The sequence below is a fragment of the Streptomyces sp. NPDC018031 genome (assembly GCF_044327625.1).
In the GTDB taxonomy this organism is placed as follows: domain Bacteria; phylum Actinomycetota; class Actinomycetes; order Streptomycetales; family Streptomycetaceae; genus Streptomyces.
The window spans coordinates 1-114904 of the sequence record NZ_JBIRFT010000010.1 but is presented as its reverse complement, the minus strand read 5'-3'; the positions used below and the strand labels follow the sequence as shown (position 1 = coordinate 114904).

The window sequence follows — 114904 nt, the reverse complement described above, 5'->3', positions numbered from 1 at the left end:
GACGCCCGGCCGAGCCGGGCGTCCCCCAGAAGCGGGTTCCGGCGGGGCGGCCCCGATGGCCGGGGCCGCCCCGCCGTGCGTTCAGCCGGCGGCGAGGAGCTCCAGCGTGTCGATGACGCGGTTGGAGAAGCCCCATTCGTTGTCGTACCAGGCGACCACCTTGATGTGGCGCCCGTCGACCCGGGTGAGCGCCGAGTCGAAGATGGACGAGGCCGGGTTGCCCGTGATGTCGGACGACACCAGCGGGTCGTCGGAGTACTCGAGGACGCCGGCCAGCGGCCCCTCCGCCGCGGCCCGGTACGCCGCCAGCACCTCGTCGCGCGTCACGTCGCGGGCGACGGTCGTGTTGAGCTCGACGATCGAGCCCACCGGCACCGGGACCCGGATCGAGTCACCCGACAGCTTGCCGTCGAGGCTCGGCAGCACGAGGCCGATCGCCTTGGCGGCGCCGGTCGTGGTCGGCACGATGTTGACACCGGCGGCGCGGGCGCGCCGGGCGTCGCGGTGCGGCCCGTCCTGCAGGTTCTGCTCCTGCGTGTAGGCGTGCACCGTCGTCATGAAGCCGTGCTCGATGCCGGCGAGCTCGTCGAGCACCGCGGCCAGCGGCGCGAGCGCGTTGGTCGTGCACGAGGCGTTCGAGACGATCGTGTGCGCGGCCGGGTCGTACGCGTCGGTGTTGACCCCGTACGCCAGCGTGACGTCCGCACCGTCCGACGGCGCACTGACCAGCACCTTCTTCGCGCCCGCGGCGAGGTGGGCGCGGGCGGCCGCGGCCGAGGTGAAGCGGCCCGTCGCCTCGAGCACGATGTCGACACCGAGGTCGGCCCACGGCAGCTGCGCCGGCTCGCGCTCGGCCAGCACGGTGATCCGGCGGCCGTCGACGACGAGGACGTCCCCGTCCACGGTCACCGGCCGGCCGAGACGGCCGGCCGTCGAGTCGTAGGCGAGCAGCCGCGCGAGAGTGGCGGGTTCGGTGAGGTCGTTGACGGCGACGACCTCGAGGTCGCTGGAGCGTTCGAGCAGCGCGCGCAGCACATTGCGTCCGATGCGGCCGAATCCGTTGATGGCGATGCGGGTCATGAGTGGTGTCCCTTCGGTTCGTCACCACGATCGCGTGCGCCGACCGCCGGTGGCAGCGGCGTGAGTGCCACGGTTCAAAAGGATCACGCCACCGGGCGGCGGGCTACTCGCCCCGGGTGAAGGTCCGCCGGTACTCGCTGGGGGTGGTGCCGAGGATGCGCTGGAAGTGCAGCCGCAGATTCGCCCCGGTGCCCAGGCCGACGTCGGCGGCGATCTGCTCGACGCTCCGCTCCGAACGCTCCAGCAACTCCCGCGCCAGGTCGACCCGGGCCCGCATGACCCACTGCATCGGGGTGTAGCCGGTGTCCTCGACGAACCGCCGGGAGAACGTGCGCGGGGACACCGCCGCATGCCGGGCGAGCAACTCCAGGGTGAGGGGGTCGCCGAGCCGGTGCAGCGCCCATTCCCGGGTGGCGGCGAACCGCTCGCCGAGCGGCTCGGGCACGCTGCGCGGCACGTACTGCGCCTGACCGCCGCTGCGGTAGGGGGCGGCCACCAGGCGGCGGGCCGCGTGGTTCGACGCGGCGACCCCGAGGTCGCCGCGGAGCACGTGCAGGCACAGGTCTATGCCCGAGGCGGCCCCGGCCGACGTCAGCACGCTGCCCTCGTCGACGAACAGGACGTTCTCGTCGACCCGGACGAGCGGATGCCTCGCCGCGAGCGCCCGGGCGTAATGCCAGTGCGTGGTGGCACGCTTCCCGTCCAGCAGGCCGGTGGCGGCGAGCGCGAACGCGCCCGTGGAGATCGCGGCGAGCCGCGCGCCCCGGTCGTGGGCGGTGAGCAGCGCGTCCACGACGGCCGGTGGCGGATCCTCGCGGTCCGGGAACCGGTAGCCGGGGATGAAGACGGTGTCGGCCCAGCCGAGCGCGTCGAGGCCGTGCGCCACGTGGTACGACAGGCCGTCGCCGCCGGTCACCAGACCGGGCACCGCACCGCACAACCGCACCTCGTACGGCATGCTCGCGCGGGTCGTGAACACCTGCGCGGGGATGCCGACGTCGAGCGGCTTCGCCCCCTCGAGCACGAGGACGGCGACACGGTGCAGGTGGAGAGGTGACACGGGGAACAGGGTACGCAGGGCGCGGTCGGGACCCGCCGGGCGGTGGCAGGCGACCCGGGCCCGGGGCGCCCGGTGCGGGCCGTGGTCCGGACCGCGGCCCGCACCGCGCCGACGGCGCTCGGACCGGGCGGGCGGCTACCTCCCGTCCGGCCGGTTCCGCGCCCCCTCGTCCCCGTCCCCGTCCCCGGCGAGCAGCGCGGCCCGCGCGTGCGCGGCGGCGATGTCGGTGCGGGACGACACGTTCAGCTTGCGCATGATGCGCGCCACATGGTGCTCGACGGTGCGGGTGGACAGCACCAGGCTCTCGGCGATGTCGCGGTTGGCCCGCCCCTGCACCACGAGCCGGGCCACCTCCTGCTCGCGAGGGGAGAGCCGGTCGCCGTAGCCGAGACGGCCGCGGCGGTGGGTGGTGACCACGTCGTGACGGCGCAGCAGCCGGTGGCAGCGGGCGACGTCCCAGCGTGCCCCGAGCCGCCGGTAGACCTCGATCGCGCGGTGGATGGTGCTCACCGCGGCCTGCTGCCGGTCCGGCCCCTCCCGGCCACCCCCGTCCACTCCTGCCGTCCCTTGCCCGCTGTCCTCCCGGAGCTCCCCGCCTTCCCCGTCTTCTGCGCCTTCTCCGTCCTCTCTGCTGCCGCCTTCCACGAGCCGCCCCCCGCCGCCGTGCTCCCGGTGCTCCTGGAGCAGGCACCGCCCGCCGGCCTCCGCGGCGCGGGCCGCGTCGAAGGGACGGCGCAGCCGCCGCCACTCCTCCTCGGCCCCGGCCAGCAGGGCGGCGGCCTCGCCGGGACGGCCCGCCGCCTCGGCCAGCAGTGCCCGGCAGACGGACAGCGCGGCCCGGGCGGCCGGCGCGTCACGGTCGCGGATCCCGGCCGCGAACTCGGCGACCAGCCGGCGCGCCCGGGCTGCCTGGCCGCTGCCGTGCAACGCTGCCACGGCGGTGGGGAGGAGTTCGGTTGCCCATACCCAGCCGCCGGTCTGCTCCAACCGGTGCAAGGTGGCCTCGACGGCCTCGCTCGCCTGCCCCGGCCGTCCTGCCTCCAGGTGGATGCGGGCCAGGGCGGCGGCCGACGCGGTGAGGATGAAGCCGGTGTCGAAACGGGTGACGCCGGCGGCCTCGGCGAGGTCGCGGCGGGCGCGGGGGACGTCCCCGAGCACATGCAGCGCGGTCAGCCCGCGCACCAGCATGGCCTCCGCGGCCAGGTCGGGTATCTCCCGGTACAGCCGGGTGCCGTGGTCCGCCTCCTGGTGCAGGTCCGCCCAGCGGCCCTCGTGCCAGCAGAGGACCAGCCGCGCGGTCTCGGTCAGCCCCTCCAGATAGGGGCTGCTGGAGTCGGCGAGCCCGGCCGCGGCCCGGGTCAGGAAGTCCCATGCCCGCCCGGTGTGGCCGAGCGCGGCGGTGGCGTGCGCCAGATTGGCCCAGCCCCGGGTGCACTGCGCGGCCTCCAGCGCGGACGCGGCCGGGCGGCGCAGCGCCTCGGCGGCGGACCACGCGCCCCGGTCGCCGAGCAGCATCAGCGCGGTGGCGCGGTTGGCGGCCACCGCCGCCCGGGCCACCGGGTCCGTCACCTGCCCGGCGAGCGCCTCGGCCCGCTCCAGCCACGCCCGGTGGCGGCTGACGGGCCAGCCCTTGATGGACGGGATGGCGGCGACCAGCATGGCCCGGGCGGCGGTCTGCGGATCGGACACCTCCAGGTCGGGGATGGCCCGCGCGATCTCGTTGAGGCTGTCCAGGGCCGCTCCGCTCTGGTTGCGCAGCAGGATGCCGAGCTGGAGGCGGATCTCGCCGCGCAGCCGGGGCGGCGGATCGTCCTCCTCCAGCACCCGCCGTACGGTGCTCACCACCCGCTCGTCGGCTCGTGCCGGCTGTGCCGTGCGGGCCAGTTTGGCAGCGGTGCGGACGCGGCCGGCGGGCCGCGGATCCTCCGCGACGGCCTGGGTGTACAGGGTCGTCGCCGCCGCGTGGTCGCCCTCGGCGGCCGCCCGGTCCGCGGCGGCGGTGAGGTAGCGCAGCCCCTCCCGTACCCGGCCGGCCGTCCGGTACAGCCGGGCCAGGTCGGCGAGCGGCAGGGGGCCGCCGCCCCGGTGCAGTACCCGCGCGGCGCGCAGGCTCAGCCAGGCCAGCCGCGGCGCGGACACCCCGTCCAGTACGGCCTGGTGGTCCAGCGGGTGCCGGAACGACGGCTGCGGCCGGTCGGCCCGCAGCACCGACCGGCGGACGGCGAGGGCGACGGCCCGCTCGGCGGCCCCGGCCTCGATGCCCGCCACCTCGGCCAGGTCGCCGACCGACACCGGCCGGCCGAGCACCGCCGCCGCCTCGACCATCAGCTGCGCGTCGTCGGTGAGCCCCTGGCGCCGCCGGGCCAGGTCGCGCCGGAGCCGGGGCGGCACCTCGGCGTCGCGGACCGCGGCCGGCAGCGGCTTCGGCGGCGCGCCCCGCTCGCGGACCGCGCCCAGCAGCGCCTCGACCGCGCCGGGCAGCCCGCCGGTGCGCGCGTGCACCAGCTCCGACAGCCCTGGTTCGTCCGCCCGTTCGCCCAGCCACCGCCGCGTGGCCTGCCGCGTCTCGTCGGGGGTCCAGGGCTCCAGCGCGACCTCCTCGACCAGGACGTGGTGCGGAGCCCGGACACCGAGGACCGGCAGCCCGGGCGCGGAGTGTTCGGTGACCACCAGCCGGAGCTGCGGCGGCATCGCGGCGAGCAGATCGTGGAGCAGGTCCAGGGTCTCCTCGTCGGCCCGGTGCACGTCCTCCACCACCAGTACCGCGGGCCCCTGCGCCGCGAGCAGGGCGCGCACCCCGCGCCGCAGCAGGGCGCGCCGCACTCCGGATCCGGCCGCCGTCCCGGGCGGCTCCGGCAGCCACTCCACCAGCTCGGGCACCAGGGTGCCCACCACCCCGGTCACCGCCGGCAGCGGTACCTCCGGGCGGCACGGCAGTCCGGCCAGCGCGTCCGCGACCGGGGCCAGGGGGACGTCCTGCCGCAGGTCGGGGCAGGTGCCACGGAGGACCACCAGGCCGCCGGGCTCCGGGCCGGCGAGCACCTCGTCCACCAGCCGGGAGGTCCCCACCCCGGGCGCCCCGCGGACGACCACGACGCACGGCGGCCGGACCAGCGCCGCGCGCAGCCGGGCGGCCTCCGCGCCCCGCCCCACGAACCCGGTGGTGTGCGCGGACCCGTCGCGGCGGGGCCCCTCGTCGGCGCGGGCAGGTCCGTCCACGGGTTCCTCCTCCACTGCGGGGCATCCCGTCCGTCCGTACTCCGACGCCCGTGCGCAGGTGGTCTACCGGTCGGCGACCGCGGCGGCAATAGGGGTCGACCACCTAGGCAATGGCGGTCGCCGGAGCCGCACCGCGGGGCGCCCGGCGGGCCGCGCGCCGCCCGGCACTCTTTGGGTAGCCGCTACGGATTGCCGGGCTCCGGTGGGGTGGCCGAAGCTGCGGACGGTCCGACGACGACCCCGTACCCAGCGGGCCCGGCCACGGGACCGAAGGGGCGAGGGGGCGGCCGCTGCCAGGCGGCCGTCCGGCGTGGTCGGGCCCGTGCCGCGCGGAACCCCACGCCGTGCGGCGCACCCCCCATTCGCGGACGCCGGGACCCGGCACCCGATTGTCGTGCTCGCGACATCAGTTCCGCCGTCTCGCCGAAGCGCGATCCCCCGGCGGGGGATCGCGCCGAGGACTCCGCGATGTGCCGCCTCCGGACCCGGGCCGGGACCGGACCGCTCTCAAGGGAGAAACCATGGAGTTCGACGCTCGCGCCCTCCGGCGCGTGCTCGCAGTCGGCACCGGCGCCGCCTTGCTGATCGGCGCCGCCACGACCGCCGGGGCGGCCCCCGTACCGCCCGGCGGTGGCGAGGGCCGCATCATCGGCGCGGACCGCCCCGGGGCGGTCGAAGGCTCCTACATCGTCACCTTCAAGGACTCGGTGGCCCGCACCGACGTGCCCGCCTCGGCGAAGGCACTGACCAAGCGGCACGCGGGCAGCCTGCGCTACACCTACACGGCGGCCCTGCGCGGATTCGCGGTGAAGATGACCGAGGAACGGGCGAAGCAGCTGGCCGCCGAACCGTCCGTGGCCCGGGTGGAGGCCGACGGGGTGGCCTACGCGGTCGACACCCAGCCCGACCCGCCCTCCTGGGGGCTGGACCGCGTCGACCAGCGGGACCGGCCGGTGGACAACCGCTACACCTACTCCACCACCGCCTCGAACGTCACCGCGTACATCGTGGACTCCGGCATCCGCACGACCCACCGGGACTTCGGCGGCCGCGCGGTCAGCGGCTACGACTTCATCGACAACGACTCCAACGCCGCGGACTGCCACGGCCACGGCACCCATGTGGCCGGCACGGTCGGCGGCGGATCGCACGGCATCGCCAAGGGCGTCAAGCTGGTCGGTGTGCGGGTTCTCAACTGCCAGGGGAACTCCGGTTCCACCTGGGCCCCAGTGCTCGCGGGCATCGACTGGGTCACCAAGAACGCGGTGCGGCCCGCGGTGGCCAACATGAGCATCGGCGGAGGCAGGACCCAGTCGGTCAACGACGCGGTGGCCGCCTCCATATCCTCCGGCGTCACCTGGGTCGTCGCGGCCGGCAACAACAACGCGGACTCCTGCCAGTACTCCCCGTCCTCCACCCCCGCGGCCATCACCGTGGGGGCCACCGACAGCGCCGACGCCCGCTCGACCGGGTGGAGCAACGGCCAGGGGTCCAACTACGGATCCTGCCTCGACATCTTCGCGCCCGGCTCCGGCATCGTCTCCACGTCCAACTCCGGTGACACCGCCACGCAGTCGATGAGCGGCACCTCCATGGCCGCGCCGCACACGGCGGGCGCCGCGGCCCTGCTGCTCTCGGCGAACCCGGGCTGGTCCCCGGCGCAGGTCCGCGACAAGCTGGTGGCCGACGCCACCCCGGACAAGATCTCCGACGCCCGCACCGGGTCCCCGAACCGCCTGCTCTACACCGGCGGTGGCGGTACCACCCCGCCCACCGGCCCGAGATTCGAGTCCACCGCGGACGTCACCATCAGGGACAACGCCACGGTCGAGTCCCCCGTCGCGGTCTCCGGTGTCGGCGGCAACGCCCCGGCCGGACTGTCCGTCACGGTGGACATCCGGCACACCTACCGCGGCGACCTGCGCGTGGAACTCGTCGCCCCGGACGGTACCGGCCACCTGCTGAAGGACCACGACAGCAACGACGGCGCGGACCACGTGCAGGCCACCTACACCGTCGACGCCTCCGCCGAAGCGGCCGACGGCACGTGGAAGCTCCGGGTGAACGACAACTGGGTGAACGACACCGGCTACATCAACGGCTGGTCGCTCCAGTTCTGACCCGCCACCGCCGCCCCCGCGCCTCGGCGCCGGTCCGTCCCGCTCCCCCGGGGCGGACCGGCGCCCGCGCGCACCGCACGCCGCGTCCGCCGACGCCCGGCACCCGCGGCTCACCGCCCCACCCGCGGGGCCGCCTTCCCGGTGCTCCCACCCGCCTCCGCCGCGGCGGCGAGGTGGTACCCGGCCGTGACAGCGGCCCGCACCGCACCCGGGGCCGCCGGATCCGGCGCGGCGAACGGGCGCCGGTACGGTCGGCGCCGCGAGTCCGGCACCGGCACCCGGACCTCCGGGCTCCCGGCCCGCGCGGCCGGCGGCGGCACGGCGGCGGCACGGTACGGGCCGGAATCCGGGCGGGCCCGCGGTGCGCCGCGGCGGGGGAGCGGACCGCGGCCGGGGGCCGGCCGCGCGGGTCCGCGCAAAGCGCTTGTCCGGTTTTCCGGCACCGCACTACGGTGCGGGTGTGGATCTCTTCTCACCTTCGTGGACGGCGTTACGCACGGCGGTCGCCGAGCTTTCGGACGAGGACTTCGCGCAGCCGTCCGGCTGTACCGGCTGGCTCGTCCGGGACCTGGTGTGCCACCTGATCATCGACGCCCAGGACGTCCTGATCACCCTGGCCACCCCCGCCGATTCGGAACCGACCAGGGACGCGGTGACCTACTGGGAGGTCGCCGGGACACCGCCGACCGGTGACGACCCGCTCGACGCGCTGACCGTCCGGCTCGCCGCGGCGTACCAGGAACCCCGGCTGCTCAAGTTCCACCTCGACGACGTCGGGTCCGCCGCCGGGCGGGCCGCCCGACTCGCCGATCCCGCGCTGCGGGTGAGCACCCGTGACGTGGTCCTCACCGCGGGTGACTACCTCGCCGCGTACGTCCTGGAGTGGACCCTGCACCACCTCGACCTGGTCGCGCACCTCCCGGACGCCGCGGGCCCCTCCGCGGCGGCGCTCGCCCGGTCCCGCGAGCTGCTGGAAGGGATCGCCGGGGCCGCGTTCCCCGCGTCGTTCGCCGACCGGGACGCGCTGCTGGTCGGTACCGGGCGACGGGCCCCGACCGACGCGGAGCGGGCCGCGCTCGGCGAGCTGGCCGGCAGGCTCCCGCTCGTCGTCGGCTGACCGTGTGCCGGACGGGGCCGGCCGCGCGCCCGTGCCCCCGCCCGCCACGGCCGCCCGGCGCGCCGCGGCGGCGTCCCGCCCGTCACCCGGGCAGTTCGACGGACAGGTACGGGGCCAGCGCGCGCAGGAAGTCGGGCGCGTCGAACACGTCGCCGGCCGAGGCGACCCCGACCTTCCTGGTCCGGCCGGTGAGGATGCGGCTCACCGCCTCCACCGCCAGCGGCGCGCTGACGGCGTAGATGTCCCGGCCCCGGGCCACCGCGCGCCGCTCGGTGCCGCCGGACCGCACGACGACGTCGACGAGGAAGGTCTGCGCGGACCGCCCCCGCTCGTCGACCGGGGCGGGCGCCGGGGTGTCCGGGGCCAGGACGTCCCGGGCCGCCTCGACCGTCATGTAGGTGCGGACCTCGGGGATGGCCAGATGGCTGGGGAGGGTGACGACGTCGGCCATGGTGAACTCACCGATGACGCTCCGGGTGCCCACCGGGGCGGGGAACGGCCAGTCCAGGGTGGGCGGGGCGTCGCTGACGTACTCCAGCCGCCCGCCGGTGTAGCGGACCCGCCGGCCGTCCCGCCGCTCCCGGGAGACCGTGCCCGCCGCCCGCGTGCCGGCGGTGGGGTGCCAACTGCTCAGCGCGTACGCGACGTGTGCCTCGTCGGCCGACGTCCAGTCGCCCATCGCCGCGGTGGCCAGCAGGTCGCCGAGACCGCCGTAGAACGCCATCGCCGGGACGATCACCGCGCCGGCCTCGCGGGCCCGGTCCGCGTACCGCGCGAACGTGTCGGCGTTGCCCTCGATCTCGGCCGCCACGTCCACGTACGGGATACCGGCCCGCAGCGCCGCCTCGATCACCGGGCCGGCGGTCGCGGCGAAGGGACCGGCGCAGTTGATCACCGCCGCCGTGCCGGCCAGCGCGCGGTCCAGCGCTGCCGGATCGTCGACCGCCGCCGGGCGGGTCTCGAACCCGGGGCCGGACGCCGCCAGCGTGCGCAGCTTGTCCGCGTCGCGGCCGACGAGCACCGGGACGAACCCGAGCTCCCGCAGCTGCTCCACCACGAACCGTCCGGTGTGGCCGTACGCCCCGTAGACCGCCACCTCGTGCCCCGATGCCATGGATTCTCCCGTGCTCGATTGATCGACTGGGACCATCCTGTCCGGGCCGGCCCTCCGCCGGGAGTGTCTGGAACGACATGACGCGTACAATTACGGACATGACCTCTGTCGCGCTGGCCGTCACCGACGGGATGCTGCAGTTCGAACTCTCCGTGGCGTACGAAGTCTTCGGATCCGCCCCGGACGCCGTCTCCGTCCCCTGGTACGACCTGCGGGTCTGCGGCACCGGCCCGGTGCGTTTCGACCGGTTCCTGCTGGAGCCCGACGCCGGACTGGACCGGCTCCGGCACGCTCACACGGTGATCGTCCCGGGCTGGGCCGACGTCGACCGGGACCCGCCCGCAGACCTGGTCGACGCGGTGCGCGCGGCCCACGAGGCGGGCGCGCGGGTCGCCTCCCTCTGCACGGGCGCCTTCGTGCTGGCCGCGGCCGGGCTGCTGGACGGCAGGCGCGCGACCACCCACTGGGCGCACACCGAGGCACTGGCCGCCCGCCACCCCCGGGTGGAGGTCGATCCGGACGTGCTCTACGTGGACAACGGCAGCGTGCTCACCTCCGCCGGGAAGGCCGCCGCACTCGACCTGTGCCTGCACCTCGTCCGCCTCGACCACGGCTCGTCGGTCGCGAACGCCACGGCCCGCCGGCTGGTCGTGCCGCCGCACCGGGCAGGCGGGCAGGCCCAGTTCGTCACCACTCCGGTGCCGGCCCAGGACGACCACCCGCTCGGCGCGCTGCTCCCCTGGGTGCTCGAACGGCTCGACCAGCCGCTGACGGTGGAGGACCTGGCCCGCCAGGCGCGCATGAGCTCGCGCCATCTGGGCCGCCACTTCCGGGCGGCCACCGGCACCACCCCGCTGCAGTGGCTGCTGACCCAACGCATCCGCCGCGCCCAGGAGTTGCTGGAGACCACCGACGAAAGCGTCGACCTGGTCGCGGAGGCCACCGGCATGGGCACCGCCACCACCCTGCGCCGGCACTTCAACCGCACCGTCGGCGTCCCCCCGGACACCTACCGCCGCACGTTCCGCTCGCGGGGCCGCCCGGCTCCGGAGGACGGCCGCCGGCCCCGGCGGCACTGAGCCGGCCCGCGCCCGGCCCCGCACGCCGACGGCGGGCCCGGTGCCCGGCGCGTCGCCCCGCCCCCGGCTCTCCGGCGGCCCCCGGGGACGGCCCGTGTCCCGGCGGTCCGCGGCGGCGGTAGGCCCCCGTGCGGTGCCCCCGCGCCGCCCGCCCCGCCGCGGTCAGCGGTCGCCGTGCCGGTCGGTCCGGGCCTCTTCCCTCGCGGCCGGCTTCCGGAGTGCACACCTTCTCATCCCTGGTCATCCACCTCTTCCGCCATGCAATCGATGGGCAGGCCGGGAACCGCTCCTGGGGGCTGACGGCCGGTTCAGGGACACTCCGCCCGCCACGGCAGGGCGGCGGGCTCCCCGCCCCACCCCCTCCGCTTGGGCGGGGCGGGGATGCGAGGGATGATGGTGGGTGAACAGTCGAGAAGGTGATTCACCACGAGCGACCGTGGGCGGGACGAAGCGAAAACCTCCGATCAGGCGCCTGCCAAGGAGCGCGTGTCGGCCGCCAAGGCCATGCGCAACGCCGCCGAGCAGCTCAGCGAACTGCTCGGCAGGCCGCCGGAATCGGTCTCCTCCATCAAGCCGACCGAACAGGGCTGGGAGGCCGAGGTCGAGGTGCTCGAACTGGAGCGGATTCCCGAGACGACCAGCGTGATGGCCAGCTACCAGGTGGTACTGGACCCGGCCGGCCAGCTGCTGGCATACGAGCGCGGGCGCCGTTACACGCGTGCGCAGATCGACCGGGACAAGCGCTGACCGGTCCGGCGGACCTGCGGAAAGGAGTGCACGGTGACTGTGATGCCGCAGGGCGGCGGGGGCGTCCCCGCGCCTGCGGGGGGATCCGGAAACCTCTACGACGTACTGGAACTGGTCCTCGACCGGGGGCTGGTCATCGATGTCTTCGCCCGCATCTCGCTGGTGGGCATCGAAGTGATCAAAATCGACGCCCGGGTCGTGGTGGCCAGCGTCGACACCTACCTGCGCTTCGCGGAGGCCTGCAACCGGCTGGACCTGGAGTCCGGTCGCAAGGCCCCGGCCCAGCTCACGGACATCGTCGAGGGAAGCGTGGAGAGCGGGGCGAAGGGCAAGAGCAAGGGCGCGCTGACGGGCGCGGTGGAAGCGTTCACCGACTCCCTGCAGGGGCGCACCGACGAGACCCGGGGCGGCCGTGAGGCCGTACCCGAAGAAGAGCGCCAGTCCGCGGAGCGGGGCCGGGAGCGCCGCTCCGGCCGGCGCCGGGAGGAGCGGTGAGCCGATGGCGCTGTATGTGTATGCGATCACCGACGCCTCCCACCCGTTGCGTCTGGACGGCCTGACCGGGGTGGGGGAGGAGCCGGCCGCGCTGCGTGCGGTACGCGGTGACACGCTGAGCGCCGTGGTCAGCGAGGCGCCGGAAGACCTCTCGGTGGGCCGCCGGGACGTGTCGGCGCACCACGAGGTGCAGGAACGCCTGTGGGCCGACGGCACCACCCTGCCCCTGAGCTTCGGCTTCGTGGCCGACGACGAGGATGCGGTGCGCTCGGTACTGGACGAGCGTGCGGACGCTTTCCGGCAGTCCCTCGAGGAGCTCACCGGCCGGGTGGAGTTCAACGTCAAAGGGGTGCAGGACGAGGACTCGGTACTGCGTGCGGTACTCGAGGACTCCGCGGAGGCGCGCCGGCTCAACGACGCGACGCGGGACGGCGGCGGCAGCTACGACGACCGGGTGGCGCTCGGCCAGTTGCTGGCCCAGGAGGTCCAGAGCCGGCAGGAAGCGCTCGCCGCCGAGATCGTGGCGGCCCTGCGGCCGCTGGTACGCGAGGAGAAGCTGTCGCCGCCGTCGCAGCAGTACTTCGTCAACGTCTCGTACCTGGTGGACGCCGACCGCGCGGAGGAGTTCGTCGGCGCCGGCCGGGAGCTGGCGGAACGGTACGGGGAGGACGTGGAGCTGCGGCTCCGCGGGCCCCTGCCGCCGTACAGCTTCACCTGAGTCGTCCATCGCCGGTGACAGGGAGGCAGTGTGGGACTGGTGACAGCGATCCTGACCGCGCCCCTCGCCCCGGTCAGGGGCGTGGGCTGGGTGCTCGACAAGGTCGTCCAGGAAGCCGAGCACGAGTACTACGACCCCGCACCGGTGCAGGAGGCACTCGTGAAGCTGGAGCGGGCCCGGGAGGAGGGCGACATCGACGACGAGGAGTTCGACCGGCGGGAGGACGAACTGCTGCGGCGCCTCGAAGAGATCAGGGCCTATCAGCTCGGGCAGGGCTCACCCAGCGGACCGTGACACGGGCGAGGAAAGACACGGGCGAGGAAAGAAGACAGCGCCATGAACAACGCCAAGATCGGCACCGCCCTCATCGGCGGCTATGTGCTCGGCCGCCGGAAGAAGGCCAGGGCCGCCCTGGGGGTCGGCATGATGCTGGCCGGCTCCCGGCTGAGGTCCGGACAACTGGGGAAGGCACTGAGCCAGTCACCGATCCTCAGCGGTCTCAACGAGCAGGTCCGTGGCGAGCTGACGAACGCCGGCAAGGCGGCGGCGTCGTCGGTGCTGACCGCCAAGGCCGGAAGCATGGCCGACGCCCTGCACCAGCGGACCGAGGAGATGCGGACGAAGTCGGGTCGCGCGGACGATGCCGGGCCGGCGGAAGAGAGCCCGGACGAGCGGGACGAGCCGGACGAGCGGGATGAGCACGAGAACGGCGGCACCGGGGCCGGAGAACCCGCCGAGCGGTCCGCCGAGAGCACCCGGCGCCGTGCAGGATCCTCCTCCCGGCGCGGCTCCTCCTCGGGCAGCGGAGGGAGCGCCTCCGGCCGGGCCCGCAAGGAGCCGGCTGCCGAGCGCCCGGGCCGCTCCGCGGGCCGCGCAGCGAAGCCGAGGAGGTCGGACGATGGCTGAGGGCAAGGACCGCGCGCGCGGGGCGGCCGGAACCTCGGACACGGTCCGTGACCAGGTACGAGAGAGTTCCGGCGTGGACCGGCTGAAGGAAGAACTCCAGTCCTATGCCCAGACCCGGCTGGAGCTGATGGTCTCGGACATGGGCCGCCGGCTGGGGGAGGCGGCGGGCCGGCTCGGCACCGCGCACACCCCGCACCTCGGCGCCCGGGAGCTGGTCGGTGTCGCCGCCAAGGGCGGCAAGGCACTCGGCGGGCACCTGACGCCGGGCGGGTCGGTGCTCGGCAAGACCGCCGCGCACGCCAAGGACGTGTTGCTGGACAAGGCGAAGGAAGGGGTGAAGAAGCAGGGGGGCACCACCGATACGGGCAAGAGCCTGACCATCATCGAGGACATCGACATCGGTGTCCCGGTGCGTGAGGCGTACAACCAGTGGACCCAGTTCCAGGAGTTCGGCCGGTTCGCCAAGGGCGTGGTGGGCGTCGACCAGGAGGACGACACCACGACGCAGTGGCAGGTGAAGATCGCCAAGGCGAGCCGTCACTGGCAGGGGACGATCACCGAGCAGGTGCCGGACCAGCGGATCGTCTGGACCTCGGAGGCTGCCAAGGGCACCACCAAGGGCGTCGTCACCTTCCATCCGCTCGCCGACAACCTCACCAAGGTGCTGCTGGTCCTGCAGTACTTCCCCAAGGGCGTGGTCGAGAAGACCGGCGGGCTGGTACGCGCGCAGGGCCGGCGCACCAGGCTGGACCTGAAGCTCTTCCGCACCTTCGTGATGATGCGCGGCGAGGCGACCGGCGGCTGGCGCGGGGAGATCCGCGACGGCGAGGTGGTCCGCGGCGACGACGAACCGGAAGAACCCGAGGACGCCGAAGGCGGCGAAGCCGGGGAGGACGAGGCGACCGACGACCGGGACGAGGAGGCCGCCCGCGACGCGGACCGGGACGACGAGGAACTCTACGAGGACGAGGACGAGGACGAAGCGGAGGACCGGGCGGAGGACGAGGACGCATACGACGACGAAGACGAAGACGGGGAGGACGACGAGGACGAGGCCAGGGACGACGAGGACGACGAGGACGACGACGGATACGACGACGAGGAGGACGACCGGGACGAGGAACCCTACGACGACGAGGAACCAGAACCTCTCGACGAGCGACCGCGCCGCCGCTGACCGCGGACGCCGAGCCGCTCCGGGAAGCGAGGTCGAGTACACCGTGTCCCAGCCTGAGGCCGCCGGCCCCCCGCCGTCGCGGAGCATGTATCCGTACGGCCAGGGGTCGCAGAGCACGAACCTCGCCGACATCCTCGAGCGCGTGCTCGACAAGGGCATCGTCATCGTCGGCGACATCAAGATCAACCTGCTGGACATCGAGCTGCTCACCATCAAACTCCGGCTCCTGGTCGCCTCCGTCGACAAGGCGAAGGAGATCGGTATCGACTGGTGGGAGCACGATCCGGCGCTGTCCTCCCGCGCCAACGGCGAACGCGCGCTGGAGGAGCAGAACCAGCGCCTGCGCGCCGAGATCACGGCACTGCGCCAGCGGGTCGCGGAGTCGCCCGCCGAACTCACCGACGGCGGGAGTGGCAGCCGCCGCTCCCGTGAGACCGTACGGGAGTCCGCCGCCGAGCCGCGGCGGCGCAGGCGCAGCGCCGATGACGCCACCGCCACGTCCGACCGCGGCGCCAGGTCCGCCACGTCCGATCGCGGCGCCAAGTCCGCCGAGGCGGACCGCGGCGCCAAGTCCGCCGGGGCCGATCGGCGCCGCGACGACGACCGGCGCCGCGACGACGACCGGAGCTGATCATGGAGGGTGTGCTCAGCTACGCGTACGCGGTGGTGCGCTCCGGCGACTCACTGGAGGAAACCGCGCTCGCCGGTGTCCGGGGCGTGGCCGCCGCTCCCGTCACCCTGGTGCACTCCGGCGGGGTCGCCGCGGCCGTCAGCACGGTACCCGAGGCGGACTTCCACGAAGCAGCCCTCAAGGGGCATCTGGAAGACCTCGACTGGCTGGAGACGACGGCCCGGGCCCACCACTTCGTCATCGAGACCCTGGCGGCGCACACCACGGTGCTGCCGTTGCGGCTGGCGACCGTGTACCTCGACCACGCCCGGGTCCGGGAGATGCTGGCCGAGCGCGAGGAGGACTTCACCGCGATGCTCGCCCGGCTCACCGACATGGTGGAGTGGGGCGTCAAGATCTACGCCGAGGCGGCCACCGCGCCGCCGGCCGCCCCCGCCTCCGCGACCTCCGCGGCGGAGTCACCCGATCCCGGCAGGGCCTATCTGGCCCGGCGCCGGCACCAGCACCGGGCCCGGGAGGACGCCTGGCAGACGGCGGAGGAAGCGGTCCGCCGGATCGACGAGCAGGCCCGCGGGCTGGCGCTGGACCGCGCCCGGCACCGCGTCCAGCAGACCCCGCCGGGCGGCGGGGCCGGTGAGAACGTCGCCAACGACGCCTATCTGGTCCCGGGTCCGCTCGCCGAGGAGTTCCGCGAGCGGATGGCACGCGCCGCGGACGGCCTGCCCGGGGTGCGGGTGGAGGTGACCGGCCCCTGGGCGCCGTACTCCTTCGCCACGCCACCGGAACCCGACGCACAGCGGGAGGCGACCCGGTGAGCGCCTACGAGGACCGCCCCCTCGCCGAGCGGCAGGTGGCCCTGATCGACCTGCTGGACCGGCTGCTGAGCGGCGGAGTGGTCCTCACCGGCGATCTGGTGCTGTCGATCGCGGACATCGACCTGGTGCGGGTCTCGCTGCGCGCGGTGATCGTGGCGATCAGCGAGCAGAGCGATCTGCCCTGGGCATCCGCCCTCCCGGGGCTGACGCCCACCCCGGGCGGCGGGATCCGCGGTGAACTCCCCTGACCCCCCGGAGACCGACCGGATGCGCGAGGTCGCGGAGGCGGCGTCCCGGGCCTTCGCCCTGCTGCCCGCCCGACCGGAGGAGCTGCCCGGGGTGTCCGGGCGGCGCGGGCAGCGCGCCGCCCGACGGCTGCACGCCGACCCGGACACGGTGGAACGGGACCTGGTCCAGCTGGTGCTGACCATCGTGGAACTGCTCCGCCAGCTGATGGAGCGCCAGGCACTGCGCCGGGTCGACCAGGGCGGCCTCACCGAGGAGCAGGAGGAGCGGCTGGGGCTCACCCTGATGATCCTGCACGACCGGATGGTGGAGCTGTGCGACCGCTACGACCTCACCCTGGAGGACCTCAACCTCGACCTGGGACCGCTGGGCACCCTGCTGCCGCCGTAGGCCCCGGGACGACGGTCCGCGGCGCGCGCCGGCGGAACGGGCTTTCACCGGTCGCCGGTCGCCGGCGGGCGGGCTCCTCCCGTGCCGCATTTTTTCGGGTATCCGTAGTCTCCCCGCTCCGGATGGCCGATCCGTGCCGCCGATGGGTAGTTTGAACCACCGACGGGCGCTCGGCGGTGCACGCCGCGGGCCGCCGGCACCCCCTTGACCCCCCATCCCCCTGCCCACGCCGCGCCAGGGCCCGGGCCTTGCCGCGGCCCTCGCGTCGGGAAGTCGTGTGGAACTGCAAATCCGGCATCTGCGGGCCCTGTGTGCCGTGGCCGAGACGGGAAGCCTCAACCGGGCCGCGGCCGGGCTCGGCCTGCCGCAACCGGCGCTGAGCCGCCAGATCCGGCGGGTCGAGCGGTTGCTGGGCGGCGCGCTGTTCGACCGGGGCGCCACGGGGGCGCGCCCGACCGCGTACGGAACGGCCGTGCTGGAGCAGGCCAGGACCATCCTGGCGCTCCTCGACGACACCGCCGGCGAGCTGGGCCGGTTGCGCGCCGACGCCCCCGGCGTGGTACGCGTCGGCTGGACCTCCAGTGCCCTGTCCGGCGCGCTGATGGACTGGGGCGAGGTGCAGAAGCCGGAGCGGCGGGTCCAGTTCGTCGTCGCCGACACCTCCACCGAGTTGCTCGGCATGCTGCGGACCGGGGAACTCGACGCCGCCGTGCGGGTGGCGGGCGCCGACTGCGCCCTCCTGCACACCGACGACCTCGCGGAACTCGCCCTGGCCGAATCGGCGATGCAGGTCGCGGTGGCCGACGACCACCCGCTCGCGCGACGGGACGCCGTCAGCATGGCCGACCTGGCCGGGCAGGAGTGGATCTCCTCCTCCGGGCGCGACAACTGCATGGAGTGGCTCCGCCGGACCTGCCGACCGTACGGATTCGACCCCACCATCACCTACGACATCCCGGTGACCGGGCCGCGGCCCGACGTCATCCGCGGCAATCGCTGTGTGTCCTTCGTGCAGAGCTCGCTGCCGCCGGCCGAAGGGGTGCGGCACCTGCCGGTCGCCGACCTGGGCGGGCGGATCCGGCATTCCCTCGTCTTCCGCAGGAGGAGTTCCTTCACCCGCCACGCGCCGGCGCTGGCCCGCGCGCTCGGGCGTGCCGCGGAGGACATCAGCGGCATCACCCCGCTCACCTCCGCGCCGTACCTCGCGACCTGACCCCGCGTACTCGCGGGACCCACGTCGTCCACCGGCCGGGACCCTCCACTCGCTCGCGTCCTCGACGGACCGGGAAGCGTGTACGGCCGCGGGGGACCGGCCGCCGCTTCCCAGCCCGCCGCCACATGATCGGCCGCGCGGCCGGGGCGCCGGTAGGGCCGAACAGGCCTGCGCCCGGGGGCCGACCGGCCCCCCGCACCGCCCGACCGGCCCCGCACCGCGCCGCCCCCGCGAACAGGGCCGAACGGCCCTGGGCCGGGGCACGGTGCCGGTGGTGCACTGGTCGCCCCGTGTCAGCAGGGGCCGCAACCGCGTTCCCCGGGCGGTCTCGTGGCCGTCCGTTCACCGCCGAGGAGGCGCTCACCGATGACCGCACAGTCCGGCACGCACAGGCCGCGGCCCCGCCGGGGCGGAGCCGGCACATGACCACCGGCGCCCGCCCCGACGTCCGCGTGGTCGAGGTCGGCGAACAGGACGCGCTGCGGCTGCTCGCCGGAGTCCGGCTGGGCCGGGTGGTCTTCACCCACCGGGCGCTGCCTGCGATCCGCCCCGTCAACCACATCGTCCACGACGGCCGGGTCGTCATCCGGTCCCGGACCGGCACCGCCCTGCTGAAGCAGGCGGTCCTCAGCGGTGTCGTGGCCTACGAGGCCGACGAGATCGACCCGCGTTCGCACACCGGCTGGAGCGTCATCCTCACCGGTGTGGCGACCGTCGTCCGCGACGAGGCGCTCGTCGACCGCTACCGCACGGTGCTGAGGCCGTGGATCGACCAACGCGCCGACACCTTCGTCAGCATCAGACCGGGCATGGTCACCGCGTACCGGATCGTGCCCGCCCCGTGACGGCCCGGCACGGACACCACGCCCCGCGCCGACCGCGTCGCGCGGTGTTCTACCCTGCTGGTCAGGTAATGGGTCCGGGGAGCAGGCATGGCGCAGACAGCAGACGGTGAGACGGCGTCCCGCGGACCGCACTCCCGGCTCGGCTCCCCCGACCGGGTGCACGGCCTGCTCGACGCGGTGATGAGCCTCGGGCGCGGGCTGGAGCTCTCCCAGGTGCTGCGCGGCATCGTGGAGGCGGCGGTGACCCTCACCGACGCGGAGTACGGGGCGCTCGGCGTCGTCGGTGACGGACAGCGGCTGTCCCGGTTCCTGCCCGTCGGCATCGCCGACGACCTGGCCGCCCGGATCGGACAGGTCCCCTGCGGCCGGGGCATCCTCGGCGAGCTGATCCGCAACCCCGTCCCGCTGCGGCTGACCGATCTCGCCCGGCACTCCGCCTCCTACGGCTTCCCCGCCCACCACCCCCCGATGCGCACCTTCCTCGGCGTCCCCATCCGGGTCCGCGACGAGGTCTTCGGGAACCTCTACCTCACCGAGAAGCGGGGCGGGGAGTTCGACGCCGACGACGAGGCCGTGCTGAACACCCTGTCCGTCGCCGCGGGCATGGCGATCGAGAACGCCCGGATGTACGAGGAGAGCCGCCGCCGCGAACGCCGGGTGGAGGCCCTCGCCGAGGTGACCCGCGCCCTGCTCACCGGCACCGAGGCCCGCGAGGTGCTCGACCTGATCGCGCGGCGTGCGCTGGAGGTCGCCGGTGCCGACACCGCCGCGGTGCTGATCCCCGCCGCCGGACGGCCGGACTGCCTGGTCGCCGAGGTGGCCCACGGCCGCGACGCACGGTCCATCGGCGGCCGGGCGGTACCCGCGCGAGGGTCGCTGGCCGGGCTCGCCGCCTCCACCGGGGAGCCCGCGGTGAGCCGCGACATCCGCTCCGACGAACGCGCCCATCCGTTCGGAGGTGACCCGGAGGCGTACGGCTCCACCGTGGCGGTCCCGCTGCCGGTGGAGACCGGCGGCGGGGCCCTGCGGCTGAGCCGGCTGGCGGGCCGGCCGGCGTTCGACCCCGCCGAGGTGAAGCTGATCTCCGGCTTCGCCGACCAGGCGGCGATCGCCCTCGAACTCGCCCGGCGCCGTGCCCAGTCCGAGGAACTCGCGGTCCTGCACGACCGCGACCGGATCGCCCGCGACCTGCACGACCTGGCGATCCAGCGGCTCTTCGCCACCGGGATGACCCTGCAGAGCGCCACCCGCCTCATCGAACGCCCGGAGGCCGCCGAGCGCGTCGGCCGGGCCGTGGACGACCTCGACGACACGATCAGGATCATCAGAACGGCGATCTTCGGCCTGCGCTCGACCGGTGTCGGCGGCCCGGCGTCCGGGCTGCGCCGCCGGATGGCCGAGGCCGCGCAGGCCGCCGCCCCGGCGCTCGGCTTCGCCCCCGCCCTGCGCATCGACGGCCCCGTGGACAGCGCCGTGCCGGACGAACTGGCGGAGCACCTGCCGGCGGTGGCCGCGGAGGCGCTGAGCAACACCGCCCGGCACGCCGGGGCCGGCCGGGTGGACGTGCACCTGGCCGTCACGGACGACGAGGTCGCGCTCACCGTCGCCGACGACGGGGTGGGCGTCGGCACCGCCCCGCACACCGGCGGCCTGGTCAACATGCGCATCCGCGCCGAACTGCTGGGCGGTGCCCTGACCGTGGACTCCCCGCCGACCGGGGGGACCCGCATCGTCTGGCGCGTGCCGCTGCCGTGACCCCGCGGCCGCACCGGCCGTCCGCCCTCGCCCACCGGCCCGGCCACGCGGCGCCTCAGACCGGCGCCGAAGGGCTCTTCCGCATGCGCTCGGCGACCACCGCCGCCTGCACCCGGCGCCCCACGCCCAGCTTGGCCAGCAGCGAGGAGACCCGGTTCTTCACGGTCTTCTCCGCCAGGAACAGCCGCTCGGCGATCTGCCGGTTCGTCAGGCCGTCCCCGATCAGCTCCAGGATCTGCAGTTCCCGCGGCGAAAGGCCGGCCCACTCGGGTTGCTCGGGCCGCTCGACCGGCTGCGGCCCGCGCAGCCGGGCCATCACCCGCGAGGTGGCCCGCGGATCCAGCAGCGACTGCCCGGTCGCGACGGTGCGTACCGCCGTCACCAGCTCGGCGCCCTTGATCTGCTTGAGCACATAGCCCGCGGCGCCCGCGATGATGGCGTCGAACAGCGCCTCGTCGTCATCGAAGGACGTCAGCATCAGACAGGCCAGCTCCGGCATCCGGGCCCGCAGTTCCCGGCACACCTCGATGCCCTGGCGGTCGCCGCCCTCCTCGCCTTCGCCGAGCCGTACGTCCAGCACCGCGACCTGCGGGCGCACGGCCGGCACGCGGGCCAGGGCCTCGCGGGCGGTGCCCGCCTCCGCCACCACCACGATGTCCGGTTCGGCTTCGAGGAGGTCGCGCACTCCGCGGCGCACCACCTCGTGGTCGTCGAGGACGAAGACGCGTACCGGCGCTGCGGTCAGGGGCGAGTGATCCACGTGGTGCTCTCTTCCGGTGTGCCTGGGTCTTTCGGCCACACGCCGGGACCGTCCCGGCGTGCGCCAGCACATACCTCATCACCTCCGGGGCGGTAGGGCCGAACGGCCCTACGGACCGGGGGCGAACGGGCATACCGGTCAGATGCCATAGTGAGCGCGCCCCATACCAGGACGGGCGGTCCCGGGCGCTCCCCGTGCCGCCGCGCAGCCGCCCGTACCCCCGACAGGAGCTGCTGGCTAATCCGTGAACACCACAGGCGACGACTACCACACACTCCTCGCACGGCACGACGCGATGCGGCTCCGCCGCCGGCTCCTCGTGCCCGGCCCAGACCGGGAGACCGGCGGCGGCCGGGTACCGGACCACTACGACGGCGCCGCCGACCGGCGGCTGATCACCGGCTGCCGCGACCTGGTGACCCCCTTCGACGAGCTGATCGGCGAGCTGTACGAGGTGCTGTTCGCGCGCCACCCGTACCTGCGGTCGCTGTTCCCGGAGTCGATGGAGTTCCAGCGGAGGCACCTCGCGCTGATCTTCGAGTACCTGATCGAGCATCTGGACCGCCCGGACGACATCACCGCCGCCTTCGCCCGGTTGGGCCGGGACCACCGCAAGCTCGGCGTGCGGCCCGCGCACTACGAGGCGTTCGAGGAGGCGCTGTGCGAGGCGCTGCGCCGCCGGGCCGGCGCGCGGTGGACCGCACCACTGGAGCGGGCGTGGCTGCGGATGCTGCGGTTCGCCGTCGCGGCCATGGTCGACGGCGCGGAGTCCGCGCTCGCGGAACCGCCCTGCTGGCAGGCGACCGTGCTCGAACACCACCTGCGCACCCCCGGCGTCGCCGTGCTCCGCCTGCGGACGCACGAGCCCTACCCGTACCTGGCGGGCCACTGCGCGTCCGTGGAATCCCCGCTGCTGGAACACACCTGGCGCCCGTACTACCTCGCCGGCGCCCCGCGCCCGGACGGCGAACTGGAGCTGCACGTCCGGGCCGTCGGGAGCGGCGGGGTGAGCGAGGCGCTGGTCCACCGCACCCGCCCCGGCGACGTCCTGCGGCTCGGCCCCGCCCACGGGGTGATGACGCTGGACGAGGGCCCGGTGGGGGACCTGCTGCTGGTGGCGTACGACACCGGCTGGGCGCCCGTGAAGGCCCTGCTGCAGGAGCTCGACTCGCGGCGGACCCACGGCGGCCGGGTCCACCTCCTGCTCGGCCCCGAGGCGTACGACCGGGCGCACCTGGCCGGCTCGGCGCACCGCCGCCCCTGGCTGACGGTGGTTCCGGTGCCGGGCGGCGGGCCGGGGGCGGGCGGATTCGGCCCGCTGGCCGAGGAGGTGCTGCGCGACGGCGACTGGTCCGGGCACCTCGCGTTCGTCAGCGGCCCGCCGGAGACGGTCGCCCCCGCGGTGGCCCGCCTCGCCGACGCGGGGGTGCCCGCCGGGCGCATCCGCCACGACCGGCAGACCGAACTGGCCGGGGCGGGCGGTCTCCCACGGGTCTGCCGGTAGGCCCGGCAGGCGGGCCGGCACGCCGGGGGCGGGCGGGCGCCGGGCCGCGGGCAGCCGCCCGGTGCCGCGGCGCCCGGTGACCGGGCCGCGGGGGCCGGCCCGCCGGGCCGGGAGCCGCTGCGGACGGACACCGGCCCGGCGGAACGGACACCGGCCCGGCCTTGCCGCGGGGGACGCGCCGCCGGGCCGCGGCCACCCGCAGTGCCCGTCAGTCCCGCCCGGCGGCCGGTTCCGCATCGGGCCGGCCCCCGTGCGGCCGGGCCGGCCGGCCGGCGTGCCGGGCCACCGGCCCACGCGGTGTTCCGCCGGCCCGGGAGGCGCCCGCGGGCCAGAGGACCTCCACCGGGATGCCGCGGGCCCGGGCGAAGGCCACCAGATGCGCGGTGGCGTCCGAACCGTCGGACGGCGAGCCGTCCCAGACCACCAGCACCCGCCGGCAGGACTGGATGATCCGTTCGTCGGTGCTGATGCAGTCGCCCCGGTCCGCCGGGTCGAAGGGCAGCAGCCGGACCTGCTCGGCCAGGAGCAGCAGTTCCCCGGCGGCGTGCCGGTCCCGCTCCGGCAGTACCGCGGGCAGCGCGCCCCGGGCGGGCAGCAGCAGCGTGAGTCGCCGCCCCGCCTCGCGCATCGCCCGCCCGAACACCAGGGGCAGCCCGGCGCCGCCGCGGACCAGGCCCGTCGCGCCCTCCGCGAGCCGCTCCAGCCGCGTCCGCAGTTCGGTCTCCAGCAACTCCAGGGTGTCCGCGGTCAGGTCCGCGTGCCCGACGGCCGCGATCATCGGGCCCGTCCCCAGGTCGTCATCCTTCGCCTCCAGCCTCGTCTCCGTCTTCAGCCGAGGGAAGCAGTGAACACGGTCCGGGACCGGGACGGACAGGGGCCGAACGGCCCCGGGAGGAAGGAAACCGGGCCCGGCCGGGCGGGTGCTGCCGGCGGCCACCGCCGCCCGGAACCGTGCCGCGGACGGGCCCGTGCCCGGTGGCGTAGCCGGTGGCCGGTGCACGGCCCCCGGGCGGGCTCGGAACGCCCGCCCGGGGACCGGTCGCCCGGCAGCCCGGTGTGACCGGTCAGTGGTCCGCCGGTGTCACCGCGACGACGTGACGGCGCCGCCGGACACCGCGGTCCGCCACACCGTGTAGGCGATGCCGTCCGCGCTGCGGTTCAGCGCGGTGGCGTTGATGTTGCTCGTGGTGTCGCACGAGGAGTGGTAGCAGGGGTCGTAGGCGCGGTTGGCGGTGCCGCCCCACTTGGCCGCCTCGGTGGACGTCTTGCGCGCCGAGGCTCCGGTGGCGTAACCCGACGTGGGGATGCCGACCCGCTGGAACGAGTAGTCGTCCGAGCGCCCCTGCCCCTCGACGTTCTCCTGCGGACGCAGCCCCAGGGAATCCCAGTACGCCTTCATGGGCGCCGAAGCGGTGCTGTTGAGGTTGTTGATGAAGTAGCCGCCGTTGGTCGACCCGATCATGTCGAAGTTGTAGTACGCCTTGATCTTCGACCGCTCGGTGCTCGGCAGCGAGTTGACGTAGAACCGCGAGCCGTTCAGACCCTGCTCCTCGTCGGTCCACCAGGCGAAGCGGACCCGGTTGAGCATGGCGGGGTTCTGCTGGGCCAGCACCAGGGCGGTCTCCAGCAGCGCGGCCGACCCGGAGCCGTTGTCGTTGATGCCCGGTCCGGCGGAGACCCCGTCCAGGTGCGCGCCGAACATGTACACCTTCGAGGCGTCGCCCTTGGGCCACTCGGCGACCAGGTTCGGTCCGGCTCCCGGGGTGCACCCGGAGGTGCAGGCCTGCTCGGTGACGGTGAAGCCCGCTGCCTGGAGCTTGCCCTTCACATAGGCGACGGACTGGCGGTAGCCGTTGGTGGTGGAGCGCCGGTTGCCGCCGTTGTCCCGGGCGATCTGGTTCAGCTGGGTCAGGTGGCCCTGGACTCTGCTGACGTCGACGTCCGGTGCCGCGGCGCTGCGCGCGCCCCCGGAGGCGGCGTCGGAGCGCGCCTGCGCCGTCGCCGCCTGTCCGGGCGACGCCGAGGCCGGAGTGGTGAGCGGGACCACCGCGAAACCGGTGGTCACCGCCAGGGCCATGCCGATACCGGCAGTACGTATCTGCACCTGTGCTCCTCATGATGGGGGGTGTGGCTCGTGGCCGGTTCCCGGGCGCCGGGTCGGCGTCCGGGAGGGCCGGAGCGTGGGAAGGGTGCGGTGGGGCAGGCGCGCGGCGGCACCCCTGGGCGGGGTGGGCCGCGCCGTCGTGGGGCGTGCCGCGGTCCCGGAGGGCCGGCTCCGCGACCGGCGGCACGGCAGGGGCGGGCGCGGGCGCCGCGCCGGTCAGCGCGCGGCGCGCCCGGTGCCGGCCGGGCCGTCGGGTCCGGGCCGGTCGGCAGCGGAGGGCCGCGCCGCGGCCGTCCGGGCGCCGGCACCGCCACCGGGCAACGGGCCGCGTGGAGGAACTGAACGAGATGCATCCATGGGAGAAGTTCGCTTTCATCCGCAGGTCGCTCTGCCACGTGCCGATCCGTGGTGTGTGGGGGGCGCCCTGGAGGTGGAGGAACTCGATCCCCGGGAGTATGCGGGCGCCCGCCGGGCAGCGGGGAGATGGCATCTCGCGATAGGCCGGGGTTATCGCCCCGGTCCGGCGGTCGCCGGGGGCTCCGTCCCCTGGCGGTCGGCGGCCGACCGCACGGCTGCCGCCCCCTTCGTCGCCGAGGCGTCCCGGGGCCCCGGGCCCGGTCGCCGTGCGGGGGCGCGGGGGCCCTGACGTCCCGTCCGCTCCGGCCCCTGTCCCCACGGCTCACCCCCGGGCCATAATCGGGCATGTCAAAAGGCTGGCACTGGCTCCTTCTCGGCGCCTTCGTGGTGTGGACCCTGTTCGCGCTCGAGTGGCAGGACCTGGGCTGCGACATTCCGGAGTCCTACCTGGCCGTGCTCACCCGAGGTACCCCGGAGGGGCTGGAGTTCCTGCCCGCCTGCCACGGTTAGCCCGGCTCCGCCGGCCGGCCGCTCGTGCGGCCGTGCCCGCGCCGTGCCCGCGCCGTTCCCCCCGGACCGCCCGGGCTCCGGTGGGGCTATCCCCACGCCCCGCCGGTGGCCTGCCGGATGGGCGCCGGCGGCGTCCGTCGGCGATCGTGTTCCGGCAGGTCCTCCCCGGACATCGGCGGAGGACCAGGCGCACGATCACGAAGGGGACACCGTGAAGCGACCGATGGAACTGCCGCCGGCACGCCGTACCTTGCTCGGCGCCGCGGCGATGGCCGGCACCGGGCTGCTGTGGGGAGCCGCGGGAACGGCCGCCGCCGACGCCGGGCGGGCCGGGCGGTTGCCGCAGGGGGCGGTGGACGCGGAGGTGGCACGGCTGGAGCGCGGACTGATCGCACTCCGGCGCGACCTCCACCGGCACCCCGAGGCTCCGGGCCGGGAAGAGCGCACCGCCGGGGTGGTGGCCGGCGAACTGCGGGCGGCCGGGCTGGCCGTCACCACCGGGATCGGCGGCCACGGCGTCGTCGGTGTGCTGCGGGGCGCCCGCCCCGGCCGCACCGTGGCGTACCGGGCGGACATGGACGCGGTGCCGGCCGCGGGCATCGTCGGGGGCGGGACGGCACCGGCCCATGTGTGCGGGCACGATGTGCACACCACGGTGGCCCTCGGTGTCGCACGGACCCTGGCGCGGTTGCGGCGGCGGCTGAGCGGCACGGTGGTGTTCCTCTTCCAGCCCGCCGAAGAGGCGCTGGCCGGTGCCCGGGCGATGATCGACGCGGGGGTGCTGGAGCGTACCGGCGTGGCGGAGATCCACGCGTTGCACTGCGGTCCGTTCCCGGTGGGACGGTTCGCGGTGACCCCCGGCCACGGGCTGCCGGGCCAGGACCACGCGGAGGTGACCCTCACGGGGCCGGACGCGCCCGCGGCGGCGCGCCGGCTGGCCGCCGAGATCGGCGCGCTCGCGACGGTGACCCCGCCGCGGACCCCGGCGGACCTGGAACGGATGGTCGCCGATGTGCAGACGCCCGACGGGCCGCTGGCCCGGTTCGTGGCCGTCCGGGCCGGGGCGCTGGACACCAAGGTGAGCGTGTCCTACCGCTGCTGGCCGCAGGAACGGTACACCGGGGTGCGCGAGGACATCCGCCGGCTGGCCGCGTTCCACCCGGGCGCCGGGGTGCGTTTCCCCGGCGAACCGTTCCCCGCGATGGTCTGCCCGGAGTCCGACGCCCGTGCGCTCGCCCGCCGTCTGCGCCGCACGCTCGGCCGGGACACGGTCACCGAACTCCACGCCGCCTTCCCCTTCAACGGCGAGGACTTCGCCCTCTACCTGGACCGGGTCCCCGGCACGTACACCTTCCTCGGCGTCCGCGCCCCCGGCGCGCCCATCACCACCGCCTATCCGCACTACCCCGACTTCGCCCCGGACGAGCGGGCCATCGCGGCGGGCGTGCGGGCGATGGCCGGCTGGATCGCGGAGCGGACCCACCGGCCGTAGCGGACGGGGCCGGGGCCGCGCCGCCGAAGGGGCTCGCGCTCCGGCCCGTACCCGCCCCCGGCCTGCCCGGCACGGCCCCGGCCCCGCCCCGCCCCGGCCCCGCGCGGCCGCCGCACCGTGGCGGCGGCGTCACTTCGCCGGGCCGTCGAGCACCAGGTCCGCCTTGGCACGCAGCGCGGCCGTCTCCTTGGCGGCGGCCGCGTACCGGGGCTCGTTGCGGTCCAGGTCGGCGCGCTGACGTTCCGCCAGCACGGCCCACACCTGCCCCGCGGTGTTGTGGGCCCGGTTGCACTCGACGTCCGCGACGGCCGTGGCCACCTCCCGTTCGCCGTGGGAGGTGTTGCCCCGCGCGTCCCGCCGCCACTTCCTGTCCCGGGCGGCCTCCCGCGAGTCGGAGTAGCCGGTGAAGCCCTTGTCCGCCATGCAGCGCGCCCACTGCGCCCAGGCCCGGCGCACCCGCTCGTCCTTCCGCGCCGCCTGGTCCACCGCCTCCCCGCGCTCGGCAGGGTAGTTGCGGGTGGTGAGGGACCGCACGTCGGTCAGGCGCAGCTCGCGGCCCGCCTGTCCGGCGCAGCCGCCTTCCGGCACCGCGCGCCCGCCCACGGTGACCCGCCCGCCCGCGGTGCCGCTCCAGCCGTGGTAGGCCTGGTACTCCCGCTGGGTCATCGCCAGGCCGTCCGGCTCCCCCAGCCCCTGCTCGCGGACCCGTTCGGGGTCCCAGCCGTACCCCCACCGGCGGGCGTCCTCCAGGTCCAGGCTGCCCATCGGGGTACTGGACACCAGCACCACCGAGAGCGCGAAGTCGGGGGAACCGCCGGAACGGGAGCCGCGCGGGTCCTTCGGCCGGAGCGGGAAGCCGGTGAACCCCAGGTCCCGCATGCAGCGCTGCACCAGCCGGTCGCGCGCCCGCACCAGCCGCTCGCTGTCCTCGTCGGTCATGCGGTAGCGGTCCAGCGGCAGCGCCGGCACCTCGTCCCCGCCCCCGATCCGAGGCACGTCCCCGCCGGCCCCGTTGGGACCGCCCGCGCCGTCCCCCGTGGCGCCGCACCCGGACACCGCCGCCGCCAGCGACAACGCCAACGCGCCGACCGCCATGGCAGCCCCGTGCCGCTGACGACCCATCACCGCCACCTCCCCCTCCGTTCGTGATCACGCCCGCCGGGGACCCTACCGACCGGCGACCGCCGTACCGCGGCCGGGTGGGCCCGGCGGCCGGTCAGCAGGTCCGGCGGAGGTGGCCGGCGGACCCGGCCGGCCGCACGTCCAGATCGCGCAGCACCACCGACAGGGTGTCGCCCCACTCCTCGCAGGCCGCGGCGAGCCCGGCCGCCTCGTACTCGATGACCAGGACCCGGTCGTCGAAGGCGGTGGCGTACCGGTCGCATTCGTCGTACTGGCCGCACTCCTCGGCGACGGCGAAGTCGAAGCCGATCTCCCGGCCCCGCCGCGCCAGTTCCGCGGCGTTCTTCTGGCCGATCGCCAGACCGGCCGCATGGGCGCGGGCGACGAGCAGCCGTCCGAAGGCGAGGTCGTGCTCGGGGGAGAGGCGGCCGCCGGACCGCTCGTGGGAGTCGAGGTTGTCCGCCTCGATCGCCTGGTACCCGTCGGCGGCACAGCCGTCGATCCACTCTCCCACGATGGCGGCGAGCCGCTCGCGCTTGGCCGGGGTGGAGACGTCCAGCAGCGCCTCGCCCCAGTCCTCGTCCATCACCGGTTCACCGGACTCGTCCCGGAGCAGCAGGTCGGGGTGGTTCTTCCGCCACCAGCCGGTCGCGTCCGGCTGGGCCTGGAAGGCGTTGACGTAGCAGATGTTGTACAGCCCGTCGGCCGGTCCGGCGGTGCGGTCCCGGGAGACGGCGCCCACTCCCGGCGGTGGCGGATAGGCGCCGCCGATCTGGTAGTCGAAGCCGACGTGCGGTTCCGGAAGCACCACCTCGGCCGGGTCGGCGGCACCCGGGGACCGGGACGCCGGGTCGCCGTCCGCCGGCGGTTTCGTCGCACCGGGAGAGGCCGGGGCCGAGGAGGCGTCCGAGTGCTCACGGTCCTTCCCCGCGCATCCGGTCGCGGGCACCGCCAGGAGGCCGAGCACCACCACGGCCGTGAACGCACCGCGGAGCCTCCGCGGTATCAGGTCGAACAAGGCATGCTCCAGGTCGTCGTTGCCGCCGCGCGCCGCCGGTGCGGCGGCACGGACGGGCCGGCGTGTCCGCGGCGCGGCCGGCGCTGTCGGCGCCCGGTACCTCCGCACCCGCCACCCCGTCGGTGCGGTGCCCCGGCCGGGCGGGGCGCGGCGCGGGTCCCCCCGGACGGTAACAGCCCCGGGCCGCCGGGGCGGACCGGCCTGGCCCGGCGAACCGGGAGTCCGCGGCATCACGGACGTCCCCGGTCCGGCGGCCACCGCACCGGCGGCGGGGGCGACGGAGGGAAAGGGGGCAAGGGGGCAAAGGGCAACGGGAGGCGACACGGGGCACGGTGACGGCGGCCCGCCCCGGGACCGGCACGCTCACCTGCCCTCGGCCGACGCCCGCGGCGCCGGCCCGGGCCGGCGGCACGGCACCGGCCCCGGCCGGGGCGCCGCCGGGAGGCCGCGCCCGGGGCGCCGTACCCACCGGCGGCCCAGGAGCCTCAGACGAGGTCCTCGTACCGGGCCAGCAAGGTGTCCTCGTCCACCGGTGCTCCGGCGGGCTCGGTGTGCGGCGTCTGCTCGGCCCACACCGTCTTGCCCTCCGGCATGTAGCGGGCGCCCCAGCTGCTGGTGTACTGCGCCACCAGGAACAGGCCCCGCCCGCCCTCCTCGGTCGTCCCGGCCCGCCGGATGCGCGGCGAGGAGTTGCTGCGGTCGGACACCTCGCAGATCAGCGCCGTGTCGCGCAGCATCCGCAGACCCACCGGGCCCGCGCCGCCGTACCGAACGGCATTGGTGACCAGCTCGCTCACCACCAGGCTGGTGCTGTACTCCAGCTCCGACAGGTGCCATGCGGCCAGCTGCCGGTTGACCAGCGCCCGGGCCCGGCCCACCACCGACGGGTCGGCGGGCAGCTCCCAGGACGCCATCCGGTCGTCGGGCAGCGCACGCAGCCGGGCCACCAGCAGGGCGACGTCGTCGCGCGGCGCGCCGGACGGGGCGGTGGCCGTCAACCGGTCGCAGACCGCCTCCGGGGACGGGTCCGCGCCCCGCAGCGCCGCCAGCAGCCTGCCGGTGCCCGCCTCGACGTCGCCGTACGCCCGCCCCTCCTTGAGTAGTCCGTCGGTGTACAGCGCCAGCACGGTGCCCTCCGGAAGCTCCGCGGTGGCGGACTCGTACGGCTGCAGCCCGCCGAGCCCGAGCGGCGGGCAGGCCGGCACGTCGAGCAGCCGGATACGGCCGTCCGGCAGTCTCACCGCGGGCGGCGGATGCCCGGCCCGGGCGGCCGTGCACCGGCGGGTCACCGGGTCGTACACCGCGTACAGGCAGGTCGCGCCGGTCGCCGGGTCATCGGGCCCGCGGCCCACCAGGTCGTCCAGATGGGCCGGCACCTCCTCGGGCGGCAGGTCCAGATCGGCCAGGGTGCGCACCGCCGTGCGCAGCCGCCCCATGGTCGCCGCGGCCTGCAGGCCGTGCCCGGGCACGTCACCGACGACCAGCGCCACCCGCATCCCGGACAGCGGGATCACGTCGAACCAGTCGCCGCCCACCCCGGCGCCGGTGTCGGCGGGCAGATAGCGGTAGGCGAGGTCCACGGCCGCCACCCGGGGCGTCTCGCGCGGTAGCAGACTGTGCTGGAGGGTGAGCGAGGCATCGCGCTCCCGGGTGAAGCGGCGGGCGTTGTCCACGCTGATCGCGGCCCGGGCCGCCAGTTCGCCGGCCAGCACCAGGTCGTCCGCCTCGTAGGGCCCGGCCCCGCGGCGGTAGAACCCGGCCAGTCCCAGGACCGCGCCGCTCGCACACAGCGGGGCGCCCAGGTAGGCGTGCACCCCCTCGCCGAGCAGCTCGACGGGGTGCCCGCCGGGGGAGGGGCCGGCCAGGGCGGCGGTCAGCACCGAGTCCGCGACCGGCCGTCCGCTGCCCAGGCACCGGGCCTGCGGTGTGCCGGGAGCGTAGGCCACCGGATCGTCCGCGGCACCGGTCGCCGCGCCGCCGGCCGCGGCCCCGTGGGCGTGGCAGGCGACCCTGCGCAGCGCCACGTCCGGCCCCAGCGGGGCCGGCGGCGGGTCTTCGCCCGCCGGCACGCCCTCGACCAGGTCCACCACGACCACGTCGGCGAGGCGCGGCACCGCGATCTCCGCCAGCTCCTCGGCGGTGCGCCGCATGTCCAGCGTGGTGCCGAGGCGGACGCCCGCCTCGTTCAACAGTGACAGCCGCCCGCGCGCCTCGACCGCGAGCCGGCCGACGCCCGGCTCGCCGACCAGCAGCAGCCACGCGTCGGGCCGGCTGGGCGGTTCCCCGGAGGACTCGCCGACCGCCGGCCGCGCCGCGGACCGCGCGGTCGCCCCGGCGGGCCGGGCCGGCGCCTGGGGCGGGGGTCGCCCGGCCGGGTCGTCCGGGGCCGCCCGCCCGGCCGGGGCGGGTGCGCGCAGCAGCGGCACCTCCCGGCCGCCCGGCGCGATCACGGTGGCCGGCGCAGCCCCGGTGCCGTCGGCGTCCCGGAAGCTGACCTCGACCGCCGCGCCCTCCGCGTCGCCGTGGCTGAGCCGCTTGCGCCGCAGCGCCGCCACCCGGTTGCCGGCCAGCCGGACCTCGGCGAACGTCTCGTCGTCGCGGGCGAGCAGTTCGGTGGCGCTCTCCAGCAGCATCAGCCGTTCCTGCGGGGTCAGCCGCGGGGCCGCCTCGCCGCGGCCCGCCAGTTCGCCCGAGAACAGGTCGAGTTCGGCGTGCTCACCGCGTTCCCGGGCGCGGAGGAAGTGGCTCATCAGGTCGCGTTCCCGGGCCGTGCTGAACTCCAGCAGGCGTTCCGCGATGCGGTCGGTGGCGTCCTGGAGCGTCAGCGCCATCCGGGGATCGGCCAGCTCCCTGGGGACGGAGAAGTTGACCGCGCCCTGCACGGTGCCGCCCACCGGGTCGCGCACCGGCGCCGCCATGCAGGTCAGTGCCTTGAGGTCGTGCAGGAAGTGCTCCTGGCCGACGACCACGAACGGTTCCCTGGTGCTCAGCACCATGCTCACGCTGCTGGTCCCCATGAACCGCTCGTCGACGTTCGCGCCCGGTACCAGGGAAGCGGCGTCCATCAACTCCAGCACGCCGGGGTCCCCGCACCGGTCCAGGATGTGCGCCTGCGCATCGGCCAGGGTCACCGAGACCGGCGTCCCGGCGAACCGCGCGCACAGGCGCTCCAGCACCGGCGCCGCGGCCCTGACCAGCCGGGAATCGGGGTCCAGGTCCTGGGTGACCGGCAAGGTCACCCGCTCGCGGTCGATGCCGAGCGACTGCGAGCGCTGCCAGGAGGCGAGGATCTCCGCGCGCACCCCGGCCCGGGGCGGCCGCCGACCGGGGCCGGCCCACGCGGGGGACGGTCGGAACTCCACGGGATTCAGGATAATCGGGCTGAAGTGGTACATGCCTGTGGAGCCGGCGCCGGGTCCGGGGCGGTGGGTCCGCACCGGCGACGCGGGGCCGGGCCTCCGGGGACCGCGGAACCCGGACGGCACGGCCCGTGGCGCCCCCGGGCGGGTCCGCCGGCCGCCGACTGGGTGAAGGTTCAATCAGCGTGGGGTGGTGGGTGCGCCGGACCCGCCCTGACCTGCCGTGCGGCCCCCTGGGTGCCGGTGCTCGCCGTGAGAGGCACCCGCGAAGTGGCGGCTGCGTGAGGGCAATGCAGGTAAATGACCATATTTTCTGGGGTTTGATATCGCGTGTCCGGGACAGGCGGAATGAAGGCGGGGAGCACGGCCGGACGGCATTCCCTCTCCGGCCCTCCGGCCGGCCCCCGCCGTGGTACAGACCCGGTCGCCGAGACGTCTCTCTCCGGCGACCGGGGAAGACTTCCCGGCGGGCCGGGAGGGGGCACATCGAGTGCGACGGCCCACCGGACGCCCCGCCTCGCCGGTCCCGCCGGGTGCGCCGAGCAGGACGGACGTACCGTCAACTCCCTGACAGACTCGGCCGGTTGGCGGCACGATGGGGGATGTGGCGCGATATCCGGCAGCGGTCCGCAGAACGGGGGGCATCGCTCTCGGACTGCTGCTCGGCTCCACCGCCGTGGCCCTCCTGCTCGCCTGGCGGCTGGACCTGGACGGGGCGGCGTCGCTGGTGGGCTTCGCCGGCGGAGTGACCGGACTGACCGGGCTGTGGCTCGCCTGGTCCGCGTACCGCGACGACCGGGCGGAGGCCTCCGGGGCGGTGGATCTCGGCGTGGTGGCGGACCTGCTGGCGGTGGCGGTGCGCCGGCAGTGGGCGGACGAGGAACGGCGACGGCAGCTCAACTCGCCCTACCCGCTGCCGGTCAGCTGGGCGCCGGCGGCGCCGGAACCGTTCGACGACTGGCCGTCGCTGGTCCGGCTCGCCACCACCGGCGCCGGCTGGCCGCCCCCGCCGGCGGGCCCGACGTGGGCCGGCGGGCCCGCGGAACTCGCCGGCACCGACGGCGGACTCGGCCGCACACTTCAGCAGGTGCCCACCGGCCGGCTGGTCGTACTCGGCGGCCCCGGAGCCGGCAAGACGGTCCTCCTGGCGCGCCTGCTGCTGGACCTGCTCGCGCTGCGCGGCCCCGGCGACCCGGTGCCGGTGCTGCTGTCCCTGGCCTCCTGGGACCCGGGCGGGCAGCGGTTCGACGACTGGCTGGAGCACCGGCTGACGCTCGACCACGCGGGTCTCGCCGAGCCCGGGCCGCCGGGCACCGGGTCGCGGGCCCGGGCGCTGCTGGACGCGGGGCTGCTGGTGCTGGTGCTGGACGGAATGGACGAGATCCCGGAAGCGGCGCGGGGCTCGGCCGTCGCCCGGCTCGAGGGCTCCCTGCGGCCCGGGCAGCGGCTGGTGCTGGCCGCGCGCGGCGACTCCTACCGCTCGGCGGTGTGTCCGCCGGACGGCACCGGGGCGCGGCTCACCGGGGCCGCCGGGGTGGAGCTGCTGCCCCTGGACCCGGCGGTCGTGGTGCGGTACCTGCAGGACTGCGCCGGCGGCGCCGCGGAGGCGGCGCGCTGGACCCCGGTCCGCGACGCGCTCGCCGCCTCCTCCGCGGCCGGCGCGCCGCCGCCGCTGGCCCAGGCACTCAGCACTCCGCTGATGGCCGCCCTCGCCCGCACCGTCTACCACCCGGCCCGCGACGGGCCGGGAGCCGGCTCCGCCGGCAGCCCGGCGGACCTGCTGGACCAGCGGGACTTCCCCTCCCGGGAAAGCCTGGAGAGCCATCTGTGCGACGGACTGGTGGCCGCGGCCTACCGGGACCGGGCCGCCACCCCCGCGCCGGCGCGGAAACGGGCGGAGCGGGCCGAGCGATGGCTGATGTTCCTCGCCCGTGATCTCGAGCGCCGCCGGCACGGCCGGACGGACCTCGCCTGGTGGGAGCTGAGCGGCGCGGTCCCGGCGGCGACCACCGGGCTGGCGGTGGGGCTGGCGGCGGGCCTGGTCGGCGCGGCCGGACTGCTGCTGCCGATGGGCCTGGGATGCGGGCTCGCCGCCGGGGCGCTCGCCGCCGCGGCGGCGCGGGCACGGTTCCCGGCCGGGCGCGGCGGCATCTCGCGGGCGCTGGCCGGCGGGCTGCTGGGCGCGGTGCCGACCGCCTTCGCCACCCAGGCGCTCTTCGGGCCGGCGGCCGGTGTGGCGGGCCCCGGCCCGGCCGTGGTGAACGCCGTGGCGGTCGGTGTCGCGGTGGCGGGCTTCACCCGGTTCCGGGCCGGGCTCGCCGGGGGCGTGGCCGGCGGCGCGGCGGGGACCCTCGTCGGTGCCCCGGACATCTGGTTGCCGGCCCAGCTGGTCAACGGCCTGGGCCTGGGGCTGGCTGCCGGGCTGGTGGCCGGGCTGGCCTCGCCCGAGATCCCGGCCCGCGGACTGCGCTGGTCCTGGCGGGGCCTGGTGTCCGGCCCGGTCTCCGGGGCGGTGCTGGGGCTGGGCACGGGACTCCGGCTGGGCCCGGAACGGGGGTTCCTGGTGGCCGCCGTCGCCACCGCCACCGGGGCCGTCGTGGGCGGGCTCCGGTCCACCACCACGGACCTGACGACGGCGGCCGGGCCGCGGGCGGTCCTGGCCCGGGACCGGACCTCCTTCCTCGTGGTGGCGACGGCCTGGGGCCTCGCCGTGGGGGTGAGCGCCGGGTGCGCGGTGGGGCTGGAGTTCGGGCCGGCGCGCGGCCTGGGGGTCGCCGCGGCCGACCTGGTGGCGGTCGGCCTGGCGGTCGGTTTCCTGCAGACCTGCTGGGGCCGGTACACCGTGGCGCGCTGCCGGTTGGCGCTCACCGGCCGGTTGCCCTGGCGGCTGATGACGTTCCTCGCCGACGCACACGAGAACCGGCACCTGCTGCGGCAGTCCGGCGCGGTGTACCAGTTCCGCCACGAGGCGTTGCAACGCCGGCTCGCGGAGCGCGAGTGAGCGTCCCCGGGCCCGGGGACGGCACCGGCACGGCGGGTACCGCGCACCCGGAAGCCGGCTGCCCCGCCTCCTCGGCCACGTCGACGGGGCCGGTCCGGGACGGTGTTCCCGTGACGGCGGCCGGGGCGGGCTCCCGGCGCCCGCCGGGGGCGTCGCCACGGTGAGCCGGCGACCGGGCCGGCGCCGCCCGCACGGCACCGGTCCGTCCGCCGCGATCCGTCCGCCGCGGTCAGCCCGCCGCGGTCAGCCCCGCGCATCCGCCGTCCGCTCGCGCACCCGGCGGTGGAGGGAGTCCAGGAGCGCCGATTCGTCCGCGGTCAGGCGCAGGGCGCCGGCCGCCACGTTGGCGACCAGATGGTCCTGGTCGCCGGTGCCCGGGATGGCCAGCACGTGCGGGCCGCGGTGCAGTGTCCAGGCCAGCCGCACCTGCGCCGCGCTCGCCCCGTGCGCCCGGGCCACCTTCAGGATCTCGGCGCTTTCGGTGCCGCCGGCGCCTGCCTCCCGCCCGCTACCGGCGATCGCGTAGAACGGCACGAACGCGATGCCCTGCCTGCCGCAGACGCTCAGGAACTCGTCGTACTCGGGCCGTACGCCGATGCCGTACATGTTCTGGACGCACACCACCGGTGCGATGGCCTGGGCCTCGGCCAGGTGGTGGGGCTGGATGTTCGACAGACCGAGGTGACGGATGAGGCCGGCCTCGCGGAGTTCGGCCAGCGCGCCGAAGCGGTCGGCGATCGAGCCGGACCCCACGATGCGCAGGTTCACCACGTCCAGGTGGTCCCGGCCCAGCTGGCGCAGGTTCTCCTCCACCTGACCGCGCAGCTGCCCGGGGGTGGCGTGCGGCAGCCAGGCCCCCGACGGGTCCCGGCCGGGGCCGACCTTGGTGGTGATCACCAGATCGTCCGGATAGGGGGCCAGCGCCTGGTTGATCAGCTCGTTGGCGGAGCGCAGCGGGGAGAAGTAGAACGCGGCGGTGTCGATGTGGTTCACCCCGAGCTCCACCGCCCGGCGCAGCACGCCGATCGCCTGGCCGCGGTCGCGGGGTACCGCGTCGTGGACGAGTGCCTGGCCGGTCTGCGGCAGACGCATCGCGCCGAAGCCGATCCGGTTGACGTCGAGGTCGCCGAGCCGCCAGGTGCCGGCCGCCGCCGCTGTGATCTTCTGGGAGGTCATGCCGGGATGGTGCAACGCCGGTAGGCTGCCGGGCCATTGGTTAAGGAATGAGTGAATCCTCGGGGGACCCGCATGACCGAACTGGCCTTCTCGGCGAGTGATCTGGCGCAGATGCGGTTCGCCGTCTCGCCGATGTGGGAGGTCGGCCCCAGCCTGCGGCTGCTGCGGTCCGGCTCCGGGCACCGCGGGCACCGCGGGTGGGCGGCCCAGGTACGGCCGCGGCTGGCGGCCGCCGGCCTCGACCGGGGGCGACTCGCCGAACTGGTCCCGGCTTCGGGGTACGTGCCCGACTTCCTCAACCCCGCACCGGCCGGGCCCGCTCCCACCCTGGCGGAGGAACTGGCCCGGATCCGGGCCACGCCCGCCGCCCGGGTGCGGCGGGAACTCGACCGCCTGCGGCACGAGCAGAAGCGGCTCGGCCCCCGGTTGCGCGGTCTGTACGCCGAGCCGCGGGAGGAACTGGCCCGGGTGGCCGAGGAGATCGGAACCTACTGGGAGCTGGCGCTGGCGCCCTACTGGGCCCGGATCCGGGCGGTGCTCGACGCCGACATCCACCACCGGCTCCGGCAGGTGGCCGCGCACGGCGCCGCCCGCCTCCTCAACGAACTGCACTCCTCGGTGAGCTGGGACGCCGACGCGCTGCGGCTGGCCCGCCGCCCTGGCCCGCTGTCCCGCGAGACGGCGGGCTCGGGGCTGCTGCTGATCCCGTCGGTGTTCACCGGGCCGGGCCTGTTCACCCGCGTGACCCCGCCGGACCCGCCCCAACTGGCCTACCCCGCCCGGGGCAGCGGCTCGCTGTGGGAGTCGCGGCACGCCACCGCGGCCGGCCCCCTCGCCACGGTGCTCGGCCGCTCCCGGGCCCGGCTGCTGACCGAACTGGACTCCCCGGCCTCCACGACCGAACTCGCCCGCCGCACCGGCCTGTCGGCGGCCGGGGTGTCCCAGTGCCTGACCGCGCTGCGCGGCGCGGGACTGGTCAGCTCGCACCGCGCCGGCCGCTGTGTGCTGTACGCCCGGACCTCCGTCGCCGAGGCGGTCCTCGCCGCCTCCGCCGAACGCCCCTGACGCGGCCGGCGGCTGTGCCGGTCCGACCCCCGCGCCGCCGTGGACCGACCCGCCGGACCGGCCGCTCAGGCCCCGACGACCCCGTCGACGCCCTCGCGCAGGAAGTCCGCGTGCCCGTTGTGGCGGGCGTACTCCAGAAGCACGTGTACCAGCGCCATCCGGAGTGAGACCTCCTCGCCCCACCGCGGCTGGTACCCGGCCAGGTCGAGCGACCCGGCCTCCCGCTCGATGCGCCGTGAGTTCTCCACCTCCGCCTCCCAGGCGGCGAAGGCCTCGGCCCGGGTGGACCCGCTCGCGTCGTACGCTGCCTGGAAATCGGTCCGGTCCGACCAGACCAGCGGCGCCTCGCCGTCCTCGAAAACCCGCCGGAACCAGGCGCGTTCCACCTCGGCCAGATGCCGCACCAGGCCGAGCAGCGAGAGCGTCGAGGGCGGCATGGACCGCCGGCGCAACTCCTCGTCGGTGAGCCCGGCGCACTTCATCGCGAGCGTCGCGCGGTGGTAGTCGAGGTAGGCCCGGAGCGTCTCGCGTTCGGTTCCGGACCGGGGCGGGTCCGTGCGGTTGCCGGCGGTCATCGCGGTACTCCTCGTCGTTCGGTGGTCTCGAAGGACCGCCACGCTATCCGCGGTCCCGCGCCACGGGCCAACCGGGCCGGCCGGCGGCCCCGGCCGGGGCACCGTCCGCCGGCGGGGGTTCCGGAGGGGGAGACCTCGCGGCGTGCGGCCCGGGGCTTCGGCGGCCCACCGCGGTCGGCCCCTGCCCCGGTGTGGCGCCGGACACGGTGCGAGGAAGTGAACGGTCTGTCAACTCGGCCACCCGATCAGGCGTCTTTCCCTGGTACGGGACACCGAAAGCGCCCGCGGGCCGGCCCCGGCCCGCAGGCGCCTCGGAGAAGGAGCGGAACGTGGGGATTGACCCAGATCTGCTGGCGGTCGTGCCGCTGGACAGCGAACGCGCGAAGGACCCCGCCGTCACCGGCGCCAAGGCGGCCCACCTGGCCCGCGCGGCCGCGGCAGGGCTGCCGGTGCTCCCCGGCTTCGCGCTGGTACCCGCCGGGCGGGCACCGGACGCCCCCACCGGCGCGGAGGCGCTGCGCCGCGCCTGGCACACGCTCGCCGGGGACGACGAGCGGCCGCTGGTCGTCCGGTCCTCCTCGGCGCACGAGGACACCGCGGACTCCTCGATGGCGGGCCGTTTCGAGTCGGTCCTCGACGTGACGGGCTGGAAGGAGTTCACCACCGCCGTGCGCACGGTCCTTGACTCGGCCCGGCGGGTGCACGTCCTGCATCCCTCCGAAGGCCGGGACGCGGACCCGCTGGACGGCATGGCGGTCCTGGTGCAGCCGATGCTGCGGGCGGTCACCGGCGGGGTGATGTTCGGCGCGGACCCGGTGGAGGGCCGTGAGGACCGCGTGCTGATCAGCGCCGTGCGCGGCGGCCCCGACCAACTGGTGAACGGCAGCACCCAGGGCGTGCGCTACCAACTCACCCGGCACGGCAGACTGCTGCGGACCGAGCCGGCCGAACCCCGCTCCGCGCGGCTGCTCGGCCGGAGCGAGACGACCCGGCTGGTCCGCATGGCCAGGAAGACGCAGCGGGTGTTCGGCGGCCCGCAGGACGTGGAGTTCGGCTTCGACGCCGACGGCCGGCTGTGGCTGTTCCAGTCCCGCCCGATCACCGCGATGGCCGCCCGGCCGCCGCGCGGCACCCGTCTGCTGGGCCCCGGCCCGGTCGCGGAGACCTTCCCCGGCGTGCTCCAGCCGCTGGAGGAGGACCTGTGGCTCGCGCCCATGTCGCACGGCCTCACGCTCGCCCTCGACATCGCCGGAGCGGCTCCCCGGCGCAAACTGCGCACCCTGCCGGTGGTCACCACCGTCGGCGGCCGGGCCGCCGCCGACCTGCGCCTGCTCGGCGCGGCCCGCTCCGCGCACCCCCTGCTGGACTTCCTCAACCCGGCCCCCGGCGCCCGCCGCGCCTCCGCCGCCTGGCGGGTGGGCCGATTGCGTTCGGCACTGCCGCTGCTCGCGCTGGACCTGATGGCCGACGTCGACCGGCGGCTCGCCGAGCTGCCCGCCCCGCGGCACCTGCTCGGCGGCCAGATCCTGGACGCGGTCTCCTGGGGGCGGGCGGTGCTGTCCCCGCTGCACGCCCAGGAGTCGCTGGCCGGCGCGCTGCTCGGTACCGGTTCCGGCGCGACCGCCGCCGGTGAGGCGCTGGCGGAGCTTGCCGAAGGCCGGGCCCGGGGCCTGACCGATGCCGAACTGCTCGCCCGCTACCCCGTCCTGCTGTCCCTGCTGCCGCCCACCCTCGGTGAACGGCCGGACCTGCCGGAGAGCACCGGCCGGCCGGGCGTGCCGCGCGGCGTGGGGGCCCTCCCGGTCCGGGAGGGCCTGCGGCTGCGCATCCGCTGGGTGCAGGAGATGCAGGCGGAGATGGTCCGCGAACTCGCCGCCCGCGGGGCCGTGGGCGCCGGTGCCGTGGGGCCGTCCCGTCTGGCCCTGCTGCGCTGGGACGAGCTGGCCCGGGCCGCCGACGGCGGCGGGCTGCCGCCCGACCTGGCCGAACGCCTTCCCAGACCGGACACCCCGGCGCTGCCCGCCGCCTTCCGGCTGGCCGACGGCCGACCGGTGGCCGACCCGACGGTGGGGCGCGGCCGCAGCGGCGAGGGGCAAGGCGCCGGCGGCGGCACCGGCACCGGTACCGCCTGGGACGGCAACGGCGACCGGCCCGAGCGGCCGGTGCTGGTGGTCAGCGCGCTCGACCCGGCGCTGGCCCCGCTGCTTCCCGGCCTCGCCGGACTGGTCGCCGAGACCGGCAGCGTCCTGTCACACCTCGCGGTACTCGCCCGCGAGTACCAGGTGCCCACCGCCGTCGGCGTGCCCGGCGCCCTGGACCGCTTCCCGCCCGGCACCGGAGTGTCGGTGGACGGAGCAACCGGAGCGGTGGAGAACACCGACCGGCACACGTCGCCGCAGACCCCGGCGACCGGGAACGGAGCGGCGGCATGAAGTACGTGAGCTATCTCTTCGGCGGGCTGTCGGCCGCCTACGCCGGGTACTACATGGTGCTGTACCTGTACCGGTGGGAGTGGCAGCGCGCGCTGATCTCCGGCGTGCTGCTGCTGATCATCGAGGGCTTCCTGGCCTGCCTGGTCCTCCTCAACCGGCTGTCCCGGCTGGAGCGAAGACTGACCGAGTACGACGCCCGGGTGGAGGAGGTGCGGCAACGGCTGGACCAGTCACGGGAGACGGCACCGGACCGCTTCCGCTGGATCGGCTCCCACGACCGCGACGGCACCCAGCGGACGTTCGTCTTCATCCCGGTCCTGATGGTGGCCGGAGCCGCCCTGTCCGGCGTGGCGTTCGTCATCCAGAAGGTCGCCGGGGCGACCGCCCGCCCGGGGGCGGAACGCCGGCTCGCCGGACGGCTCACGGCCCTCACCGCCCCTGCCGGTACCCATCCCGGCACGGCGGCCCGGGCCGCGCGGCTGGAGGACCGGCCCGCCCTCCCGCCGTCCCGCTTCTGGCGGAAGCTGGCGGTGCTGGCCGCCGCCGTCGCCACGGTGCCGATCCTGATGCTGATGCGCAGCAGCCTGGCCGACGCCACCCAGACCCGCCCCGAACCGACCCCCGACGCCGCGGCCACCACGGTGGTGTTCCGGATCGAGATGCGGGGCGAGGAGACGCCGCAGGCGCAGCAACTCGCCGCGGACGACCTGTGGCAGACCTGCCGTCGCTCCACCGCGGCCCTGAACGACCGGGGCTTCCTGCAACGCCTGGAGGACGAGGTGTACGCCGGGGTGATCCGGCCCGCCCTCCCGCCGCACGACCTGATGCGCCTGCGCGGCTGCGTCGAGGACGCCTCGACCAACCGTGCCACGGCGCGGGTGCTCGGCGAGGGCCAGGCCGAGCCCCGGTCCTGAGCCCCGGCGTTCGCCGCGGCGACCGGGCCGCGCCCGGGAGGGCCGCACACAGCCGGGCGCCGGGGAGCCCTCGCGGACTCCCCGGCGCCGTGGTGACGGTGGGTGGGCGCGCGTCCTACCGCCGGGCGCGCACCAGCAGGTAGAGGAAGTACGGCGTGCCGATCACCGCGGTCATCAGGCCGGCGCCGAGCTGGGCCGGCGCGATCACCGTACGGCCGACCAGGTCCGCGGTGCAGACGAGCACGGCCCCCAGCAGCACCGCGACCGGGACCACCCGGGCGTGCTGCCTGCCCACCAGGGCGCGCGCCGCGTGCGGCGCCACCAGACCCACGAAGCCGATCGTGCCGGCGGCCGCCACCGCGGTGGCGCTCAGCAGGACGCTCAGCACCAGGAAGCCCAGGCGCCCGCGTGCCAGGTCCAGGCCGAGCAGCCGGGGGGTGTCCTCGTCGAGCGACACGAGGTCGAGTTCGGTGCGCCGCAGCACCGCGACGAACACGCCCACCACGAGTACGGCCGCGAGCGGCGCCACATCCGGCAGGGTCCGCCCGTAGGTGGAACCCGACAGCCAGGTGAGGGCCTTCGTCGCGTTGAACGGGTCGGTCAGGACGATGAGCAGACTGATCAGCGCGGTGGAACCGGTGGCCACACCGAACCCCACCAGGACCAGCCGGTCCTGCTGGAACCCGCCTCGCGCGGCGAGTCCGAAGACGATGAGCGAGCTGACCGCGGCGCCCGCGAACGCGGCGCCCGCCACGCTCCAGGAGCCGGCCAGCGGCACCGTCGTCACCAGGAGCACGGCGCCGACCGCGGCACCGCCGGAGACGCCCAGCACGCCGGGCTCCGCGAGCGGATTGCGGGTCACGGCCTGGACGAGCGTCCCGGCCAGGGCGAGGGCCGCGCCCGCGAGGAGCGCCGCCAGCACCCGGGGCACCCGGGTGTCGAGGACGAACGTGGTGGTGCGGCCGGCCCGGCCCTGGGCCCAGTTCATCACGTCGCCGAGGAGCAGCTTGCTGTCGCCCAGCAGTACGGCGGCGATGGCCACCCCGACGAGGGCGGCCACCAGCACGGCGGTGGTGGTGAGGAAGACGGCCCGGCTCCTGATGCGCAGGCGGTCCGGAGCCGCGGCGCCGGCGGTGTCCCGGACCCTGGTGGCCATCACGACCAGGAAGACCGCCCCGACCAGGCTGGTGGCGACGCCCGTCGGCACGGCGACCGCGACGTCCGCGGGCACCACCGCGCGCAGCAGCACGTCGGAGCCGATCACCAGCCCGGCACCGGTCAGACCGGCCAGCGGCAGGCGCCCCCGGGACCGGGTGAACGCCCGGAACCTGCGGGCGAGGGGACGCACCAGCGCCGGGGCGCACAGGCCCACGAAGCCGATCGGCCCGGTGAGCGTGACGGCCGCCGCGGACAGCAGCGACGCGAGCACGACCACCGTGACCCGGGTGGCGCGGACCGGCACGCCCAGCCCGCGGGCGGCGTCGTCGCCGAGGGCCAGCGCGTCGACCCGGCGGGCGACGAGCAGCAGCCCGAGGAGGCCGACGAGGGCGATCGGCGCCATCTGCAGCACGCCGTCGAACCCGTTCTGGGAGATGCTGCCCTGGTTCCACTGGTACAGCCCCTCGGTCTCCCGCGGGTACAGCAGGAGCAGGCCCTCGGTGACGGCCGTGAGGCCGAGGGTGAGGGCGCTGCCGGCGAGGACGAGCCGTACGGTGCCGGTGCCGAGACCGGACAGCCCGAGCACGACGGCCGCCGTCACCAGGGCGCCGGCGAAGGCGACGCCGGAGGTGGCCAGCAGCGGGAGCGAGACACCGGTGACCGTGGCCAGGCCGAGGGCCAGATAGGAGCCGGCGTTGACCGCGAGGGTGTCGGGCGAGGCGAGTACGTTGCGGCTGACCGCCTGCAGGGCCGCGCCCGCCATGCCCAGTACGGCGCCGACCAGCAGGCCGGCGGTCATCCTCGGCAGCCGGGAGGCGATGACGACGGACGCGTCGTCGGGGTCGGCCTGACCGGTGAGCGCCTTCCAGACTTCCGGGGCGCCCACCGCGGCGGTGCCCTGCGTCAGGTCGACGAGCGCGAGCCCCGCGACCAGCAGGACCACGGCGGCCGTCACCACGGCCGCGCCCGACCGGGACGTGGCCGCCGACGGACGGGTGGTGGGGGCGGAGGTGGTGACGGCCATGGGTTACTTCGTCAGCGCCGCGACGACGGCGTCGACGTACTTGATCATCGACTCGGGTCCGCCGAACATCCAGACGCCGTCGGGCAGCCGGTGCACGTTGCCCTTCTTGACGAACGGCAGCGACTTCCACACGGAGTCCTTGGCCAGGGCGCCGTTGAAGGGCGTGCTGTTCTTGTCGCCGTCGTTGCCGATGTAGGCGAACTGGACGTCACCGAGCTTGGTCAGCCCCTCGACGTCGGTGGCGCCGAGACCGTAGTTCTTGTCGCCCTTGACCGTCCAGGCGTTCTTCAGGCCGAGCTTCTCGTTGACCGCGCCGATGAGCGAACCACTGGTGAACGGCCGGATCGAGACCTGGTTCGAGATGACGTAGCCGTCGGCGAAGGCGTACTCGGCACCGTCGAGGCCGGCGTCGGCGAGCGCCTTGCCGCCCTCCTCGATCTTCGCCTGGAACTGCTTCTTGAGCTTCTCGGCCTGCTCGGTGGTGCCCGTGGCCCGGGCGATCAGGTCAAGGTTCCCGGTCATCCGGCCGATCGGGTCGGAGGCGTCCGCGGCCCGCAGCGACAGGACGGGGGCGACCTTGCGCAACTGCTTCACGGCACCGGCCGGCAGGTCGTCGGTGGCGACGATGAGATCGGGCTTCAGGGAGGCGATGGTGTCCATGCTCGGCTCGCCCCGGGTGCCGATGTCCTTGGGCTCGTTCTTGAGCGGGACGGCGGTGTCCCAGGTCTGGTAGCCCTTGACGTCGGCGACGCCCGCGGGGTCGACGCCCAGCGAGACCAGGTTCTCGACGACGTTCCACTCGGTTCCGACGACCTTCTCGGCCGGCCCGTCGAGTTCCACCTTCGCGCCGGTGGCGTCGGTGAGGGTGATGCGCTCGGTGGTCTTCTTCTTCGCGTCGTCGTCGGCGGCGGGCTCGGTGGTGCCGCAGGCGGTCAGGGTGAGAGCCGCCGCGGTGGCGACCGCGGCGGTCAGGAGGAGGCGTCTCATGGGGTGGTGCTGAGCCTTTCGCTTCGCGAGTGGTGTCGGCCGATGGCGCGGGTGCGCAGCCGGCCGGTGACGGGGTCGGTGTCGACCTCGATGCGGATGCCGTAGGTGTCGGTCAGCCGCTGGGGGGTGAGTACTTCGGCGGGGAGGCCGTCGGCGATGACACGTCCCGCCCGGAGCAGCACGATCCGGTTGGCGACGGCCGCGGCCTGGTCGAGGTCGTGGAGGACGGCGCCGACGGCTATCCCGTGGTCGTCCGCCAGGTCGCGCATGAGGTCGAGGAGTTCGACCTGGTAGCGCAGGTCGAGGTAGGTCGTCGGCTCGTCCAGGAGCAGTACGCCGGTCTCCTGGGCGAGGCAGCCGGCGAGCCATACGCGTTGCAGCTGCCCACCGGAGAGGTGCTCGGCGCCGCGTTCGGCGAGCTCCGCGACGCCCGTCATGGCGAGCGCGCGGTCCACCGCCGCCCGGCCGTCCGGGTCCGGCTTGCCCAGCCGGCCCCGGTACGGGTAGCGGCCGAACTCGACGACGTCCCGCACGGTCAGCCCGCTGGGGGTGGGGCGCCCCTGGGTCAGCAGCGCGACCCGGCGGGAGAACTCGCGGGGCGACAGCGCCAGGCCGTCGGTACCGCCGTCGATGACGAGCGTGGCGGTCCTGGGCCGTTGCAGCCGCGCCAGGGTGCGCAGCAGCGTCGACTTCCCGCTGCCGTTCGGGCCCACCAGGACGGTCACTTCGCCGGGCCGCAGCGTCAACGACGCGTCGTGGACGACGTCGACGCCCCCGTACGCCACGGTGACACCCGTGGCCGACAGTTCATGGCCGCGGGGACGTCCGGCCGCGGAGATCTCTTCACCGGCTTTCACGACGCGTAGGTTAGCCTAACCTTACGATTGTCCGAAAGTCGCGGGTGGTGCTCCGCGAGACGGAATCACGCCAGGCCGGACGCATGGCCGACCGGCCCGGCCGCTCGGACCCGGCGCCGGCATCGCCGCACCGGCCCATCCCCGGCGGTCCGATGCGTACCCGGCCAGCCCCTGGCGGTCCGGTGCGTACCCGGCCAGCCCCTGGCGGTCCGGTGCGTACCCGGCGACCGCGACCGCCCCCGGCGCGCGGCGGCCTCCGGCCAGGGTGTGGCCACAGGGCCGACCGGTCTCTCTGGTCTCTCCGGTCTCTCCGGTGTCGTGCCCCCGCCCGGACCCGGCCGGCCCGGCAGCGTTCCCCTGCACCTCCGGTGCGGCACGGGCCCGCCAGCACGGTGTGCCGCCGGCAGCCGGTCAGCCGCCGAGACGGTCCCCGGACTCCGCCGGCCGCGGCGCGCCGACGGCCGCCATGTGCCGCTGGATGGCGTTGGCGGTCCGGGCCAGGTGGTCGGCCAGCACCCTGTCGTCGACGCCGTGGGCCAGGAGCAGCGGCAGGAAGTCGTACCCGGTCAGTTCGGTGCCGGACGCCCGGCGGCGGCGCAGGCGTTCCCCGGCCAGATCGACCACCGAGGCGTCGGTGGCGCGGGAGGGTGACGCGCCGGTGTGGTGACGTCGCGGGAAGAGCACGTGATCAGCCCCTTTGCTCCACATGGTGCTGGTGTGGGGGGTGTGGATCACTGTGCGCCCCGCCTCACCGCACCGTCAAGACGCCGGTACCGATCGTGCGGCCGCGACCCGCTGCCGCGGCCCCCGGCCGACCGGGGCTCCCGCGGGGGCATTTCCGCGCACCGGGACCAGCGGGGCAGCCGTCGCCGGCTCGGTGGCCGGGGCGGTCGCCCCGCCGGTCTCGACCGGGCGCGGTACGCCGAGCGCCACGTGCCCGCGCTCGGCGCCTGCCGAGGCCGTCGCTTCCGGCTACTGCCAGTACTGCTGCTGGGCCGCCGCCGCCGCTGCCGCCTGGGCCGCCTGAGCCGCTTCCCGTTCCCGTCGCTGGCGGTCCTGCTCCAGCTGGAACTCCCAGTCCAGCCGGCGCCTGCGCTCCTCTTCCTTCCGACGCCGCTCGTCGTCCTCGTGCTGTCCCTGCTGCGCTTGACTCATCTGCTTCCTCTCCCGGTGCCGGCGCCTCCCCGTACGGGCTGCCGCGGCGGGCTGATGGAGCGGAGACCGCCGCGGACGACCCGACTCTTCCCTGGTGCAAGGCCAATTGTCGGTACGACGACTGACAGATCACAAGGCTTCGCCGTCTTCTTCCCCGCCACGGCGGAGACCGTCGGACAGTGCGGCCGCCGACCGCCCGGGCCCGGGCCGGCCGGCCTCAGCCGTCGAACCCGTCCTCCTCCGCTTCCCGGTCCATCGCACGGAACTCCTCGTACAGGGCCGTCCCGGGCTCGGCCACGTACACCTCGGAAGCGGACCAGTCGAAGTCGTGGTACTCGCGGAAGAACATGTTCGCGATGCTGTCGTTGATCTCGACGCCGACCACATGCAGGGCCGGGACCCGGAACGGCCGTTCACGCGGCCACGGTTCCCCGTCGGAGACGTCCACGTGGAGGTCGATGCCGAGCAGCGGGAGGTCCGGGGAGGCGAAGGTGCCGGCGTCGGCCAGATACAGGTGGTCGTAGGGCAGGTCGTGGCCGGTACCGGGCGCCGCGGCGAGCACCGCCCCGGGCAGCAGGCCCCGGTACCTCTCCTCGTCCACCGGGGTGAGGTACGAGATGGCCCGGTCGTACGCGAATATGTCCTGCGAGCCCTCCTCGTGGGTGACGGGCGTCGCCAGCGCCCGCAGCAGGCGGTGCCAGCCGGCGGCGTCGGTGAAGTCGGTCCGGAGTACGGGGGCGGCATCCGTGCGGGGCAGGCGTACCTGATGGCGATCACGGTTCATGGCGCGGACCCTAGCGGCGGCCACCGACAACCCCGGGACACCCGGCGGCCCGGCCTCCGAGCGCGGTCCGCCGGCCGCACCGCCCGGCGGCCCGGCCGGGCGGTGCCGGGCCACCACCGGGGCGGTGCCGGGCCCGCCCGGAACGCCGGGCGGCGGAGCCGGCATGAAACGGAATCAGCTGGTCGGTCCGGTGCCGCAGCTGGTTTCATGCCCTGATGCGAAGCACGCAGAACGAGGCAACGCCACCCGCCACCGACCCCTGGCCCCGGTTCTTCGCCGGTCGCGGGCACCCCGCGGCGCGCCGGATCGGTGCCGGGACCGAGGGTGTCGTCTACCGGCTGGGTGACGGCCGGATCGCCAAGGTGTGGACCCGCCGGCCGCCGGCCGGTCTCGAACTCACTCGCCGGGTGTACGCGGACATCGCGCGGCACCGGCTGCCGTTCGCCACCCCGGAGATCCTCGAAGTCCAGCAGTACGAGGGTGTCTGGGTGACGTACGAGCGCGAGCTGCCCGGCGTCGCGGCGCGGGCCGACTCCGCGCACGAGCGGTACGAACGCCATATCCCCGGCCGCCGGCGGGACGTGCTGCTCACGGTCCTGCGCGGTCTCGCCTCGGTGCCCGGCACCGACGCCATGCGCAGGCTCACCGTGCAGGGCGACGACCGTCCGCTGTGGCGGGACCACGACCGCTTCCAGGACGCGCTCGGGGCCCTGGTCGCCCGCGCCGCGCACCGGCACGGTGCCGCGCTGGCCCGGCACCTGCCGGACTTCGACCCGGGGGTGGAACGGACGTTGCGCGCCCTGCGGTCGTTGCCCGACGCCCCGGTCACGGTGATCCACGGCGACCTCGTCCCGTCCAACATCCACACCGACGCGGCCGGCCGGCCGGTCGCCGTACTGGACTTCGGCTTCTGCACGACGGCGGGCGACCCGGCGTTCGAGGCCGCTGTCACCGCGGCCGTCTGGGACATGTACGGGCCGTACGCCGAGGAGCACACCGCCGAGCTCACCCGGCTCTTCGCCCGTGAACTCGGTCATGCCCCCGCCACCCTCGCGGCCTACCAGGCCGCGTACGCCCTCACCACCTACGACCTGTTCGGCCTGGACGACAACGACGGACACTTCCGCTGGTGCGCCGGACTGCTGCGCCGGAACGCCGTGTTCGCCGCCGGGGAAGCGGGCGACCGGTGACGCCGCGCCATGCCACCGGGCACCGGCCGGTGAGGGCCGCCACCCCGGCACGGGCCTGCCGCGGCCTGGAGCACGCACCACCGCGGGGGTCAGTAGGCTGCCGGGATGATCAAGCCGATTGAACTCGTGATATTCGACTGCGACGGGGTGCTGGTCGACAGCGAACGCATCGCGGCCCGCGTCCAGGTCGCCCTCGGCGCGGAACTGGGCTGGGCCCTCACCGAGGACGAGGTCGTCGACCGGTTCATCGGGCGCTCGCACGCCGCCATCCGCGAGCAGGTCGCCGCCCGGCTCGGTGAGGAGACCGCCGCGCTGTGGTCCAAGCGGTTCGAACAGCTCCACCGCGAGGCGGTGGACACCGGTCTGACCCCCGTCGACGGCCTCCCCGAGGCGCTCGCCGCCATCACGCTGCCGACCTGTGTGGCCTCCAGCGGTACGCACGACAAGATGCGCCACACCCTGGGCCGCACCGGCCTCTACGAACACTTCGCGGGCCGCATCCACAGCGCCACCGAAGTCGCTCGTGGCAAGCCGGCCCCGGACCTCTTCCTGCACGCCGCACGGCAGTCGGGGGTCGACCCCGCCGCCTGTGTGGTGGTCGAGGACAGCCGGCCCGGCGTCCTGGCCGCCCGCGCGGCCGGTATGCGGGCCTTCGGCTACGCCGGCGGACTGACCCCGGCGGAACGGCTCGAAGGGCCGGGCACCACCGTCTTCCACGACATGCGCGAACTGCCGGCCCTGCTCGCCGCACAGGTGCGCGGCTGAGGCGCCGTCACCCCGCCCGGCCGCCGCGCGGCCGGGCACGGGCGGGTGGCACGCAGCCGCCGCCGGAACGGGCCGTCCGCCGGGCGAAGCCTTCGCCGGCGGCTCGCCGCCCCGACGGGGACGGCTCGAGGGGTCCCGGCTTCGGCGCCGGGGACTCCGAGGAGTACCAGGAGGATGTGGAGCCCCCCGTCGACGAGGACCTGAGCGCGATCAGGGTCCCGGCGATCGTCGGCGTGGGTACCGAGGACGTGCGGGACTTCCGGCGGATCGCCGAGCATCCGGCCGGCTCGCTGCCCGACGCCGAACTGGTTCGCTTCCCCAGCACCGGGCACCTCATCCCCCGGCACCGGGCACCTCATCGCCCTCGAACGCCCGGCCGAGACCTCCCGGCTCGTCGGCGACTTCCTGGCGCGCGTCCGGTGGGCGTGACGTCCCGCCGCAGCCGTCCGGGCGAACCGGACCCACCGTCCGCACACCGCCGGGCGGACCGGGGGCACGGGGCCGGCCCGCGTCCGGTCACCGGGAGGCACCCGGCCCGGACGCCCGCACCACCTGGGTGACGGCCCGGCGGGGGAGGGGGAGTTCACCCGCCTCCGCCCGGCGGTGCGGACCGACCGGCGCCGTCCCCCGCCCGGACGGGCGGTCCGGCTCCGGCTGCCCGCTCGCCGGCCCCGACCGGCTGCCTCGCGGCGCCGTCCGCGCCGGCCTGGCCACCACTCGGGTTCACAGTCCGGGGCGCAGCAGCAGTTCTCCGGCCAGCCCGACGGCTTCCCGGGTGGTGCGTCCGGGGTGGTCTGCGGCGATGAAGTGGCGGCCGATCGCCAGCGTGAAGATCAGAGTGCTGCGTGCCTCGATGTCATCCGGATCGGTGAGGAAGCTCCCGAACATGGCGCGGAGGAAGTCCATCCGGGCGTTGTCGACCCGCCGCAGCCGCTCCGCGACCGACGGGTCGTGGCGAGCCCACTCGCGGACCGCGAGATCGATCCGGTGCAGGTCCTCCGAGAAGGTCAGCCGGCTGGCCCGCCGGATCCTCTCCGCGGGGTCTCCGCCCTCGTCCTCGACCTGTTCGAGGATGGCGCCGGTGCAACGGTGTTCCCACGCGTCGAGCATCTCGGCGAGCAACGCGGGGCGACCGTCGAAGTATCCGTAGAAGCCGCCCTTCGTCACCCCGATGCCGGCGGCCAGTGCCTCCACCCGGACCGCGTCCGGTCCGCCTTGGGCGAGGGCGTCGAGCCCCGCCTCGATCCAGCGGCTGCGGGGTGTACGAGCGGTCGGAGGCACCTGCCCACCTGCTCTCGGGGTCTCGGGTCCCCGGGGGGCCCGGGGTCTCGGTTCGGAGGGTGTACGGTACCGTACAGATCAAGATATACGGTGGCGTACAGAACGCGAGGTGGCACATGGCGCGGCTCCCGAGGTCGGCACACACCCGGCATCCCTGGCGCATTCACGAACTCACCACCGACTTCCGGGTGGAGGACGTGTGGACCTTCCGCACCCCCGGAGCCGGCCCCGGCGACTTCCCCGCGATGCTCGCCGCGATGCGGACCTCCGGCGGGCTGGCGAGGCAGACCCGGCCGGTGCGCTTCCTGTTCGCCGTCCGGTGGAGACTCGGCGCACTCCTCGGCTGGGACCGCCCGGCGGCCGGTGTCGGCGCGCGGGTCGGCTCGCTCCGGGACCGCCTGCCCGGCGACCTCCGGGAAGCCCCCCGGGGCCCGGACAACGACGCCATGCCCCTGAAGGCGGTCTACGAGACCGCCACGGAGTCCGTGCGCGAACTGGCGAACGCCACGGTGCACACCGTGATGCACCTCGGCTGGGCGCAGGGGGCGGACGGTGACCATGAACTGCGGATGGCCGTCCTGGTCAAACCCAACGGGGGGTTCGGACGCCTCTACATGGCCCTCATCGCGCCGTTCCGGCACCTCCTCGTCTACCCGGCCCTGACCCGGCAGTGGGAACGGGCCTGGCGCGACCGCGACCACCTCGCCGCCCGCGCCGGCCGCCTCTGACCGGAGCGGCCCCGTCCCGTCCGGCCGCCCCCGGGGCCGCTGCGGCTCGCGGTCGGCGGCCCGGGCGCCGGGTCTCCGCGCCCGGCGCGGCCCGCCATGGCGCGGCTGCCTTCCGGACGGCCGGGCTCGACCGGCCGCGCCGGGATCGGGCAGACTTGAGGTGACGAAGGGGAGACGATGAGCGCACAGCCCGAGCACTCCGCCGGCCGGCCGGTCCGCGCGATCCCGCACACCATCAACGGCATCGGGGAGGCCCTGCAGGGGACGGCCCGGGCACAGTTCTACGGGGAGGTGCTGGCCGCGGAGGACACCCGGGTGCCCGAGGTGATGGGACGGTGGTGGATGAAGGCGATGCTGGACCGGGCTCCCGGGGCCGACCGCAGCCGCGAGCGCGGCAGCGCCGGACAGGGCATGACGCTCATCGAGGACCTGATGTCGCGACTGGAGCAGTCACCGGCGTGACCCTGCGACGCAGGCCCGGATGGGCCGTCTACATCGAGGACACACCCGCCTCCATCATCCTGGACATGCCCCGCGACCTGGCCAAGGCCGTCACCAACTACGTCGCGGCACTGGCCCTGGAGGCCGGCGGCGCCCATGACGCCGGCCGGGACCTGCCGGGGGAGCCCATGGACCACACGGGCCTGCGCCGGGGCCTGCGGATCGAGGGCGAACCGGTGCTCGTCGAGTACACCGTCCGCCCCGACATACGCGCCGTCCAGGTGTGCGTGCTGGTCTGGTACAGCTGACCGCCGCCGTGCGGGACGGCAAGTCCTCGTACGGCGGCGGTCCCGGCCCGGCCCCGCGGGGCCCGGCGGGTCAGGGGCGGCTGGTGAGGTAGCCGCCCATGGCGGTGAAGTACTCCGTCGCGGCCAGCTCCTGGCCCTCCTCGTTCCGTACCCGGGTGATGGCCAGGCCGTGGTTGCGGCCGGTGCGGGCGTCGGCGCCGGCGACGATCACCACACCGTCGCCTTCGCGGTAGAAGATGCGGCCGGGGGTGCCGCCGTACCGGCCCTCGGACACCACCGCCGCCAGGATCTCCAGGCGCTTGCCCTTGTGGTAGGTGAAGGCGCTGGGGTACGGCTCGGACTGCGCGCGGACCAGGCGCTCGAGGTCGGCCGCCGGCCAGGTCCAGTCGATGCGGCTGTCCTCGATGGACCGCTTGTGGAAGAAGCTCGCCTGGGACCGGTCCTGCTTGGTGAACTCCGTCTGCCCGGACGCGATGAGGTCGAGCGCGCCGATGGTGACCGGGGCGATGAGGTCGACGGTCTTGTGGAAGAGGTCGGTGGCGGTGTCCGCCGGTCCGACCGGGACCGCCTCCTGCCGGACGATGTCGCCGGCGTCGAGCTCGTCGTTCATCATGTGCGCGGTGACGCCCACTTCGGTCTCGCCGTTGATCAGGGCCCAGATCAGCGGCGAGAAGCCGGCGTACCGGGGCAGCAACGAGTCGTGGACGTTGAGCGTGCCGCGGCGCGGCAGGTCGAAGATGCGCGGGGGTATCCAGGTCCGCCAGTTGTTCGCCACGATGATGTCCGGGTCGGCCTCCTTGAGGCGCTCGAACAGCTCGTCGTCGTCCGGGCGGTTGCGGAGCAGCACCGGCACGCCGTTCTCCTCGGCGAGGTCGGCGACGGAGTCGCTCCAGATCTTCTCGTACGCGTGCTCGCTCTTGGGATGCGTCACGACCAGGACCACGTCGTGTTCGGAATCCAGGAGGGCTTGCAGGGTGCGGTGCCCCCAGGTCTGGTAACCGAACATGACGACGCGCATGGGGTTCCTCCTCCAAGCAGGGATTGACCAGGGAAGAGTAAAGCAAGGCTTACCTTAGCTTGCAACCTGCCTATATGGTGCTCCAGTTGACGGCTCCCGTGCCCGTCGGCCGGGCTCGGTGCGTCGACGGCCCGGTCGGGCCCGATGTGTCGACAGCGTCACTGGTTTAGCTTAGGCTTGCCTAAGTTCGTGGCGTGCCGCTCCGTTGGCATGCCCGCCTTTTCAACTTCCCACGCCTGACAGGCGACTGCCCCGCACGATGGGAGTGACATGTCACGGGTTCCTCCTGGTGACGCAGCACCGGTTCACGATCTCATTGGCATCGGCTTCGGACCGTCCAATGTGGCCATGGCGATCGCACTCGGCGAGCACAACGCGCGCGTCGACAGGCAGGAGGCGATCACCGCTCACTTCTTCGAGCAGCAGCCGCGGTTCGGGTGGCACCGCGGCATGCTGATCGACGACGCGACCATGCAGGTGTCCTTCCTCAAGGACCTGGTGACGCTCCGAAACCCGGCCAGCGAGTTCAGCTTCCTGTGCTACCTGAAGAGCAAGGGCCGGCTGATCGACTTCATCAACCACAAGAACCTCTTCCCGCTGCGGGTCGAGTTCCACGACTACTTCGAGTGGGCCGCGGCCAAGGTCGAGGACATGGTCTCGTACGGCCACGAGGTCGTCGGCGTCGCGCCCGTGGTCCGCGACGGAGCGGTGGAGTACCTGGATGTGACGGTCCGGTCCGGGGAGAGCCTCTCGGTCCACCGGGCCCGCAACCTCGTCATCGGCACCGGGCTGCGCCCGCTGATACCGGACGGCATGGAGCGCGGCGACCGCGTCTGGCACAACTCCGAACTGCTGGCGAGGGTGGCGGAGCTGGACGGCACCGCCCCCTCCCGCTTCGTCGTGGTGGGCGCCGGCCAGAGCGCGGCCGAGAACGTCGCCTACCTGCACCGCCACTTCCCCGCGGCCGAAGTCTGCGCGGTCTTCTCGCGCTACGGCTACAGCCCCGCCGACGACAGCGCTTTCGCCAACCGGATCTTCGACCCCGGGGCGGTCGACGAGTACTTCGCCGCGCCCGAGGATGTCAAACGCCGGCTGATGGACTATCACGGCAACACCAACTACTCCGTGGTGGACATCGACCTGATCGACGACCTCTACCGCCAGAGCTACCAGGAGAAGGTCCTCGGTACCGAGCGGCTGCGGTTCCTCAACGTGTCCCGGCTCGTGGACGTGGAGGAGACGCCGACGGCGGTCCGCGCCACGGTGAAGTCCCTGGTCACCGGCGAGGAGACGCCGCTCGACGCGGACGTGGTGGTCTTCGCCACCGGCTACCGCCAGGCCGACCCCCTCGGTCTGCTGGGCGAGGTGGCGGACCGCTGCCTCCGCGACGGCGAGGGACGCGTCCGTGTCGAGCGCGACTACCGCGTGGCGACCGACCCCGAGGTGCGCTGCGGCATCTACCTGCAGGGCGGCACGGAGCACACGCACGGCATCACCTCGTCGCTGCTGTCCAACACCGCGATCAGGGTCGGCGAGATCCTGGACTCGCTCCTCGGCCGGAGCGTCAAGTCCGCAGCCGACGAGGCCCGCACGGTCGCCGACGGAATCGGCAGCGCCGCCCGCTAGTCCGGCCCGGTCCGCCGCCGAGCCGCCGGCCCGGCGGCACCGGACCGGGCGGGCGGGCCGGTCCGTGCCCGGGAGAGGGGCAGGTGTGTCCCCGGGCACGCGCCCCAGCGCCGGCCGGGTTCGCCGGACCCCTCGCCGGGGCAGCGGTGGCCGCCCGGGTGCCGGTCGGCCGTTCGTCGGTGGTGGATCAAAGGGATAACGTAAGTGGACATGGGCATGACTGCAGTTGAGCGTCCCGCGCCCGGTGGCTGGTCACAGGTCCGGCGGCGGCGAGCCGTGGGGTTGGGCACGCTCGTGGTGATCCTCGCGGTCGCCGGGGCGGCGTCGTTGGCGATCGGTGCGCGCGCGTTGAGCCCGGCCGAGGTATGGCGCGGGCTGTTCGCGTCTGCGGACTCCGACCAGCGGCTCACCGAGATCAGGCTCATCGTGGAGACCGTACGGGTACCCCGGACGGTGCTCGCGATCGTGGCGGGCGTCGCCCTGGGGGTCGGGGGAGCGCTGATCCAGGGGTACACCCGCAACCCGATCGCCGACACCGGCCTGCTGGGGGTGAACGCGGGCGCCTCGTTCGCCGTGGTGTCGGTGATCTCCGTGTTCGGGCTCACCGACCCCTTCCAGTACGTCTGGTTCGCCTTCCTGGGAGCGGCCGTCGCCGGGGTCGTGGTGTTCGGACTGGCCAGCATCGGCCGCGGGGCCGGCAATCCGCTGACGCTCGCCCTGGCGGGGCAGGGGGTCACGGTGTTCCTCGCGGCGATGACCACGGCGGTCGCGCTGTCGGACCAGGCCGCGCTGAACGCGCTGCGGTTCTGGAACACCGGCTCGGTGGCCGGCGTCGGATTCGACGTCATCTGGCCGGTGGCCGGGTTCGTCGCGGTCGGCCTGGTGCTGGCCCTGACCGTGCTGCCGGCCCTCAACCTGCTCAACCTGGGCGACGACGTGGCGCGGGGTCTCGGGGTGAACATCGCCGCGACCCGGACCGTCGGCATCGTCGCGATCACCCTGCTGGCGGGCGCCGCGACCGCGGCGTGCGGCCCCATCGCCTTCCTCGGGCTCATGGTGGCCCACGTGGCCCGGTACCTGACCGGGCCGGACTATCGCTGGCTGGTGCCGTACGCGGGCCTGCTCGGCGCCGTCACCCTGCTGATCTGCGACATCGTGGGACGACTGGTGGCCCGGCCGGGCGAGTTGGACGCGGGAGTGCTCGTCGCCCTGCTCGGCGCCCCGTTCTTCGCCGCCCTGGTCTGGCGCGGAAAGCTCAGGAACGCATGAACGGGACGGATGTGAAGCCTTCGGTGACGCCGGGCCTGCGGCTCGGCCGGGTGTCGTTCGTCTGGCGGCCCTGGGTCCTCCTCGTCACACTGCTGCTGGCGGCGGCGACGTTCCTGGTGTTCTGCCTGTCCATCGGCATCGGGGACTTCCCGATCAGCCTGTCCCAGGTGATCGCCACGATCTTCGGCCAGGGCGAGCCGGTCGACGAGTTCGTCATCATGGATCTGCGGATGCCGCGTGCCATGGCCGGGCTGGTGGTGGGGGTCGCGCTGGGGGTGTCCGGCGCGATCACGCAGTCCATCGCACGCAATCCGCTGGCCAGCCCGGACGTGCTGGGGATCACCGGGGGCGCCAGCGCCGTCGCGGTGTTCCTGGTGACGGTCTCGGGCGGCGCCGCCTCGGCGATCGAAGGCACCGTGGGCCTGTCCGCGGCGGCGCTCGCCGGCGGTCTCGGCACCGGCCTGCTGGTGTACTTCCTGGCCTGGCGGCGCGGCATCGACAGCTTCCGGCTGATCCTCATCGGGATCTCGGTGAGCGCCGTGATGGAGGCGCTCACGTCCTGGATGCTGACCAAGGCCGACATCAGGGACGTGGCCCGGGCACAGGCGTGGCTGGTCGGCTCACTGGACAACCGGTCGTGGGACGAGGTGACACCGGCGCTCTGGTGCACCGCCGCCCTCCTGGTCCTGGTGTCGTGCGTGGCCTTCCAGTTCAAGCCGATGCACTTCGGTGACGACGTCGCCGCGGGGCTGGGCGTCCGCTACGGGATGGTCCGAGCGGTCCTGCTGCTGTGCGCGGTCCTGCTGGCCGGTGTGGCGGTGAGCGCGGCGGGCCCGGTCCCGTTCGTCGCGCTGGTGGCGCCGCAGGTGGCGATGCGTCTGGCGCGCTGTCCCACCCCGCCGATGGTGGCTTCCGGCGCGGTGGGGGCGGTGCTGCTGATCGGTGCGGACCTGGTGGCGCGCACCGCGCTCCCGGTCACCCTCCCGGTCGGTGTGGTCACCTCCGCGATCGGCGGCCCCTTCCTCGTATATCTGCTGGTGCGGGCGAACCGCAGGTAGTTGATGCAAAGGTCAGGAATGCTCGAAGAAGGGGGCCTCGTGGTCGCTCAGCACAACACCGAGTCGGGTTCCGGAGCCGGCGGCGTCGCACGGCTCTCGGCCAGGGGCGTGACGGTCGGGTACGGCGACCGGGCGGTCATCGACGATCTCGACGTGGCGATCCCGCCAGGAGTGATCACCACGATCATCGGGCCCAACGGATGTGGCAAGTCGACCCTGTTGCGGACCCTGTCGCGGCTGCTCAAGCCGACCAGGGGCACGGTCGTGCTGGACGGCGAGGACATCGCCAGGCTCAGGACCAGGGACGTGGCGAAGAAGCTGGGCCTGCTGCCGCAGGCGCCGGTCGCGCCGGACGGGCTGACGGTGGCCGACCTGGTCGCCAGGGGACGCCATCCGCACCAGAGCTGGCTGCGGCAGTGGTCGTCGGACGACGCCGCCGTCGTGGAGCGCGCGCTGGCCATGACCGGAGTGGCCGATCTGGCCGACCGTCCGGTCGACGCGCTCTCCGGCGGACAGCGGCAGCGCGTCTGGATCTCCATGACCCTGGCTCAGGGCACCGATCTGCTGCTGCTGGACGAGCCGACCACCTATCTGGACCTGGCGCACGCGATCGACGTGCTCGACCTGGTGGACGACCTGCACGAGTCGGGATGCACCGTGGTCACCGTGCTCCACGACCTCAACCTGGCCGCGCGGTACAGCGACAACCTCGTCGTGATGAAGGCGGGGTCGATCCTGGCGCAGGGTCATCCCCGAGAGGTGATCACCGCCGAACTGCTGGACGAGGCGTTCGGGTTGCGCGCCGCGGTGATCGACGACCCGGTGGGTGACCGGCCGCTCATCGTGCCGATCGGCCGTACCCACGTCCAGCTCGGCCACACTCCGGCGAAGACACGGTGAAGTTAGGCTAGGCTAACCTCACTTCGGCCGGATACAGTACGCGTGCCCTGAGACAGCGGCGCACCGGACAGCGCGAAAGCAAGGGAACTCGGATGCTCCTCCATCGAACGACGCTCATGAAGCCCTGGCGGCGGCTGGCGGCCACACTGTCCGCCGCGATCCTCGGCGTCGCCCTCCTCGCCGGTTGTGGTTCCGACTCGGCGGATGATTCGGGCGACGACACCCCGGCCGGCGCCGGCGGCGCGTTCCCGGTCACCGTGGAGCACGCGTTCGGGTCCACGGAGGTCACCAAGGCCCCCAAGCGCGTCGTCTCCGTCGGCTACACCGACGACCAGGCCATCCTGGCGCTCGGGACCAAGCCCGTGGGCATGGTCGACCAGTACCCGAACCCCCCGGGTAAGAGCCCGGACATCAACACCCAGTGGCCCTGGGTCAAGGACAAGTGGGGCGACGCCCGCCCCGAGGTCGTCATGAGCAACGGCGACTCCGGCCCCAACTACGAGAAGATCGCGGCTCTTCGGCCGGACCTGATCATCGCGGTCTACTCCGAGATCGACCGGGACGCGTACGACAAGCTCTCCAGGATCGCCCCGACGGTGGGCCGCACCAAGGGGGAGAAGGAGCCCTTCAGCGCGCCGTGGCAGGACAACGCGCTGCACATCGCCAAGGCCCTCGGCAAGGCCGACGAGGGCGCCAAGCTGGTCCAGGGCATCCAGGACAAGCTCGCCGCGGCCCGCAAGGCGCACCCGGAGTTCGCCGACCAGACCGCCGTCGCGCTGTCCTGGTACAAGGACTCGGTGGCGCCGTTCACCACCACCGACGTGCGCGGGCGGCTGGTGACCGGCATCGGCTTCAAGGGCGCGACCCGGATCGACGAGATCGCCGACGGCGACTTCTACACCGTGCTCTCCCCCGAGCGCGTCGACCTGATCGACGTCGACCGCATCTTCGTCATCAACGACCAGGCCGACCAGAAGGCGCTGAAGGACTTCGAGCTCTTCGCCAACCTGCCCGCGGCCAAGAACGGCAAGGTGTCCTACCTGCTGGACAGCGAGGGTCCGGCGATCGGCGCCGCGATGTCCCAGAGCACCCTGCTGTCCCTGCCGTACGCGATCGACGAACTCGTCAAGTCGGTCGGCTAGGTGTGAGCGCCACCGACACACGCGTCGCCCCGGCCACCCTGCGCACGGCGACCGGACGTGAGGCCACCCGATGGGTGGTGGCGCACTGCCGCGAGGTGCCGTGGCTGACCGCGGCCACCATGCTCACCACGGTGGCCGGGGCGGCGCTCCAGGTGCTGCCGGTGCTCCTGCTCGGCCGGGTGGTCGACGGGGTGGTCGAGGACGAACCGCGTTCGGTCCTGGTCACCATCGGGGCGTTGATGGCGGTCGCCGCGCTGCTCGGCGCGGCGGCCACCGCCGCGTCGACGTACCTGATCGGCCGGCTGGGCGCGGATCTCCTCGCGCGGCTGCGGGAGGGCGCCGTCCGGGCGGTGCTGGGAATGCCGAGCGCGCGGATCGAACAGGTCGGCCGGGGCGATGTGCTCTCCCGGGTCGGTGACGACGTGGCCGTGGTGTCCAAGGGCATCCGCATGGCCATCCCCACGGTGTTCTCGGCGGGAGTGCTGGTCGTCATCGCCACGGCGGGCATGTTCGGGCTGGACTGGCGGCTGGGGCTGGCGGGCGCCGGCGCGCTGCCCGCGTACGCGCTGGCCCTGCGCTGGTACCTGCCGCGGTCGGCGCCGCTCTACCGGAAGCAGCGTGTGGCCCAGGCCGACCGCGCCCAGGCGTTGATCAGCGGCCTGAACGGGATCGACACGGTCCGGGCGTACCGTCTGGAGGGCGCCTTCCGGGAGAAGGTCACCACCGAGTCCTGGCGGGTGCGGGAACTGGGCATCGAGGTGTTCCGGTTCTTCGGCCGGTTCGTCGGCCGGGAGAACCGCGCCGAGTTCATCGGGCTGGTCCTGATCATCGTGGTCGGGTACGCGCTGCTGGAGTCCGACGCCGCCAGCCTGGGCCAGGTCTCGGCGGCTCCGCTGCTGTTCCACCGGCTGTTCACCCCGCTCGGCTCCATCATGTTCACCTTCGACGAGGCGCAGAAGTCGGGGGCGAGCCTGACCCGGCTGGTCGGGGTGGTGGGGGAGTCCGCGGGGGGCCGGCTGGTGGGCGACGCGGCCGGCCCGCCGGCGGACGCCGGTCCGTTCCCGGTGACGGTCGAGGGGCTGACGTTCAGCTATCCGGACACCGACCGGCCGGTCCTCCGGGACGTCAGCCTGACCATCCCGGCCGGGACGTCACTCGCCCTGGTGGGGGCGACGGGTGCGGGCAAGACGACCCTGGCCGCGCTGATCGCCGGCATCGGGACGCCGCAGGCCGGGTCGGTGCGCGTCGGGTCGACCGACCTGGCCGGCCTGGACGAGGCCGGCGCCCGGGCCCTGGTGAGCATCCTGACGCAGGAGACGCACGTGTTCTCCGGCCCGCTCGCCGACGACCTGCGGCTGGCCGCGCCGGAGGCGACCGACGCCGAGCTGATGGACGCGCTGCGCACGGTCGGCGCCGACGGATGGGTGGCGGCGCTGCCCGAGGGGCCGGCCACCCGGGTCGGCGAGGGCGGGGAGCGCCTGGACGTCACCAAGGTCGCCCAGATCGCCCTGGCCCGGCTGGTGCTGGGCCGGGCGCCGGTGGTGGTGCTCGACGAGTCGACCGCGGAGGCCGGCAGCGAGGGCGCCGCCGAGCTGGAGCGGGCCGTGCGGGCCGCGTGCGCGGGGCGCACCACGTTGTTCGTGGCGCACCGGCTGACCCAGGCGATGGCGGCCGACCGGATCGCCGTGCTGGACGCCGGGCGCGTCGTGGAGCAGGGAACGCACGAGGAGTTGGTCGCCCTGGGCGGCCGGTACGCACGACTGTGGCGGGCCTGGCGAGAGGGCAGTTAGCACCCTGGTTAGGTAACCCTAAATTAGGTTAGGCTAACTTTCGGATCTTGGAAGGGACGCTGAGTCTTCGATGATGGAACCGAGCGCTCGTCTCGTACTGCTTTCTCCCGCGCGCCTGGCCGAAGTGCGCCGGCGGACCGGTGACCGTTCCGACCGGACCATCGCCCGAGCCTGCGCCATCGGGCTGTCGTACTGGGCGACGGGCCGGAGCCCCGACGGCATCGACCTCACCCCCGGCACGCTCTTCGCCGAGGTACTCGGATGGGTCGACAACGGCGGTGCCGGACCGGACGGCTGGGGGGTCACGGAGGACGGCCACGGCATCGCCGTCCCGGAGGGCGTCGTGCTCGCGGACGCGCAGCTCGCGCTGGAGGACCTGGCCGACTTCCCCGACCGGCCCCTCGGCACCATCGGCCCGTCCAGCGTGGCGGCGAGGCTCGGCGCCCTGGCCGAGTGGAACGACACCGCGGCCGACCGGCTCCGCCCGACCGTCGTGGAGATGTTCCGCGAACAGGCGCGGGCCAGGCCGGACGCGGTCGCCATCGTCGACGAACGACGGTCGCTGACCTACCGTGAGGCGGCCGAGCTTTCCAGCCAGCTGGCCCACCACCTGCTCGCCCGCCGACTCACCCCCGAGCAGGTCGTCGGCATCTCGCTGGACCGCTCCGCCGAGATGGTCATCGGCCTGCTCGGTGTGCTCCAGGCCGGGTGCGCCTTCGTGCCGCTCGACCCGCAGTGGCCCGCCCAGCGCCGAGCCGTCGTCATCGAGGACGCCCGGGTCGTCCTGCAACTCAACGGCTCCGGCGAGCACGCCCCCGGCGAACCGGAAGCCGCGGCCGTCGACCTCGACGCCTGGCGGTACGGCGGCCACCCGGCCGGCGGGACCGATGTCACCGTCCTCGGCGCCGCACTGGCCTACGTGATCTTCACCTCCGGATCGACCGGGCGGCCCAAGGGCGCGATGATCCGGCACGAGGCCATCAGCGAGCGCCTGCTGTGGCAGGTGAACGAGATCCTCGGATTCGGCACCGACGACGCGTCACTGTTCAAGGCACCGCTGTCCTTCGACATCTCCATCAACGAGATCTTCCTGCCGCTGGTGTGCGGCGGCAGACTGGTGGTCCTGCGGCCCGGCGGCGAACGCGACCCGCACCACCTGCTCGGCGTGATCGCCGAGCAGCGCGTCACCTTCACCTACCTGGTGTCGTCCATGCTGGACGTGCTGCTGGAGATGGCCGGCGACTCGGACCGCCTGGACAGCCTGCGGCACGTGTGGTGCGGCGGCGAGGTGCTCACCCCGGAACTCTACGAGCGCTTCCGCACCCGACTCGACATCCCCATGTACCACGGCTACGGCCCGGCCGAGACGACGATCGGCGTCTCGCACGTCGTCTACCGGGGCGCCGCGGAACGCCTGTCGACCTCGATCGGCAGGGCCAACCCCAACACCCGGCTGTATGTACTCGACGACGAGCTGCGGCCGGTCCCGGTGGGAGTCGGCGGCGAGCTGTACGTGGGCGGGTTCCTGCTGGGCCGCGGGTACGTGGGCGCGCCCGGCCTGACCGCGTCCCGGTTCGTCGCGGACCCGTTCGCCGCGGACGGCTCCCGGCTCTACCGGACCGGTGACCTCGCCCGGTACACCCCGGACGGATCACTGGACTTCCTCGGCCGGGCCGACAACCAGATCAAGATCCGCGGCATGCGGCTGGAGATCGAGGACGTCGAGGCCGGCCTCGCCGAACACCCCGCCGTACGGCACAGCTGCGTCGTCGCGAAGAAGAACACGGCCGGCGGCACCTACCTCGTGGGATACGTGATCCCGGCCGCCGGGCACGAGGACCTGCGGGCGGACCAGGTCAGGTCCTGGGCCGCCGAGCACATGGTCGAGTACATGGTGCCCGCCCACATCGTCGTGCTGCCGGAGTTCCCGCTCACCGCGAACGGCAAGCTCGACCGGCGCGCTCTGCCGGAACCCGAGCTCCGGGCGGGCACCTCCGCCCCGCCCACCACCGAGAACGAGCGCCTGGTGTGCGCGGCGGTCGCCGCGGTGCTGCGGCTCGACGAGGTCGGCGTCGACCAGGACTTCTTCCAGCTCGGCGGAGACAGCATCCTGTCGATCTCCCTGCTGAGCGCGCTGCGCGACGCGGGCCTCTTCGTCACGGTCCGGCAGATCTTCACCCACAGCGTGGTGGGGGCACTGGCCGCGGTGGCGAGCCGCGAAGAGGTGTCGGCCGTGGACCACGGCGACGTGCCGACCGGACCGGTCGCCGGATCGCCCATCGTGCAGTGGCTCGGTGAGACCACGGACGCCGTCGACGGCTTCGTGCAGTCGGTGGTGCTGAACACCCCAGCGGACCTGACCGCCGAGGCGCTCGACGCGATCCTCGCCGCGGTCGTCGAACGGCACGACATGCTGCGCGCCAGGCTGGTGCGTGGTGACCGCTGGAGCTTCGACATCCCGCCGACGGGCCCGGCCGCCGCGGTGTGGCAGGCCGACGACCGGCCGGTCGAGGAGTGCGTCGCGCTCGCCACCGGCGCGCTGGACCCGGACAACGGCGCGATGCTGCGCGCCGTCTGGCGCCGCGCGGAACGGCAGCTGGTCCTGGTGGCCCACCATGTGGTGGTCGACGGCGTGTCCTGGCGGGTCCTGATGGAGGACCTGGCCACGGCATGGCGGCAGATCACCTCGGGCGCGACGATCGAACTGCCGCCGGTGGGCACCTCGTTCCGGCGCTGGACCCAGCTGCTGCAGAGCACGGCGTTCGACGCGGACCGCGCCTACTACCAGCGAGACCTGCCGGGCACGGACGGGCCGCTGGGCAGGCGCGCGCTGCTCCCGGCCGACACCGTGGCCCGGGAGCGGGTGCGCACCCTCACCGTCGGCCCCGGGATCACCGCGGCGCTCCTCGGCGAGATACCCGCGAAGTTCCACGCGCGCGTCAACGACGTGCTGCTGACCGCCCTCGCCGTCACCCTCGCCCGGTGGCGCCGGGACCTCGGGCAGGACCAGACGTTCGCCCACATCGAACTCGAAGGCCATGGCCGCGAAGGGCGGTTCGTGGCGGACGCCGCGGGCTTCGAACCGGAACTGAGCCGGACCGTGGGGTGGTTCACCACCCTGTTCCCGGTGACCGTCGACCCCGGCGCCGCGGCCGACCCCACCGCACCCGGGTACCTGGCCGCCGCGCTCAAGGCGGTCAAGGAAGACCTCGCCCGGGTACCCGGCAACGGCGTCTCCTACGGCGCCCTGCGCTACCTGCGCGACGCCACGTTCGACGCCCCCGCACCGCAGGTGCTCTTCAACTACCTGGGCCGCTTCGACGCCGGCGCCGCCGGCGACTGGCAGCTCGCCGGCACCACGGGCCAGCTGGGCGAGAAGCGCGACCCGAGGATGCGCCTGCCGCGCCCCCTGGAGTTCAACGCGATCGCCGAACCCGCCCCGACCGGCGAGTACGAACTGGTCACCACCATCTCCTGGCCTGACGGGGTGTTCACCGACCAGGACATCGCCACCCTCGCCGAGTACTACCGGGAGGCCCTGGCCGGACTCGCCGCGCTCGACCGGGGCGGCCACTCGCCCAGCGACTTCGACCTGGTCGCCCTCACCCAGGCCGACGTCGACACCCTGGACGGCCCGGCGCTGCGGGACATCCTGCCGCTGACCCCGCTCCAGGAGGGCCTGTACTTCCACTCGGTCTTCGACGACGACTCCGCGGGCGCCTACGTCGAGCAGCAGCTGCTGACGCTGGACGGAGCGGTGGACGCCGAGCGGCTCGCGACCGCGGCCACCCGGCTGCTCACGCTGTACCCGAACCTGGCCGCCCGGTTCACGGCTCTCGCCGACGGACGGGTGGTCTCGGTGCTGGAGAACGGGGTCGAGGCGCCCTTCACCACACTGGACCGCCCCGGCATCACCGACGCCGAGATCCGCGACCACGCCGAGCGGGACCGCCGCGCCGGGTTCGACCTCGCCACCGGCCCGCTGATGCGCTACACCCTCATCCGCGCGGGTTCCGGCCGGAACGTCCTGGTGCAGACCGTGCACCACATCATCGCCGACGGCTGGTCGGTGCCGCCGATGCTGCGCGCGCTGCTGGCCGAGTACCACACGCCGGGCAGCACCTACCCGGTCGGCGGCTTCCCCGACTACGTGCGCCGGCTCGCCGCCCGGGACGACGACGAGAGCGACCGGGTGTGGCGCGACCAGCTCGCCGGGCTGCCCGGCCCCTCGCTGGTCGCCGAGGGACACACCCCCTCCGACCGGTTCGCCGACACCGCCGTGGAACCGGGGCGGGACGTCGACGCGGCGGCACGGTCGGCCGGCGTGCCACTGAGCGTGGCCGTGCACAGCGCCTGGGCGGTGACGCTGGGCGGCATCCTGCACGGCGCCGACGTGGTGTTCGGGTCCACGGTGTCCGGGCGCGACGCCGACGTGCCCGGCATCGAGGACATGGTGGGGCTGTTCATCAACACCGTCCCGGTGCGCGCCCGGTGGACCGGATCCACCACCGCCCGCGACCTGCTCGCCTCGGTGCGCGAGCACCAGAGCGCGGTGCTGCCGCACCAGCACGTCTCGCTGGCGCGGATCGGCCGGCAGGCGGGCGCCGGCCCGCTGTTCGACACCCTGGTGGTGTTCGACGTCGCGACCGACGTGGCGGCTCTGCGCCGGCCCGGCGACACGCTCGCCATCACCGGGATCGTGAACGAAGGGGCCCCGCACTACCCGCTGACGCTGGTGGTGGAACGCGCACTCGACGGCCGTCCCCGCTTCAACCTGGTCTACGACGGCGAGCTGCTGCGGGAGGCGGGCGCCCGGACGATCCTGCGCACCTTCACCCGGGTTCTGACGGACCTGCTCGCCCGGCCGGACGCACTCGTCGACGACCTGGCAGCCGGCGGCACCCGGCGCCCCGCGCCCCGCGGGGTCCCCGCGGCCGGCCCGGCCGGGGCCGGCGGCACCCCGGGGACCCTGGGCGAGATGTTCGACGCCGCCGCGGGCCGGGACCCGGCCGCCACCGCCGTCACCCAGTGCGGCCTCGACGGAGCCGCCCGGTCGCTGACCTACGGCGAACTGGCGGCCGCGAAGAACGCGCTGGCCGCGTCGCTGCGCGCGGCCGGAGTCGGGCCGGGCCGGCGGGTCGCGGTGGCCGTGCCGCGCTCCGTCGAGCAGATCGTCGCCCTGGTCGCGGTCGTCTCCGCGGGCGGCGCGTACGTGCCGCTGGACCTGGCGTACCCGGACGAACGGCTGGAGTACGTCCTCGCCGACGCCGCTCCGCAGGTCGTGCTCGTCGCCCCCGGGGAACGGGACCGCTTCACCGGCCTGCTGGCCCGGGCGGGCGTGCCGGCCCGGGTCCTCGTCCAGGGGGAGGAGCAGCCGCCGGCCACCACCGGGTCCGGCGCCGGACCCGGCCCGCAGGACCCCGCGTACGTGATCTACACCTCCGGATCGACCGGCAGGCCCAAGGGCGTCGTCGTGCCGCACGCGAGCGTGCTGGCCCTGCTCGGGAACACCGGCCCCGCCATGGCCTTCGGCCCGCACGACGTGTGGGTGCAGTTCCACTCCTACTCCTTCGACTTCGCGGTCTGGGAGCTGTGGGGAGCGCTGGCGCACGGCGGCGAGCTGCTGGTGCCGGAGTACGCGCTGACCCGCTCCCCGGTCGACTTCCACCGGCTGGTCCGCGAACGCGGAGTGACCGTGCTCAACCAGACCCCGTCGGCGTTCTACCAGTTCATCGAGGCCGACCGGCACGCGGACGAACCGCTCCCCGCGCTGCGCCGGATCGTCTTCGGCGGCGAAGCGCTGGACCTGGGGCGGCTGCGCGGCTGGGTCGAGCGGCACGGCACCGGCTCGCCCGAGCTGGTCAACATGTACGGCATCACCGAGACCACCGTCCACGTCACCCACCGGGTGCTGACCGAGGAGGACTTCGCCCGCGGCACCGACGCCAGCCCCATCGGCGGTCCGATCCCCGGCCTGGTCACCTATCTGCTCGACGACCGGCTGCGGCCGGTGCCGCCGGGCCGGGTCGGCGCCATCTACGTCGCCGGCGACCAGGTGTCACTCGGCTACCTGGGCAGGCCCGGACTCACCGCGGGCCGGTTCGTGGCCGACCCGTTCGCGGGCGACGGCTCCCGTATGTACCACACCGGCGACCTCGCCCGCCGCACGCTCGACGGCGAGCTGCGGTTCATCGGACGCGCCGACGACCAGGTGCAGCTCAAGGGCTTCCGCATCGAACTCGGTGAGGTGGAGTCCGCGATCCGGGACGTCGACGGCGTGGTCGACGCGGCGGTCACCGTCGCGGACAGCGGCGACCACCTGGTCGCGCACCTGGTCGGCCGGGTGCCCGCCGACCTCCCCGGCCTGCTCTCCGCGAAGCTGCCCGGGCACATGGTGCCCGGCCGGGTGCTGCCGGTCGACGCGCTGCCGCTGACGGTCAACGGCAAGCTGGACCGGAAGGCCCTGACCGAGCGGGCCGCCCAGCAGGGCATCCCGGCGGCACCCGGCGGCACCCCGCCGGCCGCGACCGGGTCCGCGCTCGCCGCGCTGGTCGGCATCTTCGCCGGGACGCTGCCCGGCTCCGCGGTGGACGGGGACACCGACTTCTTCCGGGCCGGCGGCGACAGCATCGTCGCCATCACCGTGATCAACCGGGCCAGGGCGCTCGGCCTGCCCATCGCACCCCGGGACGTGTTCCTGTTCCGGACACCGCGCGCGCTCGCCGAACACCTGGCGGCGCGCCCCGCGCAGGCCCCCGCCCCGGCACCGGCGCACCGCGAGGACGGCCCGCTGCCGCCCACCCCGATCATCCTGCGCCAGCGGGAACTGGGCGGCTCCCTCCACCGGTTCGCCCAGGCCAGGACGGTGACCGCGGCCGAGGGCAGCGGGCTCGCCGACGCCCGCCGGGCCGCGAACGCCGTCGTGGCCGCGCACCCGGCGCTCCGGCTGCGGCTGCGGGTCGAGCACGGCGTCTGGACCCTGCGCACCCGACCCGCCGGCGAGGTCACCGTCGAGACGACGGCGGCCGCCGACGCGACGGCCGCGGCGAACGAGGCCGCCGGACGGCTCGACCCCGAGGCCGGGGACGTCATCGCGTTCTCATGGCTGGAGGCGAGCCGCACCCTGGTGGTCACAGCGCACCACCTCGCCGTCGACTCGGTGTCCTGGCTGGTCCTGCTCGACGACCTGGCCACCGCCATGCGCGGGGACGCCCTGCCGCCGCCGACCACGTCCTACGCCGAGTACGCCGAGGCCCTGGCGTGCCGGTCCGCCGAGGCGGTCGGCGACCTCGGGCACTGGATCACCACCCTCCAGGCGCCCGCGCTGCTGCCCGGGACCGCGGGGCGGCCCGCCGTCGCGGGGCGGCGGGAGACCACCGTCGTCCTGCCGCCCGAGGCGAGCGACCGCCTGACGCGTACCGCGCCCGCCACGCTCGGCGTGGGCCTCACCGAGCTGCTGTGCGGTGCGCTGCGCTGCGCACTGACACGGATCCAGCCCGCCCCCACCGACCTCGCGATCGAACTGGAGCGGCACGGCCGGATCCCGGCCCGGGAACACCACGACTACACGCGCACCGTCGGCTGGTTCACGGCCATCGCGCCGGTCCGGCTCACGGCGCACACCGACCCCGTCGCGGCGGCACGGGAGGTCGCCGAACGCCAGCCGGACGAGCGGGCGCACGCCGCCTACGGCCGGCTGCGGTACCTCGACCCGCAGACCGCCCCGCTGCTGACCGCCCGGCCGCAGGTGCTCTTCAACTACCTCGGCCGGGGCGACGAGTCGCAGGTCCCGCACATCACCGGCGGCGACCCGGGCAGCCCGTACGCCGTCGAGGTCAACGCGTGGACCGACGCGGCCACCGGCAGCCTGCACGCCGCCTTCACCCTCGCCGACGGCATCCCCGACGAGATCACCGAGCACTGGCGAAGCGCGCTGGAAGCCGTCGCGGACGCCGCCGCGACGGCCGAGCGCACGGCACCGGTCACCCCGCTCCAGCGCGGCCTGTTCTTCCAGGCCCAGCTGGCGGGCCCGGCCGGACACTACGTCGCGCAGAGCTGGTTCACCTTCGACCGGCGCCTGGACACCGACGCGCTGGCCGAGGCGATGGCCCACGTGATCGCGCGGCACCCGGTGGTCGGTGCGGGTTTCGCCACCGACGACGACGGCAACCCGGTCCAGGTGCTCAAGGCGGGCCGGCGGGTCGCCGTCCGCACCGTCGAACTCACGGCGGAAGCGGACGTGGACGCCCTGCGGGCCCGCGACCGGGACACCGGCTTCGACCCCGGCGAGCCGCCGCTGATCCGGCTGACCGCGGTCCGCCTGCCCGGCGGCCGGGACGGTCTGCTGCTCAGCTATCACCTGCTGCTGTGGGACGGCTGGTCCCGCGAGATCGTGCTGCGGGACCTGTTCGAGGCCTACGAGGCCGTCCTCGCGGGCGAACCGCTCGACCCGGCCCCGGCGACGCCGAGCTTCGAGGACCACGCCCGGGCGCTCGCGGCCCAGGACCCCGCCGGGGCGGAACGCTTCTGGGCGGATCACCTGGCCGGCCTGACCGGCCCCACGCTGCTCGCCGGACCGGCACCGGCCCTCACCGACGACCTGCCGCGCGCCCTCGTGCACACACTCACCGCCGAGCAGTCGGACCTGCTGCGGGACGCGGCCAAGGCGCACGGCGTCACCCTGAACTCGGTCCTCACCGGCGCGTTCGGGCTGCTGCTCGGCGCGCACACCGGCCGCGGCGACGCCGTGTTCGGCGTGACCGTCTCCGGCCGCGACGGCGAGGACCGGTCCGGCATCGTCGGCGTGCTGCTCAACACCGTGCCCATGTGGACGCGGGCCCGGCCGGACGACACCGTCCGCGACTACCTCGCCGCGGTACAGGCGGCCCGGGTCGAGGCGATGGAGCACGAGCACCTGGGGCTCGGCGAGATCCAGCGGGCCAGCGGGCACGACACCCTGTTCGACAACCTGTTCGTGCTCCAGAACTTCCTGGACCTGGACGCGTTCGCCGAGATGAACGCCCGGCACGGCATCACCTCGGTGCGCGCCGACGACTCCACCCACTACCCGTTCACCTGGGTGGTGACGCCCGGCGACCGGCTCACGGTCAAGCTGGAGTACCGCGACGACGACACCGGCAACGCCCGCCGGCTCCTCGACGACTACCTGCGCGTCCTCGACGACCTGGCCCGCCGGACCGGTCCGGTCGGCGCGCTGCCCGGCCTCGGACGAACGCCCGAGCCCGCCGAGCGCACCGGCATCGGCACGGACACCGTCGTCGACCGGTTCGACCAGGCGGCCGACCGCGACCCGCGGCGGACGGCCCTGGTCGCCCACGGAGCGACCATGACGTTCGCCGAACTCCGCGACCGCAGCCGCGCGGTGGCGGGAGTGCTCGCCGCGCGCGGCATCGGCCCCGAGACCACGGTGGGCCTCGCGATACCGCGCTCGCCGGACTCCATCGTGGCGCTGTTCGCGGTGCTGCGCGTCGGCGCCGCCTACGTACCGTTGGAGCTGGACCACCCGGACGAGCGGATCGCCGCGATCGTCGCGGACGCCCGCCCGGAGGTCACCCTCACCGTGAGCGCGGTGTCGCCCCGGCTGACCGCCCTCACCGGCGACCTGATCGAGCTGGACCGCCCGCTGCCCGAGGCCGAGCCGTACCGGACGTTCGCGCCGGACGACCCGGACCGCCTGCGGCACCCCGCGTACACCATCTACACCTCCGGCTCGACCGGGAAGCCCAAGGGCGTGGTGACCGAGTACGCCGGACTCACCAACATGCTGATCAACCACCAGCGCCGGATCTTCGAACCGGTGCTGGCCGAGCACGGCCACCGGGTCTTCCGGATCGCGCACACCGTGTCGTTCGCGTTCGACATGTCGTGGGAGGAGCTGCTGTGGCTCGCCGACGGACACGAGGTGCACATCTGCGACGAGGAACTGCGCCGCGACGCGCCCCGCTTGACCGAGTACTGCCTGGAGCACGGGATCGACGTCGTCAACGTGACACCGACCTACGCGCAGCAACTGGTCGCCGAGGGTCTGCTGGACGACCCGGACCGGCGGCCGGCGCTGGTCCTGCTGGGCGGTGAGGCCGTCACCCCGACGCTGTGGCAGCGGCTCGCCGAGACCGAGGGGACGGTCGGCTACAACCTGTACGGTCCCACCGAGTACACCATCAACACCCTCGGCGTCGGCACCTTCGAATGCCAGGACCCGGTGGTGGGCGTGGCGATCGACAACACCGACGTGTACGTGCTGGACCCATGGCTGCGCCCGCTGCCGGACGGAGTCCCCGGAGAGCTGTACGTGTCGGGCATCGGCATCGCGCGCGGCTACCTCGGCCAGCCCGGCCAGACCGCGCACCGGTTCGTCGCCTGCCCGTTCGGCGCCCCCGGCGAGCGCATGTACCGCACCGGTGACCTGGTCCTCCGGCGGCCCGACGGGAACCTGATGTACCTGGGCCGCACCGACCAGCAGGTCAAGATCCGCGGACACCGGGTGGAACCGGGCGAGGTCGAGGCGGCGTTCGCGGCGCACCCGGCGGTGCGGTTCGCCGCCGCGGTCGCCCAGCCCGACCCGCAGGTCGACGGGGCCTACCGGCTGGCCGCCTACCTCGTGCTGGACGGCTCCGACCTCGCGGCGGTCGCCGCCGAGGTGGGGGCCGGACTGCCGGACTTCCTGCGGCCGACGCACTACGCCCAGGTCGACGGCATCCCGCTCACGGTGAACGGGAAGGCTGACACGAAGGCGTTGCCGGAGGCCAGGCCGCTCGGCGCGCTGACCACGGCGGGAGAGCGAGGGCCGGAGACCGGGACCGAGACCGTGGTCTGCGAGTTCTTCGCCGAAGCACTGGACCTGGACGACGACGAGGTGAGCGCGGTGAGCGACTTCGTGTCCCTCGGAGGACACTCCATGCTGGCGGTACGGCTCATCGGACTGCTCCGCCGCGAGTACGGTCCGGTGATCACCATCCGTGACCTGTTCACCCTGCGAACCCCGGAAGCGATTGCCCGCCACCTCGATGACAACTCCTGACACGCAGCGGCCCCGCCCGGGGTCCGACATCCTGAGGACCGCACTGCGCCGCAACGTCGGCGCCATGACCTGGGGCACCGTCCTCATGGGCATGTACCAGGCGGGTGAGACCGCCTTCCCCATCGCGCTGGGCCTGATCGTGGAGCACACGATGCGGGACCGGAGCCTCGGCGCGCTCGCCCTGTCGATCGGCGCGCTCGCCGTGATCATCACGACCGTCTCGCTGTCGTGGCGGTTCGGGATGCGCATCCTGCAGAAGGCCAACACCACCGAGGCGCACCGCTGGCGGGTGCGGGTGGCGGCCTGCGGACTCCAGCCGGTGGCCAGGGACACCGACCTGAAGTCCGGCGAGGTGCTGACCATCGCCACCGAGGACGCCGACCAGACCGCCGACATCATCGAGGTGGTGCCGCTGCTGATCAGCTCGCTGGTCGCGGTGGTGGTCGCGGCGGTCGCGCTGGGCCTGGCCGACGTCCGGCTCGGCCTGCTGGTGATCGTGGGCACCGTCGCGATCCTGTCGATCCTGAGCGTGCTGTCCAAACGGATCGGCGCCGGCACCCGCGAACAGCAGGCCCGGGTGGCGCGGGCCGGCGCGAAGGTCGCCGACCTGATCACCGGTCTGCGCCCGCTGCACGGTTTCGGCGGCAACCACGCGGCTTTCGGGTCCTACCGGAAGGTCAGCACCGAGGCGAAGCAGCAGGCGATCACCGTCGCCCGGGTGAACGGCGCCTACACGGGCGCCGCGCTCGCGCTCAACGCGATCCTCGCCGCCGCCGTGACCCTGACGGCGGGCTGGCTGGCGTTCGACGACCAGATCACCATCGGGGAACTGGTCATGGCGGTGGGACTGGCGCAGTTCATCATGGAACCGCTGAAACTGTTCTCGGAGATGCCGAAGTACGTGATGATCGCCCGCGCCTCCGCCGAGCGGATGGCGCTGGTGCTGGCCGCACCGCCGGTGACCACCCCGGGGCCGGAACGCCCGGCCCCGGGCGGCGACCTGGAGGTCGACTGCGTCCGGCACGGCTCCCTGCGCAAGCTGAAGTTCCAGGTGTCCGCCGGCGAGTTCGTGGCGATCGCCGCCTACCAGGCGCGCGCGGCGGCCGACCTCGCGTCGGTCCTGGCCGTGAACGTCCCGCCGGAGGACTACGACGGGGTGGTGCGGATCAGCGGGCAGGAGCTCGCGGACCTGTCGGTCGAGGCGGTCCGCGAGCACATGCTGGTGAACCCCTACGACGGGGAGATCTTCGCCGGGACCCTCCGCACGAACATCGACCCCTCGGGTACCAGCCGGACGGTCCCCGAGGCCGTCGAGGCGTCCATGCTCACCGATGTCGTCGCTTTGCACCGGGAGGGACTGGACTACGGCGTCCGGGACCGCGGCGCGAACCTCTCCGGAGGGCAGCGCCAACGGCTGTCGCTGGCCCGCGCGCTGGCCGCCGACACCGAGGTCCTGGTCCTCCACGACCCGACCACCGCGGTCGACGCGGTCACCGAGCAGCTCATCGCGCGCAACGTCGCGGCGCTGCGCCGGGGCCGCACCACCCTCGTCATCACCAGCAGCCCGGCCCTGCTGGACGCCGCCGACCGGGTCCTCGTCCTGGACGACGGCGTCATCACCGCCGAGGACACCCACCGGAACCTCCTCGCCACCGACGAGGCCTACTGCCGCGCGGTGGCCCGGTGACCCGTCAGCCGAGCGCCCAGGCGACATCCCGGAGCAGGGCCTGCCGCCAGCCCGCCCGGTCGTGGCCGGACGCCGACCGGGAGACCCGCACGGTCGCGCCGGCCCGTCCGGCCAGGGACTCGGCCAGCTCGCAGTGCGGGAGCATCCGCCGTTCGTGTTCCCCGACGTCGAACGCGATCCGCAGGCCGGACAGGTCGGGGCCCTCCCGCAGGCGCGCGGCGACGGTCCCGCCGACCGGGCCGCCCAGCGGGTCCGCCAGGTCCGTGGCGCCGGGCGCCCACCAGAACGACGGCGACTGAACGGCGACCCGGGACACCAGGTCCGGGAACTCGAGCGCGGCGTACATCGCACTGAGCCCGCCGAGACTCTGCCCGGCGACCACCAGGCGTTCCGGGTCGGCGGGGACGCCGGATTCCACCACCAGCGGCAGCAGTTCGTCCCGCACCGCCTCCCACAGCTCGGGCCGGCAGGTGAACTCGGCCTCCCGGTCCCCGGCCGGGAGGAACACGAGGGTGGCGGCGGGCATCACGCCGTCGGCGGCCGCCGAGTCGAACGCGGCCATGGCCGGGTGCAGGTAGAGCCAGTCGTCCCCGTCGAGCAGCAGCACCACCGGACCGCCGCCGGCCACCGGGTGGACCCGCACGGTGCGCCGCCCGCCGAGCCGTTCACCGGCCCAGCGCAGCCGGGTGTGCGGGACCGGCAGCACGTCGTCGGCGCCGATGGCGGGCCAGTGAGGCTGGGCCGGGGCGTCCGGGGTCGCGGCGATGGACCGGTCACCACCGGCCCCCACCGGGTTGAACGGGTCGGCGTACGCCGCGTCGTGCGCCAGGAACCGGTAGGTCACCCGCAGCCGGGCCGGCATCCGGACCTCGGCGTACCAGCAGTCCGTGGCCTGCCACCGGCGCAGCGGGACCGGTCCCGACCAGCTCTCGAAGTCGATGCTCGCCTCCGGCCCGCGCCACAGGAACAGGGTCCGCCAGCCGCCGTCGGCGGCCGGTATGGACACCGGTGCCCGTACCGCCGCCCAGAACTCGCCGGTGCCGGGTTCGCCGGGCAGTCCGAACGCCGCGAAGGGGGTCTCCGGGCCGGCCGGGCGGCCGGGGACGGGGCCGGTCACGGCCGGCCGCCGAGAACGCCGCGCACGGCCGGGCCGGAACCGGTGCCGGGTGCGCGGACCCGTGAACCGGGCGCGCGGCGCCCTGCTGTCTGGTGACCGAACGTCAGGCGGCGCATGCACGTCTCCTTGTGACGGGGAACGGGGAAGGACTAGGCTCGTTCACGCTTAGGTGAGCCTAACCTCATCATGGCACTCGCTTCCATGGTGACCACCTCGCGACGGGGCGGCCCCGGTGCCGGTGCCGGGTACCAGGCCGGTACGCCCGCCGACCGGGCTCCCGACCCGGCCGCGCCAGGCGGCCGACCCGCTCCCGACCGTGCCGCGACCCTCCGAGGGGACATCGCCGATGCTCTGCGCCAGACTCACCAACGCCCGCTTCCTGACCATGGACGCCCACCACCCCGTCGCCCACGACCTGGGCATCTGGCAGGGCCGGATCGTCGGCCTCGACGACGCCGTGACCTCCCTGCCCGCCCGCCGGGTGATCGACCTTCAGGGCGCCACCGTGCTGCCCGGGTTCATCGACGCCCATGTGCACCTGGCCTGGACCGGCTTCAAGGAGGACACCCCGAGCATCGCGGGCCGCACCCGGATCGACGAGGTGCTCGCCGCCGTGGCGGAGGTGGTGCGCGGGGCCCGGCCCGGATCCTGGGTGAGCATCGCCGGCTACGACCAGCGCGTCCTGGGCCGCCATCTGACCGCAGCCGAACTGGACGGCGTCAGCCAGGGGCGCCGGCTGTACCTGATGCACGAGTCCGGGCACGGCTGCGTCGTGAACTCCGCCGTGCTCGACCTGCTGCCCGCGGACACCCCGCACGACCGGGGCTTCCTCGCCGAGGGCGCCATGGGGGCCGCCCGCGCGCTGCGCCTGCCGTACTCCCAGGAGGAACTGGCCGAGGCGATCGGACGCGCCGCCCGCACCTGTCTGGCCGAAGGGGTCACCGCCTGCGCCGAGGCGGGTATCGGCGGCACGCTCTTCGGCCACAGCCCCGTCGAACTCGGCGCCTACCAACTCGCGCGGGACAACGGCCGACTGCCGCTGCGGGTACAGCTCATGGTGTCCGCGGACCGGCTGCGCCCGGTCACCGCCCACCGGGCCGACGGCATCCCCCGCGCCCTCGACCTCGGCCTGCGCACCGGGTTCGGCGACGGCCGGCTCTCGGTGGGCGCACTGAAGATCTACACCGACGGCGGCATGATGGCCCGCACCGCCGCCCTGAGCCGCCCCTACCAGGGACTGGACCACTCGGGGCAACTGCAGGACGATCCGGAGACCCTCGCGGACACCATCGTGGCCGGTCACCTCGCCGGGTGGCAGCTCGCCGTCCACGCGATCGGCGACCGGGCGGCCGACGTCGCCCTGGACGCCCTGGAGCGGGCCCAGCGCCTCCGGCCGCGCCCCGGGGCCCGGCACCGGATCGAGCACGCCGGCCTGATCCGCCCCGACCAGCTCCCGCGGTTCGCGCGGCTCGGCGTCAGCGCGGTGGTGCAGCCCAACTTCCTGCGTCACTTCGGCGACGACTACGCGGAGATCATGGGCGCGGAGCGGGCTCCGTGGCTCTACCGCGGCAGGGCGTTCCTGGACCACGGCATCCCCCTCGTCGGCAGCTCCGACCGCCCCGTCGCCGACGGCTCCCCGCTGCGGGCCGTCCAGTTCATGGTCGAGCGCGCTTCCGCGTCCGGCCGCTCGATCGGACCGGACGAGGCCGTCACCGTCGAGGAGGCCCTGCGCGCCTACACCGTCGCCGGCGCCTTCGCCTGCCACTGGGAGGACGACCTGGGCAGCCTCACCCCGGGCAAGTACGCCGACCTCGTCGTACTCGGCGACGACCCGCGGCGTGTCGACCCCTCGCGCATCGGCGACATCGAGGTGGTGGCGACGTACGTCGACGGCCGCGAGACCGGCCGGCCGGCGCCCTGAACGGCGGTCAGACGGGGCCCGGGGCAGGCGTGGGGGAGTCGCCGTCGCCGCCACCGCGAGCGGTGGTGAACCGGCCGGACCCGGCCGCCGGGCCGTCCGCGCGGTCGACCGCACCGGCCCGCTCCCGCGTCACCCTCCCGCTGCGGCCGCGCCAGGCGATCGACCACGCCGGGCCGGGCACCGTGGGCCGTGTCGCCGCCACCGGCCCCGGGCACCCCGGCGGGCAGGCCCGCCCGGCAGGTCCGGCGGGCAGGCCCGCCCGGCCACCACTGCCTCGGCCCGGTCCCCGGCGACCGCCCGGTGTACGCCCCGCGCCTCGCGCCGGCCCCGCGCCCCACCCGCCCCGGCGCGCCGCGGCACGGGCCGTCGGCGGCTACCGGTCCTCAGGCGCGTCCAGCAGGTGCGGCCCGTCGTTGCGGACGTTGTTCACCGCGGTGGTCACCGCCCGGGCGGTCAACCGCCCGCCGGCCGGCGTGGTGAGCAGCGCGCGCAGCTCGTCGGCGTCGTGGTGGCCGGGATCGAGCCAGGCGTCGTACTGGTCCGGGGTGACGGCCAGCGGCATCCGGGGGTGGATGCGGCCGGCGGCGTCACGGGCTTCGGTGGTGATGATGGTGCAGGTGGTCCACCAGGCGGCCGGATCCTCGTCGTCGGTCACCCGCGGGTCGCGCCAGAACTCGTACAGCCCCGCCATGGCCATCACCCGGCCGTCCTCGGGGGCGATGTAGTACGGCTGCTTGTAAGCCTTGGTGTGCTCCGTCGCCGCCCTCGCCTCCCACTCGTAGAAGCCGTCCGCGGGCAGCAGACAGCGGCGCTTGGCGAAGGCGCGCCGGAAGGCGGGCTTCTCGTGCACGGTCTCCGCCCGCGCGTTGATCATTTTGGCGCCGGTGTCCGGGCTCTTGGCCCAGGACGGCACCAGACCCCAGCGCACCGGGCGCAGCTTCCTCCGCGGCGGGCCGGAGCCGTCCCTAGGAGGCCGCTCCAGGACCGCCCAGACGCTGTCGGTCGGGGCGACGTTCCAACTCGGCGCCAGGGTCTCGGTGGGGCTCCAGTCGGTGGCCCGGAAGAGCTGAGCGAGGTCCTGCGGGCTGCGGGTGGAGGCGTATCGGCCGCACATGAGGACACTGTGCCACCTCGGCCCGCCCGCGCGAGCGGGGGCCCCGCCGGAGGCGTCCTCCACCGGGGCGAGCCGGCCTCCGCCCGGCGCGCCGTGCCGGCGCTCCGGCGCAGGCCGGACGGGCTGCGCCCGGGACGACAGCCCCCTGCCCGGCGCGGACGCCCCGCGGTGCAGGGCGGACCCCACGGGGGTGGGTCGGGGCGGTGCGTCGTGTCCTACCGGGCGGGTGGTGGCGTTGGGGTCGGCGTGGGCCGGCATCGGGTGGCGCTGCGAGGTGGCGGGTTCGGCGGGTCGGGGCGGTGCGTCGTGTCCTACCGGGTGGGTGGTGGCGTTGGGTCGGCGTGGGCCGGCATCGGGTGGCGCTGCGAGGTGGCGGGTCCGGTGGGTCGGGGCGGTGCGTCGTGTCCTACCGGCCGGACGAGGCCGTTGCGGTCCGCACGCGCCCACACCGGGCGGCGCCGACCCCGTGGGTCGGGCAGGGGGCGGCGCACCGCGCCCCACCGGGCGGACGAAACCGTTCCGGCTCGCCCGCGCCCGCACCCGGGTGGCGCCGCGACCCCGTGGGCCGTGATCACCGGGCAGGTACAGTCGCCCCGACGCGCGGCACCGGACCCGCCGCGCCCACCAGCACCGGGGGGACACGCACATGCCAGGGGACCGACTCGCCGGACGCGCGGCCGAACGCGCGGCGCTCGCCGATCTGCTCGACGGCGTCCGCTCCGGGGCCGGGCGGGCACTGGTCCTGCGCGGCGAGCCGGGCGTCGGCAAGTCCGCGCTGCTGCGGCACGCCGCGGAGCACGCCGCCCCCGCCGCGGTGCTGCGCGCCACCGGCGCCGAGCCCGAGACGGGCCTCGCCTTCGCCGCCCTGCACCAGTTGCTGCGGCCGGTCGCCGGACTCACCGACGCCCTGCCCGGCCCGCAGCGGGACGCCGTGCGCGCGGCGCTGGGCCTGGCCGCGCCGCCCGCCGCCCAGGACCGGTTCCTGGTCGCCGCGGGGGTGCTGTCCCTGCTGGCCGAGGCCGGACAGCCGCACGGCCTGCTGTGCGTCATCGACGACTTCCACTGGGTCGACCGGGCCTCCGCCGACGCCCTGCTGTTCGCCGCGCGCCGCCTGGACACCGACGGCGTCGGACTCCTGATCGCCACCCGCGACACCCCCGACATCCGGCACGCGCTGCGCGACCTGCCGGAGCGGCGGCTGACCGGGCTGCCCGCCGCCGACGCGGCCGCCGCCCTCGCCGGCTGGGCGGCCGTGGAGCCCTCGCCGCGGGTCGCGGCCCGGATCGCCGAGGCCACCGGCGGCAACCCGCTCGCCCTGCGGGAGACCGCCGAACTGCTGACCGCCGGCCAGCTGACCGGCCATGAGCCGCTGCCCGACCCACTGCCGCCGGGCGACGGAGTCGCCGCCGGCTACGGCGACCGGCTCGCCGCCCTGCCCGCGGCGACCCGCCGGGTGCTGCTGGCCGCCGCCCTCGACGGACGGGGCGACCCCCGCGTGGTGCTGGCCGCCGCCGCCCGGCTGGGGGCCCCGGAGCACGCCCTGGAGCCGGCCGAGGCCGCCGGCCTGGTGGCGGCCGGACCCGCCGCGATCACCTTCCGGCACCCGCTGATCCGCGCGGCGGTGCACGCCGCCGCGAGCCCGGCGGACCGGCGCGCGGCCCACCAGGCGCTGGCTGTGGCCTTCGGCGCGGCCGGCGACGCGGACCGCCGGGCAGCGCACCGGGCCGCCGCGGCGATCGGCCCCGACGAGGAGATCGCCGCCGACCTGACCGCGGCCGCCGACCGGGCCCGGGCCCGGGGCGGCCACGCGGACGCCGCTGACGCCCTGACCCGGGCCGCGCAGCTGACACCCGACCCCGCCGACCGGGCCCGCCGGCTGACCGACGCGGCCGCGGCGGCCTGGCTCGGCGGGCGGCCCGGCCAGGCCCACAGCGCGCTCGCCGCGGCCGGCGAGATCACCACCGACCCCGGCCTGCTGACCGAACTCGCCCAGCTGCGCGGTCGCTTCGCGCTCAACTCCGGGGACGCGGCCGAGGCGCTGCGCATCCTCCTCGCCGCGGCGGACCGGGCTCCCGACCGGATCCAACTGCTCGCGGACGCCGCCGAAGCAGCCGCCTACGTGGGCGACACCGACGCCACGGTGCGCATCGGACGCCGTGCCGAGTCCCTGCCCGAGACCCGGCTACGGGACCCCGCCGAGGCGTTCCTGCGGGACGTGCTGGCCGGGTCCGGCGCCCTGTGGGACGGAGCCCCCGACCGCGGGGTGCCGCTGCTCAGACGCGCCCTGGCGGCAGTGCCGGACGACGCGGACGACGCCGCCACCCTGCTGTGGGCGGCGGCCGCCGCCAGCCTGCTCGGCGAAGGCGACGCGGCGGCCGGGTACGGGACCCGGGCCGGCGCGGTCGCCCGGGTGTCCGGCACGGTGGGAACGCTGCCCGTGGTCCTGGAGAACGCCGCCACCGCCGAGCGGTTGAACAGCCGGTTCGCGCTGAGCGCCGCCCTGTCCACCGAAGGGCTGGCCCTCGCGAAGGAGGCCGGCATCAGCAACTCGGCCGCCGCGCACCTGGCCAACCTCGCGGTCTGTGCCGCGGTCCGCGGCCAGGAGGACACCTGCCACGCGTATGCCCGGCAGGCCCTCGCCATCGCGATTCCGCACCGGCTGGGACTGCGCGTCGGCGTGGCCTCCTACGCCCTGGGCGTGCTCGACCTGGGCCTCGGCCGGTTCGCCCGGGCACACGAGCGGCTGGCGGCACTGGCCGACGCGGGCCCGGGCGCCGGTCACCCGGTGGTCGTCTGGGGGTCGATCGCCGACCGGGTGGAGGCCGCCGCGGCCGCCGGGGACGACGGCGCCGCCCGCACCGCCGTGGCCTTCCTGGAACGGTGGTCGGCACCCGCGTCCTCGGCGCGGTCCCGGGCCCTGCTGGCCCGCTGCCGGGCGCTGGTCGCCGGGGACGACGCGGCCGTACCACTGCTGACCGAGGCCCTCGGGCACCTCGCCGGGGACCGCGGCGCCGCCTACGACCAGGCCCGTACCGCGCTGCTGCTGGGCGAACGGCTGCGCCGCGCCCGCCGCATCGGCGAGGCGCGGGGACATCTGCGCCAGGCCATGGAGGCCTTCCGGCGGCTGGAGGCCGAACCGTGGGAGCGGCGCGCCCGGGACGAGCTGCGGGCCGCGGGGGAGAGCGCCGACCGCCCGGCGCCGGACGCGCTCGCCACGCTCACCCCGCAGGAGCTGCGGATCGCGCGACTGGTGGCCCAGGGCGCGTCCAACCGCGAGGTCGCGGCCCAGCTGTTCCTCAGCCCCCGCACCGTGGAGTACCACCTGTACAAGGTCTACCCGAAGCTGGGCATCGCCTCGCGCGCGGAGCTGACCCGGCTGCTTCGGTAGTCGCCACCAGTGGTCCTACGGATGGCACCGGTGGCCCGCCCCGGCACAGTGGTGCCCGTCCACGAGATCCGCTCGAGGCGACGAGGAAGAGAGAAACGGATGACGGCAGCAGGACAGCTGGTCACGGTCGGCGACATCGAGCTGTGGACCGAGGAGTTCGGCGACCCCTCCCACCCGCCGGTGCTGCTCATCATGGGCGCGATGACCCAGGGCCTGCTGTGGCCCGACGAGTTCGTGGGCCGCGTCGCGGCCGCGGGCTACCGGGTCATCCGCTACGACCACCGGGACGTCGGCCGGTCCACCGCCCGCGACTTCGGCACCCACCCCTACACCTGGGCCGCGCTCAAGGACGACGCGCTCGGCCTGCTGGACACCCTCGGCATCGACCGGGCGCATGTGGTCGGCCACTCCGCGGGAGGCCTGATCGCCCAGTGGATCGCCGCGGAGAACCCCCAGCGGGTGGCCACCCTCACGGTGATCGGCTCCTCGCCGCTCGGCGCCCGTGAGGGGCAGGTGCTGATGCGGGCGATCATGGGGCAGCCGCAGCCGGCGGGCAGCCTGCCGGAACCGCGGCCGGAGTTCGTCGAGTTCTTCCGGGCCGCGGCGACGGCCCCGCCGCCCGCCACCCGCGCCGAGGCCGTCGACCTCCAGATCGCGACGGCCCGGGTGATGAACGGTACGGCGCTGCCGTTCGACGAGGACGCCCAGCGGCGTCTGGAGGAGTCGCTGTTCGACCGGTGCCGGGACCCGCGCACCGCCGCCAACCACCGGCTCGCCGGCATGGCCGACCTGGAGGTGGAACCGGTCGACGCGCTGGTCGAGGTGGTGGCCCCGACGCTGGTCGTCGAGGGCACCCACGAACCGGCCAAGCCCGGCCACGGACGGCTGATCGCCGAGGCGATCGCCGGGGCCCGGCTGCTGATGGTGCCGGACATGGGCCACATGATCGCGCCGGAGGTGGTGGAACCGGTCGCGAGGGCGCTCACCGCCCACTTCGCCGCCGCCCGGTGACGCCGCCCGGTGGGGCCGGGCGCCGCATTCGTCGGGGACGGCCCGGGCCGGCAAACCGGGCGGGCCGGGACGGACGGCGCCCCGGCCGACCGGCCCCCGCGTCGCGGGGGCCGGCGCCCGGGCGACGACGCTCCGTCCCCCTCGGCCGCTCCGGGCGGTGCGGTGGCGCGGCCCCCGGCCCCGACGTCCGCGCCTTCGCCGCCCCTGACCGCCGCAGCCGACGGGTCCGCCCCGGGTGCCGAGGGCGTCGCGCGGCGGTGGCAGGATGAGGCTCCGACCAGGGAAAGGTGCCGCATCATGGCCGTCATCCACCGCACCACACTGACGCCCACCAAACTCGAACTGCTCACCTCGTGGCTGCCCACCCAGCCGTGGTACCGGGGCGACGGGAGCGAGCCGGAGCTGTCCAAGGCGGGCGGCTTCCGGCTGGACGATCCGCACGGCGAGGTGGGCATCGAGTTCATGGTGGTCTCCGACGCCGCCGGCGACCGGCCGGGCGGCTACCTGGTGCCGCTGACCTACCGCGGGGCGCCGCTCCCGGGTGCGGACCGGGCGCTGCTCGGAACCGCCGAGCACGGGGTGCTGGGGCGCCGGTGGATCTACGACGGAACCCATGACCCCGTCCTCGTCACGCAGTTGTTCGCCTTCCTGCAGGGCCGGGTCGAGGCCCAGGCCCAGAGCGTCAGCGACCGGACCGACCCGTCGGTGACCGGCCGCCTCGCGGACGCCGGGGTCGGGACGGTGTCCGGGCCGGTGGGCGTGAGCCACGACCGGGAAGGCACCGACGTCCTCGTCCGGGCCGGATCGGCCGGTGAACTGACGCTGCGGTTCCACCGCTTCCTGGTACCGGCTGCGGAGGGCGAGGCCGGTGGAGCGGGGCACGTCCTGGGCGATGTCACCGCCGACTGGCTGCTGCCCGACGGCACCGCCTCCCGCGGCCTGTTCGCCGTGGTGCGCGGCGCCGCTCCGGACGCCGGCACCAGCTGACGCGGCCGGGCCGGGGGGGAGCCGGCCCACCCCGGCCCGCCCGGCTCCCGGCGAAGTCGCGGATGTCAGCGGTCTGTCAGGGCCGTCCTTCGGCTCAGGGCAGCGGGTGGATCGGCTCCCAGCCGTCCGGGATCCCGTAGGGGTGGTCCAGGTGCGCCCAGATCAGGGCGCCACCCACCAGCCCGGGCACCTCGCGGTTGGGCACCGGCCTGGAGACCAGCGGGCCGGTGCCGTGCTCCAGGGCATCGGCCACCGCCTCCAGATATCCGGTCACCGAGGGGAACGCGGTCGGCTCCCCGAGCTCCACCCCCTCGTAGCAGGCCCACCGGCCCACCCCCGAGTCGGCGGCGTACAGCCCGCTGTCGGGCCCGTCGTTGTCCGCTCCCAGCCAGGGGAGCCAGTGCGCCACCGGACGGGCGGCGGCGGACAGGCTGCCCGCCAGCGACTCCCGGCCGCCCCGGGCCCGCACCGCCTCGTCCGGGCCCAGCAGTACGGAGCCGAGGAAGGCGTAGGCGGCCAGGTCGCCGCCTTCGTCCTCCTCGACGTCGACCCACCGCACACCGCCGCACAACCGCCACAGCGCCGTCAGTTCCGCGGGGACGCCGTGTCCGTATACCGCGAGGCAGTGTGTCTCGGTGCTCGCCAACTCCCCGGCGCCGGCCGGTGGGAGGATCGTCCCGGCCGACACCGGGGCGTAGCGGTGCAGCCACGTGGCGATCCGTCCCCAGGCCGCGACGACCGGCTCCGCCTTCATCCGTTCGGACATGGCGCCCACCCTACCGACCGGGGAAGCGGCCCCCTCGCGCGTCCGTGACAGCGCCCGCGCCCCCGGCACCCGGCCCCCTGCCGTGCGGCGGCTACGCTGGGGCACCGGTGGGAAGGGGGAGCGCGTGGAGCTCACTGAGATGATCCGGGAACTGCGGGCGCAGTTGACCGCGGCCGCGGCGCAAGGGGCCGACGAGGCGCTCCGGTTCGAGGTCGGGCCGATCGAGATCGAGGCGAACGTCGCCGTCACCCGGGAGGCGGGCGGCGGTGGCAGGGTGCGCTTCCTCGTCGTCGAGGCCGGCGCCGACGGCAGGTACGCGCGTGCCGAGACGCAACGCGTCACGGTCACCCTCCAGCCGACGGTCCCCGGTCCGGCCGGCACCCGCACGGCGGCCCGGATCTCGGGCGCCGAGGCCGCGGGAGAGCGCTGACCGGACAGCGGCCGGTGACCGGACCGGACATCGGCCGGGTCGCGGAGGTCATCGTCACCACGGCGTCCGGCACGTCGCGCCGGGGCTCGGGCTATCTGGTGAGCGCCGGCCGGGTGCTGACCGCGGCGCACGCCGTCGAGGACGGGACGGCGGTGCGGGTACGGTTCGACGCCGACCGGCCGGGGGAGCGGCTGCTCGCAGCGGAGGTGGTCTTCGCGCACCCGACGATCGACGTCGCCGTGCTGTCCGTCACCGCCGACGCCGCCCCGCCCGGCGGGCCCGCCCGGTTCGGCCGGGTCGGTGAGCGGGACGCGGTGCTGCGGTGCAGCGCCGTCGGCTTCCCGGCGTTCAAGCTGCGGGAGGACGCGGACGGATCGCGCTACCGCGACTCCGAGCATGTGCACGGCACCTGCTCGGTGCTCGCCAACCGGCGCGAGGGGACCTTGGATCTGCGCGTCCCGGCGCCCGCGGGCAGCTGGGACGGCATGTCGGGGGCGGCCGTCTTCAGCGACGGGCGGGTCGTCGGGATCGTCGTGCTCCACCACCGGTCCGACGGCCCGGGCAGGCTGGCGGTCAGCCGCGCCGACCGCTGGGCCGACCGCTTGCCCGCGGCGGAACGGCGGCTGCTCGAGCGGCTGCTGCACACGGAACTCCGCCCGGACCGGCTCCCCGACGTGCTGCCGTCGCCGCCCGCACACCCGGCGCCCGCCATGGCCCCGCCCGTGCCGCGCCACTTCGTGCCGCGCGCCGCCCTGGGGCAGTCGCTCATCGAGGCGTTGGCGCACGGTCCGGTGTCACTCTGCGGCGCCGGAGGCTTCGGCAAGACCACGCTCGCGGCATGGGCCGGCCGGCACGAGGAGATCCGGGAGCGGTTCCCCGACGGTGTGCTGTGGGTCCGGCTCGGACCGGCGCCCACCACCGAGCGGACCGTCACGGTGCTGGCCGGGCTCGCCGCGGTACTCACCGGCGACGCGCCGGTCATCCACCCCGATGTGCCCTCCGCCGCCCACGCGTTCCGGTCGGCGCTCGCGAAGCGGCGGCCGCTGCTGGTCGTGGACGACGTATGGGCCGCGGCGGATCTGCATCCGTTCCGCGGCGCGGGCGCCACCCTGCTGGTCACCACCCGCCGCGCGGGCCTGCTCGACGACCGGGACGGCACCGAGATTCCCGTGACGGCCATGGACGACGACGAAGCCGCGGAGCTGCTCGGCCTGCCGGACGAACGCGCCGTACTGGCGCCGCTGCTGCGACGGACCGGCCACTGGCCGCTCGCCCTCGGCCTGCTCTCGGGCCCGGTGCGCAGCCTGGTCTCCTCCCGGCACGCCAAGACCGCCGCGGAGGCGGTCGCCGAGCTGCTGGGGGAACTCGACCGTGAGGGCATCACCGCCCTGGACGAGCTGTCCGAGGCCGAGGCCGCCGCCGGTCCGGACACCGTACGCGGCATCTCGCAGACGCTGGAGGTCAGCCTCGCGGACCTGCCGGAGTCCTCGCGTGAGCGCTTCCTCCAACTGGCGGCCTTCCCGCGCGGAGAGACCGTCCCCTACCGGCTGCTGCAGCGCCTGTGGGGAGTGAGTGAGCTGCGGGCCCGGGCCGAGGGCGACCGTTTCATCGACCGCTCCCTCGCCTCCGCGGCGCCGGACGGGGCCGGGGTGCGCCTGCACGACGTCACCCACGAGGCGCTGCGCCGACGGGCTCCGGACCTGCCGGCCGCGGTCAGCACCCGGCTGCTCGACCTCCTGCGTCCGGAACCCGGATGGCACGCGCTCCGCGGCCCCGACCGGGATTTCCTCCCCACCCTCGGCTTCCACCTCGACCAGGCCGGTCGGACGGCGGAACTCACCGCACTCGTGCGGGACATGCGCTTCCTCGCGGTCCGGCTGGCCGGCTCCGGCCCCCTTGCACTGGAGTCCGACCTCGCCCGGTGCGGCGAGGACCCCGCCGCACGTGAACTGGCGGAAGTACTCAGACGGGAGGGCCATCTGTTCGTCGGCGGGCTGTCGGCCGGCGACGCCGCCGTGACCCTGGAGTACCGCCTCGCCGGGCTCACCGCGACGCCCGCCGCCCTGCGCCACGCCGCCGAGGCACGCCCCGCCCACGGACTGGCCGCCCTGCACCCGCCGCCCGATCGCGACCACGAGGCGCTGGAGCGCTCGTTCCGGGCCCGGGACGGTGACGGCAACTGTGCGGCCCTGCACTGGCATCCCGCGGGGGAGCTGCTGGCCGTCGCGGGCGACGGGCCCGCCGTCCGCTTCTTCGACCGCACCGGCCTGGAAGCCGGCGATCCGATCGAGATCGCCGACGAGTCGGTGGCCCTGGTCCGGTGGAGCCCGGACGGGACGCACCTCGCGCTCGTCAGCCGGCGCATGAACCCCGAACGCACCCGCTACTTCCACACCCTGCGGGTCTACGAGGCGCGGACGCGCGGCGAGGTGGACCGGCTGCCCAGCCCCGAGCCCGGGTTCTGCTGGGCGCCCGACTCCGCCTGCCTCGCCGTGGTCTGCCGGGGGGCCACGGTGGACGGCGCGGGGCTGTGGCAACCCGGATCCGGCCGGGCGCCCCGTGTCCTGCCCGGCGCGGCACCGGACTCCACCCTCGGCCGGACCCACCTCGCCGCGCTCGACTGGCACCCCGAGCACGGCCTGCTCGCCGCCACGGACGGCGACGAGCTCAGCGCCACCGCAGGGGGCGCACTCCTGCTGTGGGCCGACCCCTACGGGCCGCGGCTCCCCGCCGTCTGGCCCTACCGGAGCCTCGGCACCGGGGCGGAGCGCAAGGCGTGGCGACCGACCGCCGAGAGCCTGGCGTGGCGGCCGGGCGGCCGCAGCGCGCTGGTCCAGTTGCCCGACCCGCTACTGGTGGACCCGTCGGCCCAGCGGGTGCTGTGGCGGGCCGAACCGGACGGCCACGGAGCACGGTGGTCTCCCGACGGCGGCCGCCTGGCGCTCCGGAGCGGGTCGGCGGGAGACCGGGTGCGGTGGGCGCTGTGGCGGATGCCGCCGGACGCCGACCTGGCGCGCGGGAGGGAGCCGGTGTGCGAGGCGGAGACTCCGGTGGGCGTACTGCGCACCGGCGACCTGGGCGCGGCGTGGCGGCCGGACGGGCTGGCCATCGCCACCACCACGGAGCGGCGCGTGGTGCGGATATGGCGGACGGAACCCTCCGGCCGGGGCCCGGCCGGGCGGCGTTCGCCGCGGCTGGACGCGGTGATGTGGAGCGCCGACGGAGCCGAACTGGCCGTGGGGGACCGGTTCGCCGGCACCTGGCTGAGCGTGGATCCCGACGCCCCCCAGGCCCCGTGGCGGGAATGCCCCCCGCGCCCCTTCGCCGGCACGCCCGGTGTGCGGCGCCGCCAGCAATGGGCGGACATGAGCGGGACGACGGTGCTGGTCGGGCCGCACGCACGGCATCACCTGCTGGGGCACACGGAGCCCGGGCCGCTTCGCGTCGTCGACCGGAGCCGTGGCACCACGACCGTGCTGGGCGCGGAGGAGGGACGGTGGAGCTGGCGCGCGACCTGCTTCGCGCCCGGCGGAGACCGGGTCGTCGCCATCGGCGAACACCCTCGGCTGGGACGGGTGCTGACCATGTGGCGGCTGACCGGGGCCGCCGTGGAACCGCCCGCGGCGCGGTGGCCCGGGCCGCCCCGCGAAGACGAGCGGAACCGCACGGTCCAGGACGTCCGCGCCCTGAGCCACATCACCGTCAGCGACGACCACGTCGCCGTCGCCGGCGGGGACATCATCGGCCTCTTCGCCCTCGCCGACCTGCGCCGCCTGTGCTGGGTCCGCACCAACGCGACGGTCTGGGAGGTCGCCTTCGCCCCCTCGGGCCGCCGCCTCGCCGTCGTCGGCGACGCGGGACTCCAGCTGTTCGCGGTGCGCGGCGCGGAGCCGTGACGGTCCCCGCCGGCTCCCGCTCCAAAGCCCGGCGGGGAGCGGTCGCGACGCGTGCGCCCGGAGCGGGAGGGGCCGAACCCACCCGACCGGTGCCGGGCCACCGGCCCCGGCGTGCGGTTCACGCGGACGCCGGTGGCCTGCCCCGGCCGGCTTCGTCGAGCAGCAGCCGCGCGGCCACCGTCGCCCCGTCGGCGCGGATCATGCCGGCCACGGCGGTCGCCCGTGCACGGGTCTCCGGGTCCAGCGCCGCCCTGAGCGCCGCCGACAGGGACTCGGTGGTCGGCGCCGGACCGTCGTGCGCCACGCCGACGCCGAGGTCCACCACCCTGCGGGCCCAGTACGGCTGGTCCGTCGCCTGGGCCACCACCACCTGGGACGCGCCGGCCCGGGCGGCGGTCGTGGTGGTGCCCGCCCCGCCGTGGTGCACCACCGCCGCCACCCGGCCGAACAGCGCCTGCTGGTTGACCTCGCCGACGACGAAGCAGTCGTCCCGGTCGTCGATCGAATCCAGGCCGGCCCACCCCCGGGCCACGACCAGGCGGCGGCCCTGCGCGCGGACCGCCTCCACGGCCACCCGGGCGATGTCCGCCGAGGCGTGCATCGGCATGCTGCCGAAGCCCACGTAGACCGGTGGGGTGCCGGAGTCCAGGAACGACACCAACTCGGCCGGCAACGGGTGCACATCGGGCAGGATCCACGCGCCGGTCTGGACGACGTCGAGCCCCGGCACCTCCCGCCACGGGTCCAGTACCGGGTCGGTCGCCAGCCACGGCCGGTCGCCGACGACATAGGCACGGACACGGTCCACCGGCGGCAGGCCGTTCGCCACCCGGTTCGTGTTGAGCGCTTCGCCGAACAGCGTGTCGACGCTCCGGGCGTCCAGGTCCCACAGCACCCGGTTGTCGGTCACCCCCGGCGGGAACGGGCGGCCCGGGTACGCCAGCGGCGGGTGGTGCGGCGACGGCAGATCGAGCTGCTGGAAGGTGGCGGACACGGCGCGGATGCCCAGCTTCTCGGCCACCGACAACGCACCGGCCGCGGTCGGCAGCATGCCGGTCGCCAGTACCGCATCGCACCCCTCGGCGGCCGCGGCGACCACCTCGAACTGGGTGGCGATCAACTCGGCCGCGTACCGGGGCAGGGACGACGGCGTCGGCGCCGCGAGCGTCAGCTCGCGCGCCGACGGGCCGACCGGCACCAGCGGCACGCCGACCGCGGCCAGCCGCCGCACGAAGTCCTCGTCCGGCGGCGCGCACACCCGCACCTCCGCGCCGAGCCCCCGCAACCGCTCCGCGAGTCCCGCCAGCGGTTCGACATCCCCGCGCGACCCATACGTCGACAGCAACACACGCACCTGGTGGCCCCCGGTCCCTGAGGTTTCGGCTTCGGCCGGCGATTCTGCGGCACCCCCGGGGCCTTGCCGCAAGCCCCCCGGTGCGCTATACGTTGAGCATGGCCAGGAGTGGGTACACCTCCTTCCCCTGATCGACCACTGCCGAACGCCCGCCCGGGACCGGCGGTTTCCCTCACGGCCCGCGGACTCCCCTCCTCGTCAGATGCGGCTGCCGGCCCGCAACCACCGGTCGAAGAAGCCCGACACCCACGCCCGTTGGAGGGCGACCGCCCGGACCGGATCCGCCGGGCCGATGCTGTCGGTGACGGTCTGTTCCGGCAGTCCCAGCAGCCGGGCCACTTGCGGGAGCAGCGCCTCGGCGTCGGTGAAGGAGGCGTGCCGTCCACCGGCGAGCGTCCGCTCGCTGACCGGGCCGGTGCTGTGCCGCCGCAGGGCTCCCCACGAGGGGTCGGTGCGGTGGTCGTGGCCCTCATGGCCCATCAGCAGCAGCGGGCGGTCCACCCCCTGGGTCGCGACCGTGGCGGGGTGGGACGGATCCTCGTACCGCTGGACGTAACCCAGGACGCCGTCCATGTTCACGGCGGCGTCGATCCGCCGGTCCTCGAGAAGGGCCTGGGCGGCGGTGAATCCTCCGGCGGAGTGGCCGAGCATGCCGGTGGCCCGCAGGTCGACGGCGCCCCGCAGCCCGGTCGGCAGCGGCGCGGCGTCCGCGTCGGGGTTGTGCCCGGCGGCGAGCAGCTCCAGCCGGTCCAGCACGAAGCGGGTGTCCGTCACGCGTACGGCCAGGGTCTTCCGCAGCAGCTCGGTGACCCGGCCGGTCCGCTGGGCCTCGGCGAACTCCTCCGGCAGCCGGCTGTGCTCGACCCGACCGCCGGGGAACTCCACGGCGGCGGCGTCGTAGGTGTGGTCGACGGTCACCACGACGTAGCCGCGCGAGGCCAGTTCGTCGACGAGAGTGGTGCCCATGGCGCGGGGGTCGCCGACACCGGGCGAGGCGAGCACCACGGGGAGCCGGCCGCCGCGGCGGGCCACCGGGGCGCCCTCGCGGGCGTGGCCGCGCGTGGCGGCCCAGTCCACCCGGCCCTTCGGTACCCCGAGCCCGTTCAGCTCGTCGAAGCCGGCCGCGACCCCGCGGGTCATGTGCGGCGCGAGGGGGTACCGGTCGGTGTCCCGGGCGGGGTAGCGCACACTCACCATCAGCTCCCGGCAGCGCCGTCCGGCGACCCACGGGTCGGGGCGGTGCCGGTCGACCAGCCGCAGCGAGACCGTGCCCACCGGGTAGGGCCCGGTCGGCGCGGGCAGCTCCAGGGCACCGGAGGGCGGCAGCGGAGCGGCGGGGGTGCGGTGCGGGGCCGCGGCGGCCGGCGCGGCCGTCCGGGTGCCGAGCAGCAGCGTGGCGGCCGCGCCGAGCGCCAGCAGCCCCCGTCGCGGGACGGGCGCCGCGGCCCCGGGCGCGGCGGTGGGGGGATGGGGCACGGACATGGGCGGCTCCTGGCTCGGGCGTACGGGGTGGGCGGGCTTCGTCACAGGGCCCGGTGCGAGCCGCCGTGGAAGCCAGCGTGACATCGACAGGCACCCGGCGCGCTCCGGCCGACCCCCGGGTCCGGGTAGGGCCGGCCCTACCTCCCGCGGTGGTCCTGCCACCACCCGGGCGGCGCCGCGGCAGAGCCGGCGCCGCCCGCACACCCCCGGCCCTCAGCCCAGCCAGCGTCCGTCCCGCATCAGGTCCCGGCCGCGCAGCTCGTTCGCCTCCCGCCAGGCCTGGATGCGCCGCGGCCGGATCGAGAAGTACTGGTAGCGCCCGTCCAGCTCGCGCGGATCGAAGCCGGTCCGGGCCGCGAAGGCGTCGCCCGTTTCCGGGCCGAGGTCGGCGATGTCCACCGGCTCCGCGGTGCCGTCGACGATGACGACATCGCGGGTCGGCCCGAGGCTGAGTCGCACCCGGCCGTCCGCCAGCAGGTTGCGGCCCGTGATCGAGGCGCGTGGCGTCGAGATGAGGATCGCGGTCCCGTCCCAGAGGAACGAGAGCGGGACGAGGTGGGCGCCGTCCGAGGCACCGGACGTCGCGACCCACAGGTCGACGTCACTCTCCAGCCTCGTGCGGGTGTCCCGCAGCCTCTCCTCGAGCCCACGCGGCGGCGCGCCTGCCATGCTTCCTCCAGTCACTTCACACGGAGCCCTCCACTCGAGGTGCTCCTATGGTCGTCGCCGGTCCGCCGGGGCCGTGGGCGACGCGGGGGTCACCGCCCCGCGGCGCCCCGGCGGCTCCCGCATACGCCCCGGTGCGGGGCTCCAAGGACCTGCGAGCGTACGGGTGTTCGTCCGTGCTCGGCGGTGACAGTACCCGAACGCACGGCCCGCGCCGCGCCCGGCGCACCTGCCCGGAGACCCGCCTCCGGGGTGCACCGGGCGGTGGTGGCCGGAGCCGCGAGCGGTGGCCCGGCCCCGACCCCGTTCCCGGCGGCCGGTCCCGGACGGCACGCTGCGGCAGCCGTCACGCCGGGTGCGACGCGGCAACCGTCGCCGTCCGGTTCCCGAGGTTCGCCGCCGGCCGCGGCGCACCCGGCGGCTCCCCGGCCGCGGCGCCCGCTGTGTGGCGCAGGTAGGCGTCGGGCGACATGCCGACCAGCTCGGTGAAGCGGCTGCTGAAGACGCCGAGCGAGGAACCGCCCACCGCGGAGCAGACCTCGGGGACACCGAGGTCGCCGCACCGCAGCAGTGCCTGAGCCCGTTCGACCCGGCGTGCCGTCAGGTACCCGTACGGCGATTCGCCGTAGGCCAGCCGGAACTGGCGGCTGAGGTGCCCGGCCGGCATGTCCGCGCCGCGGGCGAGCGCCTCGACGTTCAGCGGCCGCGCGTACTCCCGGTCGATCCGGTCGCGCACGCGGCGCAGCCGCGCGAGGTCACGTCGCCACTGTGCCGCGACGAGCGCGGCCCCCCACGAGGGGTGACACATGGCAGAACTCCTTTCCGGGGCCGGACGGGTCAGCGGAGTTCCTGGATGCGGATCAGGTTGCCCGCGGGGTCGCGGAAGGCGCAGTCCCGGATGCCGTAGGGCTGCTCGGTCGGCTCCTGGACCACCTCGGCGTCGGCCGCCTGCACCTTCTCGAAGGTGCCGTCGAGGTCCGGGGTGGCCAGCAGGATCCATCCGTAGGTGCCCTTCGCCATCATCTCCACGATGGTGCGGCGCTCGTCCTCGGTGACCCCGGGGTCGGCGGCCGGCGGCGCCAGCAGGATGGACGTGCCAGGCTGACCGACGGGGCCGACCGTGATCCAGCGCATCCTGCCCTGACCGACGTCGCTGCGGACCTCGAAGCCGAGGGCGTCGCGGAAGAAGGCCACGGACGCGTCCGGGTCGTCATGCGGGAGGAAGCTCGTGTGAATGGTGATGTCCATGGCGATCATGCTAGGCGCGGCTCCGCGACCCCGGCTTCTCGAAAACTGATCGGTCCGGCCGCCCGCCGCGCCCGGCCGCGCCCCCGCCGACGGGCGCACCGCCCCGGCACCGGCGCGCTCACCGCCCGGCGCTCACCCGGCCGGTGCACCGCCGCCTGGCGCGGGCCGCGCCGCCGCCGGGCACTCGACTGAGTATCCGCACGGAGGCGGGGATGAGTACCCCCCACCATGCCGCGGCCCGGCCGGGCTGCTGGGATGAGACACATGATCGAAAACGACGCGCCGAGAGACGGCGCCACGCGCGACAGTGCCTGGTGGGTGGCCCCTTCCCTCGCTTCCGGGCTCGGCGTGCCGCTCCTCGCCTGGAGTCACGACCTGTTCAGCGGCAGGAGCTACCTCGACGGCGCGAGGCTCACCTGGGAGATCGCGGCGATCCTGCTGGCGGTCGCCTGGCTGCTCCCGCACCGCCCCGCCCTGCGGGACAGCAGGAGGAACGCCGCCTGGGTCGCGGTCGTCCTGGCGGCCTGGCCGCTGCTGCCGCTGGGCATGTGGATCGCGGCGGCGGGTTAGGGCGCCGGTGCCCCTGCCGGGCCGGCGCGGGCGCGCTGCCCGTCACGGTACGGCGGCGGTCCGTACGGCGCGGTGGACGGCGCGGGCGAGGCGGGCGCCCCACAGCGAGCGGGGACCCGCGAAGGCGTGGACCTCACCGCCGGGGCGCGGCGCGTGCGCGGCGACGCACACGGCGTCGGTGGGCGTGCCGGAGCAGTCGAAACCGGCCTCCAGCAGCGCCTGGACCTTCGCTTCGGTGGCCGTCGCCACCGCGTTGACCAGCGCGGCGTCGGTCAGCGCCACCGGGACGGCGACGATGATGTTGACCGTGCCCGGCGGGGCGGGTACCGCCTGGGCCTCGACCGGGGCGGCGGCCGCCCAGCCGCGCACCCCGAGGCCCGCGGTGGCGACCGCGGCCACCCCACCGTCGTGCGCGCGGCCGTGGGCCCGCACGTCGGCGGCCGTCATCAGCCCGACGCCGGCCCCGCCGACGCCGGCCCGACCGGCCAGGTCGGCGAGGTGCCGGTCCGCGTCGGTGCGCCGGTAGCCGTGGGAGACCTGCGCGTTGAGGACCCAGGCGCGCTCGCCGATGCCGCCGCCCAGTACCGCGCTGCTGATCATCCGCCAGCCGGGGCCCGCCCGCCACAGCAGAGCGTGCAGCCGCTCGCCGTCCTCGGTACGGGGCAGCAGCCGCACGGGCAGCGGACCGGTCGCGGGGCGGGCCGGCGGGATGACGGCGGTCACCGGGCGGAACTCCTCGGGGTGCGGGGCCGGCTGGCCGACTGATCGTACGCGCGTCACCGCCGCGGCCCGTCACCGGTCGTCCCTCCGGGCCGCACCCGCCGGGCCACCGGACCGGGTACTCCGGACGGCCGCCGCCGCGGGCGGCACGGGTGCCGAGCCGCGTCCGCGCCGGTTCCGGCCGCTCCCCGCACCTCCGGCGCGCCGGAGGCGCCGGCTTGCGCGTCCGCCGGATGCGCCGGGCCGCCATGGGACAGACTCGTCCATGACGGGCCCTCACGCGGGAGCGCCGGTTCCCCGGCGAGGCGCCCGGTGAGGAGGAACGGTCATGGACATCCCCGGACCCGAACCCCGCGCGGACGGTGGCGTCGCCGCGCTCGCGGCGGCCGGCGGACTGCACACCTACCAGTTGCGGCTGCACGCCGCCTACGGACCCGTCGTCAGGTTCCAGCTCCCGGGCGCGGGGGAGGCCGTGTCGGTCGCGGACCCGGTACTGCTGGAGGCCACGGTCGGCATCGACCGGCGGCCGGAGCGCCTGTTCGCCTTCCTGGATCCGCTCTTCGAGGCGGGAAACCTCCAGGCGATGCCGGCCGGCGAACACACCCCGTGGCGGCGCCAGGTTCTGTCGGCACTGGCCGGACGGCCTTCCCACGAGCGGCATCTCCCCCGGTTCACCGAGCTGGCGACGGCCCTCGCCGACCGCTGGGACGAACAGGCCGACCACGGACCCGTCGGGCTGCAGAAGGACCTCACCACGCTGTCGCTGCGGATGATCTGCGGCTACGCGCTCGGCGGCGACACGGCGGACCCGGACCGTGTGGTCGCCGCGTTCGAGGCGGTCCTCACCGAACACCTGGGCCGGCTCCACCAGGACCCGCCCTCCGATCCGCCGGGGACATCGGCCGGGCGGGCGGAGGAGGCCCTCGCCCACCTGCGCGCGACGGTCGACCGGGTGGTCCGGGCACACCGCTCCGGCGGTCGCGCCGGCAGCAGCGACCTGATCGGTGCGCTCGTCGAGGCCGGTGCGTCGCCGGCCCGGATCCGCGACACCGTCATGGCGATGATGCTGGCCGCGCACCACACGACAGGGGTGGCCGTCTCGTGGACCCTGCACCTGCTGGGGGGCCACCCCGAGGTGGCCGATCGGGTCGCCGGCGAGTTGGACCGGGTGCTCGGTGACCGTGCGGCGCCCGACTACGCGGACCTGCGGCGGCTCCGGTACCTGGAGATGACCCTCAAGGAGTCGATGCGGCTCTACCCGCCCGGCCCCTACGGAGCACGCGAGACGACCGGGCCGCTCACCGTGGGCGACTACGAGATCCCCGCCGGAACGACGATCCTCTACCCGTTCTGGGCGATCCACATGAATCCCGACCACTGGCCCGAACCGGAGGAGTTCCGCCCCGAGCGGTTCACCCCCGAGGAAACCGCCCGGCGACCGAGGCTCGCCTACGTCCCCTTCGGTATCGGCCCGCGCAGTTGTGAGGGCGCCGCGCTGGCCATGGTCGAGGCGGAGCTGGTCCTGGCCGTCCTGCTCAAACGCTTCCGGTTCCGGCCGGCACCGGGACACCGGGTGACGCCGGTCGAACGGTTCGTCCTCTGGGCGGCCGACGACATCCGTATGACCGTGCACCGGCGGACCGCGAACCAGGACCGCGGCGACGCTCCCGGGCGGCGGCCCGCCGCCGGTTGAGGCGCCGGCCCGGCCCGGGCTGCGCCCCCGGGTCCACCGACTGCCGCACTGCCCGCGGTCCGCCCGGGCCGGCTGCCGCCACCCGGCCCTCCCCTTCGGCGCCCTGGTCCGGGCCGGCGGAGCGCGGCCGCCGCCCACCCGTCGGCGCGGGGCCGGCCCGGCCGGCGGCGGCCACGGGCCACCCGCGGCTCGTCGTCCCACCCGGGCGCGGAGCCGCCTCAGGTCACAGCATCGCTTCATCCGCGCCGATCCGCTGCGCTCGGCTCGGTGGGTGTCTAGAGTGCCGCGGTAAGGGTGGTTTGCGCCGGTGGGCGGGCCGGCCGTACGGGGGCGGGGGCGTACTGATGAGCGGTACGGAGTCAGTCCGGGACGAGGACGCCGGAAGATGGGCGGAGCGGCTGCGGGACCGGCTGCTCGCCCCGATCGGCGCGGTGTTCGCCGGCAGCCCGGAAGCGGTGGAACAGACGGTCATCTGCGCGCTCGCCGGCGGGCACGTGCTGATCGAGGGACAGCCCGGAAGCGGCAAGACGACCCTGGCGCAGGCGCTCGCCCGGGCGATGGCGGGCACCTACCGGCGCATCCAGTTCACCCCGGACCTGCTGCCCGCCGAGGTCACCGGCTTCGCCGTGCCGGACGGAACGCCCGGCGGCCTGCGGTTCCGGGAAGGCCCCCTGTTCGCCAACGTCGTGGTGGCCGACGAGATCAACCGCGCCTCCCCCAAGACGCAGTCGGCGCTGCTGGAGGCCATGGAGGAGCGGCAGGTGACGGTGGACGGCGAAACCCGGCCGCTGCCGGAGCCGTTCCTGCTCGCCGCCACCCAGAACCCGGTCGAACTGCAGGGCACCTACCCCCTCCCCGAGGCGCAGCTCGACCGCTTCCTGATGCGGGTGGTGGTCGGCGACCCCGACGAGGCCACCGAGTGCGAGATCGCCGCCGGACGCATCGGCAGAGCGGCCGACGTGCGCCCCATGATGACCCGCGCCGAACTCGTCGCCGCGCTCCGCGCGTTCGCCGCCGTACCCGCCTCCGCGGCGCTGACCGCCTACGCGGTGCGGCTCGCCAGGGCCACCCGGACCCACCCCGACGTGTCCCGGGGGGTGAGCGTCCGGGCCACCGCGGCGCTGGTCCGCGCGGCGCGGGCCCGGGTCATGCTCGCCGGACGCCGCTTCCCGGTGGCGGACGACGTGCAGGCGCTGGCGGTGCCGGTCCTCGCGCACCGGATGGTGGTCCGGCCCGGGGCCGGACGGGAACCCGCCGAGGTGGTCGCCGAACTCGTCCGGCGGGTGCGGGTGCCCGAACGCACGGCGGTGCGGTGATGGACCGGCCCACCGGACGGACCACGGCCCCGGACGGGCCCGGGGGCGGACGCCGGTCAGGACGCCGCGGCGCCGCCACGGACCGGACCACCGTCCGGCTCACCACCCGCGGACGATGGCTGCTGGGCCTGTCCGCCACCGCGCTGGTCGACGCCCTGATCCTGCGGCAGCACCTGCTGGCCGGCCTCGGCACGGCGGGGCTGGCCGCCTGCGCGGCGGCGCTGCTCGGCGCGCCCCGCCGCACGCCGCTGGACATCGTGCGCGCCCCGCTGTCGCCCACCCCGGCCGTGCGCGGCCGGCGGGTGGAGACCGGCTACCGGGTGCGGCCCGCCTCCCGCGCGGCGGACGCCACGGTGGTGCGCGAACGCTGGTGCGGCACCCCCGGCGGCGCGGAGGAGTGGACGGTCGAGGTCTCCGGCACGACGGGCCGGGCCCTGTCCCCGCCGCTGGGCAGGGGCGCCTGGCAGGCGGGCCCGCTCATGCTGGAATGGCGGGACCCCACGCGGCTGGCCCGCGCCCGGGCACGGACCGGGGCGGGCGCCCGGCTGATGGTCCACCCGGTCGTCGTCGAGGACCTGCCCTGGCCCCGCGAGGTGGCCGGGGAGCTCTCCGGGACCACCCGCTGCGCCGATCCCGAGGACGTCTTCGAATTCCATGCTTTGCGGCCCCGTCAGCCGGGTGAGGACCTGCGCCGGGTGCACTGGCCCGCGTCGCTGCGGACCGGTGCCCTGCAGATCCGGCAGAGTTCCCCGGCGGCCGGCGGAGGCACCGCGGTGCTGCTGGACCTGGCCCCCGCGCACACCCGAGCGGACCGGGAACTGCTGGAGCTGGCGGTGGACTGCGCGGCGAGCCTGGCGGTCGCCGCGCTCCGGGCCGGCTCGCCGGTCGCACTGTGGCACCCCGCGCTGACCGGCGGGCCGGTGGTGTGCCCCCCCGGCGCGGCCGGGCGCCGGACGGTACTCGACGAGCTCTCCACGGCGGCGCCCCCGGCCGCCCGGCGCGACGCGCGGCCGCCCGCCCCGACACTGGCGGCAGCGGTCCGGGCCCTGGCCACGGGACCGCGCGCGGCACTGGCGGCGGTGTGCACCAACCGCGACCTGGGCGCCGCGGAACCCGGTCTCGACTGGCCGGCCGACCGGTTCCGCTGGGTGGCGGTGATCCGGGCCGCCGCCGACGGCGGCACCGGGGCCTTCGCGCCTGCCGGGCGGATCCGGTACGGGCAGGTCGGCCGTCCGGCGGAGCTGCCGCCGCTGATGCTCTCCCTGGCCCCATGAGCGGGCCCGGGGCTGCCGTGGCCGCCGCGGCGGCCGCCGCATGCCTGGTGGGGCTGCTGCTGCTCACCGGGCGCCGCGGCCGGCCCGGGCACCGGCGCGGGCCGACCGCCGTGGTGGTGGCGGCCGTCGCGCTGACCGGTGCCGCCGGGGCACTGCTCCCGCTGCCGGCCCGGACGGCACAGCGCCCCGGCCCTGCTCCGGCGTCCCCCGCGGTGGAGCAGGACCCGCTGCACCGGCTCACCCGCCCGGCGCGGCACGGCGACGCCGAGGTCTTCCGGGCGACCCTCACCGGGCCGCCGCAACACCGCCCACCGGTCTGGCCGCTGCTGGCCTACCAGGAATTCTCCGACGACCGGGGCTGGTCGGCGGAGCCCGTCCCGGGCCCGGCTCCGGGTCCCGGAACCGGGCCTGCGGGGTACCGGGTCACCGTCACCCTCGCCCGCCCGGCGCGCCTGCTGCCGCACCCTTGGGGGGCGGTCCCGGCCGGCGGCCTCCGGTGGGACCCGCGCCACGAAGCGCTGTACGCGCCCTCGGCGGTCACGCGGTACGAGCTGACCGCCCCCGTCCGGCTGCCGCCCTCGCGCGCCCGGCTCCGCGCCGCCGCGCCGGTCCCCGCCGTCGGCCCGGTGCCCCGCTGCGCCGCCCGCGCGCTGGAGGGCCTGCGCCGGGACGCGCTGCGTGCCGGGCCCGCCCCGGCGGACCGGCTGGAGCGGCTGCGGACCCGGCTCGCCTCAACCCCCTACCGGTACCGTCCGTCGGCCGGAACGGGGACCGACTGCGCGGCCGTGCGGCGCCTGCTGACGCGGCTTCAGGGCAACAGCGCGCAGTACGCGACCGCGTTCGCCCTGACCGCGCGGCTGCTGGGGGTCTCCAGCCGGGTCGTGGTGGGGTACCGGCCCCGGCACGCCCCGGCCCACGGCGTGCTCACGGCCACCGAGCGGGACGCGCTGGCCTGGCCGCAGGTGCGGTACGCCGGACTCGGCTGGACGGACCACCTGCCGCTGCCCGGCCAGGCCGGACGGCCCGCCGCGGACCGGCCGACCGAAGCCGTCACCGACCCCCGGCCGGACCGGTCCGCCGGCGACCCCTCCGCTCCGTCGCCCGGTCTTCCGTGGTACGCCCGCCTACTGATCCTCCTCGCCCCCCTGCTGCTGTGGCCGGTCCTGGCCGGGGTGGTGCGGTCGGTCCGCCGGCGGCCCCGCGGCGGCCGCCGGGCCCCCGCCGACCGGCGTGTCCTCGCTGCCTGGCAGGGCGTCGTCCGGGTGGCCGAAGCGGGGCGGCCCGGGCCGGGCGGGATGACGGCCGCCCGGACGGCACGGGACGCCGGGCCGCCCCCGATGGTCGCGCTCGCCGGGCTGACCGAGCGCGCGCTGTACCACGAGGTGGACGACGACGACGCCCGGCGCGCCGTCCGGCTGGCGGCACGCTGCCGCCGGGAGTTGCGCGCACGCCGTCTCCGGGCCGCGGTCGGGCGAGCACTGCCGCCGGGCGCCCGGCGGTGACGGGGCCCGGGACGGGCGCCGGCCGGCCGGGCCGGGGCGCCGGCGGCGGTCAGCAGCTGGGGCCGAGGGTGACCGTGACCTTGTCCAGCAGTGTGCTGCGGGCGGGGACCGTGATGGTCACGCCGGGCCGCCACCTCTCGGCTTCCTTCGCTCCGCCGGGGTCGAGCCAGTACACCGAGAGCTCCGTGGGTCCGTATTCGTGGCACGTCCGGAAGACGGAGAGGTTCTTCTGCCAGGTCGTGGCGGTGAAGCGGTCGGCGTGTTTGCGCTCCACCGGGTACTGCCCGTAGAGCGGTTCGTCCGCCAGCGGTGTCCCCGCGCCGTTGGTGAGGATCCTGGAGACGATCCAGATCCGCCCCTGGGAACCGTCGCCGGCGGGGTACCGGGGCACCGCGAGGGTGACGGTGGGGTACGGCGCGGTGGCGGAACCGCCGTCGCAGGGCGCGATGAAGGCGGCGCGGAAGCCGTGCGCCGCCTTCGCGGACCCGCAGGGCTTCTCCGCCGCCGGCGGGGTGCCGGACGGTGCGGGGCCGACCGTCGACGGGTCCGGCGTCGCCGGCCCGCCGGGCCGGGTGGCGGGCGTGGGTCCGGCGGCCCCGTCGTCACTGCCGCCGCCCCCGCCGGTCAGCCAGGGAGTGAAGGCCGTCACCAGGGCGGCGAAGGCGGTGGCGATGGCGACGCCGCTGCCGATCGCGACGGTCCAGCCGACCCGCCGGGATCTCGCCCGGCCCGGCTCCTCCTCGGCGGCGGAGTCGTCGTCCGCGCGGTCCTCGCCGGCGGGTTCCGGGGTTCCGGAAGCGGTGCTCATGGCGTCTCCTTCGCGGCGGGCCGGATCCGGCGCTCGTGACGGTGCGCCCGAGGCGCCCTCGGTCAGCGGCAGGCGTCCTGCCGGGTCACGTTGACGTGGTCCATCAGGACACTGTCCGCCGGGATGCGTACCGGTGTGGACTGACGCCACTCCCGTTCCGCGAACTCCAGGCCGGCGGGCGACAGCAGGTAGATCCGCAACTGGACCCGGGTGCGGTCGGCCAGCGGCGCGCACCGCGAACCGACGATCACGTTGTTCCGCCAGACGTCCGGGCGGCCGGTCTCCTCCGACGTCCCGGGGCCCAGTACCAGCGGGTGGAACGCCGAGAAGGTGTAGGGCTCCGGCAGCCGCCGGCCGGTGGCGTCGGTGAGCACGGTGCCGGTGATCACGAACGCCCCCTGCTCCCGGGTCGGATACACCGGCACCGCCAGCCGGACCGGCACCAGTTGCGGGACCCGTGCGCCCTCGCAGGGCGCGGTGAAGCCGATCCGCAACCCCTGCCCCGGCCGTGCGTGTCCGCAGTGGTCCGGCCCGGGCGCGGAGGGCCCGGAGGTGGGGGAGGTCGGAGTGGTGGTGGGGCCCGGTGCCGACGGGCCCGGTGCCGAGGTGGCCGGCCCCGAGGGGGCCGGGCCGCGCGAGGACGGGCCGGTGGTCGCCGGGGAGGTGGACGCGGAGGACGGCGGCCGGCCGGACCCGCGGCCTGGTGTGGAGGAGGGCGGCGCACTGCCGGGGCCGGTGCGGTGTGCGGGCGTCGGGGAGCCGGTGGACCGTGACGCCGGGGGCGAAGCGGTGCCGGACGGTGCGGACCGCCGCGGTGAGGCGGCGGCCGGCGCCGCGTCGGTGGACGCTCCGACGGTCGGCTTCGCGCGCGGTGCGGGCGCGGCGCCCGCTCCGTCGCGGACCAGGGACAGTCCGGTGGTCCGGGCGGGCGCTTCGCCGGACGCCCAGGGCGCCACGGCCATCGCCGCCGCCACTCCGAGGGTGCACACGGCGCCGATCAACACAGGGGAACTTCTGGCAGGTCTCATGGCCCTCCGCGCCCAACCCCGCGCGGAAGTACGGCAATTGGCGCACTTCAGCCTATCCGAAGACGCACTGCGAGGAGAGGGGGCAGACGGTACTACCATCGGGTAATGCGGCGAACAGGGACAGAGGTGGCCGCGGTCCGGGCGTAACTCGCACGCCGCTTCGGGGGTTGTCGTCTGCTGGGCGGGGCTGGGCGGGGCTGGGCGGGGCTGGGCGGGGCTGGGCGGGGCGGGCCGGGTGGGAGCCGGGCGCCGGGCCGGGTGGGAGCCGGGCCGCGCCGGGCCGGGCGGTGGCGCGGGGTCGGCCGTTCCGGAGAGGCGCCCGCGCCGCGCGGCCTGCCGCCTGGGGCCGGTGGCCGCCGCGGCCGCCGCCGTCTTCCGGTGCCCGGCCGACGCGGGTTGCGCCCGGCACCGCCCCCGGGCCGGGGCCTCCCTCCGGGCCGGTGCTTGGCCCGGCCGGGGAAGCCCCGGCCCCGTGCCGGTGCTTGGCCCGGCCCAGGGAGCCCCCGGCCCGTGTGTGTGCCCGGCCCCGTGCCGGTGGGCTAATCGGCGGCCAGGGCCTCCCGCATGGCCTTGGCGCTGGTGGCGGCGTCGTAGCCCTCGGGCACCCCGTCGATCAGGATGATGTTGCCCTCGATGTGCCGCGAGCGCAGCGGCGCGATCTCCTGGTAGGCGGGCGAGTCCCACCAGGTCCGCGCCTCCTCGATGCCGGGGAAGCCGATCATCACCACGCTCCCGGGCCAACTGCCCTCCTTCACCTCGTGCTGTGTGACGTGCACCAGGAAACGGCCGCCGTACGGCTCGAAGGTGGTGGGGAGCCGCTCGATGTACTCGGCGATCTCCGGGTGCGGGGCGGCGTCCTGCAGATGCGCGATGACGTAGGCCGGCAAGGGGTTCCTCCGGTCGGTTCGGGCTCGGTACGCGGTGATCGTGTCATCCGCCGGCACCGGAATCGATGACCTGGCAGGTAATCGACCGGCCCGCGGCATGTACCTGCCGCCCGGGAACGGGCCCCGGACGACCGCAGGGAACCGCCTCGTGGTCGACTGTGCGCGGCGTGAGGGAGGCGTGGTGACCTTCCAGGACCACATGCGCCGGGCGCGCTCCGGCGGCCGGCTCGCCGGCGTCCTGGGGCGCCCGGTGCCGATCGCGCTCTTCGACATGTACCGCGCCGGCGAGGAACTGGCCCTCACCATGGCGGCCAACCCGGCCGAGGTGGTGGCGGACTACGTCGCCTGGCACCGCGACGAGGAACCGCCCCCGCTCCGCCCGGCGTGAGGCGCGCCCCCGCCGGGCGGGCCCGCGGCCCCGCGCCGGCGGCGGAACCCGGCGTCCGGCGCCGGCGGCCGCGGGGGACCGGGCGGCCCGGTCAGTCCGCCTTCGCCTGCGTGCGCCGGGCGTAGGCGCGGGCTGCCCGGGCCCGGTCGCCGCAGCGGGTGGAGCACCAGTGGCGGCGCCCGTGGCGCAGCAGATAGCGGTTGCACGGTGCGGAGTCGCAGCCGGTCAGGCGGTCGGCGTCGGGCCCGGTGAGGAGGTCGGCGGCATCGGCCGCGAGGGTCGCGAGCGCCCTGTCCAGGATCTCGTTGGTGGGGCACGGTGTCGCGCGGTAGGGGCCGTTCCGCTCGTCCCAGTACAGCAGGGCGGCCGTGGGGGCCCTGCTCAGCGCGTCGTTGACGGCTGACAGTGCCGCGGGCAGGGCGGGCACCCGGGCGACGCGGGCGGCGAACAGCACCCTGAGGTGTTCGCGCAGGGAGCGCAGCTGCGCCGCGCACATCTCCTGGACCCCGGCGTCGTCCGGTGCGAGGCCGTGCCCGGTGAGCCACCGGTTGGTGGCCGCCGGGGTGCCGAGGAGGTCGATGAAGTGCCCGCCGGGCAGCGCGACGGCGCTGTTGACGAAGTCGAGGGCGAGGTGGTCCTCCGCCCCCGGCGCGGGCGGGGGGACGGATCCGGCGGTTGGGGTCTCGCTCATGCCTCTCATGCTACGGCTTGCGCTCATCCGTGAGAGACCCCTATCGTCCATCACGGATGAACCGACATCTATCCGTGAGGTATTGATGACTGCCACCAGCACGGCCACCGGCCGGATCCCGGTCCGCGTCCTCGGCGGCCCGACCGCCCTCTTCGAGTACGGCGGCCTGCGATTCCTGACCGACCCCACCTTCGACGCGCCCCGCGTCTACCCCGTGCCGGGCGGCCGGCTGACCAAGACGGCGCCCTCCTCCGTCACGCCGGCCGACCTCGGCCCGATCGACGTGGTGCTGCTCTCCCACGACGAACACCCCGACAACCTCGACGAATCCGGCCGGACACTGCTCGCGGACGTCCCGCTGACCCTGACCACCCCCGGAGGAGGGCGGCGACTGGGCGCGGGGGCCAGAGGGCTGGCCGACTGGGAGTCGGTGGAACTGGCGACCCCGGACGGCGGCGCCGTCACCGTCACCGGCGTACCCGCCGTGCACGGGCCGGGCCCGCGCGAGGAGGTCGAACCGATCACCGGCCAGGTCGTCGGATTCATCCTGACCGGGGAGGGCCTGCCCACGGTCTACGTCAGCGGTGACAACGCCTCGCTCGCCCTGGTCGGGGAGATCGCCGACCGGTTCGGCCCGGTGGACACCGCCATCCTGTTCGCCGGGGCCCCGCGCTTCACCGTCCTCTTCGGCGGCGAACCGATCGTCTTGGACAGCGCACAGGCCGCCGAAGCGGCCCGGATCCTCGGCGCCCGCCGGGTGGTCCCCGTCCACTACGACAGCTGGGCGCACTTCACCGAAGGTCGCGACGACCTCGTCGCCGCCTTCACCCGGGCCGGGCTGCTCGACCGCCTGGACCTGGGGGACCGGGGCTGACCCCGCGGCCGGGGCAGGCCGGACGCCCGCCGGCGCCCGCGCGGGACCGCTTCCGCCCGCGGCCTGCCCGGACTTGGCTCGCCACCGCGGCGCCCGCGCGTGGGGACGACCGGGTCCGGCCCGTGCCACCGCCCGGCCGGGGCGCCGGGCCGAGCGGCCGACGAGGCGTCAACCGCGGGCGCGGAGATAGGCGTCCAGTTCGGCGGCCCCGGCCAGCATCGCGCGGCCCCGGCCGGACAGCCGGCCGTGCCAGTCGCGCAGGGCGGCCTCCAGCGGCTCCAGTCCGCCGGCCGCCCGCACCTGGGCGATCAGCGGCGCGATCTGCTCCAGCAGGTAGCCACCGCGCCGCAGTTGGCCGGTCAGCCGGGCGTCCCGCACGTCGGCGTCGTCGTAGACGCGGTATCCGGTCAGCGGGTCGCGGCGCGGGCGCACCAGCCCGGCGCGCTCCCAGGCGCGCAGCGTCGCCGGCCGGATCCCGAGCTTCCCCGCCAGCGGCCCGATGAACGTGCCGCCGGACCCGGGCTCCGCGACCGGCCCGGGCTCCGCGACGGGCTCCAGATCGCGCAGGGCGCTCTCCACGGCCCGCAGGGTCCGCCGGTCCTCCAGCAGTTGGGCGTGACTCTCGTCGATGAGGCGGAACGCCTCGTCGACCGCCCCCTGGTGCACGGCGCACATGATCGCCGACGCCGTCCGGTGGCCATGGCCCGGCACCAGGGCGAGGAACGCGCGCAACGCCCCCGCGTGCAGCGGGGTGTAGGTGCGGTAGCCGTGGGGAGTGCGACCGGCCGGCGGCAGGATGCCGGCTTCCTCGTAGTTCCTGACCGCCTGGGTGGACAGGCCGTGCCCGCGTGCCAGATCGATCGGCCTGAGCCGCTCACCGTTTCGAAGGTTTCGCCGCATGATCCCGCCGATATCGCGAAAAAGTTTCAACCGAAGCTTCAACGATAGCGTTGAAGGCATGGCTACCGACACCAAGGACACCGTCCATGCCGTCGAGGCTGCCGCCGTCATGCGGCTGCTCCCGGCCCGGCCCCGGCTGCTCGCCCTGGGCGAGCCGACCCACGGCGAGGACACCCTGCTCGACCTGCGCAACGAGCTCTTCCGGGAACTCGTCGAGCAGCAGGGCTACCGCACGATCGCGATCGAGAGCGACTGCATGGCGGGCCTCGCCGTGGACGACCACGTCACATCGGGCACGGGCACCCTCGACGAGGTCATGGCGCACGGGTTCAGCCACGGCTGGGGCGCCTCCGCGGCCAACCGCGAACTGGTCCGCTGGATGCGCACCTACAACGACGGCCGGCCCGCGTCCGAGCGGCTCCGCTTCGTCGGCTTCGACGGCCCGCTGGAGATCACCGGAGCGGCGAGTCCCCGGCAGGCCCTCACCGCACTCCACGGCTACCTCGCGGCCCGCCTGGACGCGGACCTGCTCCCCTGCGCCGCGGAGACGCTCGACCGCCTGCTCGGCACCGACGACCGGTGGACCGATCCGGCCGCGATGACGGACCCGGCCCGGTCCGTGGGCCGGTCGGCCGAAGCCGCGGAACTGCGGGTGCTCGCCGACGACCTGGTCGCGTTGCTCGACGCGCACGCACCCCAGCTGGGCACGGCGGCCTCGCCGGACGACGGGGACCGGGCGCGGCTGTACGGACGCACCGCCACCGGCCTGCTGCGCTACCACTACTGGATGGCCGACAGCTCACCGGCCCGGCTGAACCGGCTGGTGGGCCTGCGCGACCTGATGATGGCGCACAACCTGCTCGCCGTCGCCGCGCGGGGCCCGGCCTTCGTCCACGCCCACAACTCCCATCTCCAGCGGGAGAAGAGCACGATGCGGATGGGCGGGCAGCGGCTGGCGTGGTGGAGCGCCGGTGCACTGGTGAACGCCCGGCTCGGTGCGGACTACGCCTTCGTGGCGACGGCCCTCGGCACGATCCGCCACCAGGGAGTGGACACCCCGCCGCCGGACACCGTCGAAGGGCTCCTGTACGCGCTTCCCGAGGACCGCTGCCTCGTCGACGCCCCACGGCTGGCCACCGCCCTCGGCGGCGCGCCCCCCGCCCCTCGCGTGTCGCCCTACTTCGGCTACGCCCCGCTCGACCCGGCACACCTGGCCGCCTGCGACGGGATCGTGTTCGTCAAGGACCTCCCCGGACAGCACGGCGGGGACGTGCCCGGCACATGACGCCCCGCCGGTGAACCGCCCTCGACCGCCGTACGGGACCGCCGCGAGCCGGGGCGGGCGAGGGCCCCTGACGCGAGGACGTCATGCTCGACTTCGGCATCGCGGGCTACCGGCCGGCGTGGTCGGACGGCCCGAGCACCGACCCTCCCGGCCCGAACCGGCAGTCCCGCCCGTTGCGTCGACGCAGGCGGAGTCCGGGCGCCGAGCCGGTTCCCCGGAGGCCGGTTGACGCACCATCCGTCATGCGATCCCGGCATGCCAGCCCTGCAGGATATGCGCTGGTCGGATGGGTGGAAACAGGCGAGGATGGTCGGCATGCATGAGAAGGCGGACATCACCCACATCCCCGAGCCCGAGGGCGTCGTCCCCGGCACCGGCTACACCCACGTCGTCACCGGCACCGGCCGGCTGATCGCGGTCTCCGGGCAGATCGCCCTCGACGGCGACGGCAATCTGGTGGGCGAAGGTGACCCGGAAGCGCAGGCCCGGCAGGTCTTCGAGAACCTGCGGCGCTGCCTCGCGGCGGCGGGCGTCGGCTTCGACGAGGTCATCAAGCTCACCTACTTCGTCACCGACATCGGATACCTGCCCGCCGTCCGCAGGGCGCGCGACGAGTTCGTGGACGTCAAACGGCCGCCGGCCAGCAGCGCCGTGCAGGTCGCCGGGCTGTTCCGGCCCGATCTGCTGCTGGAGGTCGAGGCGCTCGCCGTCGCTCCATAGGCCCTGCGCCCCGCCGCCGTCCCGCACGGACCGGCGACCGGGCGGCGGCGGCCCGACGCGGCCGCCGCCGGAGCGGGGTGGCCGGTGACCGCCGGCCGGAGCCGGCCGCCTCCGACAATGTTCCCCCGGTCGGGCCGGTCGGCCCCACCAGGGGAACACCCGGCGACGGGCGGTTCACCGCCCGGTGGACAGCCTGACCGTCTTCTTGGCCAGTTCCAGCGTGGGAAGCATCTCCTGGTGTTCCTCGGTGTCCAGGCCGCCGAGCTGGAACAGGACCGGCCCCTCCGGCGTGGCCAGAGCCACGGCGGTCTGCTTCCTGGTCTCCTCCATCAGCTTGCTGTACAGCGTGTAGACGACCTCGGTGGCGGGCAGGCCGGCGTCGCCGACCTTGATGTCCCGGTAGGCGGTCTGCCGTAGCTCGTCGATCTCGTCGGCCAGGTACTCCTCGAGGACCGTGCGGGGGCTCGCACCCGCTGCCGACTTCGGCCCCGTCCACACCTTCAGGAAGCCGATGTTCCCGGCGGGCTTGGCGTCGATCTCGCAGACCAGCCGTACCCCGCCCCGCTGGAGGAGCTTGTTGAAGCCATGGTCCTCCTGGCCGGCCGGGATCGGCTCGACGGCCTTCGGCTTCCAGGACTTCGCCGGTTCGAACGTCACCGGCAGGACGCACGGCGACCCTTCGCCGCCGACCTGCCGGGCGGCGGAGGCGGCGGCCTTCTTGCCGTTCCGGCCGCTGTTCTTGCTGCCACTGCCACTGCTGTCGTCGTCGCTCGACGAGGAACAGCCGGTGGCCGCGCCGAGCACCGCGGCCGCGAGGGCCGCCACCAGTACCGCGCTCGATCTGCCGAAATGGCGCATGCCGTACATGTAAGGTAATCCCGCTCTTGAGTTTGAAAAATTCGCCGCAGCATACAACGAACGGGTGTTCAGCGGGCGGACGGGGCTTTCACCAGGCGGCGCCGGTGGCCGGCCCGGTGACGTTCATTCGGACGTGCCCGGTGCGGTCCGGGCTTCGAACTACCTTTGCCTGGCCGGGATCTCCTCGTTCCCTTTGCGCTCCAGCAGGGCGTGCCGGTGGAACGACTCGTGTCGTCGTATCCCGAGGGTCACGGCCGCGCCGACGGCGACCGACAAAGAGCCGGACAGGGCGACGACCTCGTTCGAACGGCTGTGAGCCGGCCCGCCGGGGCTCACCCTTGCGGGCCGACCGCAGGAGGCGGATGTCCGAGTCGGCCACCGGGGTTGCCGGGGCAGGTACGGAAAGAGGTGGCGGAGGTGGGCGCCGGCATGACGCAGCCGGCGGGCCCCGGAGGTGAAGCCGAGTATCGCCTGCACCATCGCCGGCGTTGGCAGCTCGGCGTCGCTGAGCTGCGGAACGATGCCCACGGCCGGACGCTGCGGGGCGCATTGGCGGCGTGTCCTTCAGCAGGTCGTCGGTCTTCACAACGAACGCCGTGCACCGTACGTGCGTTGTGCGCGTCATGCGGGAAGTCCACCGCACCCGCGCTGCAACGCCGACGGATGTAGCGTATGACTTAATGATCACTTTCCAGCTCGGCGTCGAGGACCTGGCGGACACCCGGTTCGCCCTCTCACCCCTGCACGAGACGGTGTGCAGCCTGCGGGTGCTGCGGGAACCCGGACTGTCCGCACTGCACCTGCCGTGGCGCAGAGCGGTCCTCGGCCGACTCGGCGCGCTCGACACCGGCCTGCTGATGTCCCTGGTCGCGGTGCGCCGCACCCTCCCCGACTTCGTGACCCCGCGGCCGCGGGTCTTCGCGCCGGCCTTCGACGAGGAACTCGCCCTGGTCCGTCGTACGCCCCCCGACCTGGTCCGCCGGGACCTGCTGGCCACCCACGCACCGGATCCGCTGCCGGACGCGCTGCGGGACGCGGCCGGGACCGACCAGGCCGTGACGGCTCTGCGCGACGCCATCTGCGACCTGCTGCGGGACTACTGGGAAGTGGCGGTCAAGCCGGCGTGGCCGCGGATGCGGCTGCTGCTGGAAGCCGACATGACCTACCGCGCGCGACAACTGGCCATGGGCGGTGCCCGCCTGCTCTTCGCGGACATGCACCCGAACCTGCGCTGGCAGGACGGCATGCTGCACATCGACCGGATGATCGGCAGGCACCGGGTCGCGGCGTCCGGGCGGGGGCTGCTGCTCGTGCCGTCCGTCTTCGCCCACAAGCCCGCGCCGCCGGTCAGCCCGGACGAGCCCCCCGCGCTGGCGTACCCCAGCCGCGGGGTGGCGACCCTGTGGGCCCCGGCGCCCGCGGCTGACCCGGCCGCCCTGGTATCCCTGCTGGGCAAGTCCAGGGCAAGGCTGCTCGGCCTCCTCGAAGAGCCGTTGCCCACCGTCGAGATCGCCCGCCGCCTCAAGGTCACCCCCAGCGCCGTCTCCCAGCACCTGCGCGTGCTGCACGCCACCGGACTGCTCACCCGGGCCCGCGACGGTCGTCGGGTGCTGTACCGCCGCAGTCCGCTCGGCGACCGACTGACCGGGTGACACCGGACCGGCCGCGACGCCGCCCCGGCCGGGGCCGTCCCGGTGGTCGGCCGGCCAACGGGCAGGGGGGACGCGGGCCCGGGGCGAGTCGGACGGCACGGGCGCGAGCGGTCCGGCCGGGGCGGGGCGCGATGCAGGAGAGCGGCGAGACGCACGTCACACGGGTTCGTGTCACAACCGGCCGGGCTACGCCGTCATAGGTGTGCAACCGTCGGAACAACGCAAGGGAGCACGCCATGGAAGCGCGCCTGAACCCGTTCACCAACCCGGTCATCGGCAAGGTCTTCAAGCACCTCATCGCCGCGGGGAAGGAACTGGCGGACTCCACCCTGCCGGTCTCGACCCAGGAACTGGTGAAGCTCCGGGCCAGCCAGATCAACGGCTGCGGATTCTGCACGGACATGCACTTCAAGGACGCCGTGCAGGCCGGAGAGTCCCCGGAGCGCCTCAACCTGGTCGCGGCCTGGCGGGAGGCCACGGTGTTCACCGAGGCCGAGCGCGCCGCCCTGGAGCTGACCGAGGAGGCCACCCGCATCGCCGACGCGGCCGGCGGCGTCCCGGACGAGGTCTGGGACAACGCCGCCAAGCACTACGACGAGGACCAGCTCGGTGCTCTGGTGGGGGTCATCACCGTCATCAACGCCTTCAACCGCGGGAACGTGATGCTTCGGACGCCCGCCGGTGACTACCGGCCCGGCCAGTTCCACTGACCGGCGGGCCGTCCGGGGCGGGGGCGCCGGCCCAGCCCCGCCCCGGACCCGGCGCCTGCGGCGCGGCGGCGAACGGCTCGCCGCCGCGCCGCCGGCCGGGCCGGAGGATCGGCGGCTGAGCCCGCGCCAAGCCGGCCGGAGGCCGGGTCCTTGCCGCCGCGGTGGTGAAATTCCCTGCCGCGCCGGCCGGATTGAGGGAGACTCGCCCCCATGACGGACATGGGGGCGTTCCAGGAGGCGGTCACCGCGTGGGCGGCCGGCGGCCCCGGCGATCCCGCGCGCGAACTGGCCTCGCGGCTGCCCGTTCGCACGGTGGTCCTGCTCGAAGGGGCGAGCGACGTAGCGGCGGTCAGCGCGCTGGCCGCGCGCCGGGGCCGGAACCTGGCGGCCGAAGGGGTGTGCGTCCTGTCCATGGGCGGCGCGATGAACATCGCACGCTTCGCCGCCCTGCTCGGGCCGCCCGGACTGGGCCTGCGCCTCGCCGGACTGTGCGACGAGGCGGAGCGCTCCTACTACACCCGCGGCTTCGAGCGGGCCGGTGCGGCGCGGCAGGAGTTCTTCGTCTGCGCGGCTGACCTGGAAGACGAACTCATCCGCGCGCTGGGCGTCCCACGGGTGGCGGACCTCGTCCGGGCGGAGGGCGAACTGCGCGCCCTGCAGACGTTCCTGCGCCAGCCGGCGCAGCGCGGGCGGACCGCACAGCAGCAGGTGCGGCGCTTCCTCGGCACCAAGAAGGGACGCAAGATCCACTACGGTCGCGTCCTGGTCGAGGCACTCGACCCCGACCGTGTGCCGGCGCCGCTCGACGACCTGCTCACCAGCCTCTGACCGCCCGTCGACCAGCGGCCCCGCATCACGCGCACCGCCGCCGACCGGACCGCCGCCGGCCTGCTCCACATGATCGACAAGGGCCCCGAGCAGCGGATATCCGCCCTCCCGGGGCCACTCGGTCCGCAGCGCGCCCGCATCCTCTCGGGCTTCTTCAGCCGGGCGGGCAACGGGCTGTTCGACACCGCCGCGGTGCTCTACTTCACGCTGGTCGTGCAACTGCCCGCCGCACAGGTCGGTGCCGGCCTCACCATCGCCGGGCCGACGGGGCTGCTGGCGGGGATCCCGGCGGGGAACCCCCTTGATGGCCCTGACCGCGGACATGCCGGCCTGAATCGCGCCGGGGCCCGCCATCCTCGCCGTCTGCGTGCACAGCCCGGAGGGGTAGGGGAGCCCTCGGCCGGCTTCGTCCTCGGCTTCGGTCTCGCCCCCGACCACGCCCAGGGGCGGTACCAGGGCTTCCTCGACATCGGCTTCGACGCCGGGCAGGCACTGGCTCCGGTGATCCTCACCGGAGCCGTCCTCGGCCGCGGAGACGCGGGCTGGCTGCTGCTCGCGCGTTCTTCGCGGCCTTGGGGGCGGCAGTGGAGAGACGGTTTGGCGGCCGCCGCCGCCGTCTTCGCAGGTGTGGAGGCGCCTCGTATGCTGACCCCGTGGAGCGGGGAAAACTGATCGCGGACCGTTACGAGCTGATCGGCCGTCTGGGCCGGGGTGGTATGGGCGAGGTGTGGGCCGCGCGGGATCGCGTGCTCCACCGTGAGGTCGCGCTCAAGCTGCTGGATCTCGACGGGATTACCCAGGCTGACCTGCCCCGGCGGTTCGAGCGCGAGGCGGTCGCCGCTGCCCAGATCGTCCACCCCAACGTCGCCGCCCTGTACGACCGGGGCATCCACGACGACGTGTTGTTCCTGGTCATGGAGAAGGTCGACGGCGAGACGCTCGCAGAGCGGCTCCGGGCTGAGACTCCTTTCCCCCTGACGCGTGCCGCGGCCATCGCCGGCAGCGTCTGCGCCGCGCTGGAGGCCGCCCACCGGGCCCAGGTCATCCATTACGACATCAAGCCCCACAACGTCATCGTCACCGGCGACGGGCTGGTGAAGGTCATCGACTTCGGGATCGCCGGGTTCCTCCAGGCCGCGTTCACCGTGGCGCGCTCCTCCCAACTGACCCCGGCCGGAACGCCGGAGTTCGGCGCACCGGAGCAGTTCCTCACGGAACGCGGCGACGAACGCTCCGACCTGTACGCACTCGGTGGGATGCTCTTCGCGATGCTCGCCGGCCGGCCGCCCTTCACCGGGCACAACAGCATCGCGGTCGTGCGGCGCAAACTCGACGAGGAGGCCCCGCCCCTCGACGCGTTCCGCCCCGGCCTGCCGCCGGAGGTGACCGCGCTCGTCGCCGAACTACTGGAGCGCGACCCCGACCGGCGCCCCCAGTCGGCACAGCAGGTCCAGCAGCGACTTCAGGCCCTCCTGACGTCGTGCGCGGCAGCGGAAGCCCCCACCGCGACGATGCCCCCGCCCCCGCGCACCCGCCGGATGGACGACACCCGACAGGCGCCTCGGCCGCCCTCTCCCGACTCCTGGAACCGCGCCTCCACCGACGAGACGCCGTTCACCGCGGACGCCCTGCTCCCGCGGCGGTTCACCAACGACCTGGACATCGAGTTCGCCCGGATCGCCGAGGACACCCGCCTCTCCCGTGAAGCGGGCCCCAGCGACCTGGCCGGGGAACTCGCGCGCCGTGACTGTACCGAAGTGATCGTCGGCGTCTACGTGGAGCAGCCCGGCCCCCACGCCACGCCCGAGAACCCCGTCCACGTCTCCGTCCAGGTCTTCGCGTTCCCCGACTGGGCGACGGCCCGGGACGCGCACGGGGACCTGGGCGACGGGGGCGGGGCCTGGCGCCTCACCATCTGGAGCGCCCGCGACGGGGGCGGCCTCGCCCCCTGTCCCGACAAGGTCCGCCGCAGCTTGCGATATCGGTACACCCGGAGAGTCAACCGCTACCTGACCGTGGCGTTGGCCTACCGTGCCGACCTCACCAACGACGGCTCCATCAGGCCCTGGCTCGCCGCAGCTGCCCGCAGGGCCGCGTTCTCCGCCGGGCCGCAGAACCACCACGGCGTCTAAAGGGTGTTGCATAAGGTCGGGCTCGGGCAGGCCGGAGTTGTGCTTGACCTGCTGTTTCACCCGGTCAGGGCGAGGTTGTGCATGGTGGCAACGGCTTGGACGGCGTGGTGGAGGCCGTCGCCCCTCTGGCGGCAGTCGCGGAGGATCTTCCAGTTCTTCATGCGGGCGAAGGTGTGCTCGACGCGGGCACGGACCCGGCGGTGTTCGGCGTTGTCCTCCTCCTGGCCGCGCAGGAGGGGGCGTCCGGCTCTCCTCCGGTGCGGGACGATCAGGCCGGTGCCCAGGTAGGCGCCGTCCGCGATCACCGTCGTCCCGGCCGCCGCGGCCGGCAGGTCCGACTCCCGCCAGACGTGGGCATCGGCC

At 75.1% G+C, this 114904-nt stretch carries 91 protein-coding genes and 1 pseudogene; 56 read left to right on the top strand and 36 right to left on the bottom strand.

The genetic code is table 11. The annotated features are described in order from the left end of the window. Nucleotides 1-81: 81 nt before the first annotated feature. The 3 genes from gap to ACH4B3_RS22255 all read right to left on the bottom strand — a co-directional run bounded on the left by gap (nucleotide 82) and on the right by ACH4B3_RS22255 (nucleotide 5359). Nucleotides 82-1080: a type I glyceraldehyde-3-phosphate dehydrogenase gene (gene gap / locus ACH4B3_RS22265; protein WP_398465209.1), complete on the bottom strand. Its 999-nt coding sequence runs from the start codon at nucleotides 1078-1080 to the stop codon at nucleotides 82-84. A 103-nt stretch (nucleotides 1081-1183) separates the two neighbouring features. Then, entirely contained in the window at nucleotides 1184-2140 is a 957-nt protein-coding gene (locus ACH4B3_RS22260) for a GlxA family transcriptional regulator (protein ID WP_398465208.1), read from the bottom strand. Between the two features lie 135 nt (nucleotides 2141-2275). Then, complete coding sequence (locus ACH4B3_RS22255) at nucleotides 2276-5359, bottom strand: AAA family ATPase (RefSeq protein ID WP_398465206.1); 3084 nt, start codon at nucleotides 5357-5359, stop codon at nucleotides 2276-2278. A 521-nt stretch (nucleotides 5360-5880) separates the two neighbouring features. Between ACH4B3_RS22255 and ACH4B3_RS22250 the strand changes: the two genes are divergently transcribed. Continuing rightward, nucleotides 5881-7479, top strand: a complete 1599-nt coding sequence (locus tag ACH4B3_RS22250; protein ID WP_398465204.1) for a S8 family peptidase — start codon at nucleotides 5881-5883, stop codon at nucleotides 7477-7479. A gap of 460 nt (nucleotides 7480-7939) precedes the next feature. After that, nucleotides 7940-8596 (top strand): maleylpyruvate isomerase N-terminal domain-containing protein, encoded by a 657-nt coding sequence (locus ACH4B3_RS22245; protein WP_398465202.1) that lies wholly within the window; start codon nucleotides 7940-7942, stop codon nucleotides 8594-8596. A gap of 82 nt (nucleotides 8597-8678) precedes the next feature. On the opposite strand, the gene ACH4B3_RS22240 is transcribed toward ACH4B3_RS22245, so the two are convergent. Then, nucleotides 8679-9710, bottom strand: coding sequence for a saccharopine dehydrogenase family protein (locus tag ACH4B3_RS22240; RefSeq protein WP_398465200.1), 1032 nt, complete (start codon nucleotides 9708-9710; stop codon nucleotides 8679-8681). A gap of 98 nt (nucleotides 9711-9808) precedes the next feature. On the opposite strand from ACH4B3_RS22240, the gene ACH4B3_RS22235 reads away from it, so the two are divergent. The 14 genes and pseudogenes from ACH4B3_RS22235 to ACH4B3_RS22170 all read left to right on the top strand — a co-directional run bounded on the left by ACH4B3_RS22235 (nucleotide 9809) and on the right by ACH4B3_RS22170 (nucleotide 20727). Continuing rightward, nucleotides 9809-10789: a helix-turn-helix domain-containing protein gene (locus ACH4B3_RS22235; protein WP_398465198.1), complete on the top strand. Its 981-nt coding sequence runs from the start codon at nucleotides 9809-9811 to the stop codon at nucleotides 10787-10789. A gap of 465 nt (nucleotides 10790-11254) precedes the next feature. Beyond that, a pseudogene (locus ACH4B3_RS22230) lies at nucleotides 11255-11536 on the top strand (gas vesicle protein); the annotation flags it as partial. 33 nt (nucleotides 11537-11569) lie between these two features. Next, a complete protein-coding gene (gene gvpJ / locus ACH4B3_RS22225; protein ID WP_398465197.1) occupies nucleotides 11570-12031 on the top strand; it encodes a gas vesicle protein GvpJ in 462 nt (153 codons plus the stop codon). A gap of 4 nt (nucleotides 12032-12035) precedes the next feature. Then, complete coding sequence (locus ACH4B3_RS22220) at nucleotides 12036-12749, top strand: GvpL/GvpF family gas vesicle protein (protein WP_398465195.1); 714 nt, start codon at nucleotides 12036-12038, stop codon at nucleotides 12747-12749. A 30-nt stretch (nucleotides 12750-12779) separates the two neighbouring features. After that, nucleotides 12780-13043, top strand: a complete 264-nt coding sequence (locus tag ACH4B3_RS22215; RefSeq protein WP_398465193.1) for a gas vesicle protein GvpG — start codon at nucleotides 12780-12782, stop codon at nucleotides 13041-13043. Between the two features lie 42 nt (nucleotides 13044-13085). Continuing rightward, on the top strand, nucleotides 13086-13655 hold the full coding sequence (locus ACH4B3_RS22210; protein WP_398465191.1) for a hypothetical protein: 570 nt from the start codon (nucleotides 13086-13088) through the stop codon (nucleotides 13653-13655). Beyond that, nucleotides 13648-14832, top strand: coding sequence for an SRPBCC family protein (locus tag ACH4B3_RS22205; protein WP_398465189.1), 1185 nt, complete (start codon nucleotides 13648-13650; stop codon nucleotides 14830-14832). Before ACH4B3_RS22210 ends, ACH4B3_RS22205 begins: the two co-directional genes overlap by 8 nt. 43 nt (nucleotides 14833-14875) lie before the next feature. Beyond that, entirely contained in the window at nucleotides 14876-15463 is a 588-nt protein-coding gene (locus tag ACH4B3_RS22200) for a gas vesicle protein (RefSeq protein ID WP_398465187.1), read from the top strand. 2 nt (nucleotides 15464-15465) lie between these two features. Then, a complete protein-coding gene (locus tag ACH4B3_RS22195) occupies nucleotides 15466-16278 on the top strand; it encodes a GvpL/GvpF family gas vesicle protein (protein ID WP_398465185.1) in 813 nt (270 codons plus the stop codon). After that, nucleotides 16275-16526 carry a gas vesicle protein gene (locus ACH4B3_RS22190; RefSeq protein ID WP_398465184.1) on the top strand — a complete coding sequence of 84 codons (252 nt, stop codon included), beginning with the start codon at nucleotides 16275-16277 and terminating at the stop codon, nucleotides 16524-16526. Before ACH4B3_RS22195 ends, ACH4B3_RS22190 begins: the two co-directional genes overlap by 4 nt. After that, nucleotides 16513-16914 (top strand): gas vesicle protein K, encoded by a 402-nt coding sequence (locus tag ACH4B3_RS22185; RefSeq protein WP_398465182.1) that lies wholly within the window; start codon nucleotides 16513-16515, stop codon nucleotides 16912-16914. Before ACH4B3_RS22190 ends, ACH4B3_RS22185 begins: the two co-directional genes overlap by 14 nt. Before the next feature lie 277 nt (nucleotides 16915-17191). Continuing rightward, nucleotides 17192-18127: a LysR family transcriptional regulator gene (locus ACH4B3_RS22180; protein ID WP_398465180.1), complete on the top strand. Its 936-nt coding sequence runs from the start codon at nucleotides 17192-17194 to the stop codon at nucleotides 18125-18127. 422 nt (nucleotides 18128-18549) lie between these two features. Then, nucleotides 18550-18972 (top strand): pyridoxamine 5'-phosphate oxidase family protein, encoded by a 423-nt coding sequence (locus ACH4B3_RS22175; protein ID WP_398465178.1) that lies wholly within the window; start codon nucleotides 18550-18552, stop codon nucleotides 18970-18972. An 87-nt stretch (nucleotides 18973-19059) separates the two neighbouring features. Then, nucleotides 19060-20727, top strand: a complete 1668-nt coding sequence (locus ACH4B3_RS22170; RefSeq protein WP_398465176.1) for a GAF domain-containing protein — start codon at nucleotides 19060-19062, stop codon at nucleotides 20725-20727. A gap of 55 nt (nucleotides 20728-20782) precedes the next feature. Here ACH4B3_RS22170 and ACH4B3_RS22165 read toward each other — a convergent pair whose 3' ends face one another. Next, nucleotides 20783-21487 (bottom strand): response regulator, encoded by a 705-nt coding sequence (locus ACH4B3_RS22165; protein ID WP_398465174.1) that lies wholly within the window; start codon nucleotides 21485-21487, stop codon nucleotides 20783-20785. 244 nt (nucleotides 21488-21731) lie between these two features. On the opposite strand from ACH4B3_RS22165, the gene ACH4B3_RS22160 reads away from it, so the two are divergent. Beyond that, the gene (locus tag ACH4B3_RS22160) at nucleotides 21732-22991 is read left to right on the top strand and encodes a globin domain-containing protein (protein ID WP_398465172.1); all 1260 of its coding nucleotides are present in this window, start codon (nucleotides 21732-21734) and stop codon (nucleotides 22989-22991) included. A 208-nt stretch (nucleotides 22992-23199) separates the two neighbouring features. Here the strand turns inward: ACH4B3_RS22160 and ACH4B3_RS22155 are convergent, their stop codons facing one another. Beyond that, a complete protein-coding gene (locus tag ACH4B3_RS22155) occupies nucleotides 23200-23769 on the bottom strand; it encodes a hypothetical protein (RefSeq protein ID WP_398465170.1) in 570 nt (189 codons plus the stop codon). A gap of 303 nt (nucleotides 23770-24072) precedes the next feature. Further along, complete coding sequence (locus ACH4B3_RS22150; protein ID WP_398465168.1) at nucleotides 24073-25095, bottom strand: M28 family metallopeptidase; 1023 nt, start codon at nucleotides 25093-25095, stop codon at nucleotides 24073-24075. Nucleotides 25096-25797: 702 nt separating this feature from the next. Here ACH4B3_RS22150 and ACH4B3_RS22145 point away from each other — a divergent pair. Together ACH4B3_RS22145 and ACH4B3_RS22140 are read left to right on the top strand one after the other, a co-directional pair. Continuing rightward, nucleotides 25798-25962, top strand: coding sequence for a hypothetical protein (locus tag ACH4B3_RS22145; RefSeq protein WP_398465166.1), 165 nt, complete (start codon nucleotides 25798-25800; stop codon nucleotides 25960-25962). A gap of 223 nt (nucleotides 25963-26185) precedes the next feature. Then, nucleotides 26186-27454, top strand: coding sequence for a M20/M25/M40 family metallo-hydrolase (locus ACH4B3_RS22140; protein WP_398465377.1), 1269 nt, complete (start codon nucleotides 26186-26188; stop codon nucleotides 27452-27454). 129 nt (nucleotides 27455-27583) lie between these two features. Here the strand turns inward: ACH4B3_RS22140 and ACH4B3_RS22135 are convergent, their stop codons facing one another. From ACH4B3_RS22135 to ACH4B3_RS22125, 3 genes are all read right to left on the bottom strand, one after another. Further along, complete coding sequence (locus ACH4B3_RS22135; RefSeq protein ID WP_398465165.1) at nucleotides 27584-28576, bottom strand: hypothetical protein; 993 nt, start codon at nucleotides 28574-28576, stop codon at nucleotides 27584-27586. Between the two features lie 94 nt (nucleotides 28577-28670). Then, the gene (locus ACH4B3_RS22130; protein WP_398465163.1) at nucleotides 28671-29594 is read right to left on the bottom strand and encodes an endo alpha-1,4 polygalactosaminidase; all 924 of its coding nucleotides are present in this window, start codon (nucleotides 29592-29594) and stop codon (nucleotides 28671-28673) included. Between the two features lie 485 nt (nucleotides 29595-30079). Further along, nucleotides 30080-32956 carry a SpoIIE family protein phosphatase gene (locus ACH4B3_RS22125; RefSeq protein WP_398465161.1) on the bottom strand — a complete coding sequence of 959 codons (2877 nt, stop codon included), beginning with the start codon at nucleotides 32954-32956 and terminating at the stop codon, nucleotides 30080-30082. Nucleotides 32957-33557: 601 nt separating this feature from the next. Between ACH4B3_RS22125 and ACH4B3_RS22120 the strand changes: the two genes are divergently transcribed. Continuing rightward, nucleotides 33558-35954, top strand: coding sequence for an NACHT domain-containing protein (locus tag ACH4B3_RS22120; protein ID WP_398465159.1), 2397 nt, complete (start codon nucleotides 33558-33560; stop codon nucleotides 35952-35954). 243 nt (nucleotides 35955-36197) lie between these two features. Here ACH4B3_RS22120 and ACH4B3_RS22115 read toward each other — a convergent pair whose 3' ends face one another. Next, on the bottom strand, nucleotides 36198-37130 hold the full coding sequence (locus tag ACH4B3_RS22115; RefSeq protein ID WP_398465157.1) for an aldo/keto reductase: 933 nt from the start codon (nucleotides 37128-37130) through the stop codon (nucleotides 36198-36200). A gap of 72 nt (nucleotides 37131-37202) precedes the next feature. Here ACH4B3_RS22115 and ACH4B3_RS22110 point away from each other — a divergent pair, with 72 nt between their 5' ends. Continuing rightward, nucleotides 37203-38195, top strand: a complete 993-nt coding sequence (locus tag ACH4B3_RS22110; protein WP_398465155.1) for a DUF5937 family protein — start codon at nucleotides 37203-37205, stop codon at nucleotides 38193-38195. Between the two features lie 65 nt (nucleotides 38196-38260). On the opposite strand, the gene ACH4B3_RS22105 is transcribed toward ACH4B3_RS22110, so the two are convergent. Then, nucleotides 38261-38770 (bottom strand): DinB family protein, encoded by a 510-nt coding sequence (locus tag ACH4B3_RS22105; protein WP_398465153.1) that lies wholly within the window; start codon nucleotides 38768-38770, stop codon nucleotides 38261-38263. 329 nt (nucleotides 38771-39099) lie between these two features. Between ACH4B3_RS22105 and ACH4B3_RS22100 the strand changes: the two genes are divergently transcribed. Continuing rightward, entirely contained in the window at nucleotides 39100-41202 is a 2103-nt protein-coding gene (locus ACH4B3_RS22100; RefSeq protein WP_398465151.1) for a PEP/pyruvate-binding domain-containing protein, read from the top strand. After that, nucleotides 41199-42116, top strand: a complete 918-nt coding sequence (locus ACH4B3_RS22095) for a hypothetical protein (RefSeq protein WP_398465149.1) — start codon at nucleotides 41199-41201, stop codon at nucleotides 42114-42116. Before ACH4B3_RS22100 ends, ACH4B3_RS22095 begins: the two co-directional genes overlap by 4 nt. A 115-nt stretch (nucleotides 42117-42231) precedes the next feature. Here ACH4B3_RS22095 and ACH4B3_RS22090 read toward each other — a convergent pair whose 3' ends face one another. The 6 genes from ACH4B3_RS22090 to ACH4B3_RS22065 all read right to left on the bottom strand — a co-directional run bounded on the left by ACH4B3_RS22090 (nucleotide 42232) and on the right by ACH4B3_RS22065 (nucleotide 48081). After that, nucleotides 42232-44298, bottom strand: coding sequence for an iron ABC transporter permease (locus tag ACH4B3_RS22090; RefSeq protein ID WP_398465147.1), 2067 nt, complete (start codon nucleotides 44296-44298; stop codon nucleotides 42232-42234). Nucleotides 44299-44301: 3 nt separating this feature from the next. Next, nucleotides 44302-45285 carry an iron-siderophore ABC transporter substrate-binding protein gene (locus ACH4B3_RS22085; RefSeq protein WP_398465145.1) on the bottom strand — a complete coding sequence of 328 codons (984 nt, stop codon included), beginning with the start codon at nucleotides 45283-45285 and terminating at the stop codon, nucleotides 44302-44304. Further along, nucleotides 45282-46142 (bottom strand): ABC transporter ATP-binding protein, encoded by an 861-nt coding sequence (locus tag ACH4B3_RS22080; RefSeq protein WP_398465143.1) that lies wholly within the window; start codon nucleotides 46140-46142, stop codon nucleotides 45282-45284. Before ACH4B3_RS22080 ends, ACH4B3_RS22085 begins: the two co-directional genes overlap by 4 nt. A gap of 411 nt (nucleotides 46143-46553) precedes the next feature. Next, nucleotides 46554-46877, bottom strand: a complete 324-nt coding sequence (locus ACH4B3_RS22075; protein ID WP_398465141.1) for a hypothetical protein — start codon at nucleotides 46875-46877, stop codon at nucleotides 46554-46556. Between the two features lie 237 nt (nucleotides 46878-47114). Further along, entirely contained in the window at nucleotides 47115-47297 is a 183-nt protein-coding gene (locus ACH4B3_RS22070; RefSeq protein WP_398465140.1) for a hypothetical protein, read from the bottom strand. Between the two features lie 217 nt (nucleotides 47298-47514). Continuing rightward, complete coding sequence (locus tag ACH4B3_RS22065) at nucleotides 47515-48081, bottom strand: DUF6924 domain-containing protein (protein WP_398465138.1); 567 nt, start codon at nucleotides 48079-48081, stop codon at nucleotides 47515-47517. A gap of 215 nt (nucleotides 48082-48296) precedes the next feature. Between ACH4B3_RS22065 and ACH4B3_RS22060 the strand changes: the two genes are divergently transcribed. Beyond that, nucleotides 48297-49271, top strand: a complete 975-nt coding sequence (locus ACH4B3_RS22060) for a phosphotransferase family protein (RefSeq protein ID WP_398465136.1) — start codon at nucleotides 48297-48299, stop codon at nucleotides 49269-49271. A 105-nt stretch (nucleotides 49272-49376) separates the two neighbouring features. After that, on the top strand, nucleotides 49377-50036 hold the full coding sequence (locus ACH4B3_RS22055; RefSeq protein WP_398465134.1) for an HAD family hydrolase: 660 nt from the start codon (nucleotides 49377-49379) through the stop codon (nucleotides 50034-50036). A 723-nt stretch (nucleotides 50037-50759) separates the two neighbouring features. Here the strand turns inward: ACH4B3_RS22055 and ACH4B3_RS22050 are convergent. Next, nucleotides 50760-51317: a TetR/AcrR family transcriptional regulator gene (locus ACH4B3_RS22050; RefSeq protein ID WP_398465132.1), complete on the bottom strand. Its 558-nt coding sequence runs from the start codon at nucleotides 51315-51317 to the stop codon at nucleotides 50760-50762. Nucleotides 51318-51433: 116 nt separating this feature from the next. Between ACH4B3_RS22050 and ACH4B3_RS22045 the strand changes: the two genes are divergently transcribed. The 3 genes from ACH4B3_RS22045 to ACH4B3_RS22035 all read left to right on the top strand — a co-directional run bounded on the left by ACH4B3_RS22045 (nucleotide 51434) and on the right by ACH4B3_RS22035 (nucleotide 52794). Further along, nucleotides 51434-52045, top strand: a complete 612-nt coding sequence (locus ACH4B3_RS22045; protein WP_398465130.1) for a DUF2867 domain-containing protein — start codon at nucleotides 51434-51436, stop codon at nucleotides 52043-52045. Between the two features lie 177 nt (nucleotides 52046-52222). Further along, nucleotides 52223-52507, top strand: a complete 285-nt coding sequence (locus tag ACH4B3_RS22040) for a hypothetical protein (protein ID WP_398465128.1) — start codon at nucleotides 52223-52225, stop codon at nucleotides 52505-52507. Next, a complete protein-coding gene (locus ACH4B3_RS22035) occupies nucleotides 52504-52794 on the top strand; it encodes a hypothetical protein (protein WP_398465126.1) in 291 nt (96 codons plus the stop codon). The genes ACH4B3_RS22040 and ACH4B3_RS22035 overlap by 4 nt, the downstream gene beginning before the upstream one ends. Before the next feature lie 70 nt (nucleotides 52795-52864). Here the strand turns inward: ACH4B3_RS22035 and ACH4B3_RS22030 are convergent, their stop codons facing one another. Continuing rightward, nucleotides 52865-53812 (bottom strand): methionyl-tRNA formyltransferase, encoded by a 948-nt coding sequence (locus ACH4B3_RS22030; protein ID WP_398465124.1) that lies wholly within the window; start codon nucleotides 53810-53812, stop codon nucleotides 52865-52867. 270 nt (nucleotides 53813-54082) lie between these two features. Between ACH4B3_RS22030 and ACH4B3_RS22025 the strand changes: the two genes are divergently transcribed. The 8 genes from ACH4B3_RS22025 (at nucleotide 54083) to ACH4B3_RS21990 (ending at nucleotide 74325) form a co-directional block, all read left to right on the top strand. Beyond that, entirely contained in the window at nucleotides 54083-55438 is a 1356-nt protein-coding gene (locus ACH4B3_RS22025) for a lysine N(6)-hydroxylase/L-ornithine N(5)-oxygenase family protein (RefSeq protein WP_398465122.1), read from the top strand. 210 nt (nucleotides 55439-55648) lie between these two features. Next, the gene (locus ACH4B3_RS22020) at nucleotides 55649-56707 is read left to right on the top strand and encodes a FecCD family ABC transporter permease (protein ID WP_398465120.1); all 1059 of its coding nucleotides are present in this window, start codon (nucleotides 55649-55651) and stop codon (nucleotides 56705-56707) included. Continuing rightward, a complete protein-coding gene (locus ACH4B3_RS22015) occupies nucleotides 56704-57765 on the top strand; it encodes a FecCD family ABC transporter permease (RefSeq protein WP_398465118.1) in 1062 nt (353 codons plus the stop codon). Before ACH4B3_RS22020 ends, ACH4B3_RS22015 begins: the two co-directional genes overlap by 4 nt. 39 nt (nucleotides 57766-57804) lie before the next feature. After that, nucleotides 57805-58665, top strand: coding sequence for an ABC transporter ATP-binding protein (locus ACH4B3_RS22010; RefSeq protein WP_398465116.1), 861 nt, complete (start codon nucleotides 57805-57807; stop codon nucleotides 58663-58665). 92 nt (nucleotides 58666-58757) lie between these two features. Continuing rightward, the gene (locus ACH4B3_RS22005) at nucleotides 58758-59807 is read left to right on the top strand and encodes an iron-siderophore ABC transporter substrate-binding protein (protein WP_398465114.1); all 1050 of its coding nucleotides are present in this window, start codon (nucleotides 58758-58760) and stop codon (nucleotides 59805-59807) included. A 2-nt stretch (nucleotides 59808-59809) separates the two neighbouring features. Continuing rightward, nucleotides 59810-61597, top strand: coding sequence for an ABC transporter ATP-binding protein (locus ACH4B3_RS22000; RefSeq protein WP_398465112.1), 1788 nt, complete (start codon nucleotides 59810-59812; stop codon nucleotides 61595-61597). A 70-nt stretch (nucleotides 61598-61667) separates the two neighbouring features. Continuing rightward, the gene (locus ACH4B3_RS21995) at nucleotides 61668-72638 is read left to right on the top strand and encodes an amino acid adenylation domain-containing protein (RefSeq protein ID WP_398465110.1); all 10971 of its coding nucleotides are present in this window, start codon (nucleotides 61668-61670) and stop codon (nucleotides 72636-72638) included. Further along, the gene (locus ACH4B3_RS21990) at nucleotides 72625-74325 is read left to right on the top strand and encodes an ABC transporter ATP-binding protein (protein WP_398465108.1); all 1701 of its coding nucleotides are present in this window, start codon (nucleotides 72625-72627) and stop codon (nucleotides 74323-74325) included. The genes ACH4B3_RS21995 and ACH4B3_RS21990 overlap by 14 nt, the downstream gene beginning before the upstream one ends. Nucleotides 74326-74329: 4 nt before the next feature. On the opposite strand, the gene ACH4B3_RS21985 is transcribed toward ACH4B3_RS21990, so the two are convergent. Continuing rightward, nucleotides 74330-75442, bottom strand: a complete 1113-nt coding sequence (locus tag ACH4B3_RS21985) for an alpha/beta hydrolase-fold protein (RefSeq protein ID WP_398465106.1) — start codon at nucleotides 75440-75442, stop codon at nucleotides 74330-74332. 346 nt (nucleotides 75443-75788) lie between these two features. Between ACH4B3_RS21985 and ACH4B3_RS21980 the strand changes: the two genes are divergently transcribed. Continuing rightward, a complete protein-coding gene (locus tag ACH4B3_RS21980; RefSeq protein ID WP_398465104.1) occupies nucleotides 75789-77363 on the top strand; it encodes an amidohydrolase in 1575 nt (524 codons plus the stop codon). A 373-nt stretch (nucleotides 77364-77736) separates the two neighbouring features. On the opposite strand, the gene ACH4B3_RS21975 is transcribed toward ACH4B3_RS21980, so the two are convergent. After that, complete coding sequence (locus ACH4B3_RS21975; RefSeq protein WP_398465102.1) at nucleotides 77737-78477, bottom strand: SOS response-associated peptidase; 741 nt, start codon at nucleotides 78475-78477, stop codon at nucleotides 77737-77739. Nucleotides 78478-79123: 646 nt separating this feature from the next. Here ACH4B3_RS21975 and ACH4B3_RS21970 point away from each other — a divergent pair. The 3 genes from ACH4B3_RS21970 (at nucleotide 79124) to ACH4B3_RS21960 (ending at nucleotide 83863) form a co-directional block, all read left to right on the top strand. Further along, nucleotides 79124-81865, top strand: coding sequence for an AAA family ATPase (locus ACH4B3_RS21970; protein WP_398465101.1), 2742 nt, complete (start codon nucleotides 79124-79126; stop codon nucleotides 81863-81865). Nucleotides 81866-81964: 99 nt separating this feature from the next. After that, a complete protein-coding gene (locus ACH4B3_RS21965) occupies nucleotides 81965-82876 on the top strand; it encodes an alpha/beta fold hydrolase (protein WP_398465099.1) in 912 nt (303 codons plus the stop codon). A gap of 297 nt (nucleotides 82877-83173) precedes the next feature. Next, a complete protein-coding gene (locus ACH4B3_RS21960; RefSeq protein ID WP_398465097.1) occupies nucleotides 83174-83863 on the top strand; it encodes a 1,4-alpha-glucan branching protein in 690 nt (229 codons plus the stop codon). Between the two features lie 94 nt (nucleotides 83864-83957). Here ACH4B3_RS21960 and ACH4B3_RS21955 read toward each other — a convergent pair whose 3' ends face one another. Further along, the gene (locus ACH4B3_RS21955) at nucleotides 83958-84629 is read right to left on the bottom strand and encodes a hypothetical protein (RefSeq protein ID WP_398465095.1); all 672 of its coding nucleotides are present in this window, start codon (nucleotides 84627-84629) and stop codon (nucleotides 83958-83960) included. 124 nt (nucleotides 84630-84753) lie between these two features. Between ACH4B3_RS21955 and ACH4B3_RS21950 the strand changes: the two genes are divergently transcribed. Together ACH4B3_RS21950 and ACH4B3_RS21945 are read left to right on the top strand one after the other, a co-directional pair. Next, a complete protein-coding gene (locus tag ACH4B3_RS21950) occupies nucleotides 84754-85059 on the top strand; it encodes a trypco2 family protein (protein ID WP_398465093.1) in 306 nt (101 codons plus the stop codon). A 14-nt stretch (nucleotides 85060-85073) separates the two neighbouring features. After that, a complete protein-coding gene (locus ACH4B3_RS21945; RefSeq protein ID WP_398465091.1) occupies nucleotides 85074-88955 on the top strand; it encodes a trypsin-like peptidase domain-containing protein in 3882 nt (1293 codons plus the stop codon). Nucleotides 88956-89073: 118 nt separating this feature from the next. Here ACH4B3_RS21945 and ACH4B3_RS21940 read toward each other — a convergent pair whose 3' ends face one another. From ACH4B3_RS21940 to ACH4B3_RS21920, 5 genes are all read right to left on the bottom strand, one after another. Continuing rightward, complete coding sequence (locus ACH4B3_RS21940) at nucleotides 89074-90309, bottom strand: glycosyltransferase (protein WP_398465089.1); 1236 nt, start codon at nucleotides 90307-90309, stop codon at nucleotides 89074-89076. Nucleotides 90310-90507: 198 nt separating this feature from the next. Continuing rightward, a complete protein-coding gene (locus ACH4B3_RS21935; RefSeq protein WP_398465087.1) occupies nucleotides 90508-91791 on the bottom strand; it encodes an alpha/beta hydrolase family protein in 1284 nt (427 codons plus the stop codon). Between the two features lie 213 nt (nucleotides 91792-92004). After that, nucleotides 92005-92460, bottom strand: coding sequence for a pyridoxamine 5'-phosphate oxidase family protein (locus ACH4B3_RS21930; protein WP_398465086.1), 456 nt, complete (start codon nucleotides 92458-92460; stop codon nucleotides 92005-92007). A 343-nt stretch (nucleotides 92461-92803) separates the two neighbouring features. Next, complete coding sequence (locus tag ACH4B3_RS21925) at nucleotides 92804-93265, bottom strand: helix-turn-helix transcriptional regulator (protein WP_398465084.1); 462 nt, start codon at nucleotides 93263-93265, stop codon at nucleotides 92804-92806. Nucleotides 93266-93294: 29 nt separating this feature from the next. Continuing rightward, entirely contained in the window at nucleotides 93295-93705 is a 411-nt protein-coding gene (locus tag ACH4B3_RS21920) for a VOC family protein (protein WP_398465082.1), read from the bottom strand. Between the two features lie 264 nt (nucleotides 93706-93969). On the opposite strand from ACH4B3_RS21920, the gene ACH4B3_RS21915 reads away from it, so the two are divergent. Next, nucleotides 93970-94275: a hypothetical protein gene (locus tag ACH4B3_RS21915; RefSeq protein WP_398465081.1), complete on the top strand. Its 306-nt coding sequence runs from the start codon at nucleotides 93970-93972 to the stop codon at nucleotides 94273-94275. A 42-nt stretch (nucleotides 94276-94317) separates the two neighbouring features. Here ACH4B3_RS21915 and ACH4B3_RS21910 read toward each other — a convergent pair whose 3' ends face one another. Beyond that, complete coding sequence (locus tag ACH4B3_RS21910) at nucleotides 94318-94998, bottom strand: adenosylcobinamide amidohydrolase (RefSeq protein ID WP_398465079.1); 681 nt, start codon at nucleotides 94996-94998, stop codon at nucleotides 94318-94320. Nucleotides 94999-95323: 325 nt separating this feature from the next. Between ACH4B3_RS21910 and ACH4B3_RS21905 the strand changes: the two genes are divergently transcribed. The 4 genes from ACH4B3_RS21905 to ACH4B3_RS21890 all read left to right on the top strand — a co-directional run bounded on the left by ACH4B3_RS21905 (nucleotide 95324) and on the right by ACH4B3_RS21890 (nucleotide 100780). After that, complete coding sequence (locus ACH4B3_RS21905; protein ID WP_398465077.1) at nucleotides 95324-96688, top strand: cytochrome P450; 1365 nt, start codon at nucleotides 95324-95326, stop codon at nucleotides 96686-96688. A gap of 344 nt (nucleotides 96689-97032) precedes the next feature. Then, nucleotides 97033-98004 carry an AAA family ATPase gene (locus tag ACH4B3_RS21900; protein ID WP_398465075.1) on the top strand — a complete coding sequence of 324 codons (972 nt, stop codon included), beginning with the start codon at nucleotides 97033-97035 and terminating at the stop codon, nucleotides 98002-98004. Next, nucleotides 98004-99278: a DUF58 domain-containing protein gene (locus ACH4B3_RS21895; RefSeq protein WP_398465073.1), complete on the top strand. Its 1275-nt coding sequence runs from the start codon at nucleotides 98004-98006 to the stop codon at nucleotides 99276-99278. The genes ACH4B3_RS21900 and ACH4B3_RS21895 overlap by 1 nt, the downstream gene beginning before the upstream one ends. Then, nucleotides 99275-100780 carry a transglutaminase domain-containing protein gene (locus tag ACH4B3_RS21890; protein ID WP_398465071.1) on the top strand — a complete coding sequence of 502 codons (1506 nt, stop codon included), beginning with the start codon at nucleotides 99275-99277 and terminating at the stop codon, nucleotides 100778-100780. The genes ACH4B3_RS21895 and ACH4B3_RS21890 overlap by 4 nt, the downstream gene beginning before the upstream one ends. Before the next feature lie 49 nt (nucleotides 100781-100829). On the opposite strand, the gene ACH4B3_RS21885 is transcribed toward ACH4B3_RS21890, so the two are convergent. From ACH4B3_RS21885 to ACH4B3_RS21875, 3 genes are all read right to left on the bottom strand, one after another. Then, nucleotides 100830-101588: a hypothetical protein gene (locus ACH4B3_RS21885; RefSeq protein ID WP_398465069.1), complete on the bottom strand. Its 759-nt coding sequence runs from the start codon at nucleotides 101586-101588 to the stop codon at nucleotides 100830-100832. A 62-nt stretch (nucleotides 101589-101650) separates the two neighbouring features. After that, a complete protein-coding gene (locus ACH4B3_RS21880) occupies nucleotides 101651-102082 on the bottom strand; it encodes a hypothetical protein (RefSeq protein WP_398465067.1) in 432 nt (143 codons plus the stop codon). Between the two features lie 1073 nt (nucleotides 102083-103155). Continuing rightward, nucleotides 103156-103503 (bottom strand): DUF1330 domain-containing protein, encoded by a 348-nt coding sequence (locus ACH4B3_RS21875; protein ID WP_398465065.1) that lies wholly within the window; start codon nucleotides 103501-103503, stop codon nucleotides 103156-103158. 181 nt (nucleotides 103504-103684) lie between these two features. Between ACH4B3_RS21875 and ACH4B3_RS21870 the strand changes: the two genes are divergently transcribed. Next, nucleotides 103685-103891, top strand: coding sequence for a hypothetical protein (locus ACH4B3_RS21870; RefSeq protein WP_398465063.1), 207 nt, complete (start codon nucleotides 103685-103687; stop codon nucleotides 103889-103891). A 91-nt stretch (nucleotides 103892-103982) separates the two neighbouring features. Here the strand turns inward: ACH4B3_RS21870 and ACH4B3_RS21865 are convergent, their stop codons facing one another. Then, complete coding sequence (locus ACH4B3_RS21865) at nucleotides 103983-104582, bottom strand: CGNR zinc finger domain-containing protein (protein WP_398465061.1); 600 nt, start codon at nucleotides 104580-104582, stop codon at nucleotides 103983-103985. A gap of 85 nt (nucleotides 104583-104667) precedes the next feature. On the opposite strand from ACH4B3_RS21865, the gene ACH4B3_RS21860 reads away from it, so the two are divergent. Continuing rightward, nucleotides 104668-105456, top strand: coding sequence for an MBL fold metallo-hydrolase (locus ACH4B3_RS21860; protein WP_398465059.1), 789 nt, complete (start codon nucleotides 104668-104670; stop codon nucleotides 105454-105456). 168 nt (nucleotides 105457-105624) lie between these two features. Here the strand turns inward: ACH4B3_RS21860 and ACH4B3_RS21855 are convergent, their stop codons facing one another. Beyond that, complete coding sequence (locus ACH4B3_RS21855; RefSeq protein WP_398465057.1) at nucleotides 105625-106356, bottom strand: TioE family transcriptional regulator; 732 nt, start codon at nucleotides 106354-106356, stop codon at nucleotides 105625-105627. Nucleotides 106357-106414: 58 nt separating this feature from the next. Here ACH4B3_RS21855 and ACH4B3_RS21850 point away from each other — a divergent pair, with 58 nt between their 5' ends. Together ACH4B3_RS21850 and ACH4B3_RS21845 are read left to right on the top strand one after the other, a co-directional pair. Further along, nucleotides 106415-107641, top strand: a complete 1227-nt coding sequence (locus ACH4B3_RS21850; RefSeq protein WP_398465055.1) for an erythromycin esterase family protein — start codon at nucleotides 106415-106417, stop codon at nucleotides 107639-107641. Between the two features lie 315 nt (nucleotides 107642-107956). Further along, entirely contained in the window at nucleotides 107957-108361 is a 405-nt protein-coding gene (locus tag ACH4B3_RS21845) for a RidA family protein (protein ID WP_398465053.1), read from the top strand. 174 nt (nucleotides 108362-108535) lie between these two features. On the opposite strand, the gene ACH4B3_RS21840 is transcribed toward ACH4B3_RS21845, so the two are convergent. Continuing rightward, nucleotides 108536-109219 carry a lipoprotein gene (locus tag ACH4B3_RS21840; RefSeq protein ID WP_398465051.1) on the bottom strand — a complete coding sequence of 228 codons (684 nt, stop codon included), beginning with the start codon at nucleotides 109217-109219 and terminating at the stop codon, nucleotides 108536-108538. A 680-nt stretch (nucleotides 109220-109899) separates the two neighbouring features. Between ACH4B3_RS21840 and ACH4B3_RS21835 the strand changes: the two genes are divergently transcribed. From ACH4B3_RS21835 to ACH4B3_RS21815, 5 genes are all read left to right on the top strand, one after another. After that, nucleotides 109900-110871, top strand: coding sequence for a helix-turn-helix domain-containing protein (locus ACH4B3_RS21835; RefSeq protein ID WP_398465049.1), 972 nt, complete (start codon nucleotides 109900-109902; stop codon nucleotides 110869-110871). 236 nt (nucleotides 110872-111107) lie between these two features. Continuing rightward, nucleotides 111108-111581, top strand: a complete 474-nt coding sequence (locus ACH4B3_RS21830) for a carboxymuconolactone decarboxylase family protein (protein ID WP_398465047.1) — start codon at nucleotides 111108-111110, stop codon at nucleotides 111579-111581. Nucleotides 111582-111791: 210 nt separating this feature from the next. After that, nucleotides 111792-112409: a TOPRIM nucleotidyl transferase/hydrolase domain-containing protein gene (locus ACH4B3_RS21825; protein WP_398465045.1), complete on the top strand. Its 618-nt coding sequence runs from the start codon at nucleotides 111792-111794 to the stop codon at nucleotides 112407-112409. 69 nt (nucleotides 112410-112478) lie between these two features. Continuing rightward, a complete protein-coding gene (locus tag ACH4B3_RS21820; protein ID WP_398465043.1) occupies nucleotides 112479-113081 on the top strand; it encodes a hypothetical protein in 603 nt (200 codons plus the stop codon). Then, nucleotides 113063-114541: a serine/threonine-protein kinase gene (locus ACH4B3_RS21815; RefSeq protein WP_398465041.1), complete on the top strand. Its 1479-nt coding sequence runs from the start codon at nucleotides 113063-113065 to the stop codon at nucleotides 114539-114541. The genes ACH4B3_RS21820 and ACH4B3_RS21815 overlap by 19 nt, the downstream gene beginning before the upstream one ends. Before the next feature lie 56 nt (nucleotides 114542-114597). On the opposite strand, the gene ACH4B3_RS21810 is transcribed toward ACH4B3_RS21815, so the two are convergent. Beyond that, a partial coding sequence (locus tag ACH4B3_RS21810; RefSeq protein ID WP_398465039.1) for a transposase family protein occupies nucleotides 114598-114904 on the bottom strand: 307 nt, incomplete at its 5' end.

What these genes read in the sequence shown, in the direction of transcription:
- ACH4B3_RS22025 (WP_398465122.1), top strand. Translation starts at nt 54,083, where the DNA reads ATGTCACGGGTTCCTCCTGGTGACGCAGCACCGGTTCACGATCTCATT.
- ACH4B3_RS22065 (WP_398465138.1), bottom strand. Translation starts at nt 48,081, where the DNA reads ATGAACCGTGATCGCCATCAGGTACGCCTGCCCCGCACGGATGCCGCC.
- ACH4B3_RS22210 (WP_398465191.1), top strand. Translation starts at nt 13,086, where the DNA reads ATGAACAACGCCAAGATCGGCACCGCCCTCATCGGCGGCTATGTGCTC.
- ACH4B3_RS21915 (WP_398465081.1), top strand. Translation starts at nt 93,970, where the DNA reads ATGATCGAAAACGACGCGCCGAGAGACGGCGCCACGCGCGACAGTGCC.
- ACH4B3_RS22020 (WP_398465120.1), top strand. Translation starts at nt 55,649, where the DNA reads ATGGGCATGACTGCAGTTGAGCGTCCCGCGCCCGGTGGCTGGTCACAG.
- ACH4B3_RS21930 (WP_398465086.1), bottom strand. Translation starts at nt 92,460, where the DNA reads ATGGCAGGCGCGCCGCCGCGTGGGCTCGAGGAGAGGCTGCGGGACACC.
- ACH4B3_RS21895 (WP_398465073.1), top strand. Translation starts at nt 98,004, where the DNA reads ATGGACCGGCCCACCGGACGGACCACGGCCCCGGACGGGCCCGGGGGC.
- ACH4B3_RS21975 (WP_398465102.1), bottom strand. Translation starts at nt 78,477, where the DNA reads ATGTGCGGCCGATACGCCTCCACCCGCAGCCCGCAGGACCTCGCTCAG.
- ACH4B3_RS21970 (WP_398465101.1), top strand. Translation starts at nt 79,124, where the DNA reads ATGCCAGGGGACCGACTCGCCGGACGCGCGGCCGAACGCGCGGCGCTC.
- ACH4B3_RS21925 (WP_398465084.1), bottom strand. Translation starts at nt 93,265, where the DNA reads ATGTGTCACCCCTCGTGGGGGGCCGCGCTCGTCGCGGCACAGTGGCGA.
- ACH4B3_RS21830 (WP_398465047.1), top strand. Translation starts at nt 111,108, where the DNA reads ATGGAAGCGCGCCTGAACCCGTTCACCAACCCGGTCATCGGCAAGGTC.
- ACH4B3_RS21885 (WP_398465069.1), bottom strand. Translation starts at nt 101,588, where the DNA reads ATGAGCACCGCTTCCGGAACCCCGGAACCCGCCGGCGAGGACCGCGCG.
- ACH4B3_RS21845 (WP_398465053.1), top strand. Translation starts at nt 107,957, where the DNA reads ATGCATGAGAAGGCGGACATCACCCACATCCCCGAGCCCGAGGGCGTC.
- ACH4B3_RS22005 (WP_398465114.1), top strand. Translation starts at nt 58,758, where the DNA reads ATGCTCCTCCATCGAACGACGCTCATGAAGCCCTGGCGGCGGCTGGCG.
- ACH4B3_RS22085 (WP_398465145.1), bottom strand. Translation starts at nt 45,285, where the DNA reads ATGAGACGCCTCCTCCTGACCGCCGCGGTCGCCACCGCGGCGGCTCTC.
- ACH4B3_RS22090 (WP_398465147.1), bottom strand. Translation starts at nt 44,298, where the DNA reads ATGGCCGTCACCACCTCCGCCCCCACCACCCGTCCGTCGGCGGCCACG.
- ACH4B3_RS21905 (WP_398465077.1), top strand. Translation starts at nt 95,324, where the DNA reads ATGGACATCCCCGGACCCGAACCCCGCGCGGACGGTGGCGTCGCCGCG.
- ACH4B3_RS21900 (WP_398465075.1), top strand. Translation starts at nt 97,033, where the DNA reads ATGAGCGGTACGGAGTCAGTCCGGGACGAGGACGCCGGAAGATGGGCG.
- ACH4B3_RS22175 (WP_398465178.1), top strand. Translation starts at nt 18,550, where the DNA reads ATGACCACCGGCGCCCGCCCCGACGTCCGCGTGGTCGAGGTCGGCGAA.
- ACH4B3_RS21920 (WP_398465082.1), bottom strand. Translation starts at nt 93,705, where the DNA reads ATGGACATCACCATTCACACGAGCTTCCTCCCGCATGACGACCCGGAC.
- ACH4B3_RS21835 (WP_398465049.1), top strand. Translation starts at nt 109,900, where the DNA reads ATGATCACTTTCCAGCTCGGCGTCGAGGACCTGGCGGACACCCGGTTC.
- ACH4B3_RS21990 (WP_398465108.1), top strand. Translation starts at nt 72,625, where the DNA reads ATGACAACTCCTGACACGCAGCGGCCCCGCCCGGGGTCCGACATCCTG.
- ACH4B3_RS21965 (WP_398465099.1), top strand. Translation starts at nt 81,965, where the DNA reads ATGACGGCAGCAGGACAGCTGGTCACGGTCGGCGACATCGAGCTGTGG.
- ACH4B3_RS22040 (WP_398465128.1), top strand. Translation starts at nt 52,223, where the DNA reads ATGAGCGCACAGCCCGAGCACTCCGCCGGCCGGCCGGTCCGCGCGATC.
- ACH4B3_RS22045 (WP_398465130.1), top strand. Translation starts at nt 51,434, where the DNA reads ATGGCGCGGCTCCCGAGGTCGGCACACACCCGGCATCCCTGGCGCATT.
- ACH4B3_RS21820 (WP_398465043.1), top strand. Translation starts at nt 112,479, where the DNA reads ATGATCGACAAGGGCCCCGAGCAGCGGATATCCGCCCTCCCGGGGCCA.
- ACH4B3_RS22030 (WP_398465124.1), bottom strand. Translation starts at nt 53,812, where the DNA reads ATGCGCGTCGTCATGTTCGGTTACCAGACCTGGGGGCACCGCACCCTG.
- ACH4B3_RS21855 (WP_398465057.1), bottom strand. Translation starts at nt 106,356, where the DNA reads ATGCGGCGAAACCTTCGAAACGGTGAGCGGCTCAGGCCGATCGATCTG.
- ACH4B3_RS22115 (WP_398465157.1), bottom strand. Translation starts at nt 37,130, where the DNA reads ATGACCTCCCAGAAGATCACAGCGGCGGCGGCCGGCACCTGGCGGCTC.
- ACH4B3_RS21935 (WP_398465087.1), bottom strand. Translation starts at nt 91,791, where the DNA reads ATGTCCGTGCCCCATCCCCCCACCGCCGCGCCCGGGGCCGCGGCGCCC.
- ACH4B3_RS21825 (WP_398465045.1), top strand. Translation starts at nt 111,792, where the DNA reads ATGACGGACATGGGGGCGTTCCAGGAGGCGGTCACCGCGTGGGCGGCC.
- gap (WP_398465209.1), bottom strand. Translation starts at nt 1,080, where the DNA reads ATGACCCGCATCGCCATCAACGGATTCGGCCGCATCGGACGCAATGTG.
- ACH4B3_RS22145 (WP_398465166.1), top strand. Translation starts at nt 25,798, where the DNA reads ATGTCAAAAGGCTGGCACTGGCTCCTTCTCGGCGCCTTCGTGGTGTGG.
- ACH4B3_RS22205 (WP_398465189.1), top strand. Translation starts at nt 13,648, where the DNA reads ATGGCTGAGGGCAAGGACCGCGCGCGCGGGGCGGCCGGAACCTCGGAC.
- ACH4B3_RS22195 (WP_398465185.1), top strand. Translation starts at nt 15,466, where the DNA reads ATGGAGGGTGTGCTCAGCTACGCGTACGCGGTGGTGCGCTCCGGCGAC.
- ACH4B3_RS22105 (WP_398465153.1), bottom strand. Translation starts at nt 38,770, where the DNA reads ATGACCGCCGGCAACCGCACGGACCCGCCCCGGTCCGGAACCGAACGC.
- ACH4B3_RS22070 (WP_398465140.1), bottom strand. Translation starts at nt 47,297, where the DNA reads ATGAGTCAAGCGCAGCAGGGACAGCACGAGGACGACGAGCGGCGTCGG.
- ACH4B3_RS22060 (WP_398465136.1), top strand. Translation starts at nt 48,297, where the DNA reads ATGCGAAGCACGCAGAACGAGGCAACGCCACCCGCCACCGACCCCTGG.
- ACH4B3_RS22095 (WP_398465149.1), top strand. Translation starts at nt 41,199, where the DNA reads ATGAAGTACGTGAGCTATCTCTTCGGCGGGCTGTCGGCCGCCTACGCC.
- ACH4B3_RS22135 (WP_398465165.1), bottom strand. Translation starts at nt 28,576, where the DNA reads ATGGGTCGTCAGCGGCACGGGGCTGCCATGGCGGTCGGCGCGTTGGCG.
- ACH4B3_RS22155 (WP_398465170.1), bottom strand. Translation starts at nt 23,769, where the DNA reads ATGATCGCGGCCGTCGGGCACGCGGACCTGACCGCGGACACCCTGGAG.
- ACH4B3_RS21955 (WP_398465095.1), bottom strand. Translation starts at nt 84,629, where the DNA reads ATGTCCGAACGGATGAAGGCGGAGCCGGTCGTCGCGGCCTGGGGACGG.
- ACH4B3_RS21840 (WP_398465051.1), bottom strand. Translation starts at nt 109,219, where the DNA reads ATGCGCCATTTCGGCAGATCGAGCGCGGTACTGGTGGCGGCCCTCGCG.
- ACH4B3_RS22110 (WP_398465155.1), top strand. Translation starts at nt 37,203, where the DNA reads ATGACCGAACTGGCCTTCTCGGCGAGTGATCTGGCGCAGATGCGGTTC.
- ACH4B3_RS21960 (WP_398465097.1), top strand. Translation starts at nt 83,174, where the DNA reads ATGGCCGTCATCCACCGCACCACACTGACGCCCACCAAACTCGAACTG.
- ACH4B3_RS22055 (WP_398465134.1), top strand. Translation starts at nt 49,377, where the DNA reads ATGATCAAGCCGATTGAACTCGTGATATTCGACTGCGACGGGGTGCTG.
- ACH4B3_RS22240 (WP_398465200.1), bottom strand. Translation starts at nt 9,710, where the DNA reads ATGGCATCGGGGCACGAGGTGGCGGTCTACGGGGCGTACGGCCACACC.
- ACH4B3_RS22220 (WP_398465195.1), top strand. Translation starts at nt 12,036, where the DNA reads ATGGCGCTGTATGTGTATGCGATCACCGACGCCTCCCACCCGTTGCGT.
- ACH4B3_RS21980 (WP_398465104.1), top strand. Translation starts at nt 75,789, where the DNA reads ATGCTCTGCGCCAGACTCACCAACGCCCGCTTCCTGACCATGGACGCC.
- ACH4B3_RS21995 (WP_398465110.1), top strand. Translation starts at nt 61,668, where the DNA reads ATGATGGAACCGAGCGCTCGTCTCGTACTGCTTTCTCCCGCGCGCCTG.
- ACH4B3_RS22140 (WP_398465377.1), top strand. Translation starts at nt 26,186, where the DNA reads ATGGAACTGCCGCCGGCACGCCGTACCTTGCTCGGCGCCGCGGCGATG.
- ACH4B3_RS21890 (WP_398465071.1), top strand. Translation starts at nt 99,275, where the DNA reads ATGAGCGGGCCCGGGGCTGCCGTGGCCGCCGCGGCGGCCGCCGCATGC.
- ACH4B3_RS21865 (WP_398465061.1), bottom strand. Translation starts at nt 104,582, where the DNA reads ATGAGCGAGACCCCAACCGCCGGATCCGTCCCCCCGCCCGCGCCGGGG.
- ACH4B3_RS21850 (WP_398465055.1), top strand. Translation starts at nt 106,415, where the DNA reads ATGGCTACCGACACCAAGGACACCGTCCATGCCGTCGAGGCTGCCGCC.
- ACH4B3_RS22235 (WP_398465198.1), top strand. Translation starts at nt 9,809, where the DNA reads ATGACCTCTGTCGCGCTGGCCGTCACCGACGGGATGCTGCAGTTCGAA.
- ACH4B3_RS21860 (WP_398465059.1), top strand. Translation starts at nt 104,668, where the DNA reads ATGACTGCCACCAGCACGGCCACCGGCCGGATCCCGGTCCGCGTCCTC.
- ACH4B3_RS22250 (WP_398465204.1), top strand. Translation starts at nt 5,881, where the DNA reads ATGGAGTTCGACGCTCGCGCCCTCCGGCGCGTGCTCGCAGTCGGCACC.
- ACH4B3_RS22170 (WP_398465176.1), top strand. Translation starts at nt 19,060, where the DNA reads ATGGCGCAGACAGCAGACGGTGAGACGGCGTCCCGCGGACCGCACTCC.
- ACH4B3_RS22015 (WP_398465118.1), top strand. Translation starts at nt 56,704, where the DNA reads ATGAACGGGACGGATGTGAAGCCTTCGGTGACGCCGGGCCTGCGGCTC.